Genomic DNA, 102,998 nt, shown 5'->3' on the forward strand with positions numbered 1-102,998 from the left:
CGTCTGGACACTCGCCCGATCGCAACGTCGAACATCACCTCCTCCGATCCCTCAACCGCTGCGATCACTCACATCACGCGACCTCACGTCGCACGGCTGCCTCCAGCTTCACCTCGCCGCTACGACGGCGAAGCGACGGTGGTCTTCCGCCTCCGTCCGACGGCAATTGAGTACACCTCACCCGTGGAAACGAGGCCGTTGTCCCAGGTGGGGCGATCCGCCGTCGCAGTAAATGCGCGGTTACCGCGACGCCGGGGGAGGCCCCTGCACAGGACGGATGCCCACAGATGGCACTTCGCCGTAGCTATACGAAAACCGGGCCCGGTCCGTCCGGCTTGCCTCCCGCGTCTCCCGGAGGGGCGGGCCGACGGTTCAATGGCCGGCGAGCATCACCATCGCGCAGACCATGAACCCGGCGCCGGCCACGAGGGGAAGACCGAGGGTGGTAACTCGCATGGAGGGGAGGTCGATGCGTGCGGTCTCCGGCGCGCCGGGGAGGTAGACCACCGGGGCCTGGCCGCCGAGGGGCAGGCCCTTGACGCCGGAGGCTCTGCCCTCGAACTCGTGCGGACTGCCCTGGGCGTCGACGAAGTTGACCACTGCGAAGTAGACGGTCCCCTCGTTGCTCCTGCTGCTGCGGTGCCGGACCACCACTCCCTCGACGCGGACCCCTTCGCGTCGGAGGCGGCGCTGGAGGGCGAACTCGCGGATGGCGTACCCGAACCCCACGAAGCCGATGAGTATGAACAGTACCGGCAACCCCACCGTTGCATCATCTCCTCTGTGTCCCACGGTTCTTGTCGCGTCTCCAGTCGTAGCAGAGGACGATGCGCCGAGTTGATCGGGTTCCCGGTGGAGCAGCCAGGACTCAGTGGTCCGGGGGCGCCGGTCAGTGGGTGTGGTCCTTCAGACGCGCTGTCTCCAGGGCGATGCCGACGGGGCGGCCCGGTTCTCAGGTTGAAGGCCAGGGCGAGGTGCAGCGGGTCGACGCCGACGGTCAGTGCCTCGTGCGGTATCCGGTCGCCGCGGATACGTGAGGCGGTCGGCGAGTGCGGTGAGTCCGGCGGCGTCGCTAGCTGCGTACCGCAGCCAGGCCCTGGTCGTACAGGTCAAGAATGTTGCCCTGCCCGTTGCCTTCGAGCCATGTCGCAGTGGCGGCGTCGAAGCACGCGAACGCTGTCGCGACGATGGCGCGGGCTTGCCCTCTGCCCGTCCCCGAGGGCGCCGGCCTGGCTTCGTCGATCACCTCGGGCTTCACCAGCCGCCCTCTATGCCGGCCGACAATCCCCCGTGGCGTGGCCTCGGGAAGCTCCTGGCACTCGCCGAGTTTCCGAACGTCTCCGTCAAGTTGTCGGGCGTACCGACCCTGTCGACCACCTCCTACCCGTACCCGGACATCTGGCCCTACCTCGAGCGGGTACTCGACGCGTTCGGTGTCGACCGATGTATGTGGGCGACGGATCAGCACCGTGTCTTCGGTCGTCCCCACGGCTTCGCCCCGGTGCCGCGGCATCCCGGCTACCACTCGTACGCCCAGGGCCTGCACTACCTGCTCGACAGCGGCGAATTCTCCGAGCCGGAGAAGACCGCGCTGTTCGGCGGCACCGCGCGCCGGATCATGGGATGGGCGAACGCGTCCCCGGATACCGGCGAAGCCGTCGCTGAGGGGACGGGCTGACCGCGGGTATGAAGCGTGTAGTAGCGGCCGACCAGGGTGGGGTTGCGGAGTGGATCGCGCAGGACCGGGCCTGCGCCCAGGTCCTGCGCCGGACCCCCGGTTACGGCGTGACCGGGGAGGACATGGGCAACCCCGGCCGGAAGCCGGCGAAGCCCGACCGGGCCTGAGCGGGGCGAGGGCTGACGCTTCGTCAGGCCGTCGGCGAGCCCGTCACGGACGACGCCCCCAGGCCGAGATCATTGGCGCGGTGGCCAGATCGAGGCGGCCGTCGGCGACGTGTGCCAGATGGCGGTCGATCTCCTCGTCCGTGGCGAGCCCGGCTGCCACGAGCCGGCCGCGGATCTGCCGCACGGTGGCGGCCTCCAGGACGGCGCAGGCCGGTGAGGTGATCGGGAAGTACGCGTCCGCCCGTACGTCCGCGAGGCCCGCCTCGCGCAGCAGACGCGGCAGGGTCCGGCCATAGGTGAGGTCCGCGCCGCGCTGCGCCATCAGCTCCCGGAAACCGGCCCGCAGCCGGTTCGCCAGCCGCTGCTCGGCGCCCGACTCGTCCGGGCACAGCAGCGGTTGCAGCCCCGGATCGGCGTCCTCCAGGAGCAGCCGGCCGCCGGGGCGCAGTGCCTGAACCATCCGGCGCAGCGCCTCGGCGCGGTCGGCGACATGCGTGAGCACCAGCCTGGCGTGCACCAGGTCGAAGCCGCCGGGCGGCGGCGGATCGGCCGCCACATCGTGCCGGAGCACCTCGATCACGCCGTCCGCGATGCCCCGGGTCCAGGACACCTCGATGTCCGTGGCGACCACCTTGCCGGCCGGGCCGACCCGTTCGGCCAGCCCCGCGGGAACCGAAGGGCCGCCGGCACCGACCTCCCAGCAGCGCATGCCCGCGGCGATCCCGAGCTGGTCGATGTGCCGGAAGGTCACCGGGTCGAACAGCTCGGCCAGGGCGTGGAAGCGCTCGCCCGCCTCCGGCTGCCGGTTGTCGAGGAGGTACCCGTCGTCCGGTCCGTGTTCGCTCATGCGCTAGAGCATCTCAGGGCGGGGTTGCCCGCCGGTGACCCGACCCCCGTCACGCTCATCCCGCCCCACCGGACACCCGTGATGACGAGTAGTCAGATCAAATGGGTTTTCCGTGTGGTCCGTCGCCTCCCCGAACGGGCGACAGGGGAACGGTGCTTCTCCGACGGCCGGTTCGGACCACGGTTGGCACCCGCTTCTCTCCCGTCGGGCGATCGGGCCGACGCCGAACAGGCCGTCTGCGGCTGCGTGTTGGGGATGCGGCGACCCTGCGCGGGGGTCCGGCCGGGGCCGCCGCGGCCGGGGGAATTCCCCGCGCGCACCCGGTGGACGGTTACTCCGACTCGCGCAATTCATGTGGAGTCAGGTTTTGGGGGGTTCTGTGAAGGTGATGCCTGAAAAGGTCGGTATACCCCTTTGATCCTCCTGAGGAGCAGACATGCGCATCCGCGCCGCGATCGCAGCCAGCGCCCTTGCCACCACTATCGTCATGGGCGGTGCGAGCGCCGCCGTGGCTCACGGCAAGGACAAGGACCGCCACCACGGCCACCACTACAACCACCACCGCGGCAACGGCCACTACGGCTCCTGCTGGCTCTCCGCGGGCGTCATCGACCGCGTCGGCCCGATCTTCAACGAGGGCTGCGAGAGGGGCGGCTGGGGCTGGGGCGGCGGCGACCGCGACTGGAGGTAATTCGGACAGCTGTCCATCCGGTGCCGGCCGATACGACCACAGGTTCGTTCGGCCGGCACCGGCTGTCTGTGCGTACCGGTCGCCCGGGGCTCCCCGCCGGCCGCCGCCGTGGCGCCCCGCGTCAGCTGTTGAGGAAGGCCGGCAGGTCGGCGTTGAAGCCGTCCTTGGACGGGCCGATCGCCGAGAGGCCGTGCGGCGCACCCGGGTAGACCTTGAGCGTGGCGTTCTTCACCAGCTTCACCGACTTCTCGCCCGCGGCCACGAGAGGCACGATCTGGTCGTCGTCACCGTGCACGATGAGGGTGGGGACATCGAACCGCTTGAGGTCCTCGGTGAAGTCGGTCTCCGAGAACTGCTTGACCCAGTCGTACGCCCCCTTGAGCCCCGTCTGCATGGATCTCCGTGCCGTCGGTGGTGGTGAGGGTGCCCACGAGGTGGTCGGTCCTTTCCTGCCGTTCACCGGTGTACGAGAGGCGGCCGTGGGGGCCGGGGGCGGTGGCCTCCGGGACGGTCAGCGGCGGTCCGTCGGCAAAGTGGCGGCGCCCCGCCGCCTGCGCGCACCGGCGACGAGCCCCGCGCCGGCGACCACGGCCAGACCGGCCAGCGTGCCGAGGCCCATGAACACCAGGGGCTTGGTCCCCGTCGCCGCCAGGGCGGGTTTCCCGGCCGGCCTGGCGGTGGCGGCGTCCAGGATGAGGGCGGTGACCTCACCCGGGTGGGAGATCATGGCGACATGCGAGGAGTTGACCTCGACGGTGTGGGCGCCGGCGCGGCGGGCCTCGAACCGTTCGAGGTCCGGGGCGATGGATCTGTCCTGGGTGGCGACCAGCGCCCATGAGGGGATGGTCTTCCAGGCCGCGGCGGTGACCTTGTCGGTGAACGCCGTGGCGGAGATGGGCCGTTGAGCGGAGGCCAGCACCCGGGTCGTGGCGAGGGGGAGGTCAGCGGCGAAGACCCGGTGGAACATGCCGGGCTGCAGATACAGATCGGTCCCGCCGGTGCCGTCGGCGTTGCGGAACGGCACCGGCCGCAGCGCGGAGTTGAGTTCGCTGCCCCGGAACCCGGCCGCCAGCCGCCCGAGTTCCTCGCCCTTGTCGGGCATGAAGGCGGAGATGAACACCAGCGACTTCACCTGGGGATTGCCGGCCGCCGCGCTGCTGATCACGGCACCCCCGTACGAGTGGCCGGCCAGCACGACCGGGCCTCGGATGCTCTTGAGCACGCTGGATATGTAGGCGGAGTCCTGGGGCAGACCACGCAGCGGATTGGCCGGCGCGACGACGGTGTACCCGGCGCGCTGCAGCCGCCCGGCCACCTGGTTCCAGCCGGAGGCATCGGCGAACGCGCCGTGCACCAGCACCACGGTGGGCTTGGCCCCTGCCTGCCCGCCCTGCCCTGCCGCACCTCCGTCGGCGGTGGCCGGTCCGGTGGCAGCGGCAAACAGGGCGGCGAGCAGGGCAGTGACGAGATACCCACGCCGACGACGGCTCAGCGGGCCCGGGGTGGACGGTGTGGCCATGCGATTCTCACTTCTCCGCCTCGCCGGGGAGGCTGTCGGATCGGGGGATTGCCGGATCTCAGCGTTTCCGCCCTCGGCCGGAAGGGCGTGTGGTGAGGGGCAGCAGAGTGAAGGCGGCCGACCATCCGGGTGGTGTCCGTACCTGCCGTGCATCCCTGGGTCCCTGCGCACACGAGGTCCCGTCCGGGCCGGGCGGTTTCGCGGGGGACACGGCGCCCGTCGACGCCGGGGTGTTCACCCGGGGCCGGCGGAGCTGAGGGTGCGGCTCGCGCCGGGCGGGTAAGCGGCGGTCCGCCGGTACTGCCGGAGCGGTCAGGCGTCGGCCGTCGGTGGCCGGCGCAGCACGTAGAGGCCGACGGTCACGGCGAGCACGATGACGCAGGCGGAGAAGACCAGGCCCGCGTCGCGCAGGCCGAGCGCCAGGGTGAGCGCCCCCACGCCGACGACCGGCAGGGAAATGCCGAGGTAGGCAACGAGGAAGAAGGCCGAGATGGTGCCGCCGCGGTGCTCGGGTGGTGCCGCGCGGCTCACGGCGGTCAGGCCGGCGCGGAACGCCAGGCCCTGGCCGACACCGCCGCACACCGCGCCGGCGACCAGTACCGGAAGCGAGGTCACGGCCAGCGAGGTGGCCACGAGCACGAGGCCCACCACCAGCACCAGACAGCCACCCGGCAGGGCCTTGCGTACGCCGATCCGTTCGGTGAGGGACTGCCCGGCGGTCGATGCCAGGAACACCGTGAAGACGATGAGCCCGGCAACGGCCAGATTGTGCACACCCAGGGTCTGGCCGACGAAGCTCGGCGCGACCGCGGTGAACAGCCCCAGGAGAGAGAAACCGGCGAACGCGGCGACGGCCGAGGGGGTGAAGACGCCCCGTACTTCCGGTGGCAGCCGAAGGCCCTGGGGCCGCAGTTTGCGGGGACGGTGCGGATGCTCGACGGTCTCCGGCAAGAGCCGGGTCGCCACGGCCGCGACGGCCACCAGCACGAGATGCACCAGGAACGGCAGGGTCAACGGCCAGGGTGTGTACTGGGCCAGCAGCCCCGACAGCAGCGGGCCGCAGCCGAGGCCGCCCATGTTCGCGGCGGTGGCGGCGAATCCCGCGTGCGCCTCCTGGCCGGGCTTCGCGAGCTCCAGCACGGTCGCCGTGGCCGCGCCGCTGAACAGCCCGGCGGCAAACCCGGACAGCACCCGCCCCAGCAGCAGCATCGGCAGCCCGCCCTCGAAGAGGAAGCACAGCGCGCTCGCCGCCGACAGCCCCAGTGCGCAGAACAGCACCGGGCGCCGGCCCACTTCGTCGGAGAGGTTGCCCGCGAGCAGCAGAACCGTGATCACACCGAGTGCGTACACGGCGAAGACCACGGTCACCATCAGCTCGGAGAACCCGAGCTGCTCGCGGTAGAGCCCGTACAGCGGGGTGGGCAGGGTCGTCCCGGCCATACCGATCGCGAACACGCCCGCCGCCACCGGATAGCCGAGCCGCCGGTTGCCGCTCGTGCGCTCGCTGATCATGGTCTCCAACGTAGGCGTCCGTCGGCCGTGCCGTCGAGAACCACGGGAGGGACCCGCGGGCCGGGCCTGCCGGGACGAACGTGGTGCCCCCGCGAGCGGCGGGGGCACCACGCCGGGCCTGTTCCGGTGCGGATCAGTGCTTGGCGGCGGGCGCGTTGGCCGCCGTCACATTCACGGCGGCCCAGGCCTTGTCCACCGTCTTGTACTCGGTGCTCCCGGCGCCGTACAGGTCCTTGGCCGCGTGCAGGGTCGCGGTCCGGGCGTCATGGAAGTCGGTCGTGGAGACCATGTACCGGGTCAGCGCCCGGTAGAAGATCGCCGTTGCCTTGCTCCGGCCGATGCCGGTCACGTGGGAGTCGTCATACGTGGGCGAGTCGTAGGCGACGCCACCGATCGTCTTCTTGCCGCTTCCCTCGGCGAGAAGGTAGTAGGCGTGCGAGGAGACCCCGGAGCCGGCGTGCACCTCGGTGTCGTAGGACGCCTTCGACCAGTAGTCGACCGTGCCTTCGAGCTTGTCGAGGGACGGCTTGTCCAGACGGCGCAGGAACTTCTGCTGCAGGCCGAGCTTCTCGCCCATCAGATAGTTCGGCGGGTTCTTCGGGTTGTTGGTCGAGAATTCGACCGCGCTGCCGAAGATGTCCGCCAGCGACTCGTTGAGGGAGCCGGGCTCGCCGAACTGGTTCCCCTCCGCGTCGACGCGGGTGGGCTGGAGGTTGGCCGTCGCGTCGACGACGCCGTGGGTGAGCTCATGGCCCGTGACGTCCAGTACGACCAGGGGCTTGGCGAACGTCTTGCCGTCACCGTCGCCGTAGAGCATGCAGCCGCAGTCCGGGGACCAGAAGGCGTTGCCGACCTTGTTGCCGAAGTGGACCAGGGCGTGCGCCCCGCGGCCGTCGTTCTTGATGCCCTTGCGGCCGAAGGTCTTCTTGTAGAAGTCCAGGGTGCTGGTGACGCCGTACTGGGCGTCGACCGCGGCGGTCGCCCGGTTGCTCGTGGTGCCGTTGCCCCAGCGGTTGGTGGTGCTGGTGAACGCCTTGCCGTCGGTGAACTTCTCCAGTTCCTTGCCGCCGGCGTCCCGGGTCTCGGTGTTCCCGCGGGTGGAGTCCTTGAGGGTGAAGGACTTCTGCGCGGTCCGGGTGGTCGACAGCGGCACACTGCCGACGAAGAAGGACGAGCCGGAGCCGGTGGCCGCGGACGGGAACCCGGCAGTCGTGGCCGCCTTGTCCGTGGCGAGCGGGGTGGGAGCAGGCGTGCCGGACGAGGGGTTGAGCCGCTCGCCCCGTGCCCGCAGCTTGGCCTGGAGGGCCGGCGACAGGAACGAGTCGTTGGCCGGGGCGTTGCTCAGCACCGCTCCGGAGGCCGCGTCGATGACGACCGTCCGGGCGCCGTCGGCCTCGGCGGTACGGCTGTCGGCCACCTGCACCCGATAGGCCAGCGTGGTCCGGTTGTCACGGGCGTCCACGACCAGTTCGGCCGCACCGGCCTGGCCCTTCGCCACGGCGGCGGCCTTCGTCCGGGCCTCCGTGGCCGACAGCTTCGGGTCGGTGTCGGGCACGTCGACCTGGTGACGGTAGGCCCGGGTCACGCTCTCGTAGGCCGACGTGGCGGTGAGGTGGACGACGAGGTCGCCACCGAGCACCGGCAGCCCGCGGTGGGTGCGTAGGAAACGGACATGCTGCCGGCCGTCGGGGTCGACGAGCGCGTCCGTGGCCTTGAGGGTGTCCTTCTTGCCGACTCCGGTGGCCGACGCGTGGGCATACGCGGCGGCGCGGGCCGCGTCCACGGCCTTCTGGAGAGCGGGAGTCGAGGAGGAGGGGGCAGCGACCGGCGAGGCCGCGGGGGAAGCGGAGGCATTGCCCGCCACTCCCGCCGCGAGGGTTGCGGCCGTCGTCACTGCGACGGCGATGGCCAGACGGTGTCTGCGTATGTGGGGTCTACGCACTACGGAGGTCCTTAGCGCTGCGGGGGCGGTCGGCTGGCCAACCGCCCGTACGCGCGGTGCTGTTGTGCACCACGGGGGCCGCGGGGCCCCGCGCAAACCCTGGTATGTCTGGCATGGGCATGTAAAGCAAAATGATCAGGATTCAAGATTCCTGGTCGAAATTTAACAATTGGTCAGCTTTAAGTAGCCAGAAGGTGACCAACGGTGCTCCATGGGAGAGACATGGAGTGGCGCGAAATGGTTGCTCGGAAGTCGAGCCCAACTGCGGGTGCTAGCGGGGCGACCTGGTCCGCCCCGGCCGGCCTGCACCGAAGGTGCGTCGACAGGCGCCGGAAGTGGTGCCGCGGGCGGCCCGGAAGTGGCGCCGCAGACTGACCGCGGAGGCGAGCCCGACCCGGGTGGCGACGGCCTCCACCGGCAGATCGGTCTGTTCGGGCAACGCCCGTGCCGCATCGAGGCGTTGGCCGAGCAGCCACGGCCCGGGGCTGGCCCCGAGGTGTTCGGCGAACCGCCGGGCGAGGGTGCGGCTCGACACCCCGGCCCGCTCGGCGAGGCGGGCGAGGGTGGGCTGAGGATTGCCGTTCAGGCCGACGGCGTGACGCCGGCCGAGGCCGCACCGGGGATCGTACGGCGCCGGCTGCCGAGGACCGCGTACGCCCGAGGACCGCGTACGCCCGGGGGCGGCTGATCGACTTCGCCCCGGGCAGGGCCTGGCCCGAGGCCGACGAGCATGCGGCCGAGGAGCGCCATGGCGTGCTGAGCGGGGAGGTGATCGAGGGCGAGGAACGCCACGGGCCCGGCAATTACGTGGTGTTCGCGCCCGGCAGCCGCTATCGGCCGCGTACGGAGCGGGGTGCGCGGATGCTCTCGATCATGGTGTTGCCGCGCTGACCGGCCGGGCCGCCGGGCTACGAAGGGAAGAGTTCGTCGAGGGACGCCTCGGCCCGCTCTCCGCCGCGTACGGCTTCGACGACGGCCTGGTGGAAGGTGCGGCTGGCTTCTTCGGAATGGCACGGGACGGGGCTGCCGGCCATGGTGTACCAGTCCGTGGCTCCGGTGTACTGCACAGCTACATGAGCCAGGTCATCCGACCAGGTCGTATGGATGGTCAGGTCGCCGTTGATCACGCCGATCTCCGCGGTGCGGACCGCGCCCGGTAGGGCGTGGATCCCGACAGTGGTCCAAGATGCCCAGGTCATGATGTTCCCCTCGGCGGCAAGGGCCCCGGCCGGCGGCCGGGCGCGGTGACTCAAGTTTGGCACTTGAGGTGCGGGAGCGCACCGCATGCGGGGGCTCGGATTCCGCAAGAGCCGCGGGACCTGGGGCGGGCCCCGGCAGCCGGTGGTTCTCGCGCTTGCGCACCGCGGCATCACCGCGCCGTACGGTCGCCTCTCGGTCCGTGGTTGCCGGCTCTGCGCCGGTGAGGTAGGAGTCCAGGGTGCCGGGCCCTTCGGGCAGCGCCCTCGCCCGCCGGATGAGCTCCGTGGGGCGAGGGCGGCGCGCGCAGGGCGTCGCGCCGGCTGCTTCGGCCGTCTTGCCACGGTGTGCCCTCGGGCCGGGGCCGGAAGGCCTCAGGGAAAGCTCAGTCGATGACCGTATGGAAGAAGGTGACGGCGGCACCGAAGGCGGCGCCGCCGACGAGGGTTGCGGAAGCCGGGGTGCCGCCGTTGCAAAAGGTGAGCACACCGGCGCCGATAGCGGTGAGGGCGCCAAGCAGAAAAATGACGGCGGCGCGCTGACTCAGCAGGGTTGATCTGTTGTCGGACACATCAACTCCGATCTGCGCGGGAGCGACGGATCGCTCGGTGCGGATGCTGATGCTCTGACTGATCTTCTCATCCCACTCCCCGGATTTTCGGCAGCACACGAGGAAATTCCGAAAGGGCCACGGAATGCATCAATATGGCCTTCGGCGCCGGGATATGGCCACGGTCATCAGGCAGCTGCCGGACTCCTGGCGGAGACCGGCTTCGCCGAGGACCGTCCCGCCAGGGCTTACGGGGCAGCGCTCGGGCGGTCCGACAGCGCGGTCCCATGGCGCGGACCGATCGACGCCGGCCTCGCCCGCCGGGCCGAACCGGTCCCCCTCCGCGTCGATGACCCCGTCGAGCGTGATGTTCTCGGTGACGATCAGGTCCGTATCCCGGCCTCCCGTCAGCATCCCGGCCTCCCGTCAGCGTTCGGCGCTGGTTTCACCGGGGGCGCCCCGCCTGCGGTGCTCCACCTGCCGGGTGATCGCGAGGACCGCCATGTCGTCGTCGCGCGGCCCGCCGGTCCAGCGCTCGACATCCCCCGCCAAGCGGTCGATCACCTCCCGCGGCCCCCGGAACGGCCCGTGGCCCGCCAGCTGTGTCGCGGGGTCGTAGAACGCTCCGGAACGGTCCCTGGCTTCGGTCACCCCGTCGGTGACCAGCAGCAGGGTGCTGCCCGCCGGGAACGGCCGGTCGGTGGGGACGGGGCGCGCGGCGCCCAGCGCGCCCATCCCCAGCGGAAGGCCCGGATCGCCGGCATCCAGCGGGCGTACCTCGTCCTCATGGCAGAGATAAGGCGCCGGATGGCCGCAGTTGAGCAGCCGCAGCGCCGTGGCGCCCGGGACGATTTCGCAGATCAGGGCCGTGATGAAGCCTTCGAGCCGGTTCTCCTCGGAGGTGTGCTCGCTCTCCCGCAGCAGGGCCTGCTCCATCCGGTCGGCCAGCGCCGTCAGCTCACGCTCCTGCTCGGCGGCCTCACGGAACGCGCCGAGCAGCACCGACACCGCGCTCACCGCCCCCAGCCCCTTGCCGCGTACATCGGCGATCAGCAGCCGGACACCGAACGGGGTCCGCTGGACGGCGTAGGCATCACCGCCGATCCTGGCCTCGCTCTGCGCCGCCTGGTAGCGGGCCGCGATGGCCAGCGGACCGATGCGTTCCGGCGGTGCGGGCAGCACGGCACGCTGGGCGGCCTCCGCCACCGAACGGACGACGTCCAGATGGCGTCCGTAACGGGCGACCACCCGGTTGACCCCGACGCCCATGAGCGCGGCGAAGACGGTGTTGATGAGCTCCAGATGGCCCGCGAGCGCATGGACGGTGCCGTCCCGTACCGTCAGCACGAGGACGCCGACGACAATGGCGGCACCGATCGCCAGGGTGTGCCGCAGGGAGAACAGCGCACCGGCCGTCACGCTCGCCGCCGTCAGCATCGGGTCGCCCCAGTAGTCCGCCGGCGAGAACGCGTCCCAGACCAGCCCTCCGACGACCAGGACGCTCGGAGCGAACACGACGTATCGGGGCCATCGCTGGGAGAAAGAGGGCATAGGAATTCCTGACCAGCCATCCATGTCGGGTAGCAGGAATATGCCTGTTCCAAGCCGATTTATACGGCGCGCTTCGGTGGACGGGGGATGCCTGCGGGGCGCCCTCGCCCACAGCCTGCGCTCGCCGGCGTCCCGGTCGGCCCGCAGATACATCACTCCTTCGGGGCGAGCCGGGCGGATGCGCGGACAGCGGCGTCCGGGCCGCCGGGCGGTGCCGTCGGCCTCCGGTTAGCGTCGAAGCCCGGTACAGCGCCACCCCGCGCCGCCCGGCCACCGGCGGTGGCGCGGCCCGTCCCGGCGCCCGGGTGGCCGACGAGGAGGTGGGTGCGTGGCCACATGGCCGGCCGTCCTGTTCGCCTTGCTCGCGGCGGCCGGCAATGCGCTGGCCACCGTGCTGCAGCGGCGCGCGGCCCGTACGGTCCCGCTGTCCACCGGTTTGCGCCTCGGTCTGCTCGTCGATCTGCTGCACCGTGCCGTCTGGCTCGGCGGGATGCTCGCGGTCATCGCCGCGGCCTGCTGCCAGGCGCTGGCACTGTCGCAAGGAGCGCTGTCGGTGGTGCAGCCGCTCTTCGTCCTCGAACTGCCCCTCGCCCTGCTCATCGGACGGGCCGTCCTCGGCGGACGGATCTCCCGCGGCGGATGGACGGGCGTGGCCCTGCTCGTCGTCGGCCTCGGCTGCGCCCTCGCGGCCGCCGCGCCCACCATCGGTACCCCCCACGCCCCGTTCAGCCGCTGGGTGCCCGCCCTCGTGGTCTGCGCCACGGTGATCGCCACGGCGGCCGGCGCCGCGCTCCGCCGGGGAGCGGGCGGTGTACGGGCGGCCTGCTTCGCCGGGGCGACGGCGGTCGCCTACGCACTCACCGCGGCCCTGATGAAGGACGCCACCCACGCCTGGCAGAGCGGCGGCCCCGCCGCGTTCTTCACGGCGTGGCAGACCTATGGCTTCGCCGCCGCCGGAGTGACGGCCCTCTTCCTGCTGGAAAACGCCATGCAGTCCGGCCCGCTGACCGCCTCGCAGCCGGTCCTCACCCTCGGAGACGCGCTGGTGAGCCTGTCGCTCGGCATCACCCTCTACGACGAACGGGTCCGGACCGGCTGGTGGCTGCTCCCCGAATGTTTGGGCATCGCCCTGGTGCTGTGGGGCGCCATGCTGCTCTCCCGCGTGGCACTGGCCCGGGACCTGACAGGCGCCCGGAGCACGGCGCCCGCAGTCGCCCGCGAGGCCGGTACGGAGCCCGGCGCGGCGGATACCTGAGCGCCCGCGCGATGCCCCACGCCCCCGGGCACGGCCGCGCCCGGTGCCCGTCGGCTCAGCGCATCACGTGCTTGGCCCGGGTGTGGTCCAGCAGCCCCGCGAGGGACAGATCGCTGCCGTAGCCGGAGTGCTTGACCCCGCCGTGTGGCATCTCCGGCACCGTGGTGCCACGGGTGTTCACCCGCACTGCCGCGAACGCGGCCACCAAGGCCTCGCAGCGGCGGTGGTGCACCAGAAACCGGGTGAGCGCGGTGCAGTCCTGGCCGGCGTTGTGGTAGGCGCAGACCACATTGAGCACGCCGGCCGGCAGACTCTCCGCGGCGGTCCCGGCGAGCACCGCGGTGGACGACGGGGTGGTGCCGGCGTGCTGGAGGACCGTGGTGTGCCTGCCGCGAGCGCCGGGGCGACCTTCCATGCGGGCTCCTGGTCAGCCCGTACCGCTGATGCTCTGCGGCTTGATGACGAAGAGCACGCGCTCCTGGTCGCGGCCCCCGTACCAGGGGTAAGGCCGCCCGAGGTACTTCTGGGCGAGCCGCTCGATGTGCTCGACCGCGCCCTCGGCCGTGGTCTCGACCACCCGGCCGCGCACCTGGAAATAGCGCGAGGGGTTGTCCGGGTCGCAGACCGTGACGGCCACCCGGGGGTCGCGCCCGATGTTCCGGGTCTTCACATGGGTCCGGACGCTGTTGATCAGCACATGGTCGCCGTCGGTGTCGACCCAGGTCTGGGTCAGCTGAGGCGAGCCGTCGGGCATCGAGGTGGCCAGAAAGCAGGTGCTCGGCCGGCGCAGCAGCGCGAGAAGTTCAGAGGGAAGGTGCACAGCGGTCTCCCGGCCGGTCGGATGCGGGGGTCTGTCCGGTTTCTTGCGCCGCGTGGTGTGCGTGCGCTGCCCGGTAGGGGCGTGGCGGAGCATATACGCGCCGGTCCGCGCCGTGATCTCCGGCCGGCGCACCGGAGGGGCCCGGAGCGTACGGCCGTCGGCCGGGTCTCGTCTCCGCCCTCCTCGTCGCCGGGGCCCGGCTCCCTCAGGCGTCCCCGGCGGCTGCCGCCTCCGTCGCGTCCCGCCTCCCGGGCCCCGGTGTCGAGTGGTGTGAAGCAGTCGGTTCCAGCCGCTATGCTTGCTGGATACAAGCAATGTATTCAGCAAGACCGACGACATCACCGCGAAGGATCACGACGATGAGCAAGGGCACGGTCCATGCCTGCGACCGGGCTGCCCCGCAGGTCACCGCCTCGTCGAGGCTGGATGAGGCCGCCGCCGGGCTGGGGACGGAGATCGTCCGCTTCTCCCGGCTGATCGCGGCCTGGAAGCAGCGGGCCAAGACCGACGGCGGCGCTGCCGACCGGGTGCTGCTGGCCAGGCTGGTGGTCGGCGGGGACCAGCGGGCGACCGATCTGGCCGCCGATGCGTTCCTCGATCTGTCGACCGTCAGCCGCCAGGTGCGCTCGCTGGTCGAGCGGGGCCTGGCGGCCCGCCGCCCCGACCCGGAGGACCGCCGCGGGTCGTTGCTGGCGGCGACCGAAGCGGGGCGTGCCGCGTTCGCGCACTACCGCCGGCAGCGTGACGCCGAACTGGCCGGGCTTCTCGAACCGTGGTCGCCCCAGGACCGGGCCGACCTGATCCGGTTGCTGGGCCGTCTCAACGAGGACATGGCAGAACGACAACACACACGGCTGGGGCCCGGGGGAGACCAGGGTGCCGCCGTGGAGCAGGGAGACATACGTACATGAGCACAGCCACCTCCCCGCCCGCCGCGGGAGCCGAGGCGATACCCGAACCAGGAACCCTGAGCCACCGTCAGATCCTCACCATCCTCAGCGGCTTGATGCTGGGGATGTTCCTGGCCGCGCTCGACCAGACCATCGTCAGCACCTCCATCCGGACCATCGCCGACGATCTGCACGGCCTGAGCCAGCAGGCCTGGGCGACCACCGCCTACCTGATCACCTCGACGATCGCCACACCGCTGTACGGCAAGCTGTCCGACCTGTACGGGCGCAAGCCGTACTACCTGGCCGCGATCACCATCTTCGTCACGGGCTCGGTGCTGTGCACCTTCTCCACCTCGATGACCGAACTCGCCGCGTTCCGGGCGGTGCAGGGTCTGGGCGCCGGTGGTCTGATGTCGCTGGCGCTGGCGATCATCGGTGACATCGTCCCGCCCCGGGAACGCGCCCGCTACCAGGGCTACATGCTGGGCACCTTCGCCACCTCCAGTGTGGCCGGGCCGCTGATCGGCGGGGCGCTCGCCGGACAGGACCAGCTGCTGGGCATCACCGGCTGGCGCTGGGTCTTCCTGGTCAACGTCCCGATCGGCATCGTCGCGCTGTTCGTGGTCGCGAAGGTGCTCAACATCCCGCACACCAAGCGCGATCACCGTATCGACTGGTGGGGCGCGCTCACGATCTCCGTCGGCGTCGTTCCGCTGCTGCTCGTCGCGGAGCAGGGCCGGGAGTGGGGCTGGGACTCGTCCCGGTCGATCGCCTGTTACGCCATCGGCGTCGTCGGCATCATCGCCTGGATCTTCGTCGAGCGGTGGATCGGCGACGATGCGCTGATCCCCATGCGGTTGTTCCGCAACGGCACCTTCAGCAAGACCAGTCTGCTGTCCGTGCTGATCGGTATGGGCATGTTCGGCGGGATGCTGATGATCCCGCAGTACCTCCAGATCGTGAAGGGCGCCAGCCCCACAAAGTCGGGTCTGGAAATGCTGCCGCTGATGGCGGGCATGTTCATCGCCTCCATCGCGTCGGGCCAGATCACCTCCAAGACCGGCCGCTACAAGATCTTCCCGATCATCGGGACCGCGCTGATGGTCGCGGCGATGCTGCTCTTCCACTTCCGGGTCCAGTGGGACACCCCGCTGTGGGAGACCATGGTGTACATGCTGGTCTTCGGCCTGGGCCTGGGCGGCTGTATGCAGACCCTGGTGCTGGCCGTGCAGAACGCGGTGCCGCCGCGGGACATGGGAGTGGCGACCGCCTCGTCCACGTTCTTCCGCCAGATGGGCGCCACCGCGGGTACCGCGATCTTCCTGTCGGTGCTGTTCAGCACGGTCGGTGACAAGATCTCCTCGGCGTTCAAGGACGCCGCCTCCACCGAGCGCTTCCAGGCCGCACTGCACGACCCCGCGGTGCTGCACGACCCGGCGAACAAGCCCGTGCTGGACATGCTCAAGCACCCCGGCAACGGCAACTCCTCCGGTGTGCTGAGCGATTCGTCGTTCATCCAGCACCTCGACCCGCGGCTGGCGGAGCCGTTCAAGCGCGGCTTCGCCGACTCGATGCACACCGTGTTCCTCATGGGCGCGGTCGTCGTCGCCCTGGCCTTCGTGCTGATGTGGTTCATCAAGGAGGTGCCGCTGCGGCAGATCTCCGGTCTGCAGGCACGTGCGCAGGCCGACGCCGAGGCGGAGGCCGCCAAGGGCGCGCCGGGTGCCGTCGACGGTGCGGCGGACGCTGCGGACGCGCAGGGGCCGGCCGGGCCGGCCGCTCCGGCCGCCGACGCCGTACCGCTCCTCGCCGACGCCGTACCGCTCCTCGCCGCGACTCCCGCGGACGCCGCGGACGGTGCGACCGGCCCGGTGATCCGGGGAACGGTGCGGGACGGCGACGGCAGGCCGGTGGCGCAGGCCGCGGTCACCCTCATCAGCGTCGGCGGCCGGCAGCTCGGCCGTACGTCGACCGGGACCGACGGTGGCTACGCCCTGCCCACGACGGGCGCCGGCACCTATGTGCTGATCGGCTCCGCGGGAGCCCGGCGCCCGCAGGCCGTGACCGTGGTGGCCGGCCACGAGCCGGTGTCGTTCGACCTGACGCTGAGCGGCGCGGCCGGCCTGACGGGCGAGGTCCGTGAGGAGAAGGGCGACGACCCGGTGCCCGGTGCACTCGTCGTGGCCACCGACGTACGCGGCGAGGTCGTGGCCTCGGGCGTGGCGGGCCAGGACGGCGGCTTCGCGTTCGGTGAACTGACCCCGGGCAGCTACACCCTGGCCGTCAGCGCCGAGCACCACCGCCCGTCCGCCCTCCAGGTGGAGGTCACCACCGGCGACCGCAACTGGTACGAGGTGCGGCTGACGCTCGGCGCCCAGGTCCGCGGCACCGTCCGCACGGTACGCGGCGGTCCGGTGGACGACGCCCGGGTGACCCTGCTGGACCCGGCCGGCAACGTGGTGGCCACCGCCACCAGCGCCCAGGACGGCGAGTATGTCTTCACCGACCTCGACAGCGGCGCGTACACCCTGATCGCGGCCGGCTATCCGCCGGTCGCCGCCCCGCTGAAGCTGGGGGCCGCCGGGCACAGCGAGTTCGACATCGAGCTGAGCCACGACCAGGCGACCTGACGAACGGCGCATGTCACGGGTGGGGCCCGGCGGGGAAGGTGCGCCGGGCCCCACCCGTGACCGGCCAGGAAGCGAGGGCTTCCGCACGGGCCGCTGCCGGACCCCGGCACCGCGCTCGCCCCTCCGGCGCACCCCACCGGGTTTGGCGCTGCAGCCCCCGGCTACGTACAGTTCCGCCGGAGCTTGAATAGAACACACGATCCCAGGGAAGCGGCAGCGGCGATGACGGTGACCGAAACAGGCCGGGCCGATGGCACGGGTATCGACTCGGAGCGGATGGCGGTCTGCCTGAGTGTCCTGGAGGAGCTCGACGCGCTGCCCGTCGACCATCCGGACGCGATCACCATACGGCGCGCCACGGCCGGCATCTACCGCACGGTGAAGCAGCGCCGCCGGCAGGAGCGCCGGGCGGCCAAGACCGCCAACGACAGGGCCGTGACCGCCGCCACCGCCACCGGTGCGTCGGACCGGATCGACGACGAGACACAAGGACTGGCCCTCGCCAGCTCCGTGACCACACAGATCGCCGGAATCCTGCAGCGGCCCCGGTCCTGTTACACCTGCAAGTCCCGATACGTCGAGGTCGACGCCTTCTACCACCAGCTCTGCCCGCCCTGCGCCCAGGAGAACCGGGCGCGCCGTGACGCCCGTACGGACCTCACCGGCAGGCGCGCACTGCTCACCGGCGGCCGGGCGAAGATCGGGATGTACATCGCCCTGCGCCTGCTGCGCGACGGCGCCCACACCACCGTCACCACCCGCTTCCCGAACGACGCCGTCCGCCGCTTCAAGGCGATGCCGGACAGCGCGGAGTGGCTGCACCGGCTGAAGATCGTCGGAATCGACCTCCGTGACCCGGCCCAGGTCATCGCGCTCGCGGACGCGGTGAGCGCCGAGGGCCCGCTCGACATTCTGATCAACAACGCCGCCCAGACCGTCCGCCGGTCGCCCGAGGCGTACGGACAGCTGATTGCCGCCGAGTCCGCGCCGCTGCCCGCCGGGGAACTGCCCGCCTCCCTCGTCCTCGGCCACTTCGGCAGCGGCACCCCCGCCGCCCTCACCGCCGCGTCTGCCGCACACAGCGCGCTGACCGCCGAGGACCTCACCGCCCTCGCCCTGACCACCGGCTCCGCCTCGCCCGCCCGGATCGAGGCGGGCACCGCGATCGACGCCGGCGGCCTCGTCCCGGATCTGCAGGCGTCCAACAGCTGGATCCAGAAGGTGGACGAGGTCGACCCGGTCGAGCTCCTGGAAGTCCAGCTGTGCAATATGACCGCGCCCTTCCTGCTGGTGAGCAGACTGCGCCCGGCGATGGCCGCGGCACCCGCCCGCCGCAAGTACGTGGTGAACGTCTCCGCGATGGAAGGCCAGTTCAGCCGCGGCTACAAGGGCCCCGGCCATCCGCACACCAATATGGCCAAGGCGGCGCTGAACATGCTCACCCGGACCAGCGCCCGGGAGATGCTGGACACCGACGGCATCCTCATGACGGCCGTGGACACCGGCTGGATCACCGACGAGCGCCCGCACCCCGACAAGATGCGACTGGCCGACGAGGGCTTCCACGCGCCCCTCGACCTGGTCGACGGAGCGGCCCGGGTGTACGACCCGATCGTCCGCGGCGAGCAGGGCGAGGATCTGTTCGGCTGCTTCCTGAAGGACTACGCGCCCGCGGCCTGGTGATCCCGACCGCCGGTCGCCGGGGGCCGGAGGGGGATGGCGGCCCCCGGCTCGACCGGTGGCTTCGCGGGGGCTCCCGGTACGGGAAGCCCGGTGCGCAGCCTTCCCAGGAGCGCCCTGGCCGCGGGTCCGGCGGGCCCCTGCGTCCGCCAGGTCAGGGCGACCCGGCCGCGGGGCTGCGGCGCGGTGATCTCCAGTGTCCGCAGACCGACGGCTGCTGCCTCGCTCGCCGGCAGCGCCGGGAGGACGGCCACGCCGAGGCCCCGGGCCGCAAGCCGCGCCAGCACCTGCGGCGCCGCCGCCTCGAAGGCGATACGGGGCCGGAACCCCGCCTGTGCACAGGCGCGTTCGAGCACCCCGCGCAGACCGGTCCCGCGCGGCAGGCTGATCAGCGGCCGGTCGCGGAGGGCGGCCAGCGGGACGCCCGTACGGTCGCCGTACGCCGTCAGCAGGGCATCGTCCGGTGCGACGGCGGCGACAAGGGGCTCGTCCACCACGAGCCGGCAGGAGACGCCCGGCGGCGGTTCCTCGTCCGCGAGGCCGAGCACGGCGAGGTCGAGGTCACCGCGGTGCAGTGCGGCGAGCATCCGCTCCGAAGTGTCTTCACCGAGGGAGATCTCGACCTGCGGGTGCTCATCGTGGAAATCGGCCAGCAGGGAGGCCAGATCGAATCTGCCGTTACCGGCACCCGATATCAGGCCGACCCGGACGCGACCGCGCAGCAGCCCGCTGAACTCGTCCACGGTCCGGCGTAGTTCCTCGACGGCAGCGAGCGCGGCGCGCGCATGGCTGAGGACGGCCTCGCCCACCTCCGTCGTGGTCACCGAACGGCCGGAGCGGTCCAGGAGCGGCTGCCCCAACTCCTTTTCGAGCTGCCGGATCTGCGCACTCACCCCGGGCTGCGCCAGATGCAGCCGGGCGGCGGCACGGGTGAAGTTGGCCTCCTCCACCACCGCGACGAAGTACTGCAGCTGCCGAAGTTCCATAACTGCCGATTCTAAGGAGGAGAACAGCAAGCTCTTGGACTTATGGCGAAAGGCACAAGATCCTTGAGGCCAGGGGGAAACCCGGGGGATGAACCGTCACGGGGAGAACAGGGATGAACATCGAAGCGGCGATCGCGGCCGAACGCAGGGAACTGGCCGGCCTGTTGGACGGTCTGACGGCCGGGCAGTGGGAGGCGCCGACGCTGTGCACCGGATGGCGGGTGCGGGAGGTCGCGGCCCATATGTCGATGGGGTTCCGCTACGGGCTCCCCAAGATGGCCGCCGAACTCGTCAGAGCGGGCGGCAACATCCACCGGATGGCCGACCGGTGCGCCCGCAGGGACGCGGCCGCCGCCTCGACGGGGGAGCTGGCCGGCTTCCTCCGGGACAACGCCCACCACCCCTGGAAACCGCCGGTCGGCGGCATCGCCTCCGCGCTGGGGCACGATGTGGTCCACGGCCTGGACATCACCGTCGCCCTGGGCCTCGGCCGGAGCGTTCCCGAGGACCGGCTGCGCCTCCTCCTGGAGAAGGTCACTCCCAGATCCGCGAAATTCTTCGGAGCCGACCTCAGCGGGACCGAACTCCGCGCCGACGACCTCGACTGGTCCTTCGGCACCGGAACGCCACTGTCCGGCGCGGCCCAGGACCTGCTGCTGGTCGCGTTCGGCCGCAAGCTCCCGCCGGGCCGCCTCCACGGTGAGCGCTGCCACCGGTTCGTCGCCGGCTGAGCCCCGGCCGCGGGGCCGGCGGCCCCTCCGCCACCACGGAGCGGCCGTCGGCCGTACACCACCGGGCGTCTGTGCCCGCGTGGCCCGCGAAGGTCAGCCGTCCAGGCCGTGGCGCGCCAGCAGCGGCGCGAGCTCCGGGTCCCGCCCGACCACCGCGCGAAACGCCCCGAGCGGGTCGACACTGCCGCCCTTGCTGAGGAGTTCCCGGCGGAAGATCTCACCGCTCTCGCGGATCGTCTTCCCGTTCTCCCGGAACCAGCGCACGGTATCGGCATCCAGCACTTCGGCCCAGCGGTAGCCGTAGTACCCGGCCGCGTAGCCGCCGCTGAAGACATGGGCGAAGTACCCGGTGCGATAGCGCGGCGGGATCGCGGCCATGGCCAGCCCGTAGCGCTCCAGCGCTGCTGTCTCGAACGCCTCGGCCTCATCGGGCCCCGGGGCGTCACCGTCGGCGGACAGGGTGTGCCAGGCCCAGTCCAGCACGGCGGCGGCCTGGTGCTCCACCATCCGGAAGCCCGCGCCGAAATTCTCCGCCTCGCGCAGCCGGGCCGGGAGTTCGGGCGGCATCGGCTCGCCGGTGACATGGTGCCGGGCGTAGTGGGCCAGTACCTCCGGCCGGTCCGCCCACATCTCGTTGACCTGGGAGGGGAATTCCACGAAATCGCGGGGTACCTGGGTGCCGGACAGCAGCGGATAGCGCACATCGGAGAACAGGCCGTGCAGCGCATGCCCGAACTCGTGGAACAGCGTGTTGACCTCGCTCCAGGTCAGCAGTACCGGTTCACCCGCCGGCGGTTTGGCGACATTCAGGTTGTTGACCACCACCGGCCGGTGGCCGAGCAGGCGGGACTGCGGCACGAGCGCGTCCATCCAGGCGCCGCCCCGCTTGGACCCGCGGGCGTGGAAGTCGCCGATGTACAGGCCGAGGGGGCTGCCGTCGGCGTCGTGCACCTCGTAGATACGGGCGTCCGGGTGGTACGACACCAGGTCGGGGCGCCGGGTGAAGGTGATCCCGTAGACCAGGCCGGCGGCATGGAAGACACCGTCGTGCAGCACGGTCTCCAGCTCCAGATAGGGCCGCAGCACCGCCGCGTCGAGGTCGAACCGCTCCCTGCGCACCCGCTCGGAGTAGTACTGCCAGTCCGCCGCGCCGATCTCCGCGACCCCGGCCGCCTCGGCCAGGGCCGCGCCCTCGCGCTCGGCATTGGCGACGGCGGGGGCGACCAGCCGTGTGAGCAGATCCTCGACGGCGTCCGTGGTGCCGGCGGTCCGGTCCGTGACTTCCCAGGCGGCATGACTGGGGTAGCCGAGCAGGCCGGCGCGCTCGGCACGCAGCGTGGCCAACGCGACGGCGATCGCGCCGTTGCCGGCCGCGCCGCGCCCGAGGGAGGCGGCGAGCAGCCGCTCGCGCAGCGCGGGATCGTCGAGCGCGGCCAGCTCGGTCTGCTGGGAGAAGTTCTTCAGACGCAGCACGAACTTGCCTTCGTGCCCCAGCTCCCGGGCCTGCGCGGCGGCGGCCGCGATCTGGTCCGCGGGCAGACCGGCCAGCTCCTCGGCGCTGTCCAGTACGAGCGCCGCGGCAGCGGTATCGGCCCGGAGGTTCTGCCCGAACTCGGTGCACAGGGCGGCGATCTCGGCGTTCAGCTCGCGCAGGCGCCGCTGCTGCTCCGGGGCGAGCCGCGCACCGGCCCGGACCCGGCGGTTGTGGTGCTGCTCCAGCAGCTGCAGCTGCTCCGCGTCCAGCCCGAGCCGCTCGCGTTGTCCGAAGAGCGCGTCCAGCCGCGCGAACAGCGCGGAGTCGAGCAGCAGCGCATCGTCATGGGCGGCCAGCCGGGGAGCGATCTCGACCTCGATCGCCTGGATCTCGTCGTCGGTGTCCGTCGCGGCCTTGTTGGCGAACACCCTGCGCACCCGGCCCAGCACCGCGCCGCTGCGCTCCAGTGCCTCCACGGTGTTCTCGAAGGTCGCCGGTTCGGCGCAGGCGCCGATCGCCGCCACCTCGTCCAGCTGGTCGGCTGTGCCCCGTGCGAAGGCGGGGGGAAAGTGCTCGTTCCGGATCCGCGCGAAAGGCGGCAGTTCGTAGGGCAGTTCGCTCGGCTCGAAGAAAGGGTTCGACGTCGTCACAAAGGCCGAGACTACGCCCGGAGGTGACGCGCGGTCCCGCGGTCGCCCCATCACGCCTGGCTGCGCGGGGAGTTGGCACCCGCAAGGTGCGGTGGCGGCCGGAGGTGCGGGCGGTCCCGGTGCTTCGTCTTCCCCGCCTCGCGTCCCGCCGCACGGCGAGCGGGCCGCTCCCGCCGCGGCAGCACCGTGCGGGCCGTTCCCGGTGAGCGTCGTGGGGCCATTCGTGGTGTGATCGAAGAAAGGCACATCACACTCCTGAAGCAGGAGGAATCATGGCCAGCAAGCTGCGAGCCCGCGACATCATGTCCGGCGGAGCGCGCTGTGTGGGTGCACATGAGTCATTGATGGACGCGGCGAAGATGATGCGGGACCTGGGTGTCGGCTGCCTGCCCATCTGCGGTGACAACAACAGACTCATGGGCATGATCACCGACCGCGATATCGTCGTCACTTGTTGTGCCGAGGGGGTCGATCCGGCGACGGTGCAGGCCGGTTCCATGGGCGGCAAGCTCCACTGGATCGACGCGGATGCGGACGCCTCCGAGGTCCTGGCGACCATGGAGGAGCACCACATCAAGCGCCTGCCGGTGATCGACGTCAAAGGCGGCCACCGCCTGGTGGGCATGATCACCGAGGCCAACCTCGCCAAGAACCTCAGCGACGCACAGATCGCGGAGTTCGCCAGTCGCGTGTACGCGACCGCCGGCTGAGGTGCCTGCCCCGGTGGCGGCACCGATGCGCCGCCGAGGGGGAGGCGTCGTTCCGGCCGGGCGCCGTACGGCGCGCCCGGACTGCCGCGGCGGGGCGGTTTCCCCAGCGGTCCGATGTGGCCCGGCCGGCCGGCACCGCACCCGCCTCCTGGACGGATCCCAGCCTGGGCGAAGCCGCATGGCCCCGCCCTCCTTCCCGCGGTGGCCCGTCCCCTCCGACGAGCCACCGCAGCGTGAAAGAGCGGAGCCTCAGCGGAATTACCCCGGTCCGGCAGGCCGGGAAATCACCGCTGTTTTCTTACGTGCTCAGTGGGCGCCGGAACGCGGCACGGAAAGTCGGGTGCCGGGGAAAATCAGATGCGGATTCGCCCCGATCACCTTTCGGTTCAGCCGGTAGAATTCCCGCCAGCCGAGGCCGTGTGCATACGCGATTCCGCTCACCGTGTCACCGCGGTTGACGACGACCGAGCCGTTGGTACTCCGATGGCGTCCCACTTTGTACCGCTTCTCGTGGGACTGCGGATGGCGGGCCCGCGCCCGCGCCGACGGGTCCGCTTGCCGCTGCGGTGCCGGGCGCGGAGTGCGGTGCGCGGTGGCCGAGTTGAACCCCAGCGAGGCCGAGCAGGCCGGCCAGGCGCCCCAGCCCTGACGGGCCAGCACCCGCTCCGCCACCTGGATCTGCTCGGACCGGGTCGCCCGCGCCGCCCGTGACGCGTAGGCCCCGCCGCCGAACGAGTGCCAGGTGGAGTGGGCGAACTGCAGCCCTCCGGAGAACCCGTTCCCCGTGTCGATACGCCAGTTCCCTCCGCTCTCGCACCCGGCCAGGCGGTCCCAGGTCCCGCCTTCCCGGGCCTCGGCGGGCTGCCCGGACGCCAGGTTCAGCGCGCCGGCCGCGAGCAGGACCGCTGCTGCCGTGACGCCCCGGACACCACAGCCCCGAAATGCACTCCGGGCAGGCGATTTCGATACCTGCGGAATTTCCATGCGTTTGCTCCCGTCGCTCGCCGCGCAGTTGCCTGGCGGTCATTCAAGAAACCTGACGCGTGAGCGGTGTGCGCGTTCGAATGATGCTCGAACCGCGCTTTCCGTGCGGCGCCATGAATTTGACGGGGAAGAGACAACCACGCCCCGAGTTCGCATCGGCAGAGCGCGCGGGAGCGCCGCCGCGGCCCGGCCTGCCCCCTTGCCGACGGCGCGGTGCCGTGCTTGTGCGATGCGCACCTGTTCAGACGGGCAGGGGCGCACCCCTCATCCCGCAGGCGCATCGCACCTCCGAGTCCGCCGATCATGTGCCCGGCCCGGGGGTGTCCGCCGAGCGCACCCGGCGCACTCGATGCATGCGCTGCGCAGGTCCGCATGCACCGCGCACGGGCTTGTGGCAGTGCAACGGCCCGTTCCGCCTTGGTGCAACGGCGCGTCCGGTGCCGGTACGGGGAGGTGGACCGACCCGGTATGCCGTCCTCCATGGCTTCCGGAGCACCGGGCCCAACGAGGACGACCCGTCCTTCCTGCAGGACCGCCCGGCCCGGCGTTCCGCGCGAGCGTCAACCGCCCGCCGCGACCAGCGGGCTCACCCCATGCCAGAGGAGTGCGCCCTGTCGCCGTCGCCTACGCGCTCGGCGCCTGCCATGCCTCCACCATCACCCGCCCGTCGCCGTCCTGGTCCAGCGCCGCGAAAGCCGCTTCCGCCTGAGCGGCCGAGTACCCTGCCGCGCGGTGCACCGTCGCGAAGTCCGCCAGGCTGACCACCCCGTCCCCGTCCGCATCGGCCAGTGCGATGGTCGCGGCGACCGACGGCCCGACGACCCTGCCGAGGACCCCCGACTCGCCGGCCCGCGTGAACGCTGCGACGAACTGCTCCCGGTCCAGCCGCCCCGCCTCGTCCAGGTCCGCCAGCGCGGCGAGCTCTTCGAAGGTGTTGCGCATCCCGGCACACAAGGCCTGCGCCTTGGCGGACTCTTCCGGCTCACCCACCGCTGCCGTCAGCAGGCGGGCCCGCTCGGTGAAGTCCTGTGCGGTCAGGTAGCCGTCGCCGTCGGTGTCGTACAGGGAGAAGCGGTGCTCGTACTCGGCGCGCAGGGCATCGGTGATCATGCGTCGTCCCTTCCGGAGGGGTGGCTCCCGGCGGAGCCCGGAGAGGCGGCGTTCGCGGGGTGCCGCGATCACTCGCCTTGAGCACATTAAGTCGCCGAAAGATGGCGGAGGGTGATCGAGGAGGGCGTGTCCGGGGTCGGTGCCACACCGCCGGGAGGTGGCGACCTCCGGCGGCACGACGGGACGGACGGCCGACCAGGGCGAATATCTGTGCGGTTCCTTGGAGGGTTCGCATAGGATCACGGCCCAAAGTGAACAAATGCCGCAGGCACCCCCAAGACGGACAAGCTCGTCTGCGACTACAACAGCCACGCGGCGCAGCTCACCATGCGCCCGGCCGCCGGTTCCTCCTTCGGTAAGGGCGACAAGGTGAAGGTCGCCGTCTTCTCCTTCGGCAACGACGGGTTCAGCTACGCGCGCCAGGAGACCGTCGTGGTGCTCTGAGCGCGTCCGTCGCCCCGGCTGCCGGACCGGACAACCGTCCGGCGGCCGGGGCGTGCCGTACCCTGCCGCGCCATGGCCGGCCCATCGGATATTTCGGGTCGGTCACGCCTGCAACCGGCGGGTCGGGCAAACAGTCCTACGGGGCATGAAAAGACAACTGAACCTGCGTACAAGGCGGCGGTCCGGCGCCGGCCGCCGGGCGGGTGCGGCGCTCGCCCTCATGGCGCTGACCCTCCCGCTGACGGTGGCCCTCGGCTCCACGGCCCAGGCCGCCACCGCGCCTTCCTGCACCGCGAGCCGCGGCCCCTACCAGAAGCAGGCCGAGAAGTTCCTCGGGCTTTTGGTGGACGGCCGGCAGTCGGCGGCCGACTGCCGGGCGATCCGTGACTTCCAGATCAGCCACGGCATCACCCCGAACATCGGCTACGCGGGTCCCGTCACCTGGGGCGTGATGAGCCTCGTGGCGCAGCAGAAGGCCGCGGGCAACAACCCGAACAAGGCCCATCACTGCCCCACCAATAAGGGCCGGATAGCCTGCGTCGACCTGACCCGCCAGCTCAGCTGGATCCAGGACGGGGCAAAGCTGGTGTTCGGGCCGGTACCGATCCGCAGTGGCCGTGACGGTTACGAGACCCGCACCGGTGCCAAGAAGATCTACTGGCGCAACCTGCACCATGTGTCGACGCTCTACCACGTGGCCATGCCGTACAGCCAGTTCTTCGACGGCGGTCAGGCGTTCCACTCCATCAGCGGCAGCGTCTGGTCGGCCCCCGGCTCGCACGGCTGCGTCAATATGCGCACCAACGACGCCAAGAAGTACTGGTCCCTGCTCAAGAACGGTGACGACGTCCAGGTCTACGGCCGCAAGTCGGGCACCTGAGCCCGGACCGGCCGGGCCGGGCACCGCTGCGGAGGGGGCCGAGCGCACGAGGGGAAACACCACCGGGCGCCGCGCCGCCGTCACACCGACCCGGTCCCCGTCCAGCCGGTACCGCTGGAGACAGCCCCTAGCGGACGCTCCGGGAGGACGGCAGCGCACAGGCCGCCGTAGCGCCCGGCATCCGCTGACGGTTGTGCGCGATGACCCGGTACGCGCCGTGGGCGACCCACCGCACCGGCGGGAGCGTGAGCAGCGCGCCCACCAGCGGCCATCCGCCCCGTGCGCTCATCAGCAGCTTGGCGACAGCCTGGGCGCCACCGTGCACGGCCCCGGCCGGGGGCACCCACAACACTTCGTGCTCGGCACGCCGTTGAGCAATGCCGAGCCGGGCGAGATCCGCGAACTGCCAAGGTGTTGCCTCACAGCGCGGCCGCAGCCACCGCTCCGCGAACCGCACGGAGGATGTACAGAAGGCGCAGTCGCCGTCATAGACAAGTACGGGTTGCCGCTGCATCTTCCCGTCACCCCTTCGCGCCGGTGTCCTGGCGGTCACCATGATAGGCGGCTTGCCGACCGCCGACCGCCGACCGCCGACCGCGGGCCCCGCCCGACAGGGCCCGGACCGCCTTCCTGCTCTCCGCTGCGAGGACGGGCGGACCCCGGTCGGCCGAACGCTCCGAGAGCGGGGTGAGGTGTGCGGGTCATTCGCGGCGATCGATGTTGCCTCCGGGGCGAGAGGGGGGAATGGGGCAAAGAGTGCGCGAAGTTACCGATCCCTTGCTGGATCTCGTCCGATGGCACAGCGAGCCCGTCGTCGCCCAGACGCTCCGCTCGACCGTGGCCGCCGTGATCTCCTATGTCGTCGCCCTGCTGCTGAGCAGCGAACCGGCGCCGCTGACCGCACCGCTGACCGCCCTGCTCGTCGTCCAGGTGACCCTGTACACCACCCTCACCACCGGTGTGCGCAGGGTGAACGCCGTCGTGGTGGGCGTGGTCATCGCCATCGGCTTCAGCTCGCTGGTGGGTCTGACCTGGTGGAGCCTGGGGCTGATCATCCTCGCGTCGCTGGTGATCGGGCGTTTCGTCCGGGCCGGTGAGTTCGTGCCCGAGGTGGCGATCAGCGCGATGCTGGTGCTCGGGGTGACGACGACGCGGGTGGCCGCGACGGCCTGGGACCGGGTGCTGGAGACGCTGATCGGGGCGGTCGTCGGACTGCTCTTCAACATGCTGTTCGTGCCACCCCTGTGGGTGCAGCCCGCCAGTGAGTCCATCGAAGGCCTGGCTGCCCGGATGAGGCGGCTGCTGCTGAGCCTCGGCGACGAGGTGGCGGGCCACACGCCCGTGGCGGAGGCCGCAGCCCGGCTGCACGAGGCGCGGCAGCTGGATCACGACATCGTGCAGGTGGACGCGGCGCTCCGGCAGGCGGAAGACAGCCTCCGGCTCAATCCCCGCGTCAAGGAGGGCCTGCTCTCCCGCGTCGTCCTGCGCACCGGGCTGGACACCCTGGAGATCTCCGCAGTGGTGCTCCGTACGCTGTGCCGCACACTGACCGACCTCGCCAAGGAGCGGACCGACGAGCCGCTCTTCCCGCCGGCGATCGCCACCGCCCTGCGGGAACTCTTCCGTCATATGGCCCGCGCGGTCGAGAGCTTCGCGGTCCTCATCACCACACAGGTCAGTGCCAATGCGGAGGAGGCCGAGGACCGGCTCGCCCAGGAGCTCGCCGCCAGCCGCGAAAGCCGCGGGATCGTTGCGCACCTGCTTCTCGACAGTGTGCAGGAGCACCCACGCCAGTGGCAGCTGCACGGCGCGCTGCTGGCCGAGATCGACCGGATCCTGGACGAGCTGGACGTGGCGAAACGCTCCGAGCGGCTCGTGGAGGAGCTGAACCGCCAGGCCCGCGAACAGCGGGAGAAGTACCCGTTGGTGGACAAGCTGCGAGGCCGCCTGCGCCTGGGACGTCCGGGACACCGCACCGCGGACGTTGCCCGCTGAGGGCTGTCGTCGTGCGCCCGCCAGGGGGTACGGGACAGCCCTTGGGACCTGTCACCGAGCCTGCTTCACGGCCCGCCCGCCTGCTGTCCTCCGGAGGAGCTGGGCATCACGGTGTGTGGTCGCGTCCGTCCCGTGAAGCGAAGACATCGAAAGCACCGGCGTCGGTTGCGCGAGCGTGCAGGACCGCAGACCACCGTGCGGTGGCGGTACTCAACGAGTTCGCGCTCTGCGGCTGCCCTTGAGAAGGACCGTTCCCCATGGCTGATCCGGACTGCGGTGCCGGAACGTGGTGGTGGCTACGCCGAATCGGGGGCCTGGCCGGTGCCGCGCTCCGTTCGGCGCACGCGGTCGAGCAGACCGGCGGGATCCGGCTCGGCCTGCAGCCCGCGGAGCAGCAGTCGCCACAGGTCATCAAGGTGTTCCTCGATATGCCGGCGTCCCTCCAGAGCGTCGGAGACGGTGTGCAGTCCGAAAAAGGCGCAGACGATGCCGTGGGCGGTGGCCGAGGGGGGCACATCGGCAGCGAGTTCCCCTTTACGGGCGGCTTCTTCGAGCAGCTGTGTGACCGCTTCGATCCAGCCGAGGAAGGGGGCGGGGAGCTGTGTGGCGATGGCTTTGCGTTCGGCCCAAAGGCGGGCTCCGGCCCGGACGACGATGTCGTCACGAAAGGCTCGGGCCACCTCGAAGCTCAGCCCGACGAGTTTCTCCAGGGCGGGCGGACCGGGCTGCCGGTAACGGCTGATCAAGTGCGGCCAGGTGGCGAAATGCTCCTCGACGATGGCGAGAGCGAGCTTCTCCTTGCTGGCGTAGTGGAAATAAATGGCACCGCTGGTGCGACCGGAATACGTACTGATGTCGCTGATGCTGGTACCGGCGTACCCTCTTTCGTCGAACAAGGTTGCCGCTGCCTCGAGAAGGGACCTGCGCGTCGTCTTCGCCCGGATCTGCACGTACACCTCAGATGTCGTTCTCGTTCCGCCGGCAGGCAACCTACCGTTTTGCGCGCCCCGGAATTCAAGGGTGCGCACGTTCGAATCTCGGTATTCCCTGGTCGTATGAGCACGTCAACGGCCAGTGCCGTAGCAAAGAGCGAGCCGCTCAGCTGGTCCCGTACGGTCGAGCGGGAGCTGGTGCACCGGACCTCGGTGGCAGAGGTCCTCCTTACGGATGTACGGCCGACAGATACCGCGCACGTCTTCCTGGCAGCGGCGTCCTGGCCGCGGGCGCATGCGACGTTCCCCCGCGACGGGTCACAGCGGCACAGCCCGCTGATCCTGGTGGAGACACTGCGTCAGCTCGGCCTCTACATCCCCCTGCGGTTCTACGCCGTTCCGGCGGCCTTCCGCGCGGTCATCACCGACCTGTACTTCCATCTCAGCCCCGCCGACGAGTTGCCCGCCCGCGCGGGAGCGACCGAGATCACCTGCTGTGCACGGGTGAGCGCCGTACGGCGGGCGGCGGACGCATCAGCCGTCGGCCTGCGACTGAACGTCACCTTCGCCGCCTGCGGGGTGACTTTCGGCCGGGGCGGCGGGGGCGTGCGATTCCTGGACGGCGCGCGCTTCGCCGCGCTGCGCGCCGGAAGTGCGGTCGATGCCGTCCCGGCTCGCCCCGCGGAGGCCACGTACCGCCCACCGCCCGCACGGCTGACCGTGAACCATCCACATGACGGCGTCCTCGCGCTCGACGAGGCCGGGCTGTTGGTGTCGCCGGCCGACCCGCTGCACCCGTTTTTCTTCGACCACCCCGCCGATCACGTACCGGGCATGGTGCTGCTGGAAGCCGCCCGGCAGGCCGCCTCGTACCGCAGCCGGGGCAGGCTGAGCCGGCCCCGCTCCGGCCGGCTGAAGGCCTCCCGGTTCACCGAACTGGCCCCACCCGCACGTGTGCTGTGTATCCGGCACGGCTCGACATGCGAATTCCACATTCTGCAGGGGGGCACAGAGACGGCGTGCGGCACGCTCGGTTATACGTAGAACACACAATATGGACATTTATGAATCTGTTGACCATCCTCTGTTGCTGTCCGTAACGTAACGATCGTTATTTTCCGGCATGGAGCGGTCAGAACTCCTCCGTGAGAGCTGCCCTCTGCCGGAAATCCCTCGCCCGGTGTCGGGCGTCCGTGAAACCGACGCTTCCCTGCCTCTCTTGCGACCGGTCGCATCGGCGCCCCCGGGCTGCGCAGAACGGAATCTCGGATGACCGCAGACAGCATCCTTTCCTGGACCCCCGCCGCCGTCGTCTTCGACTGCGACGGCACGCTGATGGACACCGAACGTCACTGGCAGGACGCCCGTGACATGGTGCTGCACAGCTACGGCTTCACCCCCTCGGCCGCATTCGCGGAAAAGGCCCGGGGGCTGCACTACACCGAATGCGGGCGCCTGATGGCCGATGTGGCCGGCCGGCCGGAACTGACCGGGGACATGACGGATTCACTGCTCGAACACTTCCGGGACCTCGTCGCCGCGGACCCCACCACCATGCCCGGGGCGCCGGAACTGGTGTATTCGACCGTGCAGTTCGCCCCGCTGGCGGTGGCCAGCAACTGCCCGCTGGAAGTCGTCGAGTCCTGCCTCGACATGGCCGGACTCCGGGATTGCTTCCGTCATATCGTGGTGCCCAACGCCACCACGAGACCCAAGCCTCATCCGGACGTCTATCTCACCGCCGCCCAGCTCTGCGGAGTGGAACCCGGTGACACGCTGGCCGTCGAGGACTCCCACTGCGGCATCCAAGCCGCCGCGGGTGCGGGCATGCGGGTGCTCGGAGTCGGCCCCCGGCCCAGTGACCAGGAGACGGCGCTGGCCGACTGGTGGGTCCACTCGCTGGAGGAACCTGCAGTGCAGGGCTGGGCCGACGCCCGCATTCCTGCCCAGAGCACCGGTCTCACGACGCCCGGCACGACGACGTCATGAGCGCGATGACGCCCTGAGCACGATGACGGCCTGACCCCGGGCGGGCTTCTTTCCAGAGCGGGCCGTGCCGTACGGCCCCCTACGTCTGGAGGCCGCTCCCGTCGTTCGCCTTGCGTGCGGGCCCGCCGGCAGTGGGAATCGTCCTGGTGGGTTCCTCTGCTGTGGCGCGGTGACCACCCAGGTGGTCGTTCTCCATGGTGGCTCCAGCCCGGGGAAATCCGGGATCGCCCGGTGCCTGCCGGCTGTCCTGCCGAATCCGTGGCCGACCTTCGGGGTGGACACGTGCAGGCAGGGCGGAGCAGGGGCCGGGCCCGTGAATCTACTTCTCGCCGGCCTCTGCAAGGGTGTGGGCCACCAGGGCGTTGGCGTGACCATGTCCCAGGCCGTGTTCGGTCTTGAGCCAGCCGACCAGCTCCAGGTGCTTGGCCAGGGGTGAAGCCTGGATGAGGGTCTTCCACTCGGCTATCGGCCGGCCGTACTTCTCCTCGATGGACGGGAAGTAACTGGCGGGTCCCTTCACGGTTTTCGTCATGGCCGACAGCCTGCCACCCGGCACTGACAACGCAGCCTGCCCGCACACATGCTGCCGAGGAGCGGAGGAGACGGAGGGCTTCGAGCTGGGGATCAGTTCCGGGGGGCGCCTCCGGGGACGCCTCCGGGAGTCACGTCCGGATCGCTTCTCGGCGCCAAGTCCGCTGCAAGGAAGTTGAGTTCGTGAGGGGTGCAGGCGGTGGTGGTCACACCTGCTGTCCATCGGGATTCCCGTGGGTCGACGGTTGCCTCAAAGGCTCCGGCCCGTGGTCGAAAACGAGATGCGGGTGGCCTCCGGCGCTGACAGGCTGCGCCCGTGAATCGTGAACAGATCTCCGGAATCGCCCATGCCAACCACCCGATCAAGTCTCCGCTCGACGACGATTCGGTGCGCCGGCTGCTGGACCGCGGTGTCCCCCGTGGCGACGCGCGTGTGCTCGACCTCGGTTGCGGCGGCGGGGAATGGCTTCTGCGCGCCCTGGTCGCGCACCCGCACCTGCACGCCGAGGGTGTCGACATCTCCGAGGAAGCCTTGGCCCGAGCCGGCCGGGCGGCAAGCGGCCTCGGCGTCCAGGAACGCCTTGTCCTCCACCACCTGCCGGCCGCGGACTTCGTCTCCGCGCAGCCGTTCGACCTGGTGCTCAGCGTCGGGGCCGGTCATGCCTTCGGCGGTCTGCTGCCCACCCTGGCGGTGGCACGCAAGCACCTGGCTCCGGGCGGCCGCGTCCTGATCGGTGAGGGGTTCTGGGACCGCGAACCTTCCCAGGAGGCCGTCGAGATGCTCGGAGACTTCGCCGACCTGGCGACCACCGTGGACCGTGTCGTCGCCGACGGATGGACTCCCGTCGACGGGCACGTCAGCACACGCCGTGAACTGGACGACTACGAATGGGCCTGCTGGGGGTCGCTGGCGTCATGGGCCCTTGACCACCCGGCCGATCCGGACGGCCCGCAGGCGCTCGCGACGGCCACCACCCGGCGCTCCGAATGGCTGCGCGTCTACCGGGACACCTGGGGCTTCGTTTCCCTGGTGTTGCGTCGGAAGTCCGGATGAGTGGGGCCGGTGTGCGCGCCGGCCGCGACGGGCGTGCCTTTCCGGCCCGGGGGAGCGGCGCCGCCGTGGCCGACGAGGATAGACCCACCCCGGCACCTAAAGCAACTAATTTGCTTTAGGTGCCGGGGTGGGTCTATCCTCGCCTAAGGCGAAGGCTTAGCTTTTGCTGGAAGGTTGGCTGCTGGGTCGCGGCTCGGCAATCACGCACGCATCTACGAAGGGCATCCATGAGCGCCGACGAACTCACTGCCGCGGAGGCCGCCCGATGGGCGCTCCGCGCCGGGCTCCCGCTGGAGGGGGAACGCCACGCCGATGTGGCCGCCATCGCGAACCACATCCACGCCGTCATCGGCACCTTGCGCGAACTCGACTTCGGGGAGACGCTCCCCGACACCCCCGTTACCCATGCTGTCGGACAGGAGATGACGGATGCGTCCCTTTGAACTGACCCTCGCTCAGGCCTCCGTTGCCGTAAGGGAGGGGGAACTGTCGCCGGTGGAGCTGACCGGTTCCGTGCTCGAACGCATCGGCGCCGTCGAGGAGCACCTCGGTGCTTATGTCGCAGTGGCGGACGAGGCGGCGCGGGTTTCCGCCGAGGGTGCGGAACGCGATATCGCCGCCGGCCGGCACCGCGGCCCGCTGCACGGCATGCCCTTCGGGCTGAAGGACCTCATCGACGTCGCCGGTGTGCCGACCACGGCCAGTTCCCGGGTCAGGGCGGCTCATGTCGCGCAGGCGGACAGCACCGTCGTCACACGACTGTCCGATGCCGGGGCGGTCCTCCTGGGGAAGACGCATACGCATGAATTCGCCTACGGGCTGACGACGCCCCAGACGCGCAACGCCTGGGACCCCGGACGCGTCGCGGGCGGGTCGAGTGGCGGTTCCGCGGTCGCGGTGGCCGCCGGAGCGGCCACCTTCGCCCTGGGCACGGACTCCGGAGGCTCCGTCCGCGTCCCCGCGGCACTGAACGGCGTCGTCGGGCTCAAGCCGACGTACGGCCTCATCTCCCGGCATGGCGTCACCGCACTGTCCTGGTCGCTGGACCACGTAGGTCCGCTCACACGCACGGTCCAGGACGCGGCGCTCGTGCTCGCCGCGCTCACGGGCCACGACCCCAAGGACCCGACCAGCCTCCGTGCGGCCCGGTGCGACTACCCGCTCCAGCATGGCGGGGACTTGACGGGTCTGCGGATCGGCGTACCTGCCAACTACTACTTCGACCGCGTCGCACCCGAAGTCGAAGCCGCCGTGCGAGGTGCCATCGCCCAGATGTCGGATCTCGGGGCCGAACTCGTCGAGGTCGAGATTCCGATGACCCGCTATGTCCAGGCGACCGGATGGGGCCTGATGGTCCCGGAGGCGACCGCCTACCACGAGAGGACACTGCGGTCGGTGCCCGAGCTGTATGCGCCGGATGTCCGGGTGCTGCTGGAGGCCGGCGAGCTGGTTTCCGCCGGCGACTATCTGCGGGCTCAGCGGGCCCGCACTCTCATGCGCCGGGCGTGGGCGCAGATGCTCGACCGGGTCGATGTGATCGCCGCGCCCACCGTGCCGATGACGGCCGTCAAGACCGGCCAGGAGACCGTCGAATGGCCCGACGGTACGACGGAGAGCGTCTCCGACGCCTATGTGCGGCTCTCCGCTCCCGCGAACATCACCGGGGTGCCGGCGCTGACGGTGCCGGTCGGCCGTGATCATGCGGGCCTGCCCATCGGAATGCAGCTGATGGGACCGCCCATGGGCGAAGCCGTCGTGCTGCGGGCCGGTCATGCTTATGAATCGGTCCAGAGCCGTTGCGGTGCACTGGCCGCGGTGGCGGGATGAAGAGCGGCTGACGGGGTGTAGGCAGACGCCGGCTGTCGGCCGTTCCCCGAAGCAGTCTGTACAGATACAGACCCTGAGTGCCCATATCCATCCGGACCCGGGAAGGTGAGATCAGAGGGCAGCCAGGTCGTTTCGTTCGGATCATCTGCTCGTTCTTGGTTGTCATCGAGCAGGAGCCGTCACGCAGGTGATGGGCGGCCCAAGGCCGTCGAGCGATGCCTCGGTGGACCTTTGTCCGGCGCGGGCCTCTTCCTCGTCAGTTCGTGCCCGGTAGAGCGCGTTCGAGGAGGATCTCGGCTGCTGCTCGCGCGTGCCGGCCGTAGTCCGCTTCGCCCAGCACCATGGCGCGGCTGGCCGCACCGTCCGCGAGGGTGACCAGCTGTTCGGCGAGTGCGACGGGTTCCCGGCAGCCCAGCTCCCTCACCAAGGCAGTGACCAGTTCAGTCATCCGCAGTTTCTGTTCGCGGGCATGGGAATGGACCGCGCTCTTCGGGTCGGGGAACTCCGCGGCGGCATCGATGAACGGGCATCCGCGCACCGGATCCGCGTCCGCCGCGGGTTGGTCGAACAGTCCGAGGATCCGCTCTCTTGGGGGGATGTCCTCGCGGGTCAGCACGCTCTCCAGGGTGGCGCCCGACGACGCGAGGTCCTGCAGGTGGGCGATGACCAGGTCGCTCTTGGTCCGAAAGTGCGCGTAGAGCGTGCGCTTGGACACCGGCGCTTTCTCCGCGACCTGTTCCATGCCGGTCGCATTGATCCCCTGGGCCGCGAACAGTTCGGCGGCGGCAGCCAGGATGCGCTCCCGGCCCCCACGCCCCCCTCGTCGAGGTGCGGCAGTCGTCGTACCCATGAAGCAAGTATACGTAGTCGTTTACCTCGGCCGGGTCGGTTCGCTAGGGTTGCCCCCAAGTAAACGACTCCGTTTACATGTGCAGTCCCTGAGGAGTGTTCCATGAACAGGCCAGTCCCCACCGGTCCCGCCGATCCCACCGAGCTGAGTGGCTGCGCGGAGAAGCTGATACGCGAGCGTCACGCGACACGGGCGTTCCGCCCGGCGGCCGTGCCTGCAGACACGATGCGCGCGATCTTCTCCCTGGCCGGCGCCGCGCCGTCCAACTCCAATGCGCAGCCCTGGCAGGTGGAGGTGGTGAGCGGCGCCACGCGGGAGCGTCTGGCGCATGCTTTGCAGGCGGCCCACGCCGAGAAGCGCACCTCGGCGGACCTCCCGTATTCCGAGGACATGTACGCGCAGGTGCACCAGGTTCGCCGGGCCGCATTCGGAGCCGGGCTGTACGGAGCGCTGGGCATCGACCCTGACGACCGTGCGGCACGTGCGGCCTACGACGCGGAGAGCTTGCGTTTCTACGGCGCGCCACACGCGGCGTTCCTGTTCGTCAACGGTGACGGCGGGCCACGGCTGGCCGCTGACGTCGGCGGCTACATGCAGACCCTTTTGCTGGCGATGACTGCGTACGGCGTGAGCAGTTGCCCGCAGGGACTGCTCAGCTTCTACGCCGACACGGTCCGAGGCGAACTCGGCGTCACCGGAGGAAAGCTGCTCGTGGGCATCTCCTTCGGCTATGCCGATGAGACCGCGCCAGTGAACCGGGTGACGACTGGGCGCGCCGCCCTCGAGGCGACCACAGCCTTCCACGACTAGTGTCCTGCGCCGGTAGTCCATAGTTAGATCTCGTATGAGTTCTTCTGCCGGGGTTCCGGTGCCGCGCCGTGGTCCGAAGTTGGAACCGCTGCTGCTCGGCGATGACGAGCGTGTTGTTTTGGAACGCTGGACGAGGCGGGCGAACTCCGCCCAGGCGCTGGCGTTACGGGCGCGGATCGTGCTGGCGTGCGCCGGCCCCGATGTCCCGCCCATCGTCGAGGTGGCCCGCCACCTGCGGATTTCCGCGGATACGGTCCGCAAGTGGCGGCGGCGGTTCCTCGCTGAGCGGCTGGACGGCCTGACCGATGAGCCCCGGCCGGGCCGGCCGCCCACCATCGGTGTCGACCAGGTCGAGGCGGTCGTGATCGCCACACTGGAGGAGATCCCGAAGAACGCCACGCACTGGTCGAGGAAGTCGATGGCCGAGCACAGTGGCCTGTCCAAGTCCACCGTCGGCCGAATTTGGCGGAGGTTCCAGCTCAAGCCGCACCTGACGGACACCTTCAAGCTGTCGACGGACCCCTTCTTCGTGGAGAAGGTCTGTGACGTCGTCGGGTTGTACTTCGACCCGCCCGAGGGCGCGGTAGTCCTGTCGGTGGACGAGAAGTCGCAGATTCAGGCCCTGGACCGGTCCCAGCCGGTACTGCCGATAATGCCGGGCATGCCCGAGCGGCGTACTCACGACTACGTCCGCAACGGGCTGACCACCTTGTTCGCCGCCTTCGACGTTGCCACCGGAGAAGTCATCGGCGCCCTGCACCGCCGGCACCGGGCGGCGGAGTTCAAGAAGTTTCTGATCCGGATCGACAAGGAGGTGCCCGCGAACCTGCAGATCCACCTGATCTGCGACAACTACGGCACCCACAAGACGCCCGCGATCAGGACGTGGCTGGGCAAACACCCCCGCTTCCACGTCCACTTCACCCCGACCGGCTCCTCCTGGATGAACCAAGTCGAGCGATGGTTGGGTCTGTTGACCGACAAGCTCATCCGACGCGGCGTCCACACCTCCGTGAAGGCCCTGGAAGACGACATCGCCGCATGGATCGACACGTGGAACGAGAATCCACGGCCATTCGCCTGAACCAAGACCGCCGACGAGATCCTCAACTCCCTCGCCAGCTACCTCACGAAGGTCGGAACCGGTAGCCAGAAATCAGAGGATGACTAACCCTCAGGATTTCCGGCGCATCACACTAGCGCGTGCCCACCTCGCGCCCCGTCCATGCGGCCAGTCGGGTGTAGGGGTCCGCGTCCGGCGGTGCCTGGCGGACGGGCCCGAAGGGCACGTGCGGGCCCCGTCCGTCAGCCGGCAGCGCGCGCTGCGCGATGTCCATCGCGAACTCGCCGATCGCCGGGTCGAGTTGTGCTGGCGTATCGAGGACCTGTGCCACATCCCACGTGTGGGTCGCCACCTCCATCACGTACCCGTTGAGTGCTGCGCGGCCCGGCATGGTGCCCCACGACATCTCCACCATGCGCTCCAGCACGGCATCGTCGGCCCACGCGGCGGCTGCCCGGGTTCGTGCCCGAGCCACCGCGCCCGGCCAGTCATCGTCCGCGACGAAGTCTACCTGCGGGTACAAATCCAACGCCCGCCCGCCCTCAGCCACATAGGCGATGCGGTGCACCGCGCCCACGACATGACCGAGTAGCGCGCGCAGATCGAACTCGGCACAAGGCGTGGGGCGCTCCAGCAGCAGCGGGGGGACAGTGGCAGTCAGTTCCTCGAACTGATCCAGCGAACGCAGGAAGAGCAAACGGGGGTCCATAGCGACTCCTTGACAGTGTCGATGCGTCCAAGCTTTATACAACACACAGTATCCCGCCCAAACCTGATATCCAGCGTCAGGATTTACGCCCGCCTTTTGGGAAAGCCGACCTGACTCATCCCACTTTGACAGAGAGGGAAGCGCGGCCACTGTTCGTCCGCACGGCCGAGGGCACCCACGACGCGCTGGGGCTGGGCGCGGCCATAGCCCCAGCGCAGACCTGCGCCTGGCGCAGGTCTGCGCCTGGCGCAGGTCTGCGCACGTCGGTTCATGAATCCTTGACCGATCCTTTACTCATGTTGCTCATACACAGGTCTTCGTTCATTGCCTGTCGTATTCCCACATTCATGGCCGCCGGCAAGGAGCCGCACTGCGTCGGCCCGTGTCATTTCGACGGCGAGGGTGCCGGAAAGTTCGGGATGACACAGGTGCGTCTTCCTCAGCCTGTAGGAATGCAACTAGCTGCAATTGAAACGGATGCCATACGGTGTCCGTTGTCCAAGAGGCCAAAAGCCTCTCATTTATCGCCCAGGAGGGCACGATGTTTGCTCGCACTCGGGGAAACCGGCGCTTCGGAGGTCGCCGGAGACAACGCCCGGTGGCGGTGTGGATGCCGATGATGGCCGCGGGGGCGATGTTCCTCAGTGCATGCGGCGGGCAGGGCACCGCCGCCCACGGCACATCACAGATATCGGCTTCGAGTGACAGGGGTTGCTCGACTCACGACTCCTCGTCACACTCGACCACACTGTCGCCGACGATTGCTGGACACCGCAGAACCGTGATCGTCCACGTGCCCAAGCACTATGACGGCTCGAGCAAGGTGCCACTTGTGCTCAACATGCACGGCAGTGCGAGCAACGCTGCCCAGCAGGAGCTGATATCGGGCATGGACGCCACCAGCGACGCCAAGGGGTTCATCGTGGCCTACCCCCAGGCGCTCATCTCTGAATCAGCGGCACCCCAGGGTGCGCAGTACGCCGGTTCAGGGTTCGACTGGAACGTTCCCGGCGTCACACTCCTCGGCGGCAGGCCGGTACCGAAGAATTCCGCCGACGACGTCGCGTTCCTGACCCAGCTGGTGGGCTACTTGGAGCAGAGTTACTGCATCTCCCACACGCAGGTCTTCGCGACTGGTTTGTCGGGAGGCGCGCGGATAACCGACGAGCTCGCCTGCGACTCGTCGACCACGTTCGCTGCCGTAGCTCCGGTCAGCGGGCTACGGCGGCCGACGCCGTGTCCCACGGCCCGGCCGGTGCCGGTCATCTCCTTCCATGGAGCAAAGGATCCGATTGATCCTTACCAAGGCAACGGGATGTCGCACTGGACCTACTCCGTACCACAGGCGGCGGCCTACTGGGCTCAGCAGAACCGCTGCGATCAGCACGCGACATCGTCCAGTGGCAACGGATTTACCCTCACCCGTTACCCGGGATGCGCCAAGGAATCCGACGTTGAGCTGTACACCCTCACTGAGGAAGGCCATGAATGGCCGGGCGGGCCGCAGTTGCCGGCGACCGTGGTAAGCCATCTCGGTGCCCAGTCGAATGCCGTCGATGCCAACGACACCATGTGGTCATTCTTCGAGGCACATCCGATGCGATGACCGGGCTCGATTTCAGACGCGATACCCCTCTGATGCCGACAACGGCTTCGTGAAGCTACTGAGCGGTCGGCTTCACACATCAGGGTCGGCGACGATCTCCTCAGCGGCCGCCGCCGACCCTGACGTCGTCGGTTGCGTTTCCCCGACCGGCCGCTCAGGCGTCCTCACGGAACCGGGCCCTGTCTCGTGACCGGTACACAACCAGAAAGAGCTGTTGCACCATGACCGACGGCAGGGCCGTCTGGCTTCCCTATCGCCCGGAACTCATCGCCGGCCTTCCGGACGGACTCACCTACTACCACTGGGACGGTTCCGGCTCCCTGCCCGGTGACCCCGCGGACATACGGTTCCTGGTGGGACTCCCGGCCCCCGGCGCGGAGAAACCGCTGAGCCGCGTGCTGCCCCTCGCCCGGAATCTCGAGGTGCTCCAACTGCTCAGTTCGGGATACGAGAACATCCTGCCGCTGGTGGACCGCATGCCGCCGGGCCTGCTGGTGTCCACCGGGCGGGGTGTGCACCGCGAAGCCACCGCGGAGTTGGCGGTCACCTTGCTGCTCACACTCTCCCGCGGCATCGACGACTTCGTACGCCGGCAGCCCGAGGGCACCTGGACGCGCGGCATCTGGCACACGTTGCTCGGCAAGCGTGTCCTGATCGTCGGCCACGGAGCCGTCGGCACGGCCGTCGCCGCCCGGCTGAGCCCGTTTGGCAGCGAGGTCGTCCCCGTCGCCCGCACCGCGCGCATCGACGCCGGACGCCAGGTGCATGGCGCACAGGAGCTGCCCGCGCTGCTGCCGACGGCGGACGCGGTCATCCTGTGCGCGCCGCTGACCGACGAGACACACCGCATGCTGGGCCCCGCCGGGCTGGCGCTGTTGAAGGACGGCGCGCTCCTGGTGAACGTGGGCCGAGGTGAACTAGTGGACACCGACGCCCTGACCCGCGAGGTGAGCGTCGGCCGGCTGCGGGCCGCCCTCGACGTCACGGACCCCGAACCGCTGCCTTGCGATCATCCGTTGTGGAAGCACCCCGGCGCGCTGATCACTCCGCACGTCGGAGCCTTCACGGACGCCTTCGCCCGGATGACCGAGGAATTCCTCGTCCGGCAGTTGCACCGCTTCGCACAAGGTGAGCCGGTGCAGAACATCATGCTCACCGCGCACGGGCACCAGCGCAGCCGGAGCGTCGAGGACGCGACGGGCGACCAGGGGTACAACAGCGATGACCAAGCCGCATAGGGGGACGACGGCAGTCGCACACGAGGACTGCCGGCGGACAGCACTCATCCCCGTGCCCGGCACTGACCCGGCCCAGGTGTTCGAGGCGTACGAGGACGAGGGCCACTTCGATCCCGGGGCGGCGTGGGCGTCCTTCACCGCCGACTGGAACTGGGCCGCCCCGCTGCCCCACGCCGTCGCGCACTCCAGTCCCGAGGGCGCTCCGGTCGCCCGGCCGGTACCGGGCGGTTACGCGCTCTCCGGGCGGTGGTGCCTGCCGAGGGAGACCGGGGCCGGGCAGTGGCTGGCTCTGCCGCTCGCCGGTCTGCGGGAAGCGGGCTGCCAAAACGCCCTGGCGATCCCTCCGGACCGGCCGGACGTCTTCGTGATCGCGTCGAAGAGGCTGCCGCGAACGACGGGAGGCGGCCTGCACGCCGTCCACTTCCCGGCCGATTCGGACATCTCCTTCCGGCTGGAGGACCTCCACGTTCCCACCGGCTTCGCCACCCACGCGTCGGGCACCCCGCTGTCGGCGCGGGAGACCTCTTTCCTGTGGACGGCGGTCGCCGGCATGGCGCTGGGCGCCGCGCGCCGGCTGACGGAAGAGCTGGCCATGCTGGGCCCGAGCCCGGCAGTTGACTCCCTCAGCTCCGCCGCCACTGCGGCTGCCGAGCTGACGGCACTGTTGCGCCACGAGCGGCTGGGGTTCACCGCGGAGCTGTACAACCGACCCGGGCTGGGACAGTTCATCTCCCTTGCCGCCCGTGAGCCCCTGGTGGACCGCGTGCGGCGTGCGGCTGCGGTGGCGCACCACGTGGTGACCGCGGCCTACGAGCGGGCGATCCCCTTCTTCACCAAGGACGGAGACCATCCTTTGGAGTCTCTCGTTGTGGACAGCGCCGCGGTCCTTCAGCATCTGAGGGCTACGGTGGATCTTCTGCCGATCGAAGATGTCGACTCCCCGCTTGGAGGGTGACACGTGACGACCGTCGCGTATCAGGGCGAACCCGGTTCGAACTCGGCGGCCGCCACCCAGCGTCTGTTTCCCGGAAGCACGGAGCTGCCGTGCACCGGCTTCGAGCAGGCGTTGGACGCGGTGACACTCGGCGCCGCGGACCTGGCGGTGATCCCGGTGGACAACTCCGCTGCCGGACGCGTCGCCGACGTGCACCATCTGCTGCCGCAGTCAGGCCTGTTCGTGATCGGGGAGTACTTCCTCGCCATCCACTTCGACCTCATGGCCGTCCGCGGCGCGACATTCGGCGGCGTGGAGTGCGTACGCAGCCATGTGCACGCGCTCGGGCAGTGCCGGAAGGTGTTGCGTGAGGGCGGCTGGCGCACCCTCGTCAGCGACGACACGGCGGGGGCCGCCCGTGAGGTGGCGGAGCTGGGCGACCTGCGGCACGCGGCGCTCGCTCCGCCCGCCGCGGCCCGGCACTACGGACTGGATGTGCTGCGGGCGGGTGTCGAGGACGACCCGGAGAACACCACACGGTTCGTCGTACTCTCCCGCGAGGCCGTCTTCGCACCCCTCACCGACGAGCCGACGATGACGAGCCTGTTCTTCGCGGTACGCAACATCCCCAGCGCCCTGTACAAGGCGCTCGGTGGCTTCGCCAGCAGCGCCGTCAACCTCACCAAGATCGAGAGCTACCAGATGGGCGCCGGCCTCAACCCGAGCTGCTTCTACGTCGAGATCGAAGGCCACCCCGACCAGCCCCACGTCGCGCTCGCCCTGGAAGAACTGCGCTTTTTCTCCACCGAGGTTCGACTCCTCGGCGTGTACCCGGCACACCCACACCGCCAACGCGAACGCGAACGCATCCAGTGACCACCACGACCCCCACACGACGACGGCCGCCCCACAAAAGAGCGGCCGTCGCCGCATCTCAGCACCAGAGCACGCAATGCCTCGGGGTTGGCCGGGCGGCCGGGGCATCGGAGCGGATAAGTCCACGTCTTCGCAACCAGCCTCGCGTGCCGGCGCAGCACCACGGTACGCGGGTGACCAGAAACTTCAGCGGTGATCGGTGACGGTGACACAGTCCGGGCGTTCAACGCTGTGCCCGATCGAGCCGTATCCCCTATGACTCACTTCACAGGCTAGGAGAAACATGAGGGCGTGGCGCGACTGCGGGACGGCAGAGCGTGGGCGTGGTTAAGGCTTGGCGGGCGCGTCGGCGGCCAGTGGGCCCGGATGATGACCACCCTCAGAGCCTGCGGGACGAGGGAGAGGTCCAGGCGGCCTACGACCAGTTCGGCGGGGAGTTGTTCGGCTTTGTGTTCAACGCTCTGGGCGACCGGCAGCTCTCCGAGGATGTGGTCCAGGAGGTATTCGTTCGTGCGTGGCGCTCCTTCGATGCTGCGAAAGGCAGCCTTCGCACATGGCTGTTTGCCATCGCCCGTAACGCCATCGTCGACGCGCTGCGCCAGCGTGCGGGCCGGACCGTGGTTGGTTTGGAGAGCCGGGACGCGGAGCTGTCCGGCAAGAGGAACTCTGACCCTGATCCGCTGGATCATCTGTTGCAGAGGATTCAGCTGGATGAGGCTCTTCGCCGGCTGAGCCCGGAGCATCGTCAGGCCGTGGTCCGGGTCTACTTCGGCGGCGAGACATGCGTGGAGTTGGGCCGGCAGCTTGGTGTCCCGGCCTCAACCATGCGCAGTCGGCTGTACTACGGCGTGCGTTCCCTGCGACTGGTGCTGGAGGAAAACGGATGGCTGGCGCCATGAGTACGGCCTGCCGGGATGTCCGGCTGATGCTGGCAGAGTGCCTGATGCTGGGACTTCCGTTGCCTGCGGCCGTCACTGGGCATCTGGACGACTGCCAGGAGTGCTGCCGGGACGCATCTGACATCAAGGACGTCTATCGAACGTTGCGACGAACCTGGCCTCATCACCTCAGCCCCACGGAGGTGCCGCTCCCGCCTGGTCTCGGCGCCAAGGTCCACGTGGGTATCACGGAGGCACGTCAGGTTCGCACCCGCCGTCGTCGTCGCCTTGCGGTGGGAGCAGCGGCTGTCGCGGCTGTGGTGGCGGCCGTCACCACTCCTGTCTGGTTCGGACAGCGGCCGCCGGCACCACGCAGTGCTGTCGCCGTGGCCCGCGAAGGACAGATGGTTCCCCACGCATGGGGCACCGAAGTTCCCGTCGTGCTGACCGGCTTGCACCCTGGCCAGACCTACCGTGTGATGACTGCCGACGCATCTGGGAATTGCACGCCGGGCGGCAGCATGCGCGTCTCCGAGGACGAGACCGTGCACATGCGGATCATGGCGGCCATGCCACGTGAGGCCATTGCGGCAGTGCTCGTGGAAGACCAGAGCGGCAAAGTGATGGCGCGGCTGCCCATTGTCCGGACCCGCCAGGCCTCTTCGTAATGTCAACGGCGGCCTGCGCGGGCCCTGCGAGGCCCGCGCAGGCCCAGATGCGTCCTCCTCCTACAGGGAGCCGGTGACCAGTTGGAGCGCGAGGCTGGTGACGGAGACGACCACCCACAGGCAGCCGCCGAGTATCAGCGGGCGCGGCCCGGTGCGGCGCAGACCGACCAGGTCGGTGCAGAGGCCGATCGCGGACAGCGCGACGGTGATGAGGAAGACAGACAGCTCGCTGAGCCCCTGGTGGGCTGCGGCCGGGATGAGTCCGGCAGTGTTGGCTGCGGCGATGAGCAGGAAGCCGACGAGGAACCACGGCACCAACTTGCCTACCCGCTCTTGTGGCCGGGCGTGCTGGTCGGCGGCGACGTCAGTGTTGGTCGCAGCGGCAGTGGTGTGACCGGTAGCGAGCCGGTCCCGACCTGGAGAATCTGGGACAGTGACAGTTGGGAGCCGAGCACGACGACTGCCGACTGCAGGAGGAATTTGCTCGCGGTCTTGATGTCCGGGCACAGCAGTGCGGCCGGCTTGATCACGGTGGCGAGCAGCACGCCCAGGACGATGCCGGTCACCGGGCCACCGACGATGGGGAACAGCCGGCCCACCACCGTGGCCACTACGGCGATGGCCACGCGAGAGCCAGTCCGGGCAGGCGGGAAGTGAAAGCCGCAGGTTGGTAGGGGTGGTGGGCACGGCCGGGTCCGGGAGGAGCTGCTCGGTCTGGGTTTCTTTACGCATGACCTCGACTCTGGCCCGCTGCCTGCCATCCCAGTACCCCCCTCCAGATCATGGGGAGGTCATAAATGAAACCTTGGACTGGCCGAAGATCCGGCAAGGTGTGAAACCTGGTTAATCCGCCCCGCCGTTGTCCGGGCATCGGAAACGCCAGGGCAGCCAGCAGCACCCTGTGGCCTGGTTCTCATGTCGGCTTGCGCGGTCCAGTCCGCGGTGGGATGGGCGGTCGTGTCCAGGATGCGGATACGGCGAGCCACGGCGAGAACGTTCGCACCCCGTACGGCGCCTGGTGTGGGGTGAGGTGATCCCCGCATGTCCGGCTGACGACTGGACACTTGGGAGGGCGGCCGAGGTCCTCGACCAGCCTGAGCGCGTGGCTGTCCTGGCCGCGCCGGTGCGCGCGGCGAAGCGGTGAGACTGATCGAGACGCCGCGGGCGAGGGTGAGATGTGGATCACTGTTCTCCGCTTCAACGCCGCGACGGTCGGTGAGCGTATGTCTCCCGTCAATTGTTGCGAGGAGGAGAACGTGAAGGATCACGAGCAGACGGGCCCGCCCGAACCGACGCGGGCGGAACCGCTGTCGCGCCGCGAGCGGCCGACCCGGCGCGCGGTTCTGGGGGCGGTCGCGATCGGCGGGATCACCGCGGTCGGCGCGGGTGCATGCGCCTGGGCCGGGGGCTGGCTGCCGTCCGACCGCCTGACGCCTGCGAAGTTCGCCGACCGGTTCGAGCAGGTATACGGGGCACACGACGGCTTCCGCCGCAACCACGCCAAAGGCGTGAGTGCGTCAGGGACCTTCGTCAGCAACGGCGCGGGCGTCGAACTGTCGAGCGCCGCCGTATTCGCCCCGGGCTCCACGCCGGTGACCGCGCGCTTCTCCCTGTCCGGCGGCCTGCCCACGGTCGCGGACGCGAACGCCACCACCCGCGGCTTTGCTGTGCTCTTCCACCTGAACAACGGCGAGCAGTGGCGCACCGCGATGGTCAACCTGCCCGTCTTCCTCGACAGTGTGCCTCAGGGCTTCTACGACCGGCTGCTCGCCACCGCGCCCGTGCCGACGACAGGGCAGGCCGATCCGGCGAAGCTCGCCGCGTTCCTTGCCGCATACCCAGAGACCGCGCGCGCGATGGCGTTGATCAAGAAGACGTCGCCGGCCAGCGACTTCTCCAACAGCACCTTCCGCGGCCTCAACGCCTTCCACCTGACCAACCAGGCGGGCAAGTCGATACCCGTCCGCTGGAGCGTCGTACCTGAGGACGCCTTCCGACCCGGCTCGAAGGCCGGTCAAGCCGATCACGACTACCTGTTCCACGCGCTGATCGAGCGTGTGCAGTCCGGCCCCGTGCGCTGGCGCCTGATGATCACGCTCGGCGCGCCCGGCGACCCCACCCACGACGCCACCCTGCCCTGGCCCGCCACCCGGCCACAGGTCGACGTCGGCACATTGACCATCGACGCCCTGCACACCGAGGAGGCGGGAAACGCACGGGACGTCAACTTCGACCCGCTCATCCTTCCGCAGGGCATCAGCCCGTCCGACGATCCGCTGCTCAACGCGAGATCGGCCGTCTACACCCAGTCCTACCAGCGCAGGACCCGCGAGCCACACCAGCCCAGCGAGGTCAACGTTGAGGAAGTCGAGGCCGGACATGAACACTGAGCCGACGGACCCCGGGACGAGGTACACGGTCACCGCCCGCGTCCTGCACTGGACCATGGCGATACTGGTACTCACCACGCTGTTCATCGGCGTGTTCATGGTCACCTCCATCTACGACTTCCACCTGCTGGTCACCATCCACGAACCACTCGGCTTCGCGATCCTCGCGCTGGGCCTGGTACGGATCGGCTGGCGACTGACCCATACCCCGCCGCCGTTGCCGACCGGCATGCCCAGGCTCGAACGGCTGGCCGCGACATATTCCGAGCGGCTCATCTACCTCTTGTTGCTGCTCCAGCCCTTGTTCGGCTGGGCGCTGGTTTCCGCCTCCGGACAGCCAGTGGTCCTGTTCGGGTTCTGGTACCTGCCGGCCATCGCGCCGATGAACACCACGCTCTTCGCCGTTCTGCTGCGCGCCCACGAGGTCACCGCGTACGTCCTCTACGCTCTCGTCCTCGCACACCTGGCCGGAGTGGTGTGGAACACACTCGTGATCAGGAACCGCGTACTGCAACGCATGACCTTCCGGCGTCGGCCCAAGTCGACGGCGTCACCCGCACCTACCCGCGAACCTCAGGCCGACCGTACTGAAGGCCCGCCGTAGACCCAAGGCCGCGACGCTGTGTTGATCCGAACTGTGGGCAGCGGTATGACGTTCGGGTCGTCGAAAGGCGCGAGGTGGTTTCGGCCTTGGTAGGGCCGGTGACTGTCGAAGTGACGGGTGCGGTGGTGAACGCCGGCCCGCCCTGCCGGGCCGACGGCTTGAGAGGGGGGTGGCGGGCGCTTCCCGTCACCCCCGCGGTACTCGTCAGGCCCCGTTGCGCCGCCGCACCGAGAACACCGCACCCGCGCCCACCACGACGGCGGCCCCTGCCACCCCGGCGATCAGCGGGAGTTGCGAGGACGCACCGGTGTCGGCCGGCTCGTTGCCGGACGACGCGGACGCACCGGAACCGGTCGAGCCCGAAGTGCCCCCGTCGCGGCGCCGGCTTCCACTGCCACCTGCTGCGAGGCGATGGTGACGTGCCCGAAGTCGCCCTGGATCTCGTCCTTGTAGGCGCCGACCGCGACGGCGTAGGCCGGGCCGGCCGGCGCGCCCGCGTCGACGCTGACGCGCAGCGGGATTTTGACGGTGACGATCTGCTGGATGTACAGCTCGCCGAGTTCTCCCAGGGGTACCGGCTCGCCGCCCTCGTCCCGCACCTCCACTTCGACTCCGGGCGCCCGGCGCCCGCAGCTGGCCAGGGACTCGGGCCGGTGCAGGTCGTGTTCCTGGGGGTGAGTTCGGCGACGATCCCGCTCTCGGATGCTGAGTACATCTGGTGCAGTACCGGACCGAAGCGCTCGATCGCCTGCTTGAGACGTGCAGGGGCGGCGGCCGCACCGGCGTAGTGGAGATTCGTCAACGTACGAGTCGGAAGTCCGCACGTAGCTGTTGTAGTAGCTGCTCCGATGAACGACCAACTTGGGCAAGCCGGTAGTACCACCCGTGTAGAGAAGTGTCGCGATGTGGTGGCTGTCGGCGGCATCGTGGAGCGAGAGGCCGGCACTGCCGGACGCTGCTTCCAGGAAGTCGGCCGCTATCGATGACGCGCCGATGCTGAAGGTATGCGGAATATCCGTTTGATCGACAATTTTGCTGGTCCGATCCTCGAAGACCGGGTCGAACAGGAGCATCTTGACGTCGGCGTGCCGGATCAACGCTTCGAGCTCGCTGTTGCCGGGCTCGGGCGGCACGAAGACCAGTTGACACCCTGCGAACAGCCAGTTGCAGTAGGAGCGCCTCGGGAGAGTTCTCCACGAACAGCGCCACTCCGTCCCCGTCCGCCGGCCCGATACTCCGCAGAGCTGCGGCGAAGCGCAGCACCGTACTGACAGCCTCGGTGCCGCTGACTCGCCGTGCCCCCGCGACGATCGCGTCACGACCGCCTTTCTCCGAGAGCCGTTGCAGGACCGAGACGGTGTAGTTCTCACTGCCAGTGATCTTGTTCATGATTCTTCTTCGTGCTTGCGCGTGCCTTCCGGGGGCACGCCCCCCCGGAAGGCTGACCACTAAATGACAGCCGCCGAGGCCCTGGCCACCACCCGCGAGGCGGCGCATGCCTGCATCGCGCACTCGGCGCGCTCCGGCGGGGCGGCTCACAGGAAGGTGCGGCCCTCGCCCCGGTAGGTGGGGACGGAGGCGGTGATCCGGTCGCCTTCGACGAGGCGGAGTGCGTCGAAGCGCTCGCACAGCTCGCCGGCCTTGGCGTGGCGGAACCAGACGCGGTCGCCGATGCGGAGGTCGTCGGCGGGGGAGCCGAGGAGCGGTGTCTGTACCTCGCCCGCCCCCTCCTGGGGGTCGTAGCGCAGCCCTTCGGGCAGGTGGGGCGTGGGCAGGCGGTCACGGCCGGCCACGCCGGAGGCCGGGTAGCCGCCGCCGAGCACCGTCGCCACGCCGGGACCGGGCCGGTGCACCACCGGCTGGGCGAAGAGTGCTGCCGGACGGCCCCGGTAGGACGTGTAGGTGTCGAACAGGTGGGGCTGGTAGAGGCCGGAGCCCGCGGCGATCTCGGTCACCGCCTCCTCGGCGGCGGTGTGCTGCACGCTGCCCGTGCCGCCGCCGTTGACGAACTCCAGGTCCGGGGCGACGGCGCGGACCGCGCGCACGGCCGCTGCGCGCCGCCGGGCGAGTTCCTTGCGGGCGATGCCCTGCATGGCGCGGACGGCGCCCGAGTGCAGCGGGCGTCCGGGCACCGCGTCCCCGACGCCCGCGATGTGCGCCTCGTAGGCCATGATCCCGACGAGCCGGAAGCCGGGGCGACGGACCACGGACTGGGCGATGTCGGCGAGGTGGGCCGGCTCGTGCAGCGGGGAGCGCCGGGTGCCGAACCGCAGCCGGCCACCCAACAGCCGCAGGGACGTGTCCAGTTCGAGGCAGACCCTGATTTCCTCGGTGCCACCGTCGCGGGAGGCGTCGATCAGATCCAGGTGGGCGGGGTCATCGATCATCACCGTCACCGCGGCGGCGAGTCCGGGGGCACCGGCCAGGTCGGCGTACGCGGCACGGTCCGCGGAAGGGTAGGCCACCAGCACGTCCCGGGCGCCCGCGCGGACCAGCCACAGTGCCTCGGGCAGCGTGAAAGCCATGATCCCGGCGAAGCCCGCACGCGCCAGCACGCGCTCCAGCAGGGCCCGGCAGCGCACCGACTTGCTCACCACACGCACGGGCTTTCCACCGGCCCGCCGCACGAGGTCCGCCGCATTCGCGTCGAACGCCTCCAGGTCGACGATCGCGAGGGGCGGGTCGAGATGCGCGGTGGCCCGGTCGTAGCGGGCCCGGTCCCCAGCGCGCGACGTCATGCACCCGTGACCGCCGGCGCTCCCATCGGTCGTGGTGTTCAGGGGGAGCGTCCTGCCCTTGCTACTCATGGTGTGTTCTCCTCCGTACGGGCCGTGGCGGGCCCCGGTCTTCGCCCGGCGACGGGCCGCATCACGGCACGGACCGATGCGAACTGCGGTGCCAAGTGATCTCGGCGCACAAAACCCTAGGCAGGTGGCGGCACGCGTCCCATGGCGCACATCGACACACCGGCACATGATCTCTGTGGGACCCGCACCGCCCCGCGGGCCGGTCTACGGCAAACCCGCGCGGCGCGGTGCGGGCGGCGGCGCCTCCACCGGGCCAACCTGTGCTTGAGCGACATGTACGCACCGGGATCCGTGCACTAGCGTCCGTGTCGATCGAGTATGCACGGGCACGGAAGAGGAGCAGATGGACGAGAAAGAGGCCTCTGGGGCGACATCGGCCGCGACCGAGGAAGATACGGGCAACTCGGCGGAGCGGCTGCTGTTGTTCACGGATGCGGTCGCGGCCATCGCCATCACGCTGCTCGTCCTGCCCCTGGTGGACATCGTCCCCGAGGCCGTGAAGGAGCATGCGACGGCACCGGAGGTGATCACTGACCACCTGGGCCAGATCGGCAGCTTCGGCCTGAGCTTCGTGGTCATCGCGCGGCTCTGGCTCACCCACCACCGGGTGTTCGCGGCGGTCGTCGCGCACCGGCAGTCGCTCGTGGTGTGGAACTTGGCGTGGCTGTTCGCGGTCGTGGTCCTGCCCTTCCCCACCGAGATGGCGGGGGTCTTCGGGAGCAGCCGCTTCGTCGCCGTGCTCTACTACCTGAACGTGCTGGCCGCCCTCGTCTGCCAGACGGCGATGACCGCCCTCCTGCGCGCGCACCCGGACATGGTCCGCGGTTCGTCCGCCGACATGCGGGAGCACCTCTTCACCGGCATCGTCAACACCGCGGCCCTCGTGGCGGCCCTCGCCATCGCACTCGGCGTCCCGGCGCTTCAGTACTACAGCCTGCTCCTGCTCGCCGTCGTTCCCGTGGTGTCCCGCCTCAGGAGATCCCTGCAGTCGCATCGGGCTGCCTCCGTGTAACACGCGCTGCAGGGCGGCCCGTTCAGGTGCAGGACACTAGCTGGGAGGGGAGGGCAGCGGATTGGGAGGGGAGGGCAGCGGAGGAGTCGGCCGGAACGGCCGGGCGCGCCGGGCAGCGCCGGGTGTGGAGGGTGACGGGTCGGAGTGACCCGTCACCGGTCTTGCCCGGTGACCCGCCCGGTGGGGCCCGTTGTCGGGCGAGCCCCACCGGGCGAGTTCATAGCCCGGGTTCCGTGCCCGGGTTCCGTGCCCGGACCGTGCCGGGCGGTGGGGTCAGGCGGCCAGCAGGTGGTGCAGGGCCATCGGCGTCACATAGCCGGGCCAGCGGCCGTCGGCGAAGAGATGCACACCGGCGTCCTGATAGCACTGGTCGACGAGCTGAGAGCAGATCATGTGCCGTGTGCTGGCGACATAGCGGCGCAGCCCCGGAACGGGCAGGTGGAACCGGTGTGTGGCGATCGCCAGGTAGTCGAGGAAGCTGTAGGGCACCCCGACATAGCGGGTGGCGGCCGCGCAGATGCCGGTGCGCTGCTGCTCGGTGAGCTCTGCGGGGCAGACGTAGACCACGTCTGCGTCGGTGTAGGCGGTGAGGGGCATGATGCGGGCGCCACCGGGCTCGGCTTCCAGCAGCCGGTCGTCGGGCAGGACCAGGAAGGCGTGTTCGTAGTCGGCGAAGCCGTCTCCGTTGATCCACTGTCCGAAGCGGATCAGCTGGCCGGTGACGCCGGATATGTGGGTGAGTCCGATGTCGCCGGGCAGGGGGTGGGTGTGCTTCATGAGCAGCTCCCGGGAGCAAAGGGGGGTTCCCGTGGGTAATACCCGCTGTCCGGGTGTGCGCACCGCGTCCGCGGGGCCGAGTGTCAGCAGATGGCAGAGCGGGAGGGACGGCGGACGCCCGGCCGGGTACGGGTCTCCGCACCGGGATGCGGCTGCCTGCCGCAGGCGCCGAAGGGACCGAGGGTGAGGAGCGGGACGACGATGGGCAGTTCAGAGGCCGGGGACGCCGTGACGGTGCGTCATGATGCTGCGGTGGTAGGCGTCGGCGCCGGGCTGCGGGTGTTGTCGGGCAGTGTGGCGCTGGTGACCGGAGCGTCCAGCGGGATCGGTGCGGCCACCGCTCTGGCGCTGGCCCGGGAGGGCTGCTCCCTTGCCCTGGTCGCCCGCCGGACCGAGCGGCTGGAGCGGCTCACGGCGGAGATCGGCGCATACCAGGGCTCGTGCTTCGCCCTGACCGCCGATCTCGCTGACGCGACGCAGGCACGCCGGGCGGTGGAGGAGGCCGTGGATCGCTTCGGGCGGCTGGACGTCCTGGTGAACAACGCGGGTTACGGCGTGCGCGGCTCGGTGGAGGACAGCGATCCCGAGGACTGGGACCGGATGATCGACCTCAATTTCAAGGCCGTCCTGCGGATGTCGCACGCCGCGCTCCCGCATCTGCTGAGCGCCGCGCACGAGGGACCGCGGGGCGTGGCCGATCTGGTGAACGTCAGCTCGGCCGCGGGCCGGGTGCCCCGCAGGGACAACAGCGTCTACTCGGCCACCAAGCACGCGGTGTGCTCCTTCAGCGAGGCGCTGCGCCAGGAGGTGACCGGACGACGGGTCCGGGTCGGGCTCATCGAACCGGGCATGACCGCCACGGAGATGACGCAAGGCGGCAGCCAGGCCGCCTCGGCCCACGGGCTGCCGCCGGAGACCTGGCTGCGGTCCGAGGACATCGCCCGCACCATCGCGTTCATGGTCACTCAGCCGGCACATATGGCGATCAACGAGATCACCGTACGGCCGACCGCCCAGGAACGCTGACCGTCCCGTCCCGTCCCGTCCCGCCCGCGCCCCCGCCCGTGCCCGCAGCCCGCAGCCGAGAGAGGAATTCGTGCGACTCCTGCTGATCTCCGACACCCATGTCCCCCGGCGTGCCAAGGTGCTGCCGGCGCAGCTGCTCGATGAAGTGCCGCGCGCCGATGTCGTCGTACACGCCGGCGACTGGGTCGACACCGCCACCCTGGACCTGCTGCAGGCTCATGCCCGGCGGCTCGTCGGGGTGTACGGCAACAACGACGGCCCGGAACTGCGCGCCCGGCTGCCCGAGGTGGCATATGCGGAAGTGGCGGGCGTCCGGTTCGGCGTCGTGCACGAGACCGGCGCTGCGCAGGGGCGGGAGCGCCGTTGCGCCGAACGGTTCCCCGGGCTCGACGTGCTGGTGTTCGGGCACAGCCACATCCCCTGGGACTCGACGGTGGACGAGCGGCTGCGCCTGCTGAACCCGGGCTCGCCGACCGACCGCCGCCGGCAGCCGTACTGCACGTACATGACGGCGGAGGTGACGGCGGGCCGGCTCACCGCGGTGGATCTGCACCGCCTGCCCCACGGACGGTGACGCCGCGCGGGGTCCGTCGCAGGCCCGCGACGGACCTCAGAACCCGACCTCAGAATCCGACCTCAGAACCCGAGCAGACCGCGGACGTAAGCGGCCTGTCCGGCGTGCTGCAGATCATCGGCGATCACGCTGACGAGACGGACCCCCAGGGTGACGGGCGGTGTCCAGGCGCGGTCGACGACGCGCTTCATGTCCTTGTCGTCGACCCCGGCGAGGTACTGCACGGTGTTGTCGTGGACGGCGCCGTGATAGTCCGTCAACAGCTGTGCACTCAGGTCCTGTACGGCCGCCACGTCCTTGCCGGAGTGGCCGTAGCCGGTGTCGTCGGGTGCGAAGGGGAGTCCGAAGCGGTCATACCAGCCGTCCGAGGTCCAGATCTGCTCGGTGCCCGCGACCCCGGCGATGTGATCGTCCTGGATCCGGGTGAGGTGCCAGACCAGCCAGGCGATCGAATTGGCGTCGTCGGGGCGGGTGCCGAGTTCATCGGGGGCGAGCCCGTCGACCACGTCTTCGACGCTCTCCCGGATGCGTCCGAAGGCGTCGACAAGCAGATCCGTGCTGGCGTTCATACAGGGCTCCTTTGCGGCGACGGAGGTCTTCGCGCGGACGTTGCGCGGATACCGGTACCGGTTGACCGATGTGTCGCGATCCGGTGGTGGTCAGGCACCCGGAGGGCGCCGGCCCCGGCAGCCCGCCCATGGTCGCAAGCCGAGCGCAGGAATCGGTGCGGGGCAGGCCGAGAGCCCGGATTTTCCCGGCTCGCCGAACTCGATCGGCGGGGCAGCGGCTGGGCGGCCCATGCGTCGGCCGAGGGAGAGGGGAAGCCGGCTCAGGCCCCGGAGAGTGATGTGGTCCTTCCGCCGGAGAGGGGGGTAGGGGCCGGCCTGATGCCGTGGGCCGAGCAGATCCTGGGGCAGGGGCAGGGGCGCTCCGCTGCCGAGGCGGCTCATCGTTTCTCCTCGGGCGGACCGATGGACGCGCTCTCGCGCGCGCCGGCCGTCCGAGTGTGCGGGGAATGGTCGGAAACGCATCGCGGAGGCATCCGGCGCACGGCCGGTCACGGAGGTCGTCCGTGAATGCGGGCTGCCGGGGGCGGGGCATCGACGTGTTGCGCAAGGTGTTGGGCAAGGGGGGCTGGTGCCGGAATAGGTCCGGTATGTCGATGAATCATTCCGCCGATGCCGAATGCCCGCCCGCGGGTGGGAATCGAGTGGTTATATCGCCCGGAATTCCCAGGTCGGAACGGGGATTGTAGTCAGGGTGGTGCCCGAGCGGACGGTTCGTTGTCTTGTCTTGTTACGGTAATCCGGCTCCTGGGAGAGCCTGTTCGCGTGACCGGGCTTCATCTGAGGTGAATGGGCGGTGCGTTGAATATCGTGCGCCCTCTCCCAGGTATTTCCCCCCACGCATGGAGAATATTTAGTTGAATACGAAATACTCGTCCGCGTCCGAGCGCGACTCCCGTGGCGGACACCGGCGACGGGCCCGGATGGTCCCGCTGGGCATCGTTGCCTCGGCCGGTGCGCTCATCGGCGCGCTGGCCGTGCTCTCCTCCCAGGACGACGCGAAGGCGACCGAGTACACCGGTTCCCCGGCCCCGGCGCCCACCGCGTCGGCCGCCGGGAAGCCCGCTGCCCAGCAGGACACGGAGCGCGCCGGCCGCTACGAGGCGGAGGTCCTGCGGCTCGTCAACGAGGCCCGTGCGGAGCACGGCTGCGGCCCGCTGCGGCGCGACCCGCGCCTGGCCAAGGCCGCCCGCCTGCACAGCCAGGACATGCTGGCCCACCATTACTACGCGCACTCCGCCCCGAACGGCCCGGATCCGAAGGAACGGATGGCGGCCCAGGGGTACCAGGACGCCCACGCGGAGAACATCGACGCCTGGGAGACGAAGCCCGCGGGCGCCTTCCGCGCCTGGATGCACAGCCCGGGGCACCGGGCCAACATTCTCAGCTGCTCCTCCCACGCCACCGGCGTAGGTGTCGCCGTCGGCGGGAAGCTCCGGGCGTACTGGACGCAGGACTTCGGCTACAAGTAGACCGCCGCCGACCGGCACGGCCTGAGCGGCCGCGGCAGCCGGCGGGGGAGGACACCCGGTGGCCGGGGGCACCGGGCGTCCTCCCCGTGGTCCTGCCGGGCCGTTCAGTGCACGGACGGGTCGACCATGGCGGCCAGTACGGAGCGCCAGTCCTCGCCCGGCTGCGCGCGCAGGGACGGGGCCAGCCGGTCGGCGTGGTAGTGCCAGCGGTGGTCGAGATCCGGGTGGACCTCGTCCGTCTCACGGATCTCGCTGTCGCTGCCGAGCAGTTGGGTCAGCCCGGTGGCGAGGTCCCGCCAGGCGAGATGTCCGCTGACGGCGTTGGCGACGCCGTGCACGGGGGCGTCCAGACAGGAGACCACGGCCCGTGCCAGGGCCGCGGCGTGCACCCAGGCCGCGCCGTACCACGCATGACCGCGGGCACCCGGCTGCGGAAGGACGAGCGGCCGGCCCTCCCGTGCCGCCTGGTAGAGCACACCCGTCGCACCCCAGCGCAACTGGTCTTGCAGCCGCTGGTGCGGCCCCCAGACGAGAGGGGAGCGGACGGCGCTCGCCCCGCCCCGGCCCTGGGTGCCGGCCGCCCGCAGCAGCAGTCCCTCGCAGTCGGCCTTCGCCTGTCCGTACCCGCTCAGCGGCTGACGGAGGGCGGACTCCTCCGTCACCCACTCGCCGGCGGGGTGTCCGTAGGCGTCCACACTGCTGACGAAGACGAACGGGCCGCGTGACCAGGCGCCGACCATCGCCGCCATCGCCGTCACATCGACCTCGGGACGGGTGAAGGTGCAGGCCGCGTGGATGACCGCATCGGCGCTGTCGACAGCCTTGCGCAGACCGGCCAGATCGGTCAGGTCGCCCTCGATCACCTCCACGCCCTCCGCGGCGACCAGATGCGCGGATTCGGGGCGGGCCAGGGCCAGTACCGGACGTCCCCGGGCGGCCAGTTCGCGCAGCACGAACGCGCCGACCCCGCCGGTGCCGCCGGTGACCAGGACCGTGCCCTCGCGTGAGCGGCGCGGGCGGGAGGCGGGGGCCGAGGGCGCGGCGGCCCGCTCCGCCTCGCGCGCGTCCAGCAGGGCGGTGACCGCCCGCGGGGTGCGGGCCTGCATGATGTCCAGACCGGTGAGCGGCAGGGTCAGCGCCCGGCGCAGACGCTCGGCGAGCTGGACGGCGATCAGCGAGTGCCCGCCGAGGAGGAAGAAGTCGTCGTCCGGTCCGGGCGCACGGCCCAGGAGATCGGTGAAGCCTTCGGTCACGGCGTCGGCGCGCACGCCCTCCGGTGCGGGGGCCGACGGGAACCCGGGCAGCCGGGCCGGGTCGGCCGCGCCGTCGGCCGTACGCGGCAGGGCGTCCAGCAGGGTCACCGCGGCGGGTACCAGCTCCGCGGCCAGGGACGCGCGCAGTTGGGAGCGGAGTTCGGCGGGCGTGGGGCCGCCGATGCCGCGCAGGACGGCATACGCCAGCAGCGGGCCGCCGGCCGGTTCGACCACGGCGGCCTCGGCGACCTCGGGGTGCGCCCGCAGCAGCACCTCCGCCGGGTGCCCGCCGGTCTCGGCCCGGGGCGCCACCGGTGCACCGGGCAGCCGGGACAGCCGGAGCTCCGGCTCGTCCGCCACCGCGGTGAGCAGCGCGGCGTAGTGCGCACCGAGAGAGGCCGCCGCTTCCTCGTCCAGCGCGGTCCGGCTGTACTGGACGAGTCCGGCCGGGGCGTCGGTGTCCACCATGCCGAAGGAGAGGTCGAACTTGGCTTCACCGGCGCCGACTTCGACGTACTCGTCCACCAGGCCCGGCAGCCGCAGCGTCGTGGGTTCCCCCAGGACATCCGCGGTCACCCGGATCAGCGCTGTCCCGTCCGTGTCACGGGCGGCGGCACCGAGGCGCTCCAGGATGAGGTCGAAGGGCACCTCGCGGCCCTGCTGGGCGTCCAGCAGGGCGTCCCGTACGCGTGCCACGAGCGCGGTGAAGGACGGATCGCCGGCGGTGTTCACCCGGACCGGGAGGGTGTTGACACACAGCCCGACCAGACCGCGCATGTCCGCGCCCTGCCGGTGGGTGCCGGCGACGCCGATCACCAGGTCGTCCTGGCCGGTGAAGCGGTGCAGGGCGGCGAAGGCCGCGGCGAGCGCCACGGTGAACAGGGTGGCCCGGTGCTGCCGGCCCACGTCACGCAGGGCGGCCGGCACCCGCGGGTCGAGCGGAGTGGTGTGGACGGCGGCCGGGCGGTCGCCGGTGTCGGCGGGCGGCTGCGCGGGGCGGGGCAGGCGCAGCGGGGAGACGCCGTCGAGGCGCTCGGCCCAGTGACTCAGGCCCTGTTCGAGACGGTCGGCGGCGGCCCGCTCGCGGCGCGCGAAGTCCGCGTACTGCACCGGTGCCGGCTGCTCCTCGGCGGTGGTGCCGCGGACGGCGGCCGAGTAGAGCTGCGCCAGTTCCCCGGCGACGGTCTCCAACGACGCGCCGTCGATGACGATGTGATGGAACGTCAGCAATACGGTGTGGTCCTGCTCGCCGTGCCGCAGGACGAGGGCGCGCGGCAGGGGGCCGGCGGCGAGATCGAAGGGACGGCGTGCCTCCTCGGCCAGCAGTGCGCCGGAGCCGTCCGCGGCCGTCTCCACGACGCGTAGCGCGATCATCTCCGGAGCCGGCAGCACTTCCTGGAACGGCTCACCGTCCTGCTGCCCGTAGCGGGTACGCAGAATCTCGTGGCGGCGTACCAGCGCGGTCAGCGCCGCGGCCAGCGCGTCCAGGTCGAGCGGGCCGCGCAGCCGGGTGGCGAAGGGCACGCTGTACGAGGCGTCACCATCGCCGAGCCGGTCCATCAGCCACATACGGCGCTGGGCGTGGGAGAGCGGCACGGGTCCTTGCCCGGCTGCCACGGGGGCGGCAGCGGGGCGGACGGTGCGGGAGCGCGCCCGGCGCAGCAGTTCTTCCTGGAGTGCCGCGGCGGCGGGGGTGTCAGTGGCCATCGGTGTCCTCCGGGGCGTCGGGGCGCAGATCACTGTGCGCGGCGAGGAGCGCGCGCTCGACCAGCGCGGCGTGCCCCGCCACGGTGGGGGCGGCGAAGAAGTCGGCGAGCGTCAGCTCGACACCGAGTTCCTCGCGGAGGTCGTCGGTGACCGCCAGCGCGAGCAGGGAGTGACCGCCCAGCGCGAGGAAGTCGGCATCCGGACGCGTGACAGCACGGCCCAGCGACCGGCCCCAGATCTCGGCGACGGCCTGCTGCAGCGGACTCAGCGGCCCGGCCGGGGCATCGGGCCCCGCCACGGCGACCAGATCCGCCAGCGCGCGGCGGTCGACCTTGCCGGAGGCGGTGAGCGGCAGCGCGTCGACGATCCGCACCTCGTCGGGGACCAGGTGGGCGGGCAGCGCGGCGGCGAGCCGGTCCCGCACGGTGGCGGGGCGGGGGACCGGTCCGGGCGAGGCCACCACGAAGGCGGCCAGGCGGGCGTCGTCGGGGGAGGGGCGGTGCACGGTGACGGCCGCGTCCGCCACCTCGGGCTGCTCCCGCAGGGCGTGTTCGATCTCCCCCGGTTCGATCCGGAAGCCGCGGATCTTCACCTGGTCGTCCGTCCGCCCGTGGAAGTCGAGCGTGCCGTCCGGGCGCCGGGAGACGAGGTCGCCGGTGCGGTAGAGACGCCCCGGTCCGGGGCGGTGGGTGAAGCGCTCGGCGGTCAGCTGCGGCTGCCCGGTGTAGCCGTGGGCCAGCCGGCTGCCGCCGATCCACAGTTCGCCGCGCTCCCCGTCCACGACCGGCTCGCCCGATGCGTTCAGAAGATGCACGGTCGCGCCGGCGATCGGCCGGCCGATGGGGACCTGGCCGTCGCAGTCGGCGTCCGTGACGCGGTGGGCCGTGGCGAAGGTCGTCGCCTCCGTCGGTCCGTAGCCGTTGACCAGTTCCAGCCAGGGGAAGGCCCGCAGCACCTCACGGGCATGGTGCGCGGACAGCGCCTCGCCGCCCACGATCACCGTGCGCAGCAGCGAGAAGATCCGCGAACGGCGGCCGGCCAGCTGGTGGAAGAGCGCGGTGGTGAGGAAGGCGACGGTGACGCTGTGGCGTTCCACGTCCCGGGCGAGGTCCTCGAACGAGGGCCGCTCCGCGGTGCACACCACCACGGCGGCGCCGTTGGCCAGGGCTCCCCACACCTCGAAGGTCGAGGCGTCGAATGTCATCGGTGAGTGGAAGAGCACCCGGTCGCGGGAAGTGAGGGTGAGGTACGCCGGATCGCTGACCAGCTCGGCGATCGCGCTGTGCGGGACGGCCACGCCCTTGGGGCGGCCGGTGGAGCCCGAGGTGAACATGATGAACGCCGTGGCGTCCGCGGCGAGTTCGGCCCCGGGCGCGCCGTCATCATCCATCAGCGGCTCACCGGGCAGGGCGAGGGTGGCGCCCGCCGGTGCCGCCGATTCCAGCAACTTGCTGTCGCCGACGGTCAGTGTCGCGCCCGCCTCGGCGGCCAGTGCCTCGGAACGGGAGCGCGGATGCGCCGGGTCGAGTGGTACGCACACGGCGCCCGCCCACCACAGCGCGAGCTGGGCGACGACCGTGCGTGCGGAACGGGGCATCAGCAGCGCCACGGAATCACCCCGGCGGACGCCGTGCACGCGCAGATGGGCGGCGAGCGCACGGGCCGAGGAGACGAGCTGCGCATAGGTGAGCGTGGTGTCGCCGTCCGCCACGGCCAGCGCCTGCGGGGTCCGTGCGGCATGCCATGCCACGAGGGCCGTCAGGCCGGCCGCGGGCGCGGGCCGGCCGGCCGCCGGGGCGGGCACGGTGTCGTCACCGGACGGGGGACGCGCGTCGGTCGGGGTACCTTCGGTGGTCACGGGGCCTTCCTTCCGGGTGTCGGGGGAGTGCGGGGTGCGGGCGGTCATCTCAGGCTCCTGCCGGTTGCAGGGCGGCGCGGCGGCTGTCGACGAGCACGGCCACGGCGCGCAGGTCCGGCTGGCGGAGCAGTTCCGGAGCGCGCAGCCGTACACCGCTGGCCGTTTGGATGGCGGTCAGCAGCCGGGCGGCGAGCAGCGAAGTGCCGCCGGCCCCGGTGAAGTTGTCCGTCAGCGAGATCTCGGGCCGGGCGAGCAGCTCGCGTACGGCGCTCAGCACCAGCCGCTCGCCGGGGGTGGCGTCGGCGGGCGGACCGCTGTCCGCGGGGGCACCGCCGGGGCGGGGCTCGTCGGAGGCGGCCGCCTGCCGGGTCAGTTCGGCGCGGTCCACCTTGCCGTTGGCGTTCAGCGGGAAGGAGTCCACGATCCGTACGTCGGAGGGCACGGCCTGCTCCGGCAGCCAGGTCTTGACGCCGGGCAGCAGCGCGTCCGCGGTGAGCGGGGCACCGGATGCCGCCCGCACATAGGCCACCAGGCGGGTGCGGCCGTCGGCGGTACGCGGCGCGGTGACGACGGCGCTGAGAACCGCCGGGTCCTTCTCGAACGCGGCCTCCACCTCGGCCGGTTCGATCCGGACCCCGCTGATCTTGACCTGGTCGTCCAGCCGGCCGAGAAACTCCAGCTCCCCGTCGGCCGGCATCCGCACCCGGTCTCCGGTGCGGTACAGGCGCTCCACTCCCGGCAGATCGAGGCCCTCGGGCACGGCGAGGAACCGGCGCGCGGTCAGTTCGGGATCGAGGTAGCCGAGCGCCAGACCGCTTCCGCCGATGAGAAGTTCACCCTCCGTACCGTGTGCCACGGGCCGGCCGTCGGCGTCCGCGACGACCACGGTCACGCCCGGGAGGGGGCGGCCGATCGGCGGCGCGGGCTCCGTGTCTGCCGTGCCGTCCGTGCCGTGCATGGAGTGGACGGTGGAGATCACGGTGGCCTCGGCCGGTCCGTAGGCGTTGTGGACGGTGGCGGTCACCTCCGTGCCGGGACGGCGCCGCAGCCGGTCGCCGCCCACAAAGATATGACGTAGCGTCAGATCCTCGGGCCAGGACCGCTCCAGCAGCGGCTCCACCATCGGCGTGGCCGTGACAGCCACCGACAGCGCGGACTCGCGCCACCAGTCGGCCAGCACCATCGGGTCCCAGCGGACGTCGTCCGGAGCGGGCACCAGCGCCGCCCCGGACGTCAGACCGCCCCACAGCTCCAGCAGATGGGGGTCGAACGCGACGCCGATCAGCAGGGACTGCCGGTCGCCGGGGACCAGTCCGCAGGTGGCGCGGTACCAGTCCAGCAGCGCGCCGAGCGCGGGCTCGCCGACGGCCACCGCCTTGGGGCGGCCGGTGGAGCCGGAGGTCAGTACGGCGTAGAACGCCTCGGGGGGTGCGGAACGGGCGGTGGCACCGGGCGCGGCGAACGCCGCCACCACGGTGGCGGTGGCATTGGCGCCCTCGCCGGGCAGCGCCAGCGGCAGGTGGTCGGCCGTCCGGTGCCGGGGCGGCAGAACCCCGGGATCGCCGATCAGACAGACGACGTTCAGGTCCTCGGTGACGGCGTCGGTGCGCTGCTCACCGGGGCGCGGGCCCAGCGGCAGATAGACGGCGCCGATCCTGGCGAGCGCGACCGCGGTCACCACGAGCGCGGCCGAACGGTCGAGGCAGACACCGACCAGGTCCCCGGGCCGCACCCGGCCGCGCAGAGCCTCTGCGACCTCGTCGGCGGCGGTGTCGATCTGCCGGTAGGTCCAGCGGTGGGACCCGTCGATCACGGCAGGAGCCTCCGGGGAGCGCTCGGCCCACTCCTCGAAGAGCGCGAGCACGGCGCTCGCGCCGTCGGCGGCGGGCAGGGCACCGTGGGCGATGCTGAGCGTGCCGCTGTCCGGGGCGGGGGTGGTCGTGGAGGCCGCCGAACGGGCGGTCATCGGCTGGGTCATCGGGACTCCGTCACGGTGGTCGAAGCGGCGGAAGCGGACACGGCGGCGGTGCCGGCGGCCGCGAGTGCGGCGGCCTGGTCGGCCAGCACCGGGTTCTGGAACAGCAGCCGCAGCGGCGGACGCCGGCCCAGTCGCGGTTCGAGCCAGGCCGCCAGCTGCGCGGCGAGCAGTGAGTGGCCGCCGGTCCGGAAGAAGTCCGAGGACGCGTCGAAGCGGTTGTGGCCCAGCGCTTCGCGCCAGCCCTCGGCGAGCAGCGCCGTCATCGGATCGGCCGGCAGCTGCGCAGGCACGCCGGGGCTCTCCCCGACCGCGGCAGCCGGCTCCAGCGCGGCGGCCCGGCGGGTCAGCGCGGTGCGGTTCGGCTTGCCGCCGGCCAGCCGCGGCAGGTCGTCGAGCTGTGCCCAGCGTCCCGGTACGAGCGCGCTCGGCAGCCGGCGGCTCAGCTCCGTGTGCAACGCCTGCTCGTCCCATGACTCACCGTCGTCCGCACTCTCCAGGAAGCCGACCAGCCGGGGCCCGCCCGGGGCCTCGCGGTCCAGGACGACGGCGCAGGAACGGCCGCCGAGCGCGGCCGAGGCGGCGGCCTCCACCTCTTCCAGCTCGATGCGGTAGCCCCGCAGTTTGATCTGGTGGTCGCGGCGTCCCAGGAAGTACAGCAGCCCGTCGCGGCCGCGGTAGCCGAGGTCACCGCTGAGGTAGACCCGCTCACCGCCGAGGGCCTCGACATGGACGAACCGGGCCGCGGTGGTCTCGGGGTTGCCGACGTACCCCTCGGCCAACCCGGCCCCGGCGATGGCCAGTTCACCGACCGCGCCGTCCGGCAGCGGGCGGTGGTGCGCGTCCAGGACATGGATCCGTTCGCCGGGCAGCTCGGTGCCGAGCGGGATCTGTGCACCGTCGGCGAGGCCGTCCCGGGTGATCTCGTGGACGGTGGAGCTGATGGCCGCTTCCGTGACGCCGTAGACGTTGAGCACCGTGCTGTTGCTGTCGGCCAGGAACGCGCGCATCACGTCCGCCGGGAGGCGCTCCCCACCGAGCACCAGCAGCCGCGGCTCCCACTGGCCGTCGCGCAGCACGGGGCGCATCTCCTCGCGGGTGGCGAGGAAGTAACTGGTGGGCAGGTTCGCCACGGTGACCCGGGCGGTGACCAGCAGTGCGGCCAGCTCGGCACCGGTCGGTACCTCGCGCTCGGGGGCGACCAGACAGGCCCCGGCATACAGCGACGGCAGCACCTCTTCGAGGGCCACGTCGAATGACGGCTGGGCGAACAGCAGCACCCGGTCACCCGGGCCCAGGCCGAACCGCTCGGCCGCCCCGGTCAGATGGTTCTCCAGCGCCGCGCGGCCGACGGCGACCGGCTTGGGTACGCCCGTCGAGCCGGAGGTGTGAATGATGTACGCGGCACCGGGCACGGCCTCGGCCGCCCGCGCCGGCGGCAGGACCGGGGTGTCGACCGTGGCCGTCGGCAGCCCGTCGGGAACGGTGACGGGGGTGTCCGCCGAGGTCAGGACCAGCGCCGGACCCAGCCGGCCCAGCAGCAGCTCCAGCCGGGCCGACGGGTCGGACGGCGAGAGCGGGCAGTACACCGCCCGGGTCCGCAGACAGGCCAGCAGGGCCACGACCGAGTCGGCGCCACGGGGCAGCACGGCGGCCACCGGCTGCCCGGCGGTCACTCCCGCCGCCCGCATCCGCTGCGCCAGCGAGGAAACCTGGGCGTCGAGGTCGCCGTAGGAGATCCGGCGGGCGCCGATGAGCAGCGCGGGCAGGGACGGGTCGTGGGCGGTCGTGGGGTCGAGCGGATCGTGTTCCGGGACCGGCGGCGCGGCGGCGGGCACGGTCTGCGGGGCCGGCGGCGGCGCCAGATCCGCGAGGGTGGTGCCGGGCGCATCGAGATATGCCCGCAGCAGTTCGAGGAACCGCCCGGCGAGCAGCTTCGCCACGTCCTCGGCGAACATGTCGGCGTCGTAGTCCCAGACCAGCGTCATTCCCGGCGCGCCGTGCCGGGGGCCGACCCCGCGCCGGTCGTCCGGCAGCAGCACCACGTCCAGGTCGAACCGGGTGGTGCCGGTGTTGAACCCCTCGAACAGGGTGATGTCCAGGCCGGGGACGTCGACCTCGGGCAGCTCCGCGTCGTGTGCGCTGAACATGACGCTGAACAGCGGGTTGTCGGCGCCCGAGGTGTGCAGGCCGAGCGTGCGGGTCAGCTCCTGGATCGGCACCTCCTGGTGCGGCAGCGCACGGATGAGGGTGTCGGTCACCTCGTCCATGGACTCCTCGGCCGGGGCGGCCGGGTCCAGCCGGAGCGCGAGCGGGATGGTGTTGACGAACATCCCGACGGTCTCCTCGAAACCGCGCGGGCGGTTGCCGACCGCGGTGCCGATCACCATCTGCGAGCGGCCGCTGTGCCGGCGCAGCAGCTCGGCGAAGAGCCCCAGCAGCGCGGCGAACGGCGTCAGACCGCGCTCACGGGCATGGCCGCGGAGCGCTTGGGCCAGATCCGCACCGATCGACTGGCGCAGCTGGCCGCCGCGGTGCCGGCGCCGGGAGCCGGGCCGGGTCAGACCGGGCAGCGGCATGTCGTAGGACATCTCGCGCAGTTCACCGGCCCAGAACTCCAGACCGTCCCGCCGCTCCCCCCTCGCCTCGCTGCGGGAGGCGGCCCGGACATGGTCCGCGTACGAGGGTGCGGTGGGCAGCTCCACCGGCTCGCCCAGGACGTGGCCCCGGTAGACGGTGAACACGTCGCGCAGCAGGATCGCGAACGAGTGACCGTCGTGGATCAGATGGTGTTCGACGTGGACGAGCCGGTGCCGGTCGTCCGCGAGCCGCACCAGCGTCCAGCGCAGCAGCGGTGCCTCGAAGGTGTCGAGCGGAGTCTCGGCCTCGGTCCGCAGCAGCTCCTGGAACGCGCCCTCCGGGTCCGCCTCCCCGCTCAGGTCCACCGTGCGCAGCGGTGGCGCACAGCTCTCGGCGACCCGCTGCCCCGGCATCGCCCCGGCGACGGCGACGAGTTCCAGCCGCAGACCGGCGTGCCGGTCGAGGGCGGTGGCGAGTCCGCGGCGGAGCGCCTCGGTGTCGAGGGTGCCCCACAGGTCGAGTGCGGCGGTGAAGTTGTAGGCGCGGCTGCCCGGTTGCACCTGTTCGTGCAGCCAGACGATCTCCTGCGAGGAGGAGAGCGGAAGCATGGGCGATCCCTGAGGTTGTCGGGGCGGGTGTTCTCCGGCCGGGGCATGGTCGGGCCCGGCCTGGGGGTGCGCAGACCGGGCCGCGGATCGCGCGGCGAGGTCTGGCGGTATCGGTGGATGAAGGAGGGGCGGGGCCCCGGGGCGGATCAGCCGGCCGTCGGTGCCGGGGTCCGCAGTGCGCCGGTGAGCGCGGTGAAGGCGCTCTCGGCGGTGTCGTCGGGGAGGATCGCGCGGTCCCACACCATGCGCAGATGCAGGTCGGGGCCCTGGGTGACGGAGACCGCGAAGGGCCCGCGTACGGCCCTGCCGTCGATATGGATCTCACGGCCTGTCACACCGCCCATCCGCAACGGGGGGTGCCGCCGGGCGTCGTCCACGGTCAGCATCCCGTCGAGCCGCCCGGTCCAGCCGGAGCCGGCGGCCCTTGCGGCATGCACCACGGCGTCGAACGGGGTGGCGGCCTGGTCCAGGTCGTCCCACCAGGCACCGGCCGTCGCGGACGCCGCGGGGGTGTCGCCGGTCGCGGTCGGGAAGACCACGGTATTGAGGAAGCAGCCGAGCACCGGCGCGGCACCGGGCGGGCGACCGCCCCACGGGTAGCCGAGCGGCACCACATGGCCCGCCCCGAACAGCACTGCTGCCGCCGCCCGGCAGGCGTCGAGCAGCTCGGGGAAGGGCACTGTGGCGGGCGGCGCGGGCATCCGCAGCACGGCCGAACCACTGGGCGCCGTACCGGCGGAGAGGCTCTCCGGCCGTGGCGCGGGGGCCTGTTCGCGTACCGCGCGCAGCCGTTCGCCCCAGTAGGCCAGCGCTGCCGGTGCGCCCGCGCGCTCCTCCGCGTCGAGCTGCAGCAGCACGGCGTCCCGGTAGGCGGCCAGTTCGGCCGTGACCTCGGCGGGGGAGGGGCCGTCGGCGGGGCCTTCGTCGTAGGCGGCGCCGAGTTCCCCGACGATCCGGGCGAGCGACTGGCCGTCACACGCGGTGTGGTCCAGCACGATGGCGAGCACCTCCTCCGCGCCTTCCTGCACCAGGAACAACCGCAGGGGCGGCCCCTGCGGGCTCCAGCCGGCCAGGGCACGGCGCAGCACGGTGGTCGCATCCTCACCGGGCGCGCACTCCGTGCGGGTCACGGGTACCTGCGGCTCTTCCGGACGGAGCACGGGGGTGCCGCGCAGCACGGTGAGCCGGGCACGCAGCACGGGGTGCAGGGCGGCGAGACGGTTCGCGGCCGCCGCGAGGCGTACGGGATCCACCGTGCCGCGCGGAAAGGCGAAGAACATCGGCACGAGATCCGGCCGTCCGGCGGGGTCCATGGCACGCACCAGTGCAAAGCGACGCTGGGCGCCCGTGACGGGGAGCAGGACCGGGGTCCCGTCGCCGGAGTCGAGTCGCCGGTAGCGGGCCAGGTACTGGCTCGTGATGCTGAGCACGTGATCCTCTCTTGATGTGGTGGACCCGCGTCGCCGGAGGCGATGGGGAGGGGGATGTTGCGGAGGGGGAAGACCGTGCAGGACGGCAGGGCGAGGCGGACGCGAGGGCCGGCCGTCAGCCGATGGAAGCGGGTTCGGCCGGGTCGGCGGAGCCGGACGGGGCGGCTTCCGTGTCCTCGGCCGGCTCCGCGACGGGCAGATCATGCATCCGCCGCAGCGGGGAGAGCAGCAGCGGCAGCGGTACGGCCACGAATCCGGCCGCACACCACACCAGCGCCGCACGGGCGCCGAAGGCGTCGGCCAGCGCACCGCCGGCCAGGGCCCCGAGCGGCAGCGTGCCCCACATCAGGAACCGCAGAGTGGCGTTCATCCGGCCGAGCAGCCGGGACGGGCACAGGGCCTGACGGAAGCTCACCTGAGCGACGTTGTAGACGACGGCGCCGAAGAACACCACACCGGAGCCGAGGGCGAACAGTGCTGCTCCCGCGCCGCGTGAGGAGAGCGGCCACAGCAGCGCGAACGGCCCGGTGACCAGCGCGGAAAGCCAGATGACCCGGGCCTGGCCGAACCGGGCGGCGAGCCGTCCCGCACACAGGGCGCCGGCGAGCCCGCCCAGGGCGGAGGCGGCCAGCAGGAGGCCGACGACTCCGGGGGCCAGTCCCAGCACGCGGACCAGGAAGACGGACTGCGTGGCCATCAGCACGGCGGTGAAGAAGTTGCCCAGCCCCGTCGTCAGGGCGATCACCCGCAGCAGCCGGTGCCCGAAGACGAAGCGCAGCCCCTCACCGACCTCCTGGCGCAGGGAGACGTCCGGCCGGCGTTCCGGGAGGCTCTCGGGCTGTTTGATGCTCCACAGGAAGAGCGCGGAGAGTACATAGCCGACCGCGTCGGCAACGATGGCCAGGGCGGCCCCGAGCAGCTGGACGAGACCGCCGCCGATCCCGGGACCTGCGACCTGCGCCGATGAACGGATCGTCTCCAGCGCTCCGTTGCCCGAGACCAGCTGGTCCTTGGGCAGCAGCTGAGGCAGGAAGCTCTGGTGGGCGACGTCGAAGAAGACCGTTGCCACTCCGGTGACCAGGGCGACGACGTACAACTGCGCCATCGTCAGCGCTCCGGCGACCGCGGCCAGCGGGATGCTCGCCATCGCCACGGCCCGCACCACATCGGCGCGGATCATCAGCGGCAGCTTGCGCATCCGGTCGACCCAGGCGCCGGCCGGCAGCCCGACCAGCAGGAATGCGGCGGTCTCCGCGGCGGTGAGCAACCCCACCTGGAAGGCGGGGGCGTTGAGTACGAGTACCGCGACGAGCGGCAGGGCGACAAGGGTGACCTGGGCGCCGAGTTGACCGGCCGCGGCACCGGCGAGCAGAAGGCGGAAGTTGCGCAGACGCAGCGGGCCGCCGGCCGCGGGTCGGGGTATGTCGGGCATGTGGTCGACCATCGCCGAATGGCCGATGGGCGGTCAAAACCTGATGCACAGTTTCGGTCGGCTTTCTTCACCGTTTACTCACCAGAACAGAAAATTCTCCACCAGATCCTGGCAACGGCCGGATGACCTCCACATGTTCCCCTTCCTTGCGGGAAGGGGATTCCGCGGTCGTCGTACGGCACGAACGGGCGATCATTCACGGACTGTCACGTGCCGTAATCCGACTGAAAACAGTCGGTGATGTCCTCTTATTGACGGAAGCACTCAGTTCCTCCGATACGGCTTGGGTCATCGCGCCGCTCCGTGTCGCGGATCGTGTGGCCGGTGTGGGCCTCACACCGGGCGCCGCGGGGCGGGTTTCCTGGCCTGCTACGCGAACTACTACGTGGTCAACGGAGGGGGCGTCATGCCCCGCTTCCGTCCTCCTCGGTCTTCCAGCCCCAAGCGGTCAGCATCCCGGGGGAGAGGTCCGCGCACCTGGGCGACGACAGATCGCGCAGCGCACGCGCGAGCAGCGCCTCGTCCACCCGCCCCGTCGCGAGCATGGCCTCCCGTGCCCGGATCCAGGTATCCGCCCAGAAGCGGCTGATCGCGCTGCCCGGCACCAACGGGGGCACATGGATCTCGGCGGCCACCTGGCACAGGCCCTCCTCGTGCAGCAGCTGCGGGTAGTCCGCTACCCAGGAGATGTCCGTGCCGATGGTCTCCCGGAGCGCCTGCCACATCGCCCGCATGACCGTGGTGTACGGGGTGCCCGGCGCGGTGGCGCTCGTCAGATCCACGGCGTCGCTGAGCACCAGCACCCCACCAGGCGCGACCAGCGAAACCAGCTTGGCGATCATGCGGCGCCACGGGCGCAGATGCATCAGCACGAACCGCGCATGGACCAGCTGGAAGCGGCCGGGGTCGAAGCCCGGCGCGGTGATGTCGGCGCTCAGCGCCGTCAGGCCCGGTGTGCCGTCGGCCGTCAGGAACCGGGTGTCACGGTCCACGGCGAGGACCGTCGTGACACCGGCCGACTCCAGCAGCCAGCGCGCGAGGGTGCCGGTGCCCGCCCCCACGTCCAGGCAGTTCCAGCCGGGGCCGGCTCCCAGCGCCGTCAACCGGGCGGCGCTCACCTCGTCGTAGGCGAGCGCTCCCAGATCGATACGACCGGCCTCGCCGGTCTCTTCCGGGCGGAACATGCCTTCGCCGTAGCGCCCGGCGTCCGTACCCCGCACGTGACCAGTATGACGGTGACGCTCAGGGGTTTCCTGCTGTGGCGACCAGCTCCGGGACCGGCTCCGCTGCCGGGCGCTCACGGGGCCGTCCCGGGGCCCGCCGCAGCACCAGCTGCAGGACGAGCATCACCACGCCGGTCACCACCGCGCTGTGCCACAGCAGGGCCTCCAGCCGCCCGGCCGAGAGATAGGCACCCGCGGCGACCGCCGCCAGCGCACACACCGCCCGGTCCACGATGCTCTCGACGGACAGCAGGGTGGCCCGTGGCGCACCCGCCGGGATGGCGTCGTTGACCAGCTTGCGCTGGAGGGGGTAGGCGAAGCCGGTGACCGCGGCGAACACGCACAGCAGGGCGATCACGGTCCAGGGCCCGCCGAGCGTACTGCCCGCCAGCGCGGCCGCCATCGCGAGACTGAGCAGCGAGACCCAGGCCACCGGTGACAGCCGTGCGCCGAGCCACTGCGGCCGGGCCGAGGCCACCGCCTCCGCCACGGTCATGGCGGCCAGCACCCCGCCGTGCGAGCTCTCCGGGATGCCGTGGTCCAGCAGCACCGGCTGGAACAGATTGACCTGGCAGATCCGCGAGAGCGTGAAGACGGCCACGCCCTGCACCATGAGCAGCGCGAGCCAGGGGGTGGCGCACACACAGCGCAGCGCCGTGCCGGCATCGCGCAGAAACGCGAGCCCGCCGCGCGAGGTCTCCTTGGCGCGGTCCCGGCCGCCGTGCCGCGTCGTGGCCTGCCGCGGCAGCACCACGGCGCAGACGAGCGAGCCCGCCGCGCTCGCGGCGCTCAGCACGTACGGCGTGGGATGTGCGACGGCCATCAGCGGACCGACCAGCGGCCAGCACAGCACCTTCGCGGCCAGACCCAGCGCCCGCGCCTGCCCCTCGGCCTTGAGATAGTGCTCGCCCGCGCCCTCGGCCTCCAGACCGTCGTAGAGATAGGCGCTGGCGGCGCCGGAGGTCAGCGAGCGGCCGGCGGCGATCGCCAGGAAGTGCACGAGGAAGCCGGTGTAACTGGGGGAGAGGACCGGGGCCAGGTTCGCCGCGGTCATCACCACGGCACCGGCGCGCAGACAGTTACGGGCACCGATACGGTCGGCCACGATCCCGGTCGGGATCTCGAAGAGGCAGAACGCGATGTAGTAGATGCTCTGGATGCCGAAGATCTGCCCGTCGGAGAGCCCCGACTCCCGCTGGTAGGCGTAGAAGACCGGCATCCACCACAGCAGGTTGAACAGCAGCTGGAAGCCGTTGTTGAGCCGGATGATCCGCCGGGCCCGCGGTGGCAGGGGCGCCCCCGCGGCCCGGGGACGGCGGGCGCCTCGCAGGCCGGTGAACGCGCGGATCACAGCGCGTAGGGGCGGATCTGAACCAGGCGGAAGTCCCCCTGATCGGTCATCAGCCACTCGATGTCCAGGGGATGGTCCACATCGATGTCGCTGAAGTGGGACTGGAGCAGCCGGCCGGTCAGGGCCAGCCGGGCCAGCTTGTCCCGGGTGGCGACGGGCAGGTCCTGGCCGGACGAGCCGAGCGCGACGGTGCGGCCGCCGCCCTCGACGGTGTTGTACAGGTACTGCAGCGGCAGCGTCGTCCCGTCGACGACCGTCTCCGGCGAGCCGGGGGAGCAGTTGAGGTAGACATTGCGGAAGTCATTGCGCCTGGTCGGGTCGCAGGTCACCAGGACACCGCCGAGTTCCGCCGGCACATAGCGCTGGATGATCACGCCCATGTAGGTGTCGTCGAGGGAGATGCCCGCCTGATGACGCAGCCGGACGCTGCGCGGTGACAGCAGGGAGGCCCACACCTGGCGTACCGCGTCCAGGAGTTCGTCCGCGCCGTGCACATGGCTGATCGAGTCGTAGACCCCGGCCGCGGAGAACCCGGGCAGGTCCTCGGCGTTGGACGAGGAGCGCACCACGAGACGGTTGCCCGCGTCGGGGCCGTCCGGCAGGGCCTGGGTGATCTGGCGGGTCACCTCGTCGGGCATGGGGGTGTTGCGGATGAGCTGCTGCAGATGCAGACAGAGCGAGTCCAGCACCTCGACGGCATCGAGTTCGAGGGCCATCTTCAGCTTGCCGAGGCCCTGTTGCACGGCCGGCGAGGAGGTCAGGAAGCGGTGCTGCAGGGCGAAGGGGAGGGCGATCCCGTCGGGCGCGGCGATGGTGCCGGCCACGAAGTCGGCTGCCGACGTCTGCAGTTCCCCGGCGGGCGCGCCCGGGATGCCCAGGCGGGCCGCGAGGTGGCCGTAGAGGTCCGTGCGGGGCGGCCTTTGCTGCCCGTAGAAGGCGGTGAGGTCGGCGGTGCGGCTGTCGAGGACGTGATGGAGTTCCCCGAGGTTGGCCGCCTTGGTCCCGTACCGGTCCTGGTCGGCGCGGCGCAGCCGGTGCAGGAACAGCGCGGGTACGTCCTCCAGCAGCGGCGGTTCCATCCGGATCCGCTGCTGGTGCCAGGCCGGGGCGTCCAGCGCCGGGGCGTGAACCAGCGGGACGAGGGTGATCTCGTCGTCCTGCACCCGGTAGCGGATCCACGCGTCGTCCAGGCCCTCCGCCTCGACCAGGCGCTCCAGATCGCGGACGATCGCGTTGGGGATGCCCCAGCCGGAGGCGAGGACATTGGTGTGCGAGAGCGGTGTACCGGGCGCGGTGTTGAGGAACCCGGCCACCCGCGGCACATCGTCCGGCAGCGACGGCATGGCCACGATGTCGGACCAGCCCAGTCCGCCGGCCGCGGCCGCGTACTCCTCGGGCGTCCGGAAGTAGCGGAGCCGGCCGATGGCCTCGCCGGGATTGAGCGGGGTACGGGTGCGGTTGCCGAACAGCTCATGGCCCAGGATCCGCGGCACCCGGACATCGCTGATCGCGGCGAGTTCGTGCTCCTGCCCGTGGTTCGCCGGCTTCAGCAGCAGCGGCAGCCGCCCGTCGACCCGGTGGCGGACGAAGGTGTAGAACTCCTCCAGCAGCCGGCCGTTCATGGTGTCGGCCTCGGTCGTCTCCAGGACGAGGAAGGGCCGCTCCCGGCCCTCGGAGTCCTCGTCGGTGTGCAGCGAGAGCACACCCAGCAGGAAGCGGCGCTCGGGGTCCATGTAGACCGAGGCGTTGAAGGCGTCCAGGCAGGAGTCCAGCGCGTCCAGTTCCATGCCCAGGACACGGGTGGCGATGTAGTTGACGTGGAACGGGTGGGCGGCGGTGTCGAGCAGATGCCAGGTGTTCTCGATGCGGTCCACCACCACCTTGAGGTACGGGTGGCCGGCCAGGACACCCGAGAGGGTGCGGAACAGCGGCAGGGAGAGGTTCTCGCCGACGACGGTGCGGTCGGTGACCGGGCCCGGCGCGCCGGAGGGCAGGACGGTGGTGGTCATGAGTGGGCCTCCGTGGTGCCGTGCGGGGGGAGGACCTGCGGCAGGGCGTCCACCAGGGCCCGGAAATCGCGGATCACGGTCTCCGGGTCGGCGGCGGACAGCAGACACAGCGCCGCCATGGTGTTGGCGCCCGCGGCCGGGTCGTACACCGGCACCAGCGTCCCGTCCGGGAGGGAGTTCTCGGCGACCACGGACAGCCGGCTGCCCGCGCTGACGGGCACGTTCTCGCGCACCGTCGGGAAGTCCCAGATGCGCCGGTCCGGCCAGGCGTCCCCGGCGCCGTCGACGGCCAGGACGACCAGGGAGCCGGCCGCGCCGTCCGCCTCCTGGGGGGTGCGGGTCTCGGTGGGCCAGGAAACCGGGCGCCCGAGGAGATGGTCGGTGAGCATACCGATCAGGTCCAGGCCGAAGACCTCCTCGATCTGCGGGACGGTCATCGCCCCGCCGAACCGGGCGGCGGTCTCGATCACCCACATCCGCCCGTCGGCACCGAGCTTGATCTCGGTGTGCGTACCGCAGTTGCGCAGTCCCAGTGCGTCGACGGCGTCGCGCGCCAGGGCCACGATGCGCCGCTGGGCGTCGTGCGGCAGCGCGGCGGGCGTGATGCCGGCACGCTCGGTGAACGGTTCCACCGTCGGCATCCGCCCGCTGAGACAGACCGGACGGAACTCCCCGTCCACGACGACGCCTTCGACGCTGACGTAGTCGCCCCACCCCTCCTGGTCGAACCACTCCGCCGCGGTACCCGCCACGATCTCCTCGACGAGGAAGTCCGCGCCGGCACCGGCCACATGAAGCTCGGCGTACCCCAGTTGCGCGGATTCGGCCATCACCTCGCGCGCCCGCTCCCAGGCCGCCCGTACCTCCCCGGCGCAGCGGATGGTCCGGTGCGCGGTCGAGCCCGCGCTCCAGGCGGCCTTCAGCAGCAGGGGGAAACGGAGCGTGGCGGCCGCGTCGTGCAGATCCTGCTCGGTGGCGACGGGGCGGAACCGGGGCTGGGATATCCCCTGGTCCTGCCAGGTGCGCCGCATCATCCGCTTGTCGCGGGCGAGCGCACAGGAGCTGCCCGCCCCGGCCAGGCCGAGCTTCTCGCAGGCCTCCGCGACCGCGACGACCGCGTACTCGGAGAAGGTGACGACCGCGTCCGCGCCCACCGCCTGGGCCCGGGAGACGATCAGGGACACCAGGTCGTGCCGCTCCGGCTCGGAGGGGCTCAGCACCGAAGCGCACAGCCGGTCCGCCGACGCGGCCACGGACGGTGGGAGCGCGCTGAGCGCCAGCAGGTGCACTGCCGACCGTGCGGCGACCCGTGACAGGGCGTACCCCAAGGGCGGTCCACCCTTGGCATACACGAACAGCACCTTGCTCACTGGAATCCGACTCCTCTTCATACGGGTATGGACCATGAAACGGCCGAGGACGCCCGGGGCTCACCTCCAGGCGTGTTCCTCAAGCGAAGCAGCCATGCGGCACACGGTTCCCCGCATCGGGCCGCAACCGCTCAGGCAAATGCCAGAGTTGTGGATACCGTCGGTCCGCCGTGAAGGTTCCGTGATGCCGTATGGCGGCCGGACCAGCGCAGAGGTGCGCGGGTGCCGCCAGATCGGCCGAGAACCGGGCATGCCACAGCACGCTGGGGGATACGCATGGCGATGGCGCGCCATCCGAACCCGTTGAACTCTTCATCACCAAAGGGGCCCGTCGTGGACGAGACCAGTCTGAAGTCGCTGCTCGAACACCTTCCGGTGTCCTGGTGGGAGGCCGATCGTGAGCTGCGCGTGATCGACAGCGGCGGGGGCGCCTTCGACGACACGGTGACGGCACAGCGGTTCCTCGACACCGTGCGCAAGGAGCTCCCCGAACCCGCCGCATCGCTCGAAACCAGCCAATGGCAGGCCCAGTTCGACGGTCGTGTCTTCGATGTGAACTGGCCCCTCGGCGTGCCCCGGCAGGGCCGCTCCCGTGGCCTGGCCGTGGAGGTGGGCACGCGCGGCGCCGGCGCCCGCAGCTACGACGCCTTCGCGGACCTCGCCCCCGCCGCGGCCTTCATCCGGGACGCGCACGGGCGTTACCTCTGGGCGAACCACGCCTACGCCCATCTGTACGGGACCACACCGGAGCATGTCATCGGCGAGTGCGTCGCGGACGTCGACGGCCCCGCCGACGCCGCACAGGTCCTCGCGCTGGACCGGGAGGTACTCGCCCGCGGCAAGCCCGTGCGGCACACCCTCACCTACCACCGCTCCGACGGCAGCAGCGGCCAGGCGGCCGGCCATCGGTTCCCCGTCCGGGAACGGGGACAGACCTGCGTCGCGGGCATCTACGTCGACATCAGCGACTACACCCGCGCCCTGCGCCAGCGCCGGGAGGCCGAGGAGAGCCTGCATGCGCTGCGCGATCACAGCGGACTGCCGTGCGCCCTGATCTCCGCGGGCGGACGGATCCAGCAGGCGAGCGCGGCGGCCGCCGAGCTGCTGCAGACCCGGCTCTCGGACCTGGTCGGCCGCCGTGCGCAGACCGTGCTGGCGCCCGCCTCGGAGTTACCGGGGCTGCGGCGCAGCTGGCACGATCTGATAGCGCGCCGCAGCCGGCGGATCCAGACCTCCGCGGTGCTCCTGGACGCCCGCGGCCGCCAGCGCCGGGCCCGGCTGCATCTCACGACGGTGGGCCGGAGCGCGGCCCGTGCCACGAGCGTCTGGGCGGTCGTCACCCACCAGGGGCTCGCCCACGAGGTCCATCCCCAACTGACGGCCAGTCAGGTACGCATCCTGTCCCTGCTGGCCGCCGGCCGCAGCAACGCGGAGATCGCCACCTCCCTCCACCTCTCCCGGCAGACCGTCGACTACCACCTCAGCCGCCTGCGGGACCTGCTGGACGCCCCGACCAGACCCGCCCTCGTCGCCCGCGCCTATGTCCTCGGCATCCTCGACCCCCAGTCCTGGCCGCCCCGCTCGGCCACGGCCTGTCATCCGCACAGCGCCACCTGAGAGGCGGACCGCCGGACGACGCCCGAGCCCACCGGGCCTACGGGGCAGGGCACGGCGGATCGTTGGGCCACCCGGCTGATTGTGGCCGACGGGCGTTTCGCTCCCCGCGGGTTGAACGACGATGCGGGCCGCTCACGGCAGCACGATATGGGTGGCAGCAGAAGGCTGAAGAGGCGAGGAGCGTCGTGAGAAGAACCATGCGGGCGGGAAGCGTCATCGGGGCGTGCGGGCTGGTGCTGCTCGGCAGCGGAATCGCCCACGCGGTGACCATTCCGGACTCCCTGCTCTCGGCGGCGGCGGACGCCGGTCTCGGCACTGTGACCGGCACGGTCCAAGGGGTGGTCTGCAACAACCGCCTCGGCCACATCCACTACAAGTCGCCGGTGCTCCGGTCGGGCCACGCCTGCATCAACGGGCCGGTGCACAGTGGTAACAGCCTGCACAGCGGCAACTTCGTCAACCACGGGAACCCGAACGGCAGCGGCAACCTCGCCAACACCAACGGGTCCACCAACAGCGCCGACTCCGCCTCGGGTTCTTCGACGGCCAGCAGCAACAACATTCAGCGCCTCCTCGGCGGCCTCCTGTTGCGCTGACCCGGATGCGGCGCCGGCGGATTCGGCACCGGCACCGGCACCGGAACCGGCCCCCGGGAAGCGGGGGCCGGTTCCGGTTCAGCGCGGGGTCACACCGTCTGGTTGCTGCCGCTGCCGATGCTCTGCGCGTTGTTGCTGCTCTTCGTCGTGGGGCCGGACGTCTCGTCCTTCGAGTTGGTGTTTCCGTTGGTGTTGGTCGGGCTGCCGCTGTTGCTGGCGTTGTCGCCGATGCGGACGTCCTGTCCCCTGACGTTCCCGCTCCTCAGCGGCCCGTTGACGCAGAATCTGGCCCTCTGCCCGCAGCGGAGACTGGCGTGGACCCTGGAAACGGTATCGCTGTTCGTGATCCGGTCCCCGTCGGAGGACCCGGCCCATGCCTGGGTGGGCGCGACCCCTCCGGCGGTCAGGAGCAGACCGCACGCTCCTGCAATCACGAAGTTGATGCGTGCCATGTTCTTCACAGTGTGCTCCTGCACCTCATGGTTGGTCCCCGGGATGTTGCTATCCCGGATGCCCGTATCCACCAAGCAGGAGCAACGGCCCGTCCCGCGTATTCACCCTGTCCGATGACGGGGTTCACCGGGACGGCCCCCGGCCCGCTGAGCGCGCCCGGCGAGCGCTTCGGCGAGGGCGAGGATCCTGCGGGCGTCCTCGACGTGCAGGTTCTCGATCAGCCTGCCGTCGACGGTGACGACCCCGCGTCCCTCCCGGGTGGCCTCCTCGAAGGCGTCGATGATCTTCCGCGAGCGGGCGATCTGTTCCGTCGACGGGGCGAAGACCCGGTTGCACGGTTCGACCTGCGACGGATGGATCAGCGTCTTCCCGTCGAAACCGAACTGCCGCCCCTGAACACACTCGGCCTCGAACCCCTCGGGGTTCTTCACGTCGTTGTAGACGCCGTCCAGGATCACCTTGCCGGATTCGCGGGCCGCCAGCAGCGCCAGCGACAAACCGGTCAGCAGCGGGGCCCGGCCGGGGACGTGCTCCGCGTGGAGTTCCTTCGCCAGGTCGTTGGTGCCCATCACGAGAACGGTGAGCCGTTCACCGGCGGCGGCCACCGCACGGGCGTCGAGCATCGCGCGCGGCGTCTCGACCATGGCCCACACGGCCGTATGGTCCGGAGCGCCGGCGGCCTCCAGGGCACGCTCGACATCCCGCACGGTCTCGGCGGAGTCCACCTTGGGCACCACCACCGCGTCCGGACCGGCCTCGGCGGCGGCCCTCAGGTCATCGGCATGCCAGGCGGTGCCCGGCCCGTTGACCCGGATCGCCACCTCGCGGTAGCCGTACTCACCCGAGGCCGCGGCGGCCGCGACCCGCATACGGGCGTCGGCCTTGGCGTCGGGCGCGACGGCGTCCTCCAGATCGAGGATCAGGGCGTCGGCGGGGAGGGACTTGGCCTTCTCCAGGGCGCGTTCGTTGGCACCGGGCATGTAGAGCACGGAGCGGCGCGGCCGCAGGATCGCGTCGGACACGGAACTCACTCCTTTTCGGCCGCGGCGTAGGCGTCGCACAGCTCGGGGTCGCGGGCGGCGAGGGCGTCGGCGAGTTCGGCGACCACCTGGCACTGCTTGTAGGTGGCGTCGTCCTGCATCTTGCCGTCGATCATCACCGCGCCGGTGCCGTCCCCCATGGCCTCGATGACCCGGCGGGCCCAGGCGACATCGGCGGGAGCGGGCGAGAAGACCTGCTTGGCGATCCCGATCTGCACCGGGTGCAGGCTCCAGGCGCCGACACAGCCGAGCAGGAAGGCGTTGCGGAACTGGTCCTCACAGGCGGTGGTGTCCTTGATGTCACCGAACGGCCCGTAGTACGGCAGGATGCCGTGCGCCGCACAGGCATCGACCATGCGCGCGAGGGTGTAGTGCCACAGGTCCTGCTGGAAGGTGGCCCGCGGCGCGGCGCCGTCCTCGCCGTACGGGTCCTCGCGGACCAGGTATCCGGGGTGGCCGCCGCCGACCCGGGTCGTCTTCATCCGGCGGCTGGCGGCCAGGTCGGCGGGGCCGAGCGAGATGCCCTGCATTCGGGGGCTCGCGCCCGCGATCTCCTCGACATTGGCCACACCGGTCGCCGTCTCCAGGATGGCGTGCACCAGAATCGGCCGCTGGACCTGCGCCTTCGCCTCCAGCTGGGCCAGCAGCCGGTCGACGTAGTGGATGTCCTCGGCGCCCTCGACCTTGGGCACCATGATGACGTCCAGTGTGTCGCCGATCTCGCCGACGAGGGTCACCAGGTCGTCCAACGCCCAGGGAGAGTCGAGGCTGTTGATCCGGGTCCACAGCTGGGTGTCACCGAAGTCCGTGGCCTTGGCGATGGTGACCAGACCCGACCTGGCCGCCTCCTTGCGGTCCGCGGCGACCGCGTCCTCCAGATTGCCGAGCAGTACGTCCACGGTGGGCGCAAGGGACGGCACCTTCGCGGCCATCTTCTCGTTGCCCGGGTCGAAGAAGTGGATCATCCGGGACGGCCGGAACGGTACCTCGCGTACCGGTGTCGGCGCCCCGACGGCCAGCGGGCGGAAGAAGTCCTTCGCAGAGCGCATACAGTCTCCCTGGTCGGCTCGGAGGGCGGTCCGCCGCCGGGTGCCGGCGGCCCATTGCGGGCCTCACTCTAGGCCCGCACACCGCTCACGCTACTGGCCAGTAGATGTGCCGTTGATCACCGTGACGGGACGGGCGGCACCGGCGGTGACCGCCGGTGCCGCCCGCCCGCGGCCCGCTCAGGCCCCGAGGCAGTCGACGAACGTCACCCGGTCGCCCGCGCCCTTGATGAAGTCCTGCGGGGAGTGATTGCGCAACCGGCACATGTCGTAGCGGGCCCGGGGACCGGCTCCCCCGCCGTCCGGTTCGTACGCGTGCTGCCCGGACAGCTGGCACGAGTCGTAGCGCACCAGCGGTCCCTGCTCCCCGATGCGGTAGCGGTGCGGGCTGCTCTCCGCGGCGAAGGCCTTGAACGCATTCGCGGTGTCGTCGCAGTCGTTGAAGTGCACCGTTCCGCTGTCCCAGGCGCAGTCGATCACCACGGTGTCCGGGTCGCGCACCTCGAAGCGGATGTCTTCGGCATGGAAGCGCTGTACGGAGTCGTGGTGCGGACCGCGCGGAAAGCGGAAGAAGGTGCTGGTGCGCCCGTAGTCGCCGGAGTCCTCGGGACGGCGGCCGGTGACGATGTAGGAACCGCCGCGGCAGGTGATGGAGCCCCCGTAGGGGAACTCCAGGAAGTTGCCCCAGGCGTACTCGACCTTCATATCGTTGAACCAGTAGTTGAGGAACTGGTCCTGCTGCGGGCGGCTCAGTGACTTCTGCGACAGGCCGGAGTACAGGAACGCCTTGCGGTAGGCGCCGCCCACCCGGCAGGCGTCCCAGCGCATCTCCGAGTTGGTGTTGCTGCCGTCGAGGGCGACCCCGTACGTCCACTCGCCGGTCCACTCGCACTCGGTGAAGCGGTAGTCCTGCGCCTGGCCGGTCGAGTAGGAGTAGAAGAACGAGGCGCCGGGGGTGGCGGCGGCGAAGCCCATCTGCTCGAACATCACATTCGCCCAGCTGTCCTCGTTGCGGCACAGATAGGCGTTGTCGGCCCGGTGCGGTGCGAAGAGCAGCTGGGTCATGCGTTTGCCGGCTCCGCGGAACCGTAAGCCATTGGCCTTGAGCCTTCCCCCCTGGGCGTTGAGCAGGGCGTTGGGGGCGCGGATGAGGTACGTGCCGGCCGGTACGTCGATCACGGTCCGGCCCACGTGGTCCCAGACCCGGCCGGCCGCGTAGGAGTACGCGCGGGCGAACGCCCGGCTGTCGTCGGTACGTCCGTCGCCCTTGGCCCCGAAGTCCGCCACCACGTCGATGACGTCCTTGCCCTTGGGCTTGTGGCCGGTGACCACGGGCGCCTTGGCGTCGTCGGACGACTGCCGGGAAGCAGCGGCCGGAGCGGAGTCGCACCCGGTGAGGGCGGCGGCGAGCGTGGCGGCCGTGCCCGCCAGCATCGTCCGGCGGGAGGCGCCACCGGTTGACGGGGAGGTTCTGCCTGCCATGATGTGCTCCTTCGGGGGTCCATTCATCAGGTGGGGGACATGAGCCAGTTCGGATATGCGATCAGAGAGCTGTCGGCGGCCCAGAAGTCCGCGAAGGGGGTGTCCCTGTATTCGCGATATGTGAACCGGCCGGCCGGCCGGGTGTTAGCCGCCGTGGGCTACACCCTGAGACTGACACCCAATCAAGTCACCATGATCAGTGCGGTGTTCACCTTTGCCGGGGTGGTCATGATTGCCGCGCTGCGCCCCTCGCCCGCTGCGGCGGCCGGGATATTCGCGGTCCTGTTTCTCGGCTTCGCCCTCGATTCCGCGGACGGGCAGCTCGCCCGGCTCACCCAAGGCGGCAGCGCCGCGGGGGAGTGGCTGGACCATGTGGTCGACTGCGCGAAGATGCTGGCCCTGCACATGGCCGTGCTTCTCTCGTTCTACCGCCACTTCGGTTTCTCCGACCCTCGCTGTCTGCTCATTCCCGTCGCATTCCAGTTCGCCGCCGTGATGGTCTTCTTCGGCGGCATCCTCACCGAACAACTCAAGCGCGCCGACCGGCTGAAGAACGGCGCCGGCGGCCCGGTGCCCGCGGCACCCGGCTCCACGCTGCGCTCCGTCGCGCTGCTCCCGGTCGACTACGGGGTGTTCTGCGCGGTGTTCCTGCTGTTCGGCAGCCGGGACCTGTTCATGGCGGCGTACTGCGCTCTGCTCGCCGCGCATGTCCTGTTCATGGTGGCGTTCCTGGTCAAGTGGTACCGCGAATTGTCCGCCCCCGGCCGCTGAGGGGCCGGGGACGGACAAGGCCGGGGCCGGCGGCCTGGACAGCGCGCCAGGCCGCCGTCTCACCGGGTCACGCCGAATTCGCGAGCCCATCGAGCACCGTGCGCAGCAAGGAACTGGAGGTGTGCACGGTGTAGGGGAAATAGATCACATCGACCCCGACCGTCGCGAAATCCCGTTCGAGCTTGTCGCCCTTGCTCGTCCCCCGCCAGTCGTCGCCCTTGAAGATGACGTCGAACCGCACCTGCTGCCAGGTCTCCAATTTGTCGGGCACCGTCTCGACGAACGCCGCGTCCACGAACCGGACACTGCGTACGATCTCCAGCCGCTCGGTGAGCGGAATGACCGGTGCCTTCCCCTTGGCCTGCGTAGCCATTTCGTCCGACACCACACCGGCCACCAGATAGTCGCACTGGCTTTTGGCGTGCCGGAGAATGTTCAGGTGCCCGACGTGGAAAAGGTCATAGACCCCGGGTGCGTAACCTACTCGGTGCGTCATTTGCCCCCCACTTGCCTGCGGTCAGTTCCCGGCGGTCACATATACCGGGCCATTGCGCCCCGAGACATTGGTGCCGTCGGTGACCTCGATCGAGTAGCGGTGCCGGGACCCGGGCTCCACGGTGTCCGTGAAGCTCATGTGGGGCCGGTTCCAGTAGCGCGAGTCCTGGTTGAGCGAGGTCAGATACGCGCCGTCGCGGTAGATCTTGTAGGTCAGGACGCCGTTGTCCCGGTCCCACGAGGCCTTCCAGTTCAGCGTGATCCTGCCCCGGGACCCGCTCGCGCCGCTGAGCAGCGGCACCTGCGGCGCCCCGGTGTCCGGCGCCGCCGCGAACCGGGTCAGGCCCTGCTGCGGTGCGTCGTTGACGGTGGTGAACTCACCGCCCGCCCACAGGATGCCGTCCGCCATGGTCAGCGCCCGCGGGCCGATCTGCTCGCCGATCCCGTCATTGGTGTCCGGGAACCACGGCAGGATCGTCTTGTCGGAGATCGACTGCGCCAGGAAATGCTGGCGGTTGTTGATGTCCGTGAAGCCGCCCGGAGTGTTGGAGCAGTCGTGCGCATGCGAGCCGCTGTAGAGCACGCCCTTGTACGGCAGCACCGCCTGGGTGGCGCCCAGGCAGGTGTCCTTCCACAACTGCGCACCGTCGGACAGCCGTCCGGCCGCCCGGCCGTCGAAGACCCCGCCGCCGGTGCCCTCGGCGCCCAGGTAGAAGTTGGTGCCGTCGTTGACGAGCGACTTGACGGCCGATCGGCTGGGGATCCAGCCGGTGAAGGTGTCGACGACCCTGCCGGTGGTCGCGTCCAGCCCGGCCAGTGCATGCACGGTCAGCAGGCTGCCGTTCACCGAGGTGAACCGGCCGCCGATGATGACCTTGTTGAGCTGGGGCGCGACCGTGATGGCGTTGACCGCCGGCGTGGGGTCGTTGCCGATCGAGGAGCCGCGGATCGTCGCCTTGAACGGGAGCAGCGTGCTGTCGGGCCGCAGCGCCGCGATCCGCTCGCGGGTCTGTCCCTGGACGGTGGCGAACCCTCCGCCGATGTACACGGAGTCGGCGGTGACGTCGATGGCCCGTACGGTCGAACTGACCGTGGGCTTCCAGTCCGCACCGATCGTGCAGTCGGCGGTGTTGAGCGCCGCCGTGTTGGAACGGCCCACCGGGCCGGCCTTCCCGAACGAGCCCCCGATGTAGATCATCGAGCCGTCGGGCGAGGCCTTCATGGCCCGGATCGTGCCCGTGCCGCCGGTGAACGCCGGGGCACACGGCAGCGGTTGCCCGGTCTTGGCGTCGAACGCCGCGAAGTTCGTACGGGCGACCTCATGGGTGCCGGGGGCCGCCCCCGGCGGCCGGATGTGGTTGAACGTGCCTCCTACGTACACGATGCCCTTGGCATAGGCCATGGCCCACACGATGCCGTCGGTCTGCCAGGTGCTCAGCGGATCGGCGGTCAGTGTGGTTTCACCGGTGGCCTGAGCGGGACCGGCGGAAAGTGCTGTCGCTGCGGTACCCAGTACCGCGGCGGCGAGCAAGAGATGGACGGGTCTGCTTCTTTGGCGCACAGGTCCCCCCTGGAAGCATGGCGCGATGGGAATTGTCGGGATAGGAAGCGGGAACGAGACGATTTCTGTGCGGAAATGAGTCCGGTGTTCATCGCGAGTTTTCCGAACCACGCTTGCGTAGCGCACCGAAGAACTCCCCTACCCCCAGCGGCACACGATAGCGCCAGATGGCAGCGCCGAAAGCCCCAATCGACAAAACAATTCCCAAGAACGCGCCAGGAACGCTGTCCCCGAAAAATGTCCGCATGGCGAACACCGGGAGTGCCACCGCCACGACGCCGACCAGCACGGCGTACACATAGCCGCGGTCGACGGCGCGAAAGCCCAGCCGGTAGCGGGCCAGCAGCGCCGAGGCCCCGTTGTCCACCACGATCGCCAGACCCCACGAAACCGCCGCGCCCAGCACCCCGTAGCGCGGCACCAGCCATACCGCGCTGCCCAGTTGGACCACGAACGCGGCGCCGGCGACAGTCAGGTTCCAGACGCTTCGTCCCGCCATGAGGATGACCGTCTGCGCGTTTCCCACGCCGACGTTGACCAGGCAGGCCACCGCCAGCACCACCAGGCCCGCCGCGCCACCGGAGAAGCCGGGCCCGAAGAGCGACAGGACGGTCCGCGGATAGGCGGCGAGGACGAGGAACACGGGCCAGGAGAAGAGCGCGATCCAGCGGGTCGACAGCCGGTGCAGATGACGGGCCCCGTGCGCGTCACCGCCCGCGAGCAGACGGCTGATCTGCGGAGCCACCGCCAGCCGGATCGCCAGTTGGAGCAGCGTCCCCGCGGTGACCAGACGACCGATCGCGGTGTAGACACCGGCCTGTGTGGCGGAGCCCAGCGCCGACAGCAGGATCACACCGATCCATACCGCGGTGATGTCGAAGACCGACGAGACCGCCCGCGGACCGGCGAAGGCCCAGAACTCCCTTCCCTGCGGCGGCGGCCGGCCGGTCCCCGGATGCGCACGGCCCGACCTGCGCAGTGAGACACCGGCGGCCACCGCACCCAGCACCCCGGGCACGAGCCAGGCCGCGGAGACCGCGGTCACGCTCGGCACGAGCAGGACCAGCGGCACCGCGAGCAGCACCCGCAGCGCCGGTTTGCCGATCTGCTCCACGCCCACGAAGGGCACCACCGAGCCGTATCCCCGGGTGGCCCCGAGCAGTACCAGCGCCACCGTCGTCACCGGCAGGAACACCGCGAACAGCCGCATCAGCGCGGCGGCCCGGCCCGGGTCCAGATCGGGCAGCAGCAGGCCGGCGAGACCGGGGGAGCAGAGCAGCACCGCCGCCCCTGCGGTACTCGCCAGCAGCGTCGGCAGCACCGAGATCCGTAGCAGCCCCGGTACCCCGGCGCCGCCGCTGAGTTCCAGGTCCCGCGAGACGAAGCGGACCAGGGCGGTATCGGCCCCCAGCTTCAGCGCATTGCTCAAGATGGTGAAGGCCGCGACCCCGGTGAAGACCGCACCGGCCCCGCGGGCCCCGAGACCGTGGGTGACGACGGCGACGAGGACGAACCCGAACAACGCGTTCGCCGCCGAGCCCGCCAGGGCGAAGAGACTGCCACGTGCGGTCGTGCCGACCCCGCGTCCGGCGGCCGCGGGCGGTCCCGGTGCCGCCGGCGCGTCGCCGGAGCCTGCCGGGCGAAGGGCCGTCATCTGCGCAGCGAGGTGGTGTCGGTGTCGAGCGGGGCGCTCTCCAGCGGCGCGGGGCCGGTGCCGGGCAGGGTCGGGCCGGGCAGCGGAGACGGCGTCACCGCGGCGGCCCGCGAGTGGCTCCGGCCGCGTTTGCGGTGCGTCGGTCCGCCGTCGGTCAGCCGGCGCAGGGACGGCCCGTGGCTGCCCTTGTCCAGGACGGCACCCAGGATGTGCCCGCCGGCCCCGGTGATCAGCTCCCACACCCGGTCCAGATCGTCCCGCCGGACCTCGTTCAGATCGCAGACCACCACGACACCCGCCGCCTGCTTGGCGACGGCCAGCCCGTCCGCATGCGACAGCAGCGGCCCGGTGACCACCACGACATTCTCGTTCGGTCCCGACGGCGCGTTCAGCAGCCGCGCGAACTGCGGTGAGGACAGCGCGCGCGCCGGGTTGGGCACCTCCCGGCCGGGCAGCAGATCGAAGCGCCCGTCGACGCCCGCGTCCACGGCGAGCCGCTCGCCCTCCGCCCAGCTGCCCGGCACCGGACGGCCGTGGCCGGGGTGCAGCGGGAGCCGCTGGGCGAGCCGGGGAGTACGCAGATCGGCCTCGACCAGCAGGATGTCATTGCCGATCTCGGCGAACGCACCGGCCAGGTTGACCGCGACCGAGACGGCATCCGCGTTCTCCCGGGGGGCGACGATGAGCAGGCTGCCCCGTCCGGCGAACCGCTGGTCGTGCGCCAGCCGGAAGGCGATCGTGCGGTAGGCCTCCGCACGGTTGCCGCGGCCGCTGCGGCCGACCTCCAGCAGCTGGGTGCCGCCCTGCCGGCGCGGCAGGATGCCCAGCACCGGTGCCCGCAGGTTGTCCTGCACATCCGCCACCGACCGGACCCGCGGTTCCAGCACCGAGCGGACCCAGGCCGCCAGGATGCCCAGGACGAGACCGATCACGGCCCCGGTGAGCAGCAGCATGACCAGACCGGGACTGGAGGGGAACGCCGGCGGATCGCCCTTGCGGACGATGTCGCCGGGGGTGGCGTCCAGGGACTTGAGGCTGGAGATCCGCCCCTGCAGATCCGCTATCTCCGAGACCAGACTGCTGCGTTCGGACTCGTCGGTGGCCCGCCCCGACCCGGCGCTCTCGCCGGCGATCCGCCGGTCCAGCACCTTGCGCTGCTCCTGCAGCGGCTTGAGTTCGGTGCCGAGCTTGCTGACGGTCGTGTCGATCCGATGGGTCGCGGTGTCCTGCCGGTAATCGAGATACGCGTGCACGAAGGCGTTGACACGTGCGGCCGCCCGGTCCGCGGAGTCCGCGCTGTACTCGAACATCAGCGTCTGGGTCTCGGGCGGATTGCTCACCCGCAGATCGCGCTGGAGCGTGGCCGGGTCCGTGTCGAGCTTGAGGGCCTTGGCCGCGGCGGACGCGACCGAGGCGCTCTGGGCGATCTGCCGCTCGGTGCCCATGCTGATCTGCTTGTCCGCCGAGACACCGCCGGCCTCGAAGGGTGCCGTACTGATCGCATGCACCACCACCTCGCCGGTCGCCGTGTAGGTCGAGCCGCCGAGCAGGGACACGGCGCCGCCGCCGAGCATGCCCAGCACGAGCCCGAGTACGAGCAAAGCGCGGTACCGGAAGAGCTGGCGCAGCTGGTCACGGATCTGGTCCGGCTCCTCCGCGGGCTCGTCGAAGACGCTCACGTACGTGCTCCTCCTGTGGGTAGCGGTGAGGCGACGCGGTGCGCTGTGGACATCGGTGCGCACACGGACTCCTGCGGGGACGGCGGCAGGACCCGCCGTCCCGGTTTACGGGTGATCAGCAGCGGGATGCACACCAGCAGCGCGAGCGGGCCCACGATGGCCATCAGACTGCCGCGCAGCAACACCAGCTGGTAGAAGCCGAAGGCGGGCACCAGCAGCGCCGCCAGGGTGCCCCGGCGGCGCCGCAGCCGGTGCCGGAGGCCGTCGATGCGCCGCCCGACCGCGCCGACCAGAGCGAAGACGGCGATGACCGACGGGAAGCCGGCCCACATATACGTCTCGACCCACAGCGGCGCGGACAGATTGGTGAAGGTGTAGCCGGCATGCCGGGCGAGCAGGATCCCCGCGTCGTCGGGTTTGCCGGGCCATGCGGCGCGCGGCACGAAGAACAGCGGCGGACCCAGCGCGGCCGTCGGGGTGAAGCCATGGGTACGGACATAGTCCACACCCGTCTCGATCTGCTGGAACGCGTCATAGTCGCCGTTGGAGGTGAACTGCTCGGCGAGCGAGACGACATGGACGGGTTCGCGTTTGTCGTAGCGGAAGTAGTCGCTGTACGGGAAGACCACCAGCACCACCGCCGCCACGGCCGCCGCACCGAAGCGGAAGGCGCGCGGCCCGCGCATCCAGGACGCGCTGAAGACCAGCGCCAGCAGCACCGTCCCGGCCCAGAAACGCGGCTGGCTGATGGGGTTGTTGACGGTGACGTTCACCGCGATCAGCAGCGGCAGCAGCAGCCACCGTAAGCCGCGCAGCGTCCGGTCCCCCCTGGTGAACCGCGGCACGTGCAGCAGCGCCACCAGCGCCCAGAACGCCGGTACCGAAAGAGCCCAGGCCGCCATCGCCCGGTCCGCCGACCCGGCCGGTTCCGCCGCTGCCGCCGCCTCGTTGGCCGCCTGCCGGCTGAGGAAGAACGCCGACAGCCCGCCCTGGCCGGGAATCAGCACGACCACCAGCAGCAGCGCCAGCCCGCACAGCAGCAGCACCCGCACCGGCGACAGCCGCCGCGCGAGGAGCGGTTCGAGGACCGTGGAGGTACGCGCCGACCGCCATGACGCCATCGCGGAACCCGCGCTGTACGCCAGAAGTCCCGTCTCCACCAGGACAGTTGACACGAACCCGGTCTGTGCGTCGACGACGAAGCCCCGCGGATAGGCGTCCGTCGCGAGCATGGCCAGCGGCGCAAGCCCCAGCCATACGTACGAGAAGAGCCAGAAGCCGAAGGCGATCACCCGGGCCCGGACATCCGTCAGCACCCGGGCCAGCGCCGCACCGGTGTGCACCACCACCACGCACTGCACGGCGAGCGCGGCGCCGAAGCGGGTGTCCGTCGACTGCAGGATCACCACCGGCAGCAGCACCACCAGCAGCAGCGCCCAGCAGCCCAGCGCGGCGATGCCCCGCACCGGCCGCGCGCCACTTGGTGTTCCGGGCATCATCGGCCCACCTCCCCCCAACTCCCCACCAGAGAGCACAATCTAAGGGACTTCGGGAAACAAGGTCGCCTTCGGGACACAATCGCAATCCAATTCACAGCCCGCGCACCCCGGCGGGCTCCTACGATGACCGCACATCCAGAGGGGGGCCAGTCTTGGAAGACTCGTTCGCGGGCCGGTGTGTGCTTGTGGTCTCGACCAACTACGCGCCCGAACACACCGGCATAGGGCCGTACTCGACGCAGATCGCCGAGCACCTGGCCGCATCCGGCGCCGATACCCATGTCCTCGCGGGCATGCCGCACTACCCGGCCTGGCGGGTGGCGGACGGGTATCGCGGCCGATGGCGGATACGTGAGCGCCGTGGCGGAGTCACGGTGCACCGCCGGCGGCACACCGTACCGCCACGTCAGACCGCCTTGCGCCGGGCGTTGTTCGAGGCCGGCATCCTGGCGCACGGTGCCGTGGCGCCGCCACGCATCCGCCCCGACATCGTGCTCACCCAGATGCCCAGCCTGGCCGGGGGAGTGCTGGGCGGGCGCCTCGCCCGGCGGGCCGGGGTACCGCATGTGGTCGTCGTCCAGGACCTGATGGGGGCCGCCGCCGAACAGAGCGGCATCCAGGGCGGTGGCCGGGCCGCCGCCCTGGCCGGGGCGGTGGAAGCCAGGGTTCTGCGCGGGGCGGCCGTCGTCGGGGTGGTGCACGAGTCGTTCGTGGACCGGGTCACGGCGATGGGTGTGCCGCGCGCACGGGTGCATGTGGTGCCCAACTGGACGCATGTGGAGGGCCCGAGCGGCGACCGGCAACGGACCCGGGCCCGGCTGGGCTGGTCCGACCGGGACACGGTGGTGCTGCACGCCGGCAACATGGGCCTCAAGCAGGGGCTGGAAGTACTGGTCGAGGCCGCCAGGCTCGCCGACCAGGAGGCCGCGCCCGTACGGTTCGTGCTGATGGGCGACGGCAACCAGCGCGCGCGGCTGCAACAGCTCGCCTCGGGCATCTCCTCGTTGTCCTTCCTGCCGCCCGCCGACGCCGAGGACTTCCCCGAGATACTCGCCGCCGCCGATGTGCTCGCGGTGACCCAGAAGGCCTCCGTGCTGGACATGAGCCTGCCGTCCAAGCTGACCTCGTACTTCATGACGGGCCGGCCGGTGATCGCCTCGGTGGCCGCCGAAGGGGGCACCGCCCAGGAGGTGCTGCGCTCGGGCGCGGGGACGGTGATCGCCCCGGAGGACCCGAAGGCGCTGCTGGCGGAGGTCCGGGCGCTGGCGGACGACCCCAGGCGGGCGTCCCGGCTGGGAGCCCGCGGTCCGCAGTATGCCGAGCAGCGGCTGAGCAGCCGGGCCGGCCTGGAGCGGATCACCGCTCTGCTGCGGACCGCGACGGCGGCGAGCCGCTGAGGGCTGTCCCGTAGCCGCGGGGTGGCGAGGGCGGAGAACGCCCCCGCCACCCCGCCTCATCCGGCGCCCGGCCGGGTGAGGGAGGCGTACCGCTCCTCCAGATGGTCGGTCACGGCCGCGACCGAGAACTCCGCCTCGACGGCCGCGCGGCCCGCGAGGGCGAGGCGCTCCCGCAGCGGGCGGTCCTCCAGGAGCCGCAGCACCGCGTCCGCCAGCTCTTCCGGCGAACCGTCGGTCACGAGAGCGGCCTCGCGCCGCCGGAGAGCGGCGGCGATACCGCAGCTGTCCGTGCAGACCACCGGCGTGCCGACGGCCAAGGACTCCAGCACGCTCATCGGGAACGGCTCGTCGACGCTGGGCAGGACGTACACGGTGGCCCGCGCGGTCCGCCGCATCGCGGCGTCGTGCGCGAGGGCCCCGTCGTACGTCACCACCTCGCCGAGCCCCTCGTCGGCGATCAGCCGGCGGACCTCGGCGAGCCGTCCCTCGTCCGAACCGTGCAACGTGAACGACACCTCGGGCCGCTTGCGGTGCACCAGCGCCGCCATCCGCACAAAGGCCTCGGGGCGTTTGCGGCTCTGCAAGCGGGCGAGGAAGAGCACATCCGTCTCGCTCCGCTCCGCGTCGAGGGGCTGGGCGCGGACCCCGTTGGGGAGCCTGACCAGGCGCGGCCCGCGCGGCCCCAGCACCTGCCGCAGCCCGGTCTCCTCCTCGTCGGTGAGCACCAGTGCCGCGGCCGCCCGCCGCAGCAGCGGGAGATAGACCCGGTCGAAGAGCCGGGCCACCGCCGAGCGGCGGGGCTGGACCATGCCGTGTGTCTGCACCACGAAGGGGCGGCGGCGCAGCACCGCCACCGCGAGTGCGGCCAGCGAGACCAGATCCCGCCCGGCGTGCAGATGGAGGGCGTCGGCCCGGCCCGTCCGTCGCCAGAGCAACGGCAGCAGCCCCGGGTGGAACAGGCCGAGGAACCCCTGCCCCGGCACCAGGGTGCGGGCCGGCCGGGCGCGCAGCGGTACCCCGTCCACGGACCGCGGGGGCGCACCCCGCCCCCGCCACAGCGAGACCAGCTCCACTTCGTGGCCGCGCGCGGCCAGTTCGCCCAGCTGCCCGGTGGCCACACTCACCGGACCGCCGTACGCCCCGTCGTCGCTGACCAGGGTCACGACATGGGTGATCCTCATACGCCACCCCCGGTGGTGTGCACGGCTCCCGGAGGCACATCGCGGTGGGCGACCGCGCCGGCCCCGACCACCGCGCCCGCCCCGACGGTGACACCGCGCAGCACCATGGCGCGGGCGGCCACCCAGGAACCCGGCTCCAGACGGATCGGCGCATTGTCGAACTCGAAGGTGGGCGAACGCCGTTGATGGCTCCCGGTGCACAGCACGGCGCCCTGGGACACACAGACGTCACCGGCGATGGCGATCGGCTCCAGGTTGATCAGCCAGGAGTCCTCCCCGATCCAGACGTCATCACCGACCGTCAGCTTCCACGGCCACTGCACCCGCACCCGGTGCCGGATCAGCACCCGTTCGCCGACGCGGGCGCCGAAGGCCCGCAGCAGCGGGGGACGCAGCCGTGGCGGGAACCACCACTTCATGAACACGAGGTTCAGCACGGCGAACCAGGCGGCCTGGGCCAGCAGCCCCCGGCCCTTGTCGTAGCCGGCGCCGGTGAAGCCGCGCAGCCGGCGGGCGGTGGCGGGAGGTGTCATCGGTCCACCCGCACCCGGTGGCCGGAGAGCTCGTCCGCCAGCTGCCGCACATCCGACTCGACCATGATCCGCGCGAGTTCGTCGAACTGCACCTTCGCCGACCAGTCCAGCAGGCGCTTGGCCTTGGACGCGTCGCCGATGAGCGCATCCACTTCGCAGGGCCGCTCGTACTTCGGGTCGAAGCGCACATAGCGCTCCCAGTCCAGTCCCACCGTCCGGAAGGCGGCCTGCAGGAAGTCGCGCACGGTCGCGGCCACGCCGGTCGCCACCACATAGTCGTCGGGCTCGTCCTGTTGGAGCATCAGCCACATGGCCTCCACGTACTCCGGGGCGTAACCCCAGTCGCGGACGGCATCGAGGTTGCCGAGGTAGAGATGCTCCTGCAGGCCCGCCTGTATTCGGGCTACCGCGCGGGTGATCTTGCGGGTGACGAAGGTCTCGCCCCGCCGCGGGCTCTCGTGGTTGAAGAGGATGCCGTTGACGCCGAACAGGCCGTACGCCTCACGGTAGTTGACCGTCGACCAGTACGCCATGACCTTGGCGCAGCCGTACGGGCTGCGCGGGTGGAACGGCGTCGTCTCGTTCTGCGGTGGCGGGGTGGCGCCGAACATCTCCGAGGACGAGGCCTGGTAGAGCCGGGTCTGCACCCCGCCGGCGCGGATGGCCTCCAGCAGCCGTACGGCGCCCAGCCCGGTCACATCGCCCGTGTACAGCGGTGCGTCGAAGGAGACCCGGACATGCGACTGGGCCCCGAGGTTGTAGACCTCGTCGGGCTGCACCTCACGCAGCAGATTCACCAGGGCGACGCCGTCGGACAGATCGACATGGTGCAGCAGCAGCCGCCGGTCCGGGGTGTGCGGGTCCTGGTAGATGTGGTCGATGCGCTCGGTGTTGAAACTCGACGAGCGTCGCATCAGCCCGTGGACTTCATAGCCCTTACCGAGCAGCAATTCGGCGAGATAGGAACCGTCCTGACCGGTGATTCCGGTGATAACCGCGGTTTTCGGCATGGCTTCCCCCCACGAGAAGTGATGTACATCGGGATTCTTCGATGGATTTCCCACGCGCCGGCGGACCGCGGGGCGTGGACGCTACCCGCTCCGTGGCCGGTGGTCGAGCGCGGAGTGCGGCAGATATTTCCTGAAATAGCCGGTGGACGTATCGGGTTCACTGACACAATCCGGCCCATGGATGACTTGCTGCCCACACCCGCTCGCGTGTTCGTCGCGGGCCACAGAGGTCTGGTGGGATCCGCCGTGGCCCGGCGGCTGACCGCCCAGGGCTATGACGTGCTGACCCGTACGCACGCGGAGCTGGACCTGCGTGACGCCGATGCCACCGCGGCATTTCTGCGCGCGGCCCGGCCCGATGCCGTTGTCCTGGCGGCCGCCAAGGTCGGCGGAATCATGGCCAACAGCACCTACCCCGTGCAGTTCCTGGAGGACAATCTGAGCATCCAGCTCAGTGTCATCGCCGGCGCCCACCAGGCCGGCGTCCGCCGGCTGCTGTTCCTCGGATCGAGCTGTATCTACCCCAAGCACGCCGCCCAGCCCATCACCGAGGACGCCCTGCTGAGCGGCCCGTTGGAGCCGACCAACGAGGCGTATGCGATCGCAAAGATCGCCGGCCTGGTCCAGATCCGGTCCTACCGCCGGCAATACGGTGCCTCCTTCATCTCCGCCATGCCGACGAACCTCTACGGGCCGGGTGACAATTTCGACCTCGAAACCTCGCATGTCCTGCCGGCGCTCATCCGCCGGTTCCACGAGGCGAAGGAGAAGGGGCTCGCCGAGCTCACGCTCTGGGGCACCGGCACCCCGCTGCGCGAATTCCTGCACGTCGACGACCTGGCCGCGGCCTGCGAAGTACTGCTGCGCCGCTACGACGGCGAGGACACCGTCAACGTCGGATGCGGCGAGGACCTGACCATCGCGGACCTCGCCTCCTGCGTCGCCTCCGCGGTGGGGTACGAGGGCCGGATCACCTTCGACCCGTCCCGTCCCGACGGCACCCCCCGCAAACTGCTCGACATCGGCAAGATGCGTGCGCTGGGCTGGTCGCCCACCATCCCGCTGGCCGAGGGCATCGCCCGGACCTACCGGGCGTGGCAGGCGGAGCCGGCCCGGGTGTGACCGGGCCTGTCCGGTGGGGTGCGTCCGGCGCCCGCCCCTCGGCGGGACGCCGGACGCACCCGGGCACGCCCTAGTACGCACCGCGCCCGTCCACGACGGCCCGCACGGTCCGGACCAGCACACCGATGTCCCGGGCGTAGGACCAGTTGTCCACATAGCTCAGGTCCAGTGCGACGGTCTCGTCCCAGGAGAGATCGGACCGCCCGCTGACCTGCCACAGACCGGTCAGCCCCGGTTTCACGGATAACCGGCGGATCTCGGTCCCGTCGTACCGCTCGACCTCTTCGGGAAGCGGGGGCCGGGGGCCGACCAGGGACATATGGCCGGCCAGGACGTTGAAGAGCTGGGGCAGTTCGTCCAGCGAGAAGCGGCGCAGCAGCCGGCCCACCCGGGTCACCCGGGGGTCCCGCCGGATCTTGAACATCGCCCCGTCGTGCTCGTTCGCCGACTCCAGTGCGGTCCGCATCCGGTCGGCGGTGACGACCATCGTGCGGAACTTCCACATCCGGAACGGCATCAGATCCCGGCCTATCCGGATCTGCCAGTAGAACACCGGACCGGCGGTGGTGAGCCTTATGGCGGCGGCCACCGCGGCGAAGACGGGGGAGAGCAGCACGAGCAGCAGCAGCGCCCCCAACCGGTCCGTGGCCTGCTTCAGCAACACCGGAAGCCCCCGTTGCGCCGCCGGGTCTATGTGCATCACGGTCAGGCCCGCCGCCTTGGCGAGCCGGACCCGGTGCCGTGACACATCGATGAGGCCCGGAAGTATGGCCAGATTCCGGCCCCCGTCGTGCAGCGCCCAGGCCAGCCGGCGCACCCGCGCGGCGGACAACTGGCGGCCCGGCGCCACGAAGACGAGATCGGCATCGAGTTCCGCGGCACACCGCAGGACGGTCTCCCCGTCCAGCGCGTCACCGTCGGCGGCGAGCCGGGCGGGCACCGGCAGCGCCGAGTCGGTGGTTTCGTCCCCGACGAGACAGCTGCCGACGACGACATATTCGTGATCGGTGCGGTGCGCCAGCTCCGCGAGCACCACATCGACGGCGCCCGCCTCCCCGACGACCAGCACCCGCCGCAATGCCTGTGCACGACGGCGCATGGCCAGCAGATACCGGTGCACCAGCTTGCGCCGGGCCACGCTCAGCGCCAGGCAGGGCAGCAGTGCCAGCACACAGATCTCAAGGTCGGCGTCGATGCGCGCCCCCACGCAGATGACGGCCAGCACGCCCAGCATGGTCAGCCAGTCCCGTAAAGCCGGCAGCACCGCATCGCCGCCCAGCTCCGCCCTGGTGTAACGATTCTTTGACGTTCCGACGGCCAGCCACGACAGACAGGCCAGCGCCGCCGTGAGCAGTGGCTGCGGCTGCCGGGTCACGGCGCACAGCACGCCGACCGGCACCAGGGCGCCCAACGCGTCCACGGCCAACGCCACCTGCAAGAGCCCCCGTTCCGTCGGCTTGCGCCTGCCTCCCTCGTCGCGCTCCGGCGCACGATCCAACTTGGCTGTCCCGGCAGGTGATTCGATCACCCGTGATCCGGCAGCTTCGAACAACCCCATGGCCCCCCACTTGGTCGTCCCCGCACTTCCGGCGCGGCTGGAGCTCCCCGGCCACACAACCGCCTCCGTGTCGGACGTGACGCTAGAGCACGTTGCGCCCGACTGCTGTGGTTTACCTAATTTGAGTGTTCTTGTGTCCCATTGTTTATAAGCCAACGGACCCGCGATCGGGTTCCGGCCGCCGTTCCGGCCACCGCCACCGGGCGGCCGCGGGGCCCTCGTACCCGCTGCCGGACATTCCGGCGTGCCCTGGCCGGCCCCCCGGCAGGCCGGCCAGGAACAGTGACCTCTTCACTTCCGCGAACATGGCCACACCGGCCGCCGTGCCCGGAATGACGCGGCAGAACGCCGGATCGATCACGTCGGCACGGGGCGTCCGCCCAGGCGGCTTCGCCCGTTGCATCCCCGGCTGGCATGATCGCGCGCATGGCTGAATGCGTGATCGCCGCATGTGACGGCGCGTCGAAAGGAAACCCCGGGCCCGCCGGCTGGGCCTGGGTCATCGCCGACGGTACGGAGACCGTCGTCCGGTGGGAGGCCGGGCCGCTGGGCACCGCGACCAACAATGTCGCGGAACTCACGGCACTGGAACGACTGCTGGCCGCCACCGGGCCCGCCGTTCCGATGGAGGTCCGGATGGACTCCCAGTACGCGATGAAGGCAGTCACCACCTGGCTGCCCGGATGGAAACGCAACGGGTGGAAGACCGCCGCGGGCAAGCCGGTCGCCAACCGGGAACTCGTCATGCGCATCGACACGCTGCTCACGGACCGCTCCGTGGAGTTCCGGTATGTGCCCGCACACCAAGTGGACGGCGACCCGCTCAACGACTTCGCCGACCGGGCCGCGAGCCAGGCGGCGGTCGTCCAGGAGGCCGCCGGCAGCGAGCTCGGTTCCCCGCAGCCGCCTCGTGCCCCCGACACCGTCCGGCCGGGCGGCGCCCGCCGAGGCGCCTCAGGGGCGGCAGCGAAGACGGCATCCGCACCTAAACGGCGCAGCTCCGGAAGCCCGGCGCGGACCCTCAACGCCAAGTTCCCCGGACGCTGCCGCTGCGGACGCTCCTACGCGGCGGGCGAGCCCATCACCAAGAACCCGGAGGGCTGGGGGCACCCCGCATGCCGCACCGGCGCGGGCGGCGGGGACTGAGTTCCTGCGGCGGCTCACGGAGGCAGACGGTCCGGGTGTGCCGGACGCCCGGACCGTCTGCCCAGGCCGCCGGTGACCGCGGCCGGCGCGGCCCCCGCGCCGGCCCGGACCGCGGGCGCGGCGAACCCCCGCTGCACAGCGGTTACTTGCCTCCCTTGGGGCCCGCCACGGGCACATCGAGAGGACGGGCGATACCCACCACGCCCTCGTCGAGGCGCTGGAGATGCCGCAGCACGCGGAAGGTGACGGTGCCCGACCGCAGCGCCCCGGAGCCGGCCGCATCCAGCATCGCGGCGATGCTGACACCGGATTCGACCTCGCCCTCGGTGCTCTCCTCCCGTACGCGCGCCACGATCAGATCGATGTTCTGCGCGATCCGCCGGCCGGCGCGCTCCAGGCGCGGGTCGGCCGCGACGGTCTTGCTGTACGGCACCAGTTCGGCCGTCGCCGCCAGGGACCGGGCGTGGTAGGCGGAGGTCTCCAGGAGCGCCACCAGGTACCGCGCGGTCTGCCGCCGTACGCGCAGCGGGGTGATCGGATGCATCAGGGGCTGGGTGGAGGCACGCAGATCGTCCAGTGCCGTGTCCAGATCGCGTGCCTTGCCCAGCAGATCGACGGCGGGTCCGCCACTGAGCTGTTCCACCGCCGCCGAGACGACGTCCCGCAGCCGGACCAGTACCGTGCCGAGCAGTTCGTCCGTGCGGCGGTCCGTGTGCACCGGCAGTACCACCACGGCGGCGATGATCCCGCAGGCGGCGCCCAGCGCCGTCTCCTCGATGCGCAGCACCAGCACGGACAGGCTGTAGGTGTCGAGCAGGGTGTAGAGCAGCCCGAGCATCGCGGTGACGAAGAAGGACATCAGGGCGTACGACAGAGGCGCGGTGAAGAACATCCCGAAGATGCAGAGCAGCACGAGGGCGAACGCCGTCCAGGTGTGGTTGCCGACCAGCCCGGCGAGCGCGACACCGGCGATCACACCGAGCACCGTGCCCACCAGCCGGCGGTAGCCCTTGACCAGGATCTCGCCCGTGGACGCCGTGTTGAGGAAGACCACCCAGCAGGTCAGCACCGCCCAGTACCAGCGCTGGCTGGAGAGGAACTCACCGCCGATGATGGCCAGCGTCGAGCCCACCGCGACCTGGAACGCGGCCCGGGTGGTGGGCCGTTGGAGGCCGGTGCGGTCCTCCTCGGTCTCGTCGGCCTCCTCGGCCCCGACGATCGCCAGATCCTCCGCGTCGAACTCTTCCCGCGAGCGGGTGGTGGCCGGAGTGTCGTCCGACTCGTCCTGCGGCCCGTCCAGTGCCAGCCGCAGACCCAGAACGGCTCGCGCGCTCTCACCGAGCCCGCGGAACACGTCCTGGACGACGGACGAGGCGCGCGGCAGATTGTCCTCGTCCCGGTAGCCCAGCAGCCGGTTGCGCACATGGGCCAGTGCGGTGCCGCGGTCGTCGGGGGCGCGCCGGGCGACCAGCAGAAGCAGCGCGTTCAGATCCCGGCGCAGGGTGAGGGTCGCGTCGTCCTCGGTCTGCGTACGGGCCGCCGTGGCCGGGACGGGGGCGTGCGGCAGATGCATGGTGAGGGTGTCCGCCCGCTCGGCGCTGCGGGCGTTGAGTATCAGCATGCCCAGCCGTTCGGCGGCGATCTCGGCGTCCGCGACGCGGCGCTGCACCAGCCCCGCCGCTGCGGCGTCCCGGGTGCCTTCCTCCAGGCGGCCCTGGATCATCAGGGCCGCCTCGTGCAGCCGGGCGGTGTGCCGCCGCAGGTCGTCGAGGACCTTGTCCACGTCATCGGGGCCGGCGTCCAGCAGCTCCATCTGGGTCGCCAACAGTTGGGCGAGGCGTGCCCGGAAGGCCTCGCGCAGCCGGCCCAGGGTGCGCTGGGGGGTCTCCGGGACGACGGCGAACCGTACGACCGCGCTGCATGCGAAGGCGATGCCCAGTGTCAGACACAGCACGGGGAGGGTGGGGACCGTGGCATGCACGAACAGTGAGACGAAGTAGACCTGGAAGCCGATCAGACCGAGTGCGGTGCCGCGGTCACCGAACCGCCGGGAGTAGACGGCGCCGAAGATCAGGAGGACGAAGAACACGTCTCCGCCGATGACCTGGGCATGAAGCAGCGCCGCCAGTGACATGGCGGCCAGCGCGACGGGCAGGCCCAGCGCCAGGGTGACCGCCTGGCCGCGCACCTCCTTCTCCCGGATCGCGAAGGTGGCGACCATGGCCGCCATGGCGCCCGCGACCATCAAGGTCACACCGGTCCGGAGCAGGGCGAGGGCGACGAGGGCGAGCACGATCGCCCCGACCGTCCGCAGCCCCGCCATCAGTCGCAGCAGCCCAGGATCGGATGCCGCGAAGCGGTCCCAGGTGCTCGTCCCAGTCCGCCGTATCGCTGCCCTCACGGTGCCGTACACTCCCACTTCTTGCCATGATCGGGGTGCTCCAGGATCGCACGCCTGATCGGAACGTCTTCATCCGCATCGTCCCCGGCGCAGCAGCGCGCACATGCGACGTCTCGTACCCCCTCGCACTCCGCGCATCCCTCGCGCTTCCTCCGCTTCCTCGCGCTTCCTCCGCTTCCTCGCGCTTCCTCCGCTCTCTCGCATCTCCCGGTTTCCCGGTGTTAGCGAGGCGTTAGCCGATCGACAGCGCCGGCACCCAGGGTGAGGAGCGCGTAACGAAGAAGCACTCACCGTCCGGGTCCGGAAACCGGCTCTTCCGCTTCGTGTCACCCCTCGCGGGTGGCCGGGGAGGGCCGGGCGGGCCGCACGGCGGGAGTGACACCGATGTTTCTCCGGGTGTCGGAGAAGAAGGAGTTGATGACTGATGGCCATCCGTGGTCTGCGTACCGCCGCCACCGTCACCGCCGCGCTCGCCCTTGCTGCGGGAGCGGGTGCCGGAATCGCCTCGGCGGCAGGTGCGGCCGGGGCCGGCCCGGCAGCGGTCGGCTCGTGCGGTCCGGGTTCGTTGACGGTCACGACCACCAATGCGGGGTCGAGCCAGGCCGGAATGAGTCACTCGGGCACCTACCTGAAGGTGACCAACGCCGGCAAGGACACCTGCGCGATAAACGGCTACCCGGGGCTGGCGTTGGAAGGTGCCGGTCACACGAGCCTGAAGACCACCGCGCATCACGGTGACACCTACTTCGCCAAGGACCCGGGCGCGCACCAGGTCACCCTGAAGCCGGGCAAGAGCGCCTTCGCGGACCTGGTCTGGACGAACACCGGTGTCTCCACGGCGCACGCCAAGTACCTGCAGGTGTCTCCGACGGGCAGCAACTCGCACGGCGTCGTGGCGTTCGACAACGCCGTGGACGGCGGGGCGCTGTCCGTGACGGCCTGGTCGGCGCAGCTGCCCAGCACCTCCTGACCGTCACAGGCACGCCGAAGGCCGACGCACCGGGCGTCGGCCTTCGGCCGCTCCGCGGCCGGGTCGGTTCCGGGCGCCGGCCAGCACCGCGCGGTACCAGCCGACGGTGGCGTCGAGGGTCGCCCCCAGCGGGGTCGGGCGGACGCCGAAGGCCCGCTCGAAGGCCGTGGAGTCCACGATCTGTGGCTCGGTGTGCTGGTAGAACATCTCCGCGTACTCGTCGATGAAGGCCGCGTCGAACGGGCCGAAGGGGCGCGGCTCGGCAAGGGTCACGCTCCGCACCGGCCGGCCTACCCGCTCCTCGATCATCGAGTGGATCTCGCGCGTGCTGACGGCGGGCGCGGTGGGCAGATGCCAGACCCTCCCGTCGCCCTCCGGGTGTTCGCCGAGCGTGGCGAGTCCGGTCGCCACATCCCGGATGTCCGTGTAGCTGTGCGGCAGGTCGATGTCGCCCATGCCGAGGACCTCTTCGCCGCTCAGCGCGTTGGGGAAGACCGCGCCGCCGAGCGTCGAGCTGAGCACGCCGGGACCGACGAAGTCCGCCGACCGGCCGAGGACGACCCTGGCGCGCCCCGCACGGTGGGCGGCGAGGTAGCGCTCGTCCAGCTGCGCCCGCATCCGCCCCTTGCGGCTGGTCGCCCGCCACGGGGTGTCCTCCGTCATCACCTCGCCGTGCGTCGGGCCGTACGGGTAGAGCGTGTCCAGGACGACCAGGCGGGCGCCCGTGGTCTCGACGGCGGCCAGCACCGCGTGCTGGACCTTGGGCATCACCTCGACCTGGTGGTGATAGTCGACATTCACGCAGTGGTACACGACGACGGCGCCCTCGACGGCCGCCAGTGCCCCGTCGGGAGTGCTCACATCGGCGGCCTGCCGCTCGATGCCCGGAGCGGGGCTGTCCGGGGCCGAGCGGCTGACCAGCCGTACGGCATGCCCGCGGCGGGCGAGTTCGCCGGCGAGCGTGGTGCCTGCGGGGCCGGCACCCAGTACGACGTGGAGCGAACGATCTGCAGCAGACATGGCGGTTCCTTCTCTACGGGCCGAGGGCCGACAGCCGAGGGCATGGGGCGACGTGCGGAGGAGCGGCGAGCGGGCTTTCATTCTGCCCTATCGCTTGTGTTAGATACTGTAACTCTCGCGATGATGCATAGCAAGAGTCGGCCTGGAGGTCTCCGGCCAGTACTCCGGGATGGGCACCGGGCCCGGCCGGGGCGTCGACGTGGCGGGGCGGACCCACTCGCCGGGCGGAGCCGGGCCAGGTGGGCGACGCTGAGCCATGGAGGTGGGCCATGGCACAGCTGCAGGCGGACGTATGCGTGGTGGGTGCGGGGTTTGCGGGGCTCGCCGCCGCGAGACGACTGGTCCGAGCCGGCGTCGAGGTGGTGGTGCTCGAGGCCAGGGACCGGGTGGGCGGACGGGCGTGGAACCGGGAGCTGTTCAGCACCGGAGCCCTGCTACGCGGGCCCATGTCGCCGTGTACGTACGCGAGTTGAGCTCGCGGCCGAGCTGCCGGGGCAGCAACGTCGTGGCTCTGGACTCCGGTGCTGCATTGTCGAACGCGACGCTTCAGCAGCGTCTGGTGTCGGTGCGGTTGTTCTACGACTTCCTGGTCGAGGAGGGGCTGCGCCAGGACAATCCCGTCGGCCGGGGGCGGTACACCCCTGGGAGCCGCGGTGGCAGGCAGCAGCGTGGGCTGGTGCGGAGACTGGTGAAGCTTCCCTGGATCCCCAGCGACGAGCAGTGGCGGGCCGTTCTGGCGATCGCCGCCGCCGAGCCGGTGCGCACCCGGCTGATGCTGGCCTTGGCCTACGATGCGGCCCTGCGTCGGGAGGAGTTGTGCTCGCTGCGCACCGACGACCTGGACCCGGGGCGGCGGCTGGTGCGGGTGCGGGCGGAGACCACCAAGAGCCGCCGGGAACGGGTCGTGCCCTACTCGGCGGCGGCCGGAGTCCTGCTGTCGCACTACTTGGTGCACCGGGCCACGGTCAGCCGTGCGCGCGGTGGATTGTTCCTCTCCGAGTCGCGGCGCAACTTCGCCCAGCCGCTGAGCCTGTGGACGTGGTCGAAAGTGGTGCGCCGGATCGCGGTGGAGGCCGGGGTGGAGCGCTTCTCCACGCACACCACGCGACACCTGTGCCTGACTGACCTGGCACGGATGGGCTGGGAAGTGCACGCGATCGCCACATTCGCCGGCCACCAACACACCGACTCCACCATGCGCTATATCCACCTGTCGGGCCGGGACCTGGCCGAGAAGTTCGCGCGCGGGATGGAGCACATCCATGCCCAGCGGGTCGCCGCGCTGCTGAGCGTCGGCGCCGAGGGCACCGGACGGCCGCGGTGACCGCGCTTGCCCTTGCCGCAGGGAAGACGGCGCCCGACTGGGCCTGGCCACTGGAAGGCACGTCCTGGGACCGGGACCCACAACTGAGCACCGAGGAGTGGGCGGTGCTGGTACAGGTCGGCCCGCGGCTGTTGCACTCCTCCCGGCTGACCCGGGCGGAACGCAGTGCGCTGGCGCGGTTGCTCGGGCCGCTGGAGCAGGTGCGGTCCTGCCTGTGGATCCCGGACAAGGCCGGACACCACCGGTGGGTCGACTACCAGGTGGTCGGGATGCTGCTGGCCCACACCGCCGAGGCCGAGTCGGCGTGGTGGAGTTGGGACCAGAGCGCGTGGACCCGTTTGATCGGGCCCGACGCGCAGGAGTGGAGCCGCCAGTGGCCGGCACAAGCGTCGCGGTCATGCCGCCCCCGCCTTCTGGCTTACGCCTACCTCCTGGGTGCGCCCGTGGACGAGGCCCTGTTCCTCTGAGCTGAACCGGATTTTGTAGCGGCCCTGAAGCCAGGCATGATCGCCTCGGCAGATGGGAGAACACAGGTCCGATGCCTGCACCACGGAAGTA

The 102,998-nt window shown here is 70.8% G+C and carries 91 protein-coding genes and 6 pseudogenes; 42 read left to right on the forward strand and 55 right to left on the reverse strand.

Features of this window, described 5'->3' with window-relative positions:
- Positions 1–372 precede the first annotated feature (372 nt).
- Positions 373–765, reverse strand: coding sequence for a DUF3592 domain-containing protein (locus ACWGJY_RS18310; RefSeq protein ID WP_453261835.1), 393 nt, complete (start codon positions 763–765; stop codon positions 373–375).
- A 307-nt stretch (positions 766–1,072) separates the two neighbouring features.
- Positions 1,073–1,258, reverse strand: a complete 186-nt coding sequence (locus ACWGJY_RS18315) for a hypothetical protein (RefSeq protein ID WP_453261836.1) — start codon at positions 1,256–1,258, stop codon at positions 1,073–1,075.
- A 12-nt stretch (positions 1,259–1,270) separates the two neighbouring features.
- On the opposite strand from ACWGJY_RS18315, the gene ACWGJY_RS18320 reads away from it, so the two are divergent.
- Positions 1,271–1,678, forward strand: a complete 408-nt coding sequence (locus ACWGJY_RS18320; protein WP_453261837.1) for an amidohydrolase family protein — start codon at positions 1,271–1,273, stop codon at positions 1,676–1,678.
- Between the two features lie 8 nt (positions 1,679–1,686).
- Positions 1,687–1,845: a hypothetical protein gene (locus ACWGJY_RS18325; RefSeq protein ID WP_453261838.1), complete on the forward strand. Its 159-nt coding sequence runs from the start codon at positions 1,687–1,689 to the stop codon at positions 1,843–1,845.
- A 43-nt stretch (positions 1,846–1,888) separates the two neighbouring features.
- Here the strand turns inward: ACWGJY_RS18325 and ACWGJY_RS18330 are convergent, their stop codons facing one another.
- On the reverse strand, positions 1,889–2,692 hold the full coding sequence (locus ACWGJY_RS18330) for a methyltransferase domain-containing protein (protein WP_453261839.1): 804 nt from the start codon (positions 2,690–2,692) through the stop codon (positions 1,889–1,891).
- Between the two features lie 436 nt (positions 2,693–3,128).
- Here ACWGJY_RS18330 and ACWGJY_RS18335 point away from each other — a divergent pair, with 436 nt between their 5' ends.
- The gene (locus tag ACWGJY_RS18335; RefSeq protein ID WP_453261840.1) at positions 3,129–3,383 is read left to right on the forward strand and encodes a hypothetical protein; all 255 of its coding nucleotides are present in this window, start codon (positions 3,129–3,131) and stop codon (positions 3,381–3,383) included.
- Positions 3,384–3,504: 121 nt separating this feature from the next.
- Here the strand turns inward: ACWGJY_RS18335 and ACWGJY_RS18340 are convergent.
- The 5 genes and pseudogenes from ACWGJY_RS18340 to ACWGJY_RS18360 all read right to left on the reverse strand — a co-directional run.
- Positions 3,505–3,780: pseudogene (locus ACWGJY_RS18340) on the reverse strand (alpha/beta fold hydrolase); the annotation flags it as partial.
- Between the two features lie 114 nt (positions 3,781–3,894).
- The gene (locus ACWGJY_RS18345) at positions 3,895–4,902 is read right to left on the reverse strand and encodes an alpha/beta fold hydrolase (protein ID WP_453261841.1); all 1,008 of its coding nucleotides are present in this window, start codon (positions 4,900–4,902) and stop codon (positions 3,895–3,897) included.
- A gap of 312 nt (positions 4,903–5,214) precedes the next feature.
- The gene (locus ACWGJY_RS18350; RefSeq protein ID WP_453261842.1) at positions 5,215–6,414 is read right to left on the reverse strand and encodes an MFS transporter; all 1,200 of its coding nucleotides are present in this window, start codon (positions 6,412–6,414) and stop codon (positions 5,215–5,217) included.
- Between the two features lie 133 nt (positions 6,415–6,547).
- Entirely contained in the window at positions 6,548–8,356 is a 1,809-nt protein-coding gene (locus tag ACWGJY_RS18355; protein WP_453261843.1) for a M4 family metallopeptidase, read from the reverse strand.
- Positions 8,357–8,627: 271 nt separating this feature from the next.
- A pseudogene (locus tag ACWGJY_RS18360) lies at positions 8,628–8,921 on the reverse strand (helix-turn-helix domain-containing protein); the annotation flags it as partial.
- A 188-nt stretch (positions 8,922–9,109) separates the two neighbouring features.
- Here ACWGJY_RS18360 and ACWGJY_RS18365 point away from each other — a divergent pair.
- Positions 9,110–9,247, forward strand: coding sequence for a hypothetical protein (locus ACWGJY_RS18365; protein WP_453261844.1), 138 nt, complete (start codon positions 9,110–9,112; stop codon positions 9,245–9,247).
- A 17-nt stretch (positions 9,248–9,264) separates the two neighbouring features.
- Here the strand turns inward: ACWGJY_RS18365 and ACWGJY_RS18370 are convergent, their stop codons facing one another.
- The 4 genes from ACWGJY_RS18370 to ACWGJY_RS18385 all read right to left on the reverse strand — a co-directional run bounded on the left by ACWGJY_RS18370 (position 9,265) and on the right by ACWGJY_RS18385 (position 11,618).
- A complete protein-coding gene (locus ACWGJY_RS18370; protein WP_453261845.1) occupies positions 9,265–9,555 on the reverse strand; it encodes a hypothetical protein in 291 nt (96 codons plus the stop codon).
- Positions 9,556–9,938: 383 nt separating this feature from the next.
- Positions 9,939–10,124 (reverse strand): hypothetical protein, encoded by a 186-nt coding sequence (locus ACWGJY_RS18375; RefSeq protein WP_453261846.1) that lies wholly within the window; start codon positions 10,122–10,124, stop codon positions 9,939–9,941.
- 129 nt (positions 10,125–10,253) lie between these two features.
- The gene (locus ACWGJY_RS18380) at positions 10,254–10,517 is read right to left on the reverse strand and encodes a hypothetical protein (protein WP_453261847.1); all 264 of its coding nucleotides are present in this window, start codon (positions 10,515–10,517) and stop codon (positions 10,254–10,256) included.
- Positions 10,518–10,529: 12 nt separating this feature from the next.
- Positions 10,530–11,618: a PP2C family protein-serine/threonine phosphatase gene (locus tag ACWGJY_RS18385; RefSeq protein ID WP_453261848.1), complete on the reverse strand. Its 1,089-nt coding sequence runs from the start codon at positions 11,616–11,618 to the stop codon at positions 10,530–10,532.
- Positions 11,619–11,982: 364 nt separating this feature from the next.
- Between ACWGJY_RS18385 and ACWGJY_RS18390 the strand changes: the two genes are divergently transcribed.
- On the forward strand, positions 11,983–12,909 hold the full coding sequence (locus tag ACWGJY_RS18390) for a DMT family transporter (RefSeq protein ID WP_453261849.1): 927 nt from the start codon (positions 11,983–11,985) through the stop codon (positions 12,907–12,909).
- 55 nt (positions 12,910–12,964) lie between these two features.
- Here the strand turns inward: ACWGJY_RS18390 and ACWGJY_RS18395 are convergent, their stop codons facing one another.
- Together ACWGJY_RS18395 and ACWGJY_RS18400 are read right to left on the reverse strand one after the other, a co-directional pair.
- A complete protein-coding gene (locus ACWGJY_RS18395; protein ID WP_453261850.1) occupies positions 12,965–13,324 on the reverse strand; it encodes a hypothetical protein in 360 nt (119 codons plus the stop codon).
- Between the two features lie 12 nt (positions 13,325–13,336).
- The gene (locus tag ACWGJY_RS18400; RefSeq protein WP_453261851.1) at positions 13,337–13,729 is read right to left on the reverse strand and encodes a PPOX class F420-dependent oxidoreductase; all 393 of its coding nucleotides are present in this window, start codon (positions 13,727–13,729) and stop codon (positions 13,337–13,339) included.
- A 359-nt stretch (positions 13,730–14,088) separates the two neighbouring features.
- Here ACWGJY_RS18400 and ACWGJY_RS18405 point away from each other — a divergent pair, with 359 nt between their 5' ends.
- The 3 genes from ACWGJY_RS18405 (at position 14,089) to ACWGJY_RS18415 (ending at position 18,935) form a co-directional block, all read left to right on the forward strand.
- A complete protein-coding gene (locus ACWGJY_RS18405; RefSeq protein ID WP_453261852.1) occupies positions 14,089–14,640 on the forward strand; it encodes a MarR family winged helix-turn-helix transcriptional regulator in 552 nt (183 codons plus the stop codon).
- Positions 14,637–17,252 carry an MFS transporter gene (locus tag ACWGJY_RS18410; protein ID WP_453261853.1) on the forward strand — a complete coding sequence of 872 codons (2,616 nt, stop codon included), beginning with the start codon at positions 14,637–14,639 and terminating at the stop codon, positions 17,250–17,252. Before ACWGJY_RS18405 ends, ACWGJY_RS18410 begins: the two co-directional genes overlap by 4 nt.
- A 222-nt stretch (positions 17,253–17,474) precedes the next feature.
- The gene (locus tag ACWGJY_RS18415) at positions 17,475–18,935 is read left to right on the forward strand and encodes an SDR family NAD(P)-dependent oxidoreductase (RefSeq protein ID WP_453261854.1); all 1,461 of its coding nucleotides are present in this window, start codon (positions 17,475–17,477) and stop codon (positions 18,933–18,935) included.
- On the opposite strand, the gene ACWGJY_RS18420 is transcribed toward ACWGJY_RS18415, so the two are convergent.
- A complete protein-coding gene (locus ACWGJY_RS18420) occupies positions 18,914–19,918 on the reverse strand; it encodes a LysR family transcriptional regulator (protein WP_453261855.1) in 1,005 nt (334 codons plus the stop codon). The two genes, ACWGJY_RS18415 and ACWGJY_RS18420, sit on opposite strands and share 22 nt — an antisense overlap.
- Positions 19,919–20,031: 113 nt before the next feature.
- Here ACWGJY_RS18420 and ACWGJY_RS18425 point away from each other — a divergent pair, with 113 nt between their 5' ends.
- Positions 20,032–20,649, forward strand: coding sequence for a maleylpyruvate isomerase family mycothiol-dependent enzyme (locus ACWGJY_RS18425; RefSeq protein WP_453261856.1), 618 nt, complete (start codon positions 20,032–20,034; stop codon positions 20,647–20,649).
- Positions 20,650–20,742: 93 nt separating this feature from the next.
- Here ACWGJY_RS18425 and ACWGJY_RS18430 read toward each other — a convergent pair whose 3' ends face one another.
- Positions 20,743–22,773: a M3 family metallopeptidase gene (locus ACWGJY_RS18430; RefSeq protein ID WP_453261857.1), complete on the reverse strand. Its 2,031-nt coding sequence runs from the start codon at positions 22,771–22,773 to the stop codon at positions 20,743–20,745.
- Between the two features lie 272 nt (positions 22,774–23,045).
- Between ACWGJY_RS18430 and ACWGJY_RS18435 the strand changes: the two genes are divergently transcribed.
- Positions 23,046–23,483 (forward strand): CBS domain-containing protein, encoded by a 438-nt coding sequence (locus ACWGJY_RS18435; RefSeq protein ID WP_453261858.1) that lies wholly within the window; start codon positions 23,046–23,048, stop codon positions 23,481–23,483.
- A 306-nt stretch (positions 23,484–23,789) separates the two neighbouring features.
- Here ACWGJY_RS18435 and ACWGJY_RS18440 read toward each other — a convergent pair whose 3' ends face one another.
- Entirely contained in the window at positions 23,790–24,467 is a 678-nt protein-coding gene (locus ACWGJY_RS18440) for a transglycosylase family protein (protein WP_453261859.1), read from the reverse strand.
- Between the two features lie 624 nt (positions 24,468–25,091).
- On the reverse strand, positions 25,092–25,577 hold the full coding sequence (locus ACWGJY_RS18445) for an EF-hand domain-containing protein (RefSeq protein WP_453261860.1): 486 nt from the start codon (positions 25,575–25,577) through the stop codon (positions 25,092–25,094).
- A gap of 589 nt (positions 25,578–26,166) precedes the next feature.
- Between ACWGJY_RS18445 and ACWGJY_RS18450 the strand changes: the two genes are divergently transcribed.
- A complete protein-coding gene (locus tag ACWGJY_RS18450) occupies positions 26,167–26,901 on the forward strand; it encodes a L,D-transpeptidase family protein (protein ID WP_453261861.1) in 735 nt (244 codons plus the stop codon).
- A 127-nt stretch (positions 26,902–27,028) separates the two neighbouring features.
- Here the strand turns inward: ACWGJY_RS18450 and ACWGJY_RS18455 are convergent, their stop codons facing one another.
- Positions 27,029–27,415 (reverse strand): thiol-disulfide oxidoreductase DCC family protein, encoded by a 387-nt coding sequence (locus ACWGJY_RS18455; protein WP_453261862.1) that lies wholly within the window; start codon positions 27,413–27,415, stop codon positions 27,029–27,031.
- Between the two features lie 242 nt (positions 27,416–27,657).
- On the opposite strand from ACWGJY_RS18455, the gene ACWGJY_RS18460 reads away from it, so the two are divergent.
- The gene (locus ACWGJY_RS18460) at positions 27,658–28,896 is read left to right on the forward strand and encodes an FUSC family protein (RefSeq protein ID WP_453261863.1); all 1,239 of its coding nucleotides are present in this window, start codon (positions 27,658–27,660) and stop codon (positions 28,894–28,896) included.
- 296 nt (positions 28,897–29,192) lie between these two features.
- On the opposite strand, the gene ACWGJY_RS18465 is transcribed toward ACWGJY_RS18460, so the two are convergent.
- A complete protein-coding gene (locus ACWGJY_RS18465) occupies positions 29,193–29,846 on the reverse strand; it encodes a ScbR family autoregulator-binding transcription factor (RefSeq protein ID WP_453261919.1) in 654 nt (217 codons plus the stop codon).
- 105 nt (positions 29,847–29,951) lie between these two features.
- Here ACWGJY_RS18465 and ACWGJY_RS18470 point away from each other — a divergent pair, with 105 nt between their 5' ends.
- The 3 genes and pseudogenes from ACWGJY_RS18470 to ACWGJY_RS18480 form a co-directional block, all read left to right on the forward strand.
- Positions 29,952–30,872: a ScbA/BarX family gamma-butyrolactone biosynthesis protein gene (locus tag ACWGJY_RS18470; protein ID WP_453261864.1), complete on the forward strand. Its 921-nt coding sequence runs from the start codon at positions 29,952–29,954 to the stop codon at positions 30,870–30,872.
- Between the two features lie 225 nt (positions 30,873–31,097).
- Positions 31,098–31,817, forward strand: a complete 720-nt coding sequence (locus tag ACWGJY_RS18475; protein ID WP_453261865.1) for an HAD family hydrolase — start codon at positions 31,098–31,100, stop codon at positions 31,815–31,817.
- 181 nt (positions 31,818–31,998) lie between these two features.
- Positions 31,999–32,088: pseudogene (locus ACWGJY_RS18480) on the forward strand (phosphotransferase-like protein); the annotation flags it as partial.
- 48 nt (positions 32,089–32,136) lie between these two features.
- On the opposite strand, the gene ACWGJY_RS18485 reads toward ACWGJY_RS18480, so the two are convergent.
- Positions 32,137–32,349: a DUF4287 domain-containing protein gene (locus ACWGJY_RS18485; RefSeq protein ID WP_453261866.1), complete on the reverse strand. Its 213-nt coding sequence runs from the start codon at positions 32,347–32,349 to the stop codon at positions 32,137–32,139.
- Positions 32,350–32,664: 315 nt separating this feature from the next.
- Between ACWGJY_RS18485 and ACWGJY_RS18490 the strand changes: the two genes are divergently transcribed.
- The 3 genes from ACWGJY_RS18490 (at position 32,665) to ACWGJY_RS18500 (ending at position 35,229) form a co-directional block, all read left to right on the forward strand.
- Positions 32,665–33,402, forward strand: a complete 738-nt coding sequence (locus ACWGJY_RS18490; protein WP_453261867.1) for an SAM-dependent methyltransferase — start codon at positions 32,665–32,667, stop codon at positions 33,400–33,402.
- Between the two features lie 227 nt (positions 33,403–33,629).
- Positions 33,630–33,845 carry a hypothetical protein gene (locus tag ACWGJY_RS18495; RefSeq protein WP_453261868.1) on the forward strand — a complete coding sequence of 72 codons (216 nt, stop codon included), beginning with the start codon at positions 33,630–33,632 and terminating at the stop codon, positions 33,843–33,845.
- Positions 33,832–35,229 carry an amidase gene (locus ACWGJY_RS18500; RefSeq protein ID WP_453261869.1) on the forward strand — a complete coding sequence of 466 codons (1,398 nt, stop codon included), beginning with the start codon at positions 33,832–33,834 and terminating at the stop codon, positions 35,227–35,229. Before ACWGJY_RS18495 ends, ACWGJY_RS18500 begins: the two co-directional genes overlap by 14 nt.
- 256 nt (positions 35,230–35,485) lie before the next feature.
- Here the strand turns inward: ACWGJY_RS18500 and ACWGJY_RS18505 are convergent, their stop codons facing one another.
- Positions 35,486–36,079, reverse strand: coding sequence for a TetR/AcrR family transcriptional regulator (locus tag ACWGJY_RS18505; RefSeq protein ID WP_453261870.1), 594 nt, complete (start codon positions 36,077–36,079; stop codon positions 35,486–35,488).
- Between the two features lie 102 nt (positions 36,080–36,181).
- On the opposite strand from ACWGJY_RS18505, the gene ACWGJY_RS18510 reads away from it, so the two are divergent.
- Positions 36,182–36,889 carry a nitroreductase gene (locus ACWGJY_RS18510; RefSeq protein WP_453261871.1) on the forward strand — a complete coding sequence of 236 codons (708 nt, stop codon included), beginning with the start codon at positions 36,182–36,184 and terminating at the stop codon, positions 36,887–36,889.
- Positions 36,890–36,923: 34 nt separating this feature from the next.
- Positions 36,924–37,970, forward strand: a pseudogene (locus tag ACWGJY_RS18515) (IS630 family transposase); the annotation flags it as partial.
- A 115-nt stretch (positions 37,971–38,085) separates the two neighbouring features.
- On the opposite strand, the gene ACWGJY_RS18520 reads toward ACWGJY_RS18515, so the two are convergent.
- Positions 38,086–38,661, reverse strand: coding sequence for a TIGR03086 family metal-binding protein (locus tag ACWGJY_RS18520; RefSeq protein WP_453261872.1), 576 nt, complete (start codon positions 38,659–38,661; stop codon positions 38,086–38,088).
- A 781-nt stretch (positions 38,662–39,442) separates the two neighbouring features.
- On the opposite strand from ACWGJY_RS18520, the gene ACWGJY_RS18525 reads away from it, so the two are divergent.
- The 6 genes from ACWGJY_RS18525 to ACWGJY_RS18550 all read left to right on the forward strand — a co-directional run bounded on the left by ACWGJY_RS18525 (position 39,443) and on the right by ACWGJY_RS18550 (position 44,861).
- Positions 39,443–40,267, forward strand: coding sequence for an alpha/beta hydrolase family esterase (locus tag ACWGJY_RS18525; RefSeq protein ID WP_453261873.1), 825 nt, complete (start codon positions 39,443–39,445; stop codon positions 40,265–40,267).
- A 221-nt stretch (positions 40,268–40,488) separates the two neighbouring features.
- A complete protein-coding gene (locus ACWGJY_RS18530; RefSeq protein ID WP_453261874.1) occupies positions 40,489–41,505 on the forward strand; it encodes a 2-hydroxyacid dehydrogenase in 1,017 nt (338 codons plus the stop codon).
- A gap of 52 nt (positions 41,506–41,557) precedes the next feature.
- Complete coding sequence (locus ACWGJY_RS18535) at positions 41,558–42,460, forward strand: hypothetical protein (protein WP_453261875.1); 903 nt, start codon at positions 41,558–41,560, stop codon at positions 42,458–42,460.
- A gap of 3 nt (positions 42,461–42,463) precedes the next feature.
- Positions 42,464–43,315 (forward strand): prephenate dehydratase, encoded by an 852-nt coding sequence (locus ACWGJY_RS18540; protein WP_453261876.1) that lies wholly within the window; start codon positions 42,464–42,466, stop codon positions 43,313–43,315.
- Between the two features lie 317 nt (positions 43,316–43,632).
- Positions 43,633–44,214, forward strand: a complete 582-nt coding sequence (locus ACWGJY_RS18545; protein ID WP_453261877.1) for a sigma-70 family RNA polymerase sigma factor — start codon at positions 43,633–43,635, stop codon at positions 44,212–44,214.
- Positions 44,199–44,861 (forward strand): hypothetical protein, encoded by a 663-nt coding sequence (locus tag ACWGJY_RS18550; RefSeq protein WP_453261878.1) that lies wholly within the window; start codon positions 44,199–44,201, stop codon positions 44,859–44,861. The genes ACWGJY_RS18545 and ACWGJY_RS18550 overlap by 16 nt, the downstream gene beginning before the upstream one ends.
- A 60-nt stretch (positions 44,862–44,921) precedes the next feature.
- On the opposite strand, the gene ACWGJY_RS18555 is transcribed toward ACWGJY_RS18550, so the two are convergent.
- Together ACWGJY_RS18555 and ACWGJY_RS18560 are read right to left on the reverse strand one after the other, a co-directional pair.
- Entirely contained in the window at positions 44,922–45,176 is a 255-nt protein-coding gene (locus ACWGJY_RS18555; RefSeq protein ID WP_453261879.1) for a putative sulfate exporter family transporter, read from the reverse strand.
- Between the two features lie 8 nt (positions 45,177–45,184).
- The gene (locus ACWGJY_RS18560) at positions 45,185–45,487 is read right to left on the reverse strand and encodes a putative sulfate exporter family transporter (protein ID WP_453261880.1); all 303 of its coding nucleotides are present in this window, start codon (positions 45,485–45,487) and stop codon (positions 45,185–45,187) included.
- Between the two features lie 630 nt (positions 45,488–46,117).
- On the opposite strand from ACWGJY_RS18560, the gene ACWGJY_RS18565 reads away from it, so the two are divergent.
- On the forward strand, positions 46,118–47,251 hold the full coding sequence (locus ACWGJY_RS18565) for a catalase family peroxidase (RefSeq protein WP_453261881.1): 1,134 nt from the start codon (positions 46,118–46,120) through the stop codon (positions 47,249–47,251).
- Entirely contained in the window at positions 47,241–47,855 is a 615-nt protein-coding gene (locus tag ACWGJY_RS18570) for a cytochrome b (RefSeq protein WP_453261882.1), read from the forward strand. The genes ACWGJY_RS18565 and ACWGJY_RS18570 overlap by 11 nt, the downstream gene beginning before the upstream one ends.
- A 204-nt stretch (positions 47,856–48,059) precedes the next feature.
- Here ACWGJY_RS18570 and ACWGJY_RS18575 read toward each other — a convergent pair whose 3' ends face one another.
- From ACWGJY_RS18575 to ACWGJY_RS18585, 3 genes and pseudogenes are all read right to left on the reverse strand, one after another.
- Entirely contained in the window at positions 48,060–48,128 is a 69-nt protein-coding gene (locus ACWGJY_RS18575) for a hypothetical protein (protein ID WP_453261920.1), read from the reverse strand.
- A gap of 8 nt (positions 48,129–48,136) precedes the next feature.
- Positions 48,137–49,352, reverse strand: a pseudogene (locus ACWGJY_RS18580) (AMP-binding protein).
- A 38-nt stretch (positions 49,353–49,390) separates the two neighbouring features.
- Positions 49,391–50,593 carry an amino acid deaminase/aldolase gene (locus ACWGJY_RS18585; RefSeq protein ID WP_453261921.1) on the reverse strand — a complete coding sequence of 401 codons (1,203 nt, stop codon included), beginning with the start codon at positions 50,591–50,593 and terminating at the stop codon, positions 49,391–49,393.
- 412 nt (positions 50,594–51,005) lie between these two features.
- Here ACWGJY_RS18585 and ACWGJY_RS18590 point away from each other — a divergent pair, with 412 nt between their 5' ends.
- Complete coding sequence (locus ACWGJY_RS18590; RefSeq protein WP_453261883.1) at positions 51,006–51,674, forward strand: TMEM175 family protein; 669 nt, start codon at positions 51,006–51,008, stop codon at positions 51,672–51,674.
- A gap of 273 nt (positions 51,675–51,947) precedes the next feature.
- Here the strand turns inward: ACWGJY_RS18590 and ACWGJY_RS18595 are convergent, their stop codons facing one another.
- Positions 51,948–52,451 carry a hypothetical protein gene (locus tag ACWGJY_RS18595; protein WP_453261884.1) on the reverse strand — a complete coding sequence of 168 codons (504 nt, stop codon included), beginning with the start codon at positions 52,449–52,451 and terminating at the stop codon, positions 51,948–51,950.
- A 201-nt stretch (positions 52,452–52,652) separates the two neighbouring features.
- Here ACWGJY_RS18595 and ACWGJY_RS18600 point away from each other — a divergent pair, with 201 nt between their 5' ends.
- Positions 52,653–53,477, forward strand: coding sequence for an SDR family oxidoreductase (locus ACWGJY_RS18600; protein WP_453261885.1), 825 nt, complete (start codon positions 52,653–52,655; stop codon positions 53,475–53,477).
- A 70-nt stretch (positions 53,478–53,547) separates the two neighbouring features.
- Positions 53,548–54,051: a metallophosphoesterase family protein gene (locus ACWGJY_RS18605; protein WP_453261886.1), complete on the forward strand. Its 504-nt coding sequence runs from the start codon at positions 53,548–53,550 to the stop codon at positions 54,049–54,051.
- Between the two features lie 62 nt (positions 54,052–54,113).
- Here the strand turns inward: ACWGJY_RS18605 and ACWGJY_RS18610 are convergent, their stop codons facing one another.
- Entirely contained in the window at positions 54,114–54,620 is a 507-nt protein-coding gene (locus ACWGJY_RS18610) for a mycothiol transferase (protein WP_453261887.1), read from the reverse strand.
- Positions 54,621–55,474: 854 nt separating this feature from the next.
- Here ACWGJY_RS18610 and ACWGJY_RS18615 point away from each other — a divergent pair.
- Positions 55,475–56,089 (forward strand): CAP domain-containing protein, encoded by a 615-nt coding sequence (locus ACWGJY_RS18615; RefSeq protein WP_453261888.1) that lies wholly within the window; start codon positions 55,475–55,477, stop codon positions 56,087–56,089.
- Positions 56,090–56,193: 104 nt separating this feature from the next.
- Here ACWGJY_RS18615 and ACWGJY_RS18620 read toward each other — a convergent pair whose 3' ends face one another.
- The 10 genes from ACWGJY_RS18620 to ACWGJY_RS18665 all read right to left on the reverse strand — a co-directional run bounded on the left by ACWGJY_RS18620 (position 56,194) and on the right by ACWGJY_RS18665 (position 74,885).
- Positions 56,194–59,049 (reverse strand): condensation domain-containing protein, encoded by a 2,856-nt coding sequence (locus ACWGJY_RS18620; RefSeq protein WP_453261889.1) that lies wholly within the window; start codon positions 59,047–59,049, stop codon positions 56,194–56,196.
- Entirely contained in the window at positions 59,039–60,955 is a 1,917-nt protein-coding gene (locus ACWGJY_RS18625) for a non-ribosomal peptide synthetase (protein ID WP_453261890.1), read from the reverse strand. Before ACWGJY_RS18625 ends, ACWGJY_RS18620 begins: the two co-directional genes overlap by 11 nt.
- A gap of 1 nt (position 60,956) precedes the next feature.
- The gene (locus ACWGJY_RS18630; RefSeq protein ID WP_453261891.1) at positions 60,957–62,885 is read right to left on the reverse strand and encodes a non-ribosomal peptide synthetase; all 1,929 of its coding nucleotides are present in this window, start codon (positions 62,883–62,885) and stop codon (positions 60,957–60,959) included.
- A complete protein-coding gene (locus tag ACWGJY_RS18635; RefSeq protein WP_453261892.1) occupies positions 62,882–66,070 on the reverse strand; it encodes a non-ribosomal peptide synthetase in 3,189 nt (1,062 codons plus the stop codon). The genes ACWGJY_RS18630 and ACWGJY_RS18635 overlap by 4 nt, the downstream gene beginning before the upstream one ends.
- A gap of 146 nt (positions 66,071–66,216) precedes the next feature.
- Positions 66,217–67,500, reverse strand: coding sequence for a non-ribosomal peptide synthetase (locus ACWGJY_RS18640; protein WP_453261893.1), 1,284 nt, complete (start codon positions 67,498–67,500; stop codon positions 66,217–66,219).
- Positions 67,501–67,615: 115 nt separating this feature from the next.
- Positions 67,616–68,932: an MFS transporter gene (locus ACWGJY_RS18645; protein WP_453261894.1), complete on the reverse strand. Its 1,317-nt coding sequence runs from the start codon at positions 68,930–68,932 to the stop codon at positions 67,616–67,618.
- A gap of 404 nt (positions 68,933–69,336) precedes the next feature.
- The gene (locus ACWGJY_RS18650) at positions 69,337–70,152 is read right to left on the reverse strand and encodes a class I SAM-dependent methyltransferase (RefSeq protein WP_453261895.1); all 816 of its coding nucleotides are present in this window, start codon (positions 70,150–70,152) and stop codon (positions 69,337–69,339) included.
- 22 nt (positions 70,153–70,174) lie between these two features.
- Complete coding sequence (locus ACWGJY_RS18655; RefSeq protein WP_453261896.1) at positions 70,175–71,506, reverse strand: MFS transporter; 1,332 nt, start codon at positions 71,504–71,506, stop codon at positions 70,175–70,177.
- Entirely contained in the window at positions 71,503–73,515 is a 2,013-nt protein-coding gene (locus ACWGJY_RS18660; protein ID WP_453261897.1) for a PEP/pyruvate-binding domain-containing protein, read from the reverse strand. Before ACWGJY_RS18660 ends, ACWGJY_RS18655 begins: the two co-directional genes overlap by 4 nt.
- Positions 73,512–74,885 carry an ATP-grasp domain-containing protein gene (locus tag ACWGJY_RS18665; protein WP_453261898.1) on the reverse strand — a complete coding sequence of 458 codons (1,374 nt, stop codon included), beginning with the start codon at positions 74,883–74,885 and terminating at the stop codon, positions 73,512–73,514. Before ACWGJY_RS18665 ends, ACWGJY_RS18660 begins: the two co-directional genes overlap by 4 nt.
- A 333-nt stretch (positions 74,886–75,218) precedes the next feature.
- Here ACWGJY_RS18665 and ACWGJY_RS18670 point away from each other — a divergent pair, with 333 nt between their 5' ends.
- Both ACWGJY_RS18670 and ACWGJY_RS18675 read left to right on the forward strand, forming a co-directional pair.
- Positions 75,219–76,502 (forward strand): helix-turn-helix transcriptional regulator, encoded by a 1,284-nt coding sequence (locus ACWGJY_RS18670; protein WP_453261899.1) that lies wholly within the window; start codon positions 75,219–75,221, stop codon positions 76,500–76,502.
- A 197-nt stretch (positions 76,503–76,699) separates the two neighbouring features.
- On the forward strand, positions 76,700–77,098 hold the full coding sequence (locus ACWGJY_RS18675) for a hypothetical protein (protein WP_453261922.1): 399 nt from the start codon (positions 76,700–76,702) through the stop codon (positions 77,096–77,098).
- Between the two features lie 89 nt (positions 77,099–77,187).
- Here the strand turns inward: ACWGJY_RS18675 and ACWGJY_RS18680 are convergent, their stop codons facing one another.
- The 4 genes from ACWGJY_RS18680 to ACWGJY_RS18695 all read right to left on the reverse strand — a co-directional run bounded on the left by ACWGJY_RS18680 (position 77,188) and on the right by ACWGJY_RS18695 (position 81,119).
- Positions 77,188–77,550, reverse strand: coding sequence for a hypothetical protein (locus ACWGJY_RS18680; protein WP_453261923.1), 363 nt, complete (start codon positions 77,548–77,550; stop codon positions 77,188–77,190).
- Between the two features lie 102 nt (positions 77,551–77,652).
- Positions 77,653–78,573, reverse strand: a complete 921-nt coding sequence (locus ACWGJY_RS18685) for an HpcH/HpaI aldolase/citrate lyase family protein (protein WP_453261900.1) — start codon at positions 78,571–78,573, stop codon at positions 77,653–77,655.
- Between the two features lie 5 nt (positions 78,574–78,578).
- Positions 78,579–79,640 carry an HpcH/HpaI aldolase/citrate lyase family protein gene (locus ACWGJY_RS18690; RefSeq protein WP_453261901.1) on the reverse strand — a complete coding sequence of 354 codons (1,062 nt, stop codon included), beginning with the start codon at positions 79,638–79,640 and terminating at the stop codon, positions 78,579–78,581.
- 177 nt (positions 79,641–79,817) lie between these two features.
- On the reverse strand, positions 79,818–81,119 hold the full coding sequence (locus ACWGJY_RS18695) for a glycosyl hydrolase family 28-related protein (protein ID WP_453261902.1): 1,302 nt from the start codon (positions 81,117–81,119) through the stop codon (positions 79,818–79,820).
- 39 nt (positions 81,120–81,158) lie between these two features.
- Here ACWGJY_RS18695 and ACWGJY_RS18700 point away from each other — a divergent pair, with 39 nt between their 5' ends.
- On the forward strand, positions 81,159–81,890 hold the full coding sequence (locus tag ACWGJY_RS18700; RefSeq protein ID WP_453261903.1) for a CDP-alcohol phosphatidyltransferase family protein: 732 nt from the start codon (positions 81,159–81,161) through the stop codon (positions 81,888–81,890).
- Between the two features lie 67 nt (positions 81,891–81,957).
- On the opposite strand, the gene ACWGJY_RS18705 is transcribed toward ACWGJY_RS18700, so the two are convergent.
- The 5 genes from ACWGJY_RS18705 to ACWGJY_RS18725 form a co-directional block, all read right to left on the reverse strand.
- Positions 81,958–82,386, reverse strand: coding sequence for an adenylyltransferase/cytidyltransferase family protein (locus tag ACWGJY_RS18705; protein ID WP_453261904.1), 429 nt, complete (start codon positions 82,384–82,386; stop codon positions 81,958–81,960).
- A 21-nt stretch (positions 82,387–82,407) separates the two neighbouring features.
- Positions 82,408–83,946 carry a fibronectin type III domain-containing protein gene (locus ACWGJY_RS18710; RefSeq protein WP_453261905.1) on the reverse strand — a complete coding sequence of 513 codons (1,539 nt, stop codon included), beginning with the start codon at positions 83,944–83,946 and terminating at the stop codon, positions 82,408–82,410.
- A gap of 88 nt (positions 83,947–84,034) precedes the next feature.
- The gene (locus ACWGJY_RS18715; RefSeq protein ID WP_453261906.1) at positions 84,035–85,600 is read right to left on the reverse strand and encodes an oligosaccharide flippase family protein; all 1,566 of its coding nucleotides are present in this window, start codon (positions 85,598–85,600) and stop codon (positions 84,035–84,037) included.
- Positions 85,597–87,279 (reverse strand): polysaccharide biosynthesis tyrosine autokinase, encoded by a 1,683-nt coding sequence (locus tag ACWGJY_RS18720; RefSeq protein WP_453261907.1) that lies wholly within the window; start codon positions 87,277–87,279, stop codon positions 85,597–85,599. Before ACWGJY_RS18720 ends, ACWGJY_RS18715 begins: the two co-directional genes overlap by 4 nt.
- Positions 87,276–88,778 (reverse strand): hypothetical protein, encoded by a 1,503-nt coding sequence (locus ACWGJY_RS18725; protein WP_453261908.1) that lies wholly within the window; start codon positions 88,776–88,778, stop codon positions 87,276–87,278. Before ACWGJY_RS18725 ends, ACWGJY_RS18720 begins: the two co-directional genes overlap by 4 nt.
- Before the next feature lie 185 nt (positions 88,779–88,963).
- Between ACWGJY_RS18725 and ACWGJY_RS18730 the strand changes: the two genes are divergently transcribed.
- The gene (locus ACWGJY_RS18730) at positions 88,964–90,175 is read left to right on the forward strand and encodes a glycosyltransferase (RefSeq protein WP_453261924.1); all 1,212 of its coding nucleotides are present in this window, start codon (positions 88,964–88,966) and stop codon (positions 90,173–90,175) included.
- Between the two features lie 56 nt (positions 90,176–90,231).
- Here ACWGJY_RS18730 and ACWGJY_RS18735 read toward each other — a convergent pair whose 3' ends face one another.
- From ACWGJY_RS18735 to gmd, 3 genes are read right to left on the reverse strand one after another with little or no spacing between them, the layout of a single operon-like run.
- Entirely contained in the window at positions 90,232–91,356 is a 1,125-nt protein-coding gene (locus tag ACWGJY_RS18735; RefSeq protein ID WP_453261909.1) for a glycosyltransferase, read from the reverse strand.
- Complete coding sequence (locus ACWGJY_RS18740; protein ID WP_453261910.1) at positions 91,353–91,889, reverse strand: putative colanic acid biosynthesis acetyltransferase; 537 nt, start codon at positions 91,887–91,889, stop codon at positions 91,353–91,355. Before ACWGJY_RS18740 ends, ACWGJY_RS18735 begins: the two co-directional genes overlap by 4 nt.
- Positions 91,886–92,899: a GDP-mannose 4,6-dehydratase gene (gene gmd, locus ACWGJY_RS18745; RefSeq protein ID WP_453261911.1), complete on the reverse strand. Its 1,014-nt coding sequence runs from the start codon at positions 92,897–92,899 to the stop codon at positions 91,886–91,888. Before gmd ends, ACWGJY_RS18740 begins: the two co-directional genes overlap by 4 nt.
- 177 nt (positions 92,900–93,076) lie before the next feature.
- Between gmd and ACWGJY_RS18750 the strand changes: the two genes are divergently transcribed.
- Positions 93,077–94,021 carry a GDP-L-fucose synthase family protein gene (locus ACWGJY_RS18750; RefSeq protein ID WP_453261912.1) on the forward strand — a complete coding sequence of 315 codons (945 nt, stop codon included), beginning with the start codon at positions 93,077–93,079 and terminating at the stop codon, positions 94,019–94,021.
- A 70-nt stretch (positions 94,022–94,091) separates the two neighbouring features.
- Here ACWGJY_RS18750 and ACWGJY_RS18755 read toward each other — a convergent pair whose 3' ends face one another.
- Complete coding sequence (locus ACWGJY_RS18755; RefSeq protein ID WP_453261913.1) at positions 94,092–95,441, reverse strand: sugar transferase; 1,350 nt, start codon at positions 95,439–95,441, stop codon at positions 94,092–94,094.
- Between the two features lie 552 nt (positions 95,442–95,993).
- Here ACWGJY_RS18755 and ACWGJY_RS18760 point away from each other — a divergent pair.
- Entirely contained in the window at positions 95,994–96,725 is a 732-nt protein-coding gene (locus ACWGJY_RS18760; RefSeq protein WP_453261914.1) for a ribonuclease H family protein, read from the forward strand.
- Between the two features lie 142 nt (positions 96,726–96,867).
- Here ACWGJY_RS18760 and ACWGJY_RS18765 read toward each other — a convergent pair whose 3' ends face one another.
- Positions 96,868–99,048, reverse strand: coding sequence for an FUSC family protein (locus tag ACWGJY_RS18765; RefSeq protein WP_453261925.1), 2,181 nt, complete (start codon positions 99,046–99,048; stop codon positions 96,868–96,870).
- 502 nt (positions 99,049–99,550) lie between these two features.
- Between ACWGJY_RS18765 and ACWGJY_RS18770 the strand changes: the two genes are divergently transcribed.
- Positions 99,551–100,096 carry a DUF4232 domain-containing protein gene (locus ACWGJY_RS18770; protein WP_453261915.1) on the forward strand — a complete coding sequence of 182 codons (546 nt, stop codon included), beginning with the start codon at positions 99,551–99,553 and terminating at the stop codon, positions 100,094–100,096.
- A gap of 3 nt (positions 100,097–100,099) precedes the next feature.
- Here the strand turns inward: ACWGJY_RS18770 and ACWGJY_RS18775 are convergent, their stop codons facing one another.
- Positions 100,100–101,116 (reverse strand): NAD-dependent epimerase/dehydratase family protein, encoded by a 1,017-nt coding sequence (locus ACWGJY_RS18775; RefSeq protein WP_453261916.1) that lies wholly within the window; start codon positions 101,114–101,116, stop codon positions 100,100–100,102.
- Positions 101,117–101,385: 269 nt separating this feature from the next.
- On the opposite strand from ACWGJY_RS18775, the pseudogene ACWGJY_RS18780 reads away from it, so the two are divergent.
- From ACWGJY_RS18780 to ACWGJY_RS18790, 3 genes and pseudogenes are all read left to right on the forward strand, one after another.
- A pseudogene (locus tag ACWGJY_RS18780) lies at positions 101,386–101,532 on the forward strand (FAD-dependent oxidoreductase); the annotation flags it as partial.
- A gap of 113 nt (positions 101,533–101,645) precedes the next feature.
- Positions 101,646–102,440: a tyrosine-type recombinase/integrase gene (locus ACWGJY_RS18785; RefSeq protein ID WP_453261917.1), complete on the forward strand. Its 795-nt coding sequence runs from the start codon at positions 101,646–101,648 to the stop codon at positions 102,438–102,440.
- The gene (locus tag ACWGJY_RS18790) at positions 102,437–102,907 is read left to right on the forward strand and encodes a hypothetical protein (RefSeq protein WP_453261918.1); all 471 of its coding nucleotides are present in this window, start codon (positions 102,437–102,439) and stop codon (positions 102,905–102,907) included. Before ACWGJY_RS18785 ends, ACWGJY_RS18790 begins: the two co-directional genes overlap by 4 nt.
- The last annotated feature ends 91 nt before the right edge of the window (positions 102,908–102,998 follow it).

This window comes from Streptomyces sp. NPDC054765, assembly GCF_053612065.1.

Coding starts and splice junctions, on each gene's coding strand:
- ACWGJY_RS18320 (WP_453261837.1), top strand. CDS start 1,271: ATGCCGGCCGACAATCCCCCGTGGCGTGGCCTCGGGAAGCTCCTGGCA.
- ACWGJY_RS18325 (WP_453261838.1), top strand. CDS start 1,687: ATGAAGCGTGTAGTAGCGGCCGACCAGGGTGGGGTTGCGGAGTGGATC.
- ACWGJY_RS18330 (WP_453261839.1), bottom strand. CDS start 2,692: ATGAGCGAACACGGACCGGACGACGGGTACCTCCTCGACAACCGGCAG.
- ACWGJY_RS18335 (WP_453261840.1), top strand. CDS start 3,129: ATGCGCATCCGCGCCGCGATCGCAGCCAGCGCCCTTGCCACCACTATC.
- ACWGJY_RS18345 (WP_453261841.1), bottom strand. CDS start 4,902: ATGGCCACACCGTCCACCCCGGGCCCGCTGAGCCGTCGTCGGCGTGGG.
- ACWGJY_RS18350 (WP_453261842.1), bottom strand. CDS start 6,414: ATGATCAGCGAGCGCACGAGCGGCAACCGGCGGCTCGGCTATCCGGTG.
- ACWGJY_RS18370 (WP_453261845.1), bottom strand. CDS start 9,555: ATGACCTGGGCATCTTGGACCACTGTCGGGATCCACGCCCTACCGGGC.
- ACWGJY_RS18380 (WP_453261847.1), bottom strand. CDS start 10,517: ATGCTGACGGGAGGCCGGGATACGGACCTGATCGTCACCGAGAACATC.
- ACWGJY_RS18395 (WP_453261850.1), bottom strand. CDS start 13,324: ATGGAAGGTCGCCCCGGCGCTCGCGGCAGGCACACCACGGTCCTCCAG.
- ACWGJY_RS18405 (WP_453261852.1), top strand. CDS start 14,089: ATGAGCAAGGGCACGGTCCATGCCTGCGACCGGGCTGCCCCGCAGGTC.
- ACWGJY_RS18410 (WP_453261853.1), top strand. CDS start 14,637: ATGAGCACAGCCACCTCCCCGCCCGCCGCGGGAGCCGAGGCGATACCC.
- ACWGJY_RS18415 (WP_453261854.1), top strand. CDS start 17,475: ATGACGGTGACCGAAACAGGCCGGGCCGATGGCACGGGTATCGACTCG.
- ACWGJY_RS18420 (WP_453261855.1), bottom strand. CDS start 19,918: ATGGAACTTCGGCAGCTGCAGTACTTCGTCGCGGTGGTGGAGGAGGCC.
- ACWGJY_RS18425 (WP_453261856.1), top strand. CDS start 20,032: ATGAACATCGAAGCGGCGATCGCGGCCGAACGCAGGGAACTGGCCGGC.
- ACWGJY_RS18435 (WP_453261858.1), top strand. CDS start 23,046: ATGGCCAGCAAGCTGCGAGCCCGCGACATCATGTCCGGCGGAGCGCGC.
- ACWGJY_RS18440 (WP_453261859.1), bottom strand. CDS start 24,467: ATGGAAATTCCGCAGGTATCGAAATCGCCTGCCCGGAGTGCATTTCGG.
- ACWGJY_RS18445 (WP_453261860.1), bottom strand. CDS start 25,577: ATGATCACCGATGCCCTGCGCGCCGAGTACGAGCACCGCTTCTCCCTG.
- ACWGJY_RS18450 (WP_453261861.1), top strand. CDS start 26,167: ATGAAAAGACAACTGAACCTGCGTACAAGGCGGCGGTCCGGCGCCGGC.
- ACWGJY_RS18455 (WP_453261862.1), bottom strand. CDS start 27,415: ATGCAGCGGCAACCCGTACTTGTCTATGACGGCGACTGCGCCTTCTGT.
- ACWGJY_RS18470 (WP_453261864.1), top strand. CDS start 29,952: ATGAGCACGTCAACGGCCAGTGCCGTAGCAAAGAGCGAGCCGCTCAGC.
- ACWGJY_RS18475 (WP_453261865.1), top strand. CDS start 31,098: ATGACCGCAGACAGCATCCTTTCCTGGACCCCCGCCGCCGTCGTCTTC.
- ACWGJY_RS18485 (WP_453261866.1), bottom strand. CDS start 32,349: ATGACGAAAACCGTGAAGGGACCCGCCAGTTACTTCCCGTCCATCGAG.
- ACWGJY_RS18495 (WP_453261868.1), top strand. CDS start 33,630: ATGAGCGCCGACGAACTCACTGCCGCGGAGGCCGCCCGATGGGCGCTC.
- ACWGJY_RS18500 (WP_453261869.1), top strand. CDS start 33,832: ATGCGTCCCTTTGAACTGACCCTCGCTCAGGCCTCCGTTGCCGTAAGG.
- ACWGJY_RS18505 (WP_453261870.1), bottom strand. CDS start 36,079: ATGGGTACGACGACTGCCGCACCTCGACGAGGGGGGCGTGGGGGCCGG.
- ACWGJY_RS18510 (WP_453261871.1), top strand. CDS start 36,182: ATGAACAGGCCAGTCCCCACCGGTCCCGCCGATCCCACCGAGCTGAGT.
- ACWGJY_RS18520 (WP_453261872.1), bottom strand. CDS start 38,661: ATGGACCCCCGTTTGCTCTTCCTGCGTTCGCTGGATCAGTTCGAGGAA.
- ACWGJY_RS18530 (WP_453261874.1), top strand. CDS start 40,489: ATGACCGACGGCAGGGCCGTCTGGCTTCCCTATCGCCCGGAACTCATC.
- ACWGJY_RS18550 (WP_453261878.1), top strand. CDS start 44,199: ATGGCTGGCGCCATGAGTACGGCCTGCCGGGATGTCCGGCTGATGCTG.
- ACWGJY_RS18570 (WP_453261882.1), top strand. CDS start 47,241: ATGAACACTGAGCCGACGGACCCCGGGACGAGGTACACGGTCACCGCC.
- ACWGJY_RS18585 (WP_453261921.1), bottom strand. CDS start 50,593: ATGACGTCGCGCGCTGGGGACCGGGCCCGCTACGACCGGGCCACCGCG.
- ACWGJY_RS18590 (WP_453261883.1), top strand. CDS start 51,006: ATGGACGAGAAAGAGGCCTCTGGGGCGACATCGGCCGCGACCGAGGAA.
- ACWGJY_RS18595 (WP_453261884.1), bottom strand. CDS start 52,451: ATGAAGCACACCCACCCCCTGCCCGGCGACATCGGACTCACCCACATA.
- ACWGJY_RS18600 (WP_453261885.1), top strand. CDS start 52,653: ATGGGCAGTTCAGAGGCCGGGGACGCCGTGACGGTGCGTCATGATGCT.
- ACWGJY_RS18610 (WP_453261887.1), bottom strand. CDS start 54,620: ATGAACGCCAGCACGGATCTGCTTGTCGACGCCTTCGGACGCATCCGG.
- ACWGJY_RS18620 (WP_453261889.1), bottom strand. CDS start 59,049: ATGGCCACTGACACCCCCGCCGCCGCGGCACTCCAGGAAGAACTGCTG.
- ACWGJY_RS18625 (WP_453261890.1), bottom strand. CDS start 60,955: ATGACCGCCCGCACCCCGCACTCCCCCGACACCCGGAAGGAAGGCCCC.
- ACWGJY_RS18630 (WP_453261891.1), bottom strand. CDS start 62,885: ATGACCCAGCCGATGACCGCCCGTTCGGCGGCCTCCACGACCACCCCC.
- ACWGJY_RS18635 (WP_453261892.1), bottom strand. CDS start 66,070: ATGCTTCCGCTCTCCTCCTCGCAGGAGATCGTCTGGCTGCACGAACAG.
- ACWGJY_RS18645 (WP_453261894.1), bottom strand. CDS start 68,932: ATGCCCGACATACCCCGACCCGCGGCCGGCGGCCCGCTGCGTCTGCGC.
- ACWGJY_RS18660 (WP_453261897.1), bottom strand. CDS start 73,515: ATGACCACCACCGTCCTGCCCTCCGGCGCGCCGGGCCCGGTCACCGAC.
- ACWGJY_RS18675 (WP_453261922.1), top strand. CDS start 76,700: ATGCGGGCGGGAAGCGTCATCGGGGCGTGCGGGCTGGTGCTGCTCGGC.
- ACWGJY_RS18680 (WP_453261923.1), bottom strand. CDS start 77,550: ATGGCACGCATCAACTTCGTGATTGCAGGAGCGTGCGGTCTGCTCCTG.
- ACWGJY_RS18690 (WP_453261901.1), bottom strand. CDS start 79,640: ATGCGCTCTGCGAAGGACTTCTTCCGCCCGCTGGCCGTCGGGGCGCCG.
- ACWGJY_RS18695 (WP_453261902.1), bottom strand. CDS start 81,119: ATGGCAGGCAGAACCTCCCCGTCAACCGGTGGCGCCTCCCGCCGGACG.
- ACWGJY_RS18700 (WP_453261903.1), top strand. CDS start 81,159: ATGAGCCAGTTCGGATATGCGATCAGAGAGCTGTCGGCGGCCCAGAAG.
- ACWGJY_RS18705 (WP_453261904.1), bottom strand. CDS start 82,386: ATGACGCACCGAGTAGGTTACGCACCCGGGGTCTATGACCTTTTCCAC.
- ACWGJY_RS18715 (WP_453261906.1), bottom strand. CDS start 85,600: ATGACGGCCCTTCGCCCGGCAGGCTCCGGCGACGCGCCGGCGGCACCG.
- ACWGJY_RS18725 (WP_453261908.1), bottom strand. CDS start 88,778: ATGATGCCCGGAACACCAAGTGGCGCGCGGCCGGTGCGGGGCATCGCC.
- ACWGJY_RS18735 (WP_453261909.1), bottom strand. CDS start 91,356: ATGAGGATCACCCATGTCGTGACCCTGGTCAGCGACGACGGGGCGTAC.
- ACWGJY_RS18740 (WP_453261910.1), bottom strand. CDS start 91,889: ATGACACCTCCCGCCACCGCCCGCCGGCTGCGCGGCTTCACCGGCGCC.
- gmd (WP_453261911.1), bottom strand. CDS start 92,899: ATGCCGAAAACCGCGGTTATCACCGGAATCACCGGTCAGGACGGTTCC.
- ACWGJY_RS18750 (WP_453261912.1), top strand. CDS start 93,077: ATGGATGACTTGCTGCCCACACCCGCTCGCGTGTTCGTCGCGGGCCAC.
- ACWGJY_RS18760 (WP_453261914.1), top strand. CDS start 95,994: ATGATCGCGCGCATGGCTGAATGCGTGATCGCCGCATGTGACGGCGCG.
- ACWGJY_RS18765 (WP_453261925.1), bottom strand. CDS start 99,048: ATGGCGGGGCTGCGGACGGTCGGGGCGATCGTGCTCGCCCTCGTCGCC.
- ACWGJY_RS18770 (WP_453261915.1), top strand. CDS start 99,551: ATGGCCATCCGTGGTCTGCGTACCGCCGCCACCGTCACCGCCGCGCTC.
- ACWGJY_RS18775 (WP_453261916.1), bottom strand. CDS start 101,116: ATGTCTGCTGCAGATCGTTCGCTCCACGTCGTACTGGGTGCCGGCCCC.